Origin of the sequence: Barnesiella sp. An22, from assembly GCF_002159975.1 — a bacterium.
In the GTDB taxonomy this organism is placed as follows: Bacteria; Bacteroidota; Bacteroidia; order Bacteroidales; family Barnesiellaceae; genus Barnesiella; species Barnesiella merdigallinarum.
On sequence record NZ_NFJR01000003.1, the window covers coordinates 1 to 115,343 of the forward strand.

Genomic DNA, 115,343 nt, shown 5'->3' on the forward strand with positions numbered 1-115,343 from the left:
CCTCCGAGCGAAGAAGCCCGATAACAGCGGCGGCGCTTCTTGGTTCGTTCTTCTCGCTGTTGAGAAGAATGAACACACCGGGTCACCCCGCACTCGATGCGGGGTCCAGTGCGGGGCCTCTTGTGGGTATTGCCTTTGCCGGTATTCCCTGCCCGGGTATTTCTGGATTCCGCATCAAGTGCGGAATGACGGGAAGTACCGCGTCACAGCGCGGTATGACGTGGAGCACCGCATCAAATGCGGAATGACCGAGAAGAAAAGAAATATATAAACAAATAAATAAGAATATGAAGACAAGATTTTTTGCTTTCGCAGCGCTGGCATTGACACTTGCCGCCTGTAACAACGACAACGAAAACCTGAATGACGGCTCGGTAGCCGCCAAGTTTATCGCTGACATTACGCCCGCTACCCGCGTCAATTCGGAAGGAACCGACTGGACCGAGGGTGACCGCATCGGCGTCACCGGCGCAGGCTTTACCAACGTGCCCTACAAGAGAGAGTACGGTATGTTCGTGCCTGACGGTACGGTCATCTATTTTGACGACACCGAAACGAAGACCTTCAATGCCTACTATCCGTATCAGGCTGAGGGCGGAACGGTGACCGTCAGCACCGCAGCCGACAAGCAGGGCACGGGCATCGACTTCCTCTTTGCCTCGGGAGCCACGGGCAACACCCACAACCCGACGGTGAGCTTCACCGGCGACCATGCGTTCCACCACCGCATGAGTCTCATCAAGTTCACCTTCAAGCCAGGCGACGGCCTCATTTTCAACGGAATGGAACCTGCTGACTACACGTTGGAGGGGCTGAAGCACGAAGGCACTTTCGACACGGCTACCGGAACGACTGCCGTAACCGCAGCCGTCGAATCGCCGATTACCATGCAGCTGGGCGGTGCCACCACTTCGCAAGTCATCATTCTCCCACAGGAAGTGAACTCCTCTCTTGAACTTAAAGTGTCTTTCAACGGACAGAGCTATACAACCACACTGCCGAATCCATCCAAGCCCGAAGCGAATCAGTTCTCCGCAGGCTATGCCTACACCTACAACGTAACGCTCAACAATAAGGGCGTCGATGTGAGCGACCCCACAATTACCCCGTGGGAACCCGGAAATTCGAACGATGTAAGCATCACGCTGTAAGCCCCACATACCTCTCGGGTCACCCCGCACCACGATGCGCTCCGTGTCACCCCGCACCACGATGCGGGGTCCAGAGAGGGGCCGCAAAGGACAAGTGCCGCTGCCGGTATTCCTGGATACCGTGTCGTAGCGCGGTATGACGTGGAGCACCGCATCAAGTGCGGAATGACCGAGAGGGTATCCCTGGATTCCTGAAATAACATAGAAGAAAAAAGAAATATATAAATAAACTAATAATAAGATGAAAACCAACAGTTTTGTATTCGCAATACTGCTCCTTGCCACGGCTGCCTGCACGAAGGACGAACTGGCGGACGGCAACCGTCTGCCCGAAGGACAATACCCCCTTGAGATAGCCCGCATCACCCTCGGCGTGGAGGGCGGCGAGGCACAGCCCTGGGGCGCACCGGCGACGCGCGTCAGCGAGAACGGGGACGGCACGGGCAGCAAGTTTGATGCGGGCGACCCGTTCGCCGTACAGATAGACGGCGAGGGAGAGGTCGGCACCTACACCGTGCAGGACGACGGTTCCGCCGAAGCCGAAATACCCCTGTACTGGAGCGACAGTGACAACCACACCGTCACCGCCTGGTATCCCGCCACGGACGGCACCCTCGACCTCGGCGACCAAAGCCAAAGTCTTGCCTACCTGCTGGGCGCCACGGGCACGGGCGACTACCAGACCCCCGTCACCCTGAGTTTCACCCACGCTCTGGCGAAGGTGCGCGTGACGCCCACGGACGATGCACTCGGCGAAGTGCAAAGCCTCCAGCTCTATGCCTACACACAGTGTACTTATGAAAAGGGCACGGTAGTGCAAGGCTCGCAAGAGGGCTGGATAGAGATGAAGCGGTGCGAATACACCGAGAACGGCAACGCCATCACCTGCTGGGAAGCGAACGTGGTGCCCGGCTACGAAATCAAGAAACTGAGGGCAAACGGCACCGAGGAACGCAACCTCTCTGCTGCCATCACCCCTGAGGCGGGCAGCTACTACAACATCACGCTGAACAAGGACAAGGGATATACCGACGACGGACAGGGCAACTACACCGTGACCTCCGCCGAGGGCCTGAAGAACATCGCCAAGCTGGTGAACGAAGAATGGAAGTTAGACATCAATATCACCCTCGACAACGACATCGACCTGACGGGCATCGACTGGACGCCGATATGCCCAGATAATAGTAAGAAATACACCGGCACCTTCGACGGAGGCAACCATACCATCACGGGGCTGACCGTTACGGGAAGTAATAGATATGCAGGCTTGTTCGGCCAAATCGGTCCCGGCGGCACGGTGAAGGACGTGGTACTGACAGAAGTAAACGTAACAAGTGGCACGTTCGTCGGCGGCGTGGCGGGATGGAGCTTTGGCGGCAACATTGAGAACTGCTCGGTGTCGGGCAGCGTCAGCGGTAGTAGCGGTAGCGACGTAGGCGGTGTGGTGGGCTATCAACAGGTCGGTTCCATCACCGGATGCAGTTCCTCGGCCACAGTGAAGGGAACGGAGCGGGCCGGCGGCGTGGTAGGTGTAACGAATGGTGGTACTACTACCCTGACCGCCTGCTATGCCACGGGTGACGTGACCGTTGAAAATGACGGTACAAGCAACGCCTGGGCCGGCGGTATAGTGGGAATGAACGGAACTGGCACTCTCATTGCATGTTATGCCGCGGGCAACGTCAGCGGTAACATTGTCGGCGGCGCGGTGGGAGTAAACTATGCCACCGTGACCGCCTGCTACTGGAGCGGCCTCCCCGACAATGACAACGGCGGAGCCACGAAGGTAGACGGCACAACCGTTACCTGGCAGAACGCCGTTGATGCCATGAACACCGCCTTGCAGAGTGCAGGTTCAGAGTGGCGTTACGAACTCACTGGAGAATTGCCTACCTTGAAGAAACAGTGAACCGTCGGGCGTCGTGTCACCCCGCACTACGATGCGGGGTCCAGAGAGAGAAGGCGAGGCATTCATTTGCCGGTATTCCTGGATTCCGCATCAAGTGCGGAATGACGGGAAGTACCGCGTCGCAGCGCGGTATGACGAGGTGACAGGGTCCAGTGTGTGAGTGTGAAGAATAAAAAAACAGAGAACGATGCAAATTTACAAGGGTTTTGTCTATATCCTGGCCAGCAAACGAAACGGAACGCTCTATATCGGCGTAACCAACAACCTGGCCAGACGGGTGGCCGAGCACAAAGCCTCGATCGACGAGGGTTTTACCAGTAGGTATAACGTGAAAACCTTGGTCTATTACGAAGCCTTTCGGGATTTCTATTCGGCTATCTGCCGGGAAAAGCAACTCAAAGCGTGGAACTGCAATATATGATATTCGGGAAGCCGGATACAACCCGAAATGAAAAAAAGAGCTAAACATCTGCAAATATAATCATTGATTTTCTGTGCTTTATGTGGTATCAGATTCGGGAACGACTTTTTAATTTGTCTTAATCCGTTGCAAGTTTCTTCGGGATATATGGGAACATTTACGGGAATTTGTTATACCTTTGCCGCATAACCGAAAAAGCAACGCAGATGAAAGTCACCGTCTATCTGAAAAAGTGTTCCCCCGAGGCCTCGAACATCTGTTTCAGGGTCAGGGATAAAAATGTGGACATAAAGGTCGTTTCCACACTTGAAGTGCAGGACAGGTATTGGGACACCGATACCCTCAGCTACAGGCGCACGACAGCCGTGCCCGCCGCCGAGCAGAAACGGCTGCCGGAACAGATTGCCGCCATCATCGAGCGGGCGGAGAAGACCTTTTCGGACAAGGCGGACAGCCGGTGGATGAGACAAGTCATAGAGGATGTGCTGTACCCTGTTCGCGCCTTCGAGCGCAACCACCCGAACCTGCTCGCCCGTGTCCACGAGTATCTGGAGAAGTTTGACGGTGCGGAGAGAACAAAGGAGCATATCGTCCGCTTCGAGCGCAAGATGACCCGCTACCACGACTACCGCCGGGAGATATTGGGCGAGGCGGACTTCACCCTCTTCGTGGAGACCGTCACGCTGGAGCAAATGAACGCTTTCCGGGATTATGTGGTGAACGAATACCTGCTGCGGCAGGAACATCCCGACTTCTACGCTCCCCGCCTGCTCATCAACCACAGGCCGAGGCCGCTTTCCGGCACGACCGTCATCAACATCATGAACCTGTTCTGCACCTTCCTGCACTGGTGCAAGAAGATGAAGTATTCCGACAACGAGGTCTATGTCCTCTACGGCTGCAAGGAGCCCACCTACGGCGACCCGTTCTTCCTCACTTCCGAAGAAAGAAACATCCTTTATGACGCAGACCTGAACGACAACCCGAAGCTGGCCGTCATCCGTGACATCTTCGTGTTCCACTGCTATGTCGGCTGCCGAGTGGGTGACCTTTATAGGCTCACGCGGGACAACATCAAGGACGGCTTTCTGGAATACATGCCGCAGAAGACGAAGAAATGTCAGGCGAAGACCGTCAGGGTGCCGCTGCATGAGAAGGCACTGAAGATACTGGAACGCTACGATGCCTATTCCGGCAGGCTGTTCCCGTTCAAGCAGATACACACCTACAACCTCGGCATACGGGAGCTGCTGAAGCGCTGCGGCATAGACAGGGCGGTGACCATCCTCGACACGCACGGCTACAACACCGTGCAGAAGCCCCTGTACGAGGTGGCCACCAGCCATACGGCACGCAAGACCTTCGTGGGTAACCTATACCGGCAGGTGCCCGACCCAAACCTGATAGCCTCCATGTCGGGACACGTGGAGGGCAGCAGGGCGTTCAACCGCTACCGCACGATAGACGATGACATGAAGCGCAGGCTTGTGGACATGATAGATTAGACAGAAAGGAGGACATACATATGAAAGTGACCGCATTCATCCGGAAGACCGCCGCCAAGAACAACATCACCGACCAGGCTCGGGTCTATTTCCGTGTCCGGGACATCGGCGGCGTGGACATCAAGGCCGCGAGCGAGCTGTCCATCAACCCCAACCACTGGAGCCCGGAACGGCAGGGCTACAAGCCCCGCGTGGCCCTGGTGTCGGAGGAGAAGAAGATGGGCTTCGACAAGGACGTGCAGCAGATCACCCATCTCATCACAAAAGAGTACCACCGGGGAGTGGACGGCAGCTGGCTCAAGGGGCTGATAGAGGAATACCACCATCCCGGCATCAACGCCAGGGGCGGCAACAAGGCCGACGAGTACCTGCTCTCGTTCCAGATACGGAAATACGTCGAGGAAACACCGCTTGCGGATGAAAGCCGGAAGCACCACCTCGACAATCTCAACAAGGTGCTGCGCTACGAGCGTTTCCGCCACGAGGTGCTGCACCAGCGCGGCTTCCGCCTGTGCATCGACACCGTAACGGCGGATGACATCAGGGACTTCAAGCTGTGGATGCAGGAGGAACACAGGTATGTGGACATGTATCCCGTATTCTATCGGAACGAGAAACTCCGCGATGTCGGACAGAAGCGTTCCGAGAACAGCATGTCGGGCTCCCTCTACCGCATCCGCACCGTCATCAAGTGGTGCATCAAGCGCGGGCTAACAAGGAACAATCCCTTTGACCAGTACCAGATTGCCCGGCCGATGTACGGCGACCCGTTCTACCTGACGCTCGAGGAGCGTGACAAGGTGTACTACGCCGACCTGAGCGGCATGGGGGCAACCTATCCGGTCTACCGTGACATCTTCATGTTCCAGTGCCTGATAGGGTGCCGCGTGAGCGACCTGAACAGGCTGACCAAGGCGAACATCGTGGACGGCTTCGTGGAGTACATCCCGCAGAAGACGAAGATGGAACATGCCAATACAGTGCGCGTGCCGCTCAACCAGAAGGCACGGGACATACTGGAACGCTACAAGGATCTGGAGGACGCCCTGCTCCCCCGGTTCTCGCACTTCGGCTACAACAAGAAGATAAAGGAGATACTCAAGTATGTGGGCATCGACCGTACGGTCATAGTCCTCGACCCGAAGACAAGGGAGGACGTGGCAAAACCCTTATACGAGGTGGCGACCACACATACCGCACGCAAGACATTCATCGGCAACCTGTACCGACAGGTCAAGGGCCCGAACCTGATAGCCTCCATGTCGGGACATTCGGAGGGCAGCCGTGCCTTTGCCCGGTATCGCAAGATTGACGACGAGATGAAGAAGGAACTGGTAAACCTTCTGGACTGATAATTTCCCTGTTCCCCCCCTCCACAGACAATGCAATATGAATATGGACGAGCAGAAACAGACATACGAACAGTTCAAGGCGGACATCCTCCAGTGGAAGGACGCACACAGGGAGGAATACACCCGCTTCGCGAAAATGATGGCGGACGGGAACGAGGTGCAGTACCTTGCCGTATGCCGGGCCATATTCAGGCAGCTGCCCGGCATCAAAAAGGAATGGCAGATATCATGGTGTGACGACAGCACGGACGGATTCGAGAACATAGGCCTCCATTTTAAAGAGAACGCGGTGCCGGAGCAGATCGTGGAACTTTACAGGAAACAGAGGGAAGAGGATGCGACTTCTCCTCCGTCCTCCTTATGGGGCAGGATGAGATACATTTTCAGACAGAGCCTGAGAAAACGCCGCGTGACCCTGTCCGCCCCTCTTGTATTGAGCTGGCTGTATTACGGCAAGAGCTTCGAGGCCATGGTGGACATGGTCAGCAGGCAGGCTGGGCATCCCAAAGCAGGGAACGCCGAGCGGATGGGCTGCTCCATTGTCGTCAGGCAGATTATCGAGGTATCCATAAAGAACGGCTTCCGCACGCAGGAAGACTGGGACAGCCACTTCGCCATGAAAGGTGCCATCGAGAAAGGCAGCATCGGCGAATGGGCTTTGCAGTCCTTAAAGGACGGGATGGGCGGCGGTGATACCGAAGGCAGCCCGGCAGCAACGGAGTCCGTCAGCGGTACGGTGCCGCAGGCGCAGCGGACGGTCGGAAAGAAAAAGATACAGGAGTGGCCACTTGCGGATTATCTCAAGTGCGGAAACAGGGAGGAAGTCCTGCAATGCATCCGCCGTTTCGTCTCCATAAACACGAGCGCGGTCCACCAGGCACTGCCGTTCTATGTGCTGAAAGAACTGGGGCTGGTGGCCGGGATGCACGCCGCCAAGGAGTATAGCGTGGGGATGGCACTGCAATTCCCCGACCTGCCCTCGCTGAAAAGCGAGAGCGCCATACGGCAGGCGGTCGGCTTCCTGAAGACGGCAAAGCATATCATCAAAAACGGGAAAGACCAGATGGCTCCTCTTATCGAGAGTGACGAGAACAGGGAACTGTTCCGGTCACTGGTACAGGAAATCAAGGAAATCATCTCCGAAGATGTAACGGAAACTACTACCGGATAAGGCAAAATGAGCCGTTTTACATGGTCATGCAGACTTGAATTGTCATGACAATTTAAGACAAGGCATTATATATCAATCCGTTTCAATTCGCATATACTTTTGCACCGTCAATCCTCTTCCCGGGGATAGGCGGTGCTTCTCTTTTACAAGCCATCGGAAGGGAGGCGTCAGGGAACTTTTGAAGATGGTCATCACAAAATTCAAAAACTGATATTTATGATCACCATAGAAAGTCTGGTCGAACAGGGCGCGAACGTGAAACTGGAAGTCACGCCAGCCGACCTTAAGATGTTTGCCGAGGCCATCGTGCAGCGCACGATGGCGGCCCGGCAGGAAGAACTGAATGCGGAGATGCGGCGTGTGGCGGAAGAGACATGGCTCAACACAAGACAGGTGCGTGAGCTGCTGAACGTGTGCGAGGGGACGCTCAACCTGTGGGCGAAGCGCGGCTACCTCGTCCCCGTCAAGGTGGGCAACAAGAACATGTATGCCAGATCGGATGTCCGCCGTGTGCAGACGGGAGGCAAGTCCGAGAGTGTGACATCCTATTGCAAGAAGAAAAATGGCTGACATGACAAACACCCGACTTGAACTGTGCAACATGATCCGCATGGAGGCGGAGCATGTCAGTGATACAGGCTTCCCTCTGGATGTCTTTCCGCAGGCCGTGCAGTCCGTCATACTCGACATGGACCGGTACGAGAACTACAAGACCGAGTTCATCGCGACGGCCATGCTGTCGGCGGTATCGGCCGCATTGGGAGGCACCTATCGTATTCGCATCAAAGGCGAGTGGCAGAGCAACGCCGCCCTCTACATCATCCTCGTGGGCAGGCCGGGACTGGGCAAGACACCGCCGCTGGAGGCGGCATACCGCCCCATACGGAAGCACGACTACGCCCTGTTCAGGGCGTATGAGTCGGAACTGGAGGCATGGAAGGCCGCCGGGGAGAGCGGCAGGAAGCCCGTACTGCGACGCACCGTCGTTTCCGACTTCACTCCGGAATCGCTACTGCTGACACATAACAGCAATCCCCGCAGCGTGGTCATTCTGGTGGACGAGATAATGGGCATGTTCAACTCCGCCAACCGCTACACCAACGGGCAACTCATAGAGCAGCTGCTCACGGCATGGAGCGGCGGGGCACTGGATGTGACAAGGGTCAGCAACACTATACCTGTGCATATTGAACAGCCGTGCATCAACATCATCGGGACCACGCAGACCAAGCGTGTGCATGAACTGCTGACGAAAGGCTTCGAGGAAAACGGCCTGCTCGACCGCATCCTGTTCGTGCTTCCCAAGTCCCGTGAAGTGCCAAAATGGACCGATTGGGATGATGGCGGGGAGGACAGGGCTTCCATGGCGGCGGCACGATGGGAACAGATACTTGGCAAGGTACTCGCCTTGGACTATGACACGGGAGAGGAAGAAAGGATGCCCCATGTGCTGTCTATGGACAGGGAGGCAAGGGAATATTTCTTCTATTGGTGGAACAGGAAAGTGGAACGCATCAACCGGATAGAGGACGACGCCCAAGTGGAGAGTCGCGAGATGAAGCATCCGGCGCAAGTGGCACGGCTGGCCCTGCTCATGCAGGTGTTGCGGTATGCCATCGACGAGAGCCACCTGCAGTCTGTGGATACGGCATCGGTAAAGGCCGCCATCCGGCTGAACGGCTACTTCGAGGACTCGTACAGCCGCATCCGCTCATTCGTGGCGGAGGACATGTGCGAGGATCCGCCCAAGGTGCTGCTGTCGCTGTTGCCGGACACGTTCGACACGAAAACGGCCATCGCCATTGGGAAGGAATTGCAGAATGTCAGCGAGCGCACGGTGATGAACTACCTCAAGGAGCTGTGCCGGAGCAGGCTGCTGCGGAAGTCCAAGGCCGGGCATTACGAGAAAATCATATATGATAAATCTGGAAAATTTAATATGACAGACAATGAACCGTCACCCCCAGACTGCAACGGATGACCCCCTCGTTGCAGCCTGCAGTCTTTGCAGTTTTGCAGTTTCAGGGTTCTAAAAACAGGTATTTCCTGCAAGACTGCAGGAACTGCAAACTGCAAATGACGGTTTCCACTTGCAGGAATCCACAAAAGAGAGCATCATGAACGGATACAGATTCCATCTTCAGAAATACAGGCCGGGCAGCAAGACCGTCTGTCCGGAGTGCGGCAGGAAGTCCTGCTTTACCCGTTATATCGACGAGGCGGGAGAGATTTCCTTCCCTGACAACGTGGGCATCTGCGACCATATCAACAGTTGCGGCTACCACTATACCCCGAAGGAATACTTCCGGGACAATCCGGCTGTCAAAGAAAGATTGAATGGGCAGGAAAGGTTTGGCGGCACACCGATAGCTGCAAGACCGCCAGCAAGAGCATTGCCCGAACAGAAACCACGGATTTCTTTTCTTCCCTCTGATTGGGTGGAGCAGTCCATGCGCAGGTACGACATCAACCCCTTGTACCGATACTTTACCAAAGTGATGGGCAAGGAGAATGTGGACAAGCTATTCAGCCTATACAGGGTCGGTACCTCAAGGAGGTGGGGCGGTGCGACCGTATTCTGGCAGATAGACCGGAACAGCAACGTGCGTGCGGGCAAGATCATGGGCTACGATGCCGTAACCGGACACCGTATCAAGGAGCCTTTTAACCAAGTCAGCTGGGTGCATTCCGTGAGGAAGGTGCAGGATTTCAGGATGAAGCAGTGCCTGTTCGGAGAACATCTGCTGTCGGACAACTCCGCCGTAATGTCCGCCAAGCCTGTAGCCATTGTTGAGAGCGAGAAGACGGCACTGGTCGCCGCCCATTTCATTCCCGATTTCATCTGGCTTGCCACCGGAGGGATACACGGGTGCTTCAATGGCGAAGCGGTGCAGGCATTGGACGGACGGGAGGTGATTCTTTTCCCCGACCTTAAGGCAACGGAGGAATGGAGGCAGCGGCTGCCCATGCTGGAACCCGTATGCAGGCGTGCCACATGCTCCGACCTGTTGGAAAGAATAGCGACCGACGTACAGCGCAGTCAGGGACTGGACATCGCCGACTTCCTGCTGATGGAGGACACGCCGCAGATGATTCTCGCAAAGATGATAGAACGCAACCCCATGTTGCAGACCTTCATCGACACCTTCGGGCTCGAACTGGTGGATACCGGGAGGGTGGAATGACATTTGGCATCAGATACCTTTCCGCCATCCGCCCCTGCCAGTCCGATTCATCTCCGGGCTTGCCCGTGTGCCAGTAATAGACCCTATGGGGGAGCCTAATACCCCAACCGCCTTTCGGCGGCGGGATGCGTACCACTTGAAACAGCAAGCTGGGCACATAACTTATCCGAGAAAAACAGAAAAGCATCCGGCTAATATGGAACGCTACTATATACTGAACCGTTACTTTATCTCATAAAAAATCATAGATAAAGTAGTAACTCGGTATTATTGTGTTGGTGAGTTTGTACTTTTACTCAAATATTTTATGAGATAAAGTACAAACTCACTCTTTGAAATTTGGCAGATACATATGGATTGAGTACCTTTGCGGAAACGGAAATATTATGCAGGACAAACTGGTTTCACGAGACAGGGAATGTGACGAACTGCAGCGGTGTCTGGAATCAGACCGCTCCGAATTTGTCATCATCAGCGGACGGAGGCGTATCGGCAAGACATATCTCATAGACAAGTTCTTCAACTATAAATATGATTTCACCTTTGTAGGCGAACACAACACTCCGGCTTCGGTGCAGATACAGAATTTCATGAGGGCAATCAAGCGTCATTCGAAAAAAAGACAGCCGAAAGCCGAGACATGGTATGATGCCTTCAATGCGCTTGAAGATTATCTGGAGACATTGCCTTCAGACCGGAAAAAAGTCATATTCATTGATGAAATGCCTTGGATGGATACGCAGAGGTCGAATTTTGTCAATGCCCTGGAAACATTCTGGAACGGCTGGGGCAACAGGCGTACAGACATCATGCTCATCGCCACAGGATCGGCGACATCATGGATGGCGGACAAGATAGAAGCCAATCAGGGAGGATTGCACGCAAGAGTGACCTGCAACCTGCATCTTTCCCCGTTCAATCTGCATGAGACGGAAGAATATCTGAGGCAGCGCAACTGCAGATGGGACAGATACCAGATTCTGCAATGTTATATGATATTCGGCGGCGTTCCCTTTTACCTGAGCCTCCTGAATACCTCTGACAGTCTTGCACAGAACATTGACCGGCTCTTTTTTGCAGATGGTGCCCATCTCAAAGGGGAATTCGACGAACTGTACAATGCCCTGTTCAGCAATGCCGACACATATATATCAATAGTCAAGTTATTGTCGGAGAACAAGTCCGGACTGACAAGGGAGGACATAGCAAAAGCCACAGGTCTGGAAGGCTCTTTCTTGAGCAAGATACTGAAGAATCTTGAACGCTGCGATTTCGTAACCCGTCTGTCACATTTCGGGAGTAAGACCCGAGGAAGCATTTTCAGGCTTACGGACTTCTTTACATTGTTTTATTACAAGTTCATAGAATCCAACAATGCCAAGGATGAAAGGTGGTGGAGCAACAATATGGATTCCCGCAGCGTCTCTGCGTGGATGGGACTCAGTTTCGAACTTGTGTGTCTGGCACATCACCGGCAGATAAAGGCGGCACTCGGAATAGCCGGTGTCGGAACGGCCATATCCTCATGGAGAAGCAAGGCAGATCCTGACAAAAACATGCCTGGCTTCCAGATTGATATGATTATCGAGCGAGCAGACCGCATCATCCATTTGTGCGAAATGAAGTTCAGCACTGACCGTTATGCCATCACTGATAATTACGAGATGAAACTCCGTGAACGGATGGGATTGTTCCGTATGGCGACAAAGACCAGAAAGACATTGGTAATCACATTTGTCACTACATACGGAGTGGTGGACGGAAAACATAAAAGTATCGTCCACAGTGAGGTCACCATGGACGACCTTTTCAAATCATAGGATTATTACTGTTACGGAAGTCGGCCTATCATTGTCCTGATAGCATAAACGACAGATGTGGGACGGATTCTTGCCGCAGACAGGGCAGTTGACAGGCTTGAAGCTGTCACGATGCGTTTGCCGTCCTTGGAAACCAGGAATTTTCCTCTTTCAAGAACGGACTGCCAGTACGCCTGTATGTATGACCTTTCAAGTAGCGCGTCGAAAAGCACGGCCACATGGCGGATGTTATTCACACGGATTCGGAAGCCCTCCTTGCAGGCAAAAAGAGCTTCCATATCCTCCATACGAACCGTAGGAACACAGAACAGATGGCAAGTATTGGCACAAGACACAATACCTGCCATCTGTTCTTTTGAAAAATTACACTCGAATGAAAGTGAAGCTGCGGTCGCCATTGGATCCGCATCATACGCAAATGCCGGGCTATTTATTTCAGATGTGTCATACATCCTTTTCAGTTCCATGCAATCATCCAATGAGAATGATTCGGTAGCGAACTTTTCTCGCACACAATCCTGATAATCATGCAGAATACCTCGGACTATATGGATAATCATCTCATGGCAATTCCGGCAGACCACATTGTCACAGTCTATATACCGGTGACTGTTGATGAAGTCGTCCACGAAGCGGCGATAAAGTTTGCCGCTGTCAACGACATCCCGGAGATAGGCTTCTCTCGCTGAAGCGAGCAATGCAAAAAGTCCATTCCACACATCCTGCTCGGCAGTAATGTGCCGATGATGCAAATCTCTTCCAAAAAGAGAGAATACAGTTTTCTGATCTGTTCATTTTGAAATTGATTAAATGTTTATACTATTGTGATTGTTTCCTTTTCAGATTTTCTGACAATTATAATGCTGATTTCATACAGTAAGCCAATGCCACCGCACATTCAAATACAGAAGTGATGGTAACGAAGTTTGCAATTTAACACATCTTTATCTACAGTTTCCACCCCGAAATACTTTCCTGTATATTCCACAAATGGGCATAAAGCCCTTCCTTTCGGATAAGCTCATCGTGCGTGCCCTCTTCCTTTATCCGGCCGTCCTCCAGGACGATGATGCGGTCGGCATCTTTTATGGTCTTGAGCCTGTGAGCTATGGCAATGACGGTGCGTCCTTTAATCAAAGAGTCGATGGCTTTCTGCACCTCCACTTCATTTTCTGGGTCGAGCGAAGCGGTAGCTTCGTCCAGCAGGATGACTTGTGCGTCTTTCAGCATGGCACGGGCAATGGATATGCGCTGCTTCTCGCCTCCGGACAATGTACAGCCTCCTTCGCCAACCATCGTGTCGTAGCCTTGTGGCAAGCGCATGATGAAGTCGTGGCAACAGGCTTTCTTGGCGGCGGCAATGATTTCCTCGTCCGTTGCATCCGTCTTGCCGAAACGGATGTTATTGCGTATGGTATCTTGAAACAGATAGACATCTTGGAACACCATAGAGATGTGGCTCATCAGACTTTCGGGGGCTATTTCGTCCATCGGCACGCCGCCAAAGGAGATGCGTCCCTGCTGTGGGTCGTAGAAACGGGCACAAAGTTTCATCACCGTGCTTTTTCCACTACCCGAAGGACCCACAAGAGCCGTCAAGGAGTTTTTGGGGAGCGTGACGGTTATATCATGCAGCACTTCCTTGTCCTGATAGGCAAACGATACGTGCTCAAACCGGATGTCGCCTGCCTCTGGTGATTTCCGTTCTCCTTTCATTTCCGGCTCGTTCATTAAGGAAAGAATACGTCCTCCTGCAATGGAAAAGTATCGGAACTCTGTGAAATTGGTCAGGGCAGAAGTCAATGGGTCGAACACACGGGAACCGACCACGAGAAACAGCACAAATACGAGGATGGAAAGTTCCCCTCCCAATAGCAGATATGTTCCGCACAGTACCATCATCGTCAGCCCGGCACGGACTATCGTGATGCTCAATAGAACGAATGGCCCTAACAGGGCTTCCTGACGGATGCAGGCACGGCGAAGTTCGGCAAAGGCATTGCGCAGCCGGACGAAACGGTCGCCCAACAGATTGTAGGCTTTCATCACCCGGATACCCTGCAAGTATTCCTCCAATCGGTTTCCTGCATTTATCTTCGCTTGGATTTGCCTGCCGCTCAGCTTCCGTTGCGCCTTTGTACTTGCCCATAGGACGAGCAAGGCAAGCGGTAACGCGGCAAACATACTGACCGCCATTCTCCAGTCTATCCATATCAATGAAGCAAAAGCCAACACGGGCATAACCACTGCGCCCATCAGTTGAGGCAAATGGTGAGAGATTCCCGTTTCCGCCATCATGAAATCCGTAATCAGCATGGAGGACAAGTCGCCGGGATCACGCCTTGACAGAAAGCCCAATGAAAGTTTCCGCAGGTGTTCCGCCAGCGACAAGCGTCCCGAAGCACTCATTTCGTAGGCTCCACGGAAATTGGCACGGTAAGATGCCCGTTCCGCCAAAGCCATGACCAGCATATAAATGGCCATAACGCCGAATATCCACCAAAGACGGGTTGTGTCGAGCGGCTGTCCGCTTCCGTCAAACGCATTGAAAATGACGCGTATCGCCTCTATGGAAAGACAAAACGGCACGATATTCACCAAATTGGCAAGCATGGTGTAACCCACAGGCTTGTAAAGCCGTTCTGTATGACCTATTGTTATATTTTTGATTGCATTCATATACAATTCTCCTTTCATTTATGTGATATAATATGTATTTCGTCCTTTTTACGGATTATTCTGATGGATGAGAATCCTGCTTCAGACAACCGTTCTTCCAACTCTTCTGGAGTATAGACCACCATTCCGTCTATTCGTTCCGTCCACATTTTCCCAAGTTCGGGGTCGCTCGCTTCCAGACTGATAAGAAAGCAGCCTCCCTTTCGGAGCACACGTGCCACCTCAGACAACGCCTTGTTTACAGGCGACCAGAAATAGACCGTTTCAAATGCTGTGACAGCATCAAACGCTCCCTCTTTATAGGGCAAGGAACAGACATCCCCTTGTTGTATGAAACATCTTTTATCCAAGTCTTTTGCATTGTACTTTTGGGCGAATGAGACACTTTCTTCTGACAGGTCTATGCCGTAGATGTTTCCCTTCGGGCATAAATTCAATAGACGTTTCAAATTCGCACCATCGCCACAGCCTATATCAAGCACATTCCATTCCGGCTGCCATTCCACTTGCTTCATGCCACGATTAGCTAAAGATGCATGAAAACAATTCATTCCTCGCAAAATCATCCGTCCCCAAAATCCTTGCGGACAACTTGTGTTTTGCAAGACCTTGTTTAAGAAATTCTTCTTTCTCATATTGCTTTTAGTTTTTGTTCAATGTCCAATGGTATGCGCTCGTATAGGCATCCCACATATTTTTATATACACCCTCCGTCACAGACAATTGTTCATGCCTTCCGCATTGCACAATGCTTCCTTCTTTCATGACGACAATCTGATGTGCGGAGATGATGGAAGAAAGGCGATGGGCAATCACAATGACCGTTTTATCCTTTATCAGCGACTGCAAAGCCATCTGCATTTTATGCTCGTTTTCAGGGTCAGCGAAGGCAGTGGCTTCGTCCAACACCAGTATCGGAGCATTCTTCAATAAGGCACGAGCTACACATATCCGTTGGGCTTCACCGCCGGACAGGAATACACCTTTATCGCCTATCCTTGTTTCGTAGCCTTGCGGCAAACGCTCTATGAAATCGTGGCATTGGGCAGCTTTCGCAGCGGCTATTACCTTTTCTTTTGTAGCATCTGGAGAACCTACGGCAATGTTCTCATATAATGTGTCGTAAAAAAGGAAATTGTCTTGAAATACAAATGAAACCATGTCCATCAGTTTGGCCGTATCTATCTGACGAATGTCAATACCTCCTATACAAATTTCCCCTTGCTCCACATCCCAGAACCGGGGTATTAGGTTGGCAACCGTTGATTTTCCGCTTCCTGAAGGACCGACAAGGGCGGTTATCTTTCCTTGTGGAGCTTTGAAGCTGACATCACGCAAGGCTTCCGTTCGTGTTCCCTGTTCCGTGTTTTCGTAGAAGAATGATACATGACGGAACTCTACATCGTAAGCAGCAGGCACTTGCGGATGTCCCGGCTCCGGCACAGGTTTCTTTTCCAGTATGCGGTCAATGCGGTTTACTCCTTCGTTGATGTCGCGCGTATTCCCTCCTAAAAAAGTCAGTTTGTAAACGGGCGAAGCCATACCCGGTCCCATGATGATAAAAAACAGCCACACCACAGCCAATGAGAGTGATTGCGGACTGGCTTGCAACAGCAGAATACCCATAGGAAGAATAAACGTAACCATCGAATTAAGCAAGACGGTAAATGCTATCATACCGTTCTGATATGTGTCACAACATTTCAAGGCGAATGTCTTGTATGCCTGAATTTCGGTATTGAACTGGCGGAATGAGCGGACGCTCTGCCCGAAAATCTTGACTACGGGCATTCCCCGTACATACTGCACGGCGGACGCGCTCATCTTTTCCTGCGCATCGTAATAGATGGCCATGAACTCCCTTGCCCTTTTTCCCATGAAATTGGAAAATTGCAGGAATAAGCTAAGCACCACAACGGCCAGGCACACGATTGTCAGCCACACATCCAGCGAGAAAAAGATGACCAGCATTACCACTACCGTTGCCATTACATTGACCAAATCCGGAATGGTATGGGCGATGAAGCCCTCTATTTTCTCGATATTCTGGTCCATTGTTTTCTTGATGGCTCCCGTAGAGGTATTGTTCAAATATCCCAAAGGCAGTTTGCCGATATGTTCAGACAGACGGACACGCAACCCATACAAGATACGGAATGCAGCCACATGTGAGGACATCAGGGCGGCATAGAGCAATATCAATCCGCCAACAAGCCCTCCAAATGCAATCCATCCCCAACGCATCATGTCCGTTCCGTCCAAAGCGGAAAGATTGGAGCCATTCGACAGCAACTCTTTCAAAATTTCATAAACTGCCCAATAAGGCACAAGCATACACACCGCGCTGCCAGCCGACAGCAGACCTGCTAATATAAGCAGACCTTTCCTTTGTCCCGCTATCTCGAACAGACGGGACAAACCTTTTTTCTTTTTTGACTTTTCCATTGTTATTACGCTATTTTGATGTGATTTTATATCCGAGCAATGAACTGAATTTGTAGCAGAGCCAAGGGATGCGCCCCAATATCTGCCCGAAGAAGAATCCCCAGCGTGAACGGAAGAACTTCATATAGTTAGCCTGTTCAATGAGCTTTAAAGACGGTTCCCATTGTTCCACCACATACCCGTTGCTTATGCCGGAACGGATTTGAGCCTCGTGTTTGCGGAGCGAATCGGGCTTCACACCATGTCGGCTCATTATCGTGCCGCACACGTCAAACCACAATTCACCTCCCCCGAAACGGTTTGCCACGTGATGCAGGAAGGATTTTACTTGCTTCTCGTAGAAGTACATCAGTACCCCCTCCACGATGAAGATAAATTCCCCGTCGGGATGCTTCCGGCGCAGGTCGTCCATCCAGTCGGTTTCCAGCAAGGACGCCGCGATATAGACATTGCCCGGCTGTTCGGGTATCAATTCCCGGCGCAGGGTGATGACCTCCGGCAAGTCAAGGTCGTAAAAGACCGCTTTCCCGTCCCCGATACGCTGGAAACGGGTATCCAGTCCACATCCCACATTGACCACGACCGGATGCGAATGTGCTTTAATAAATCGGCGCACAGCGCAGTCAAAATACCATCCACGCACCACGCATCCCACTTCGCTCAACTTTGCCCCGTCGAACTGGGAATAATCGTATTCCAAACTGTCCGCCAGCCATTCCGCAGCCTTGTCATATAGAATGGGATTATTCCGGCGACTTTCTTTGGCTCTCATGTATAGCGGAATAAGCAATGTTTCCGCTACAATACTCTTAAACTCGTATTTCTGTCTCATATTTTTGGAGTGTTTAATAGTGAACGATATTCAGAATTGTTCATAAAAAAAGGAGGAAACCTCCGTGAAGATTTCCTCCTTACCAACCGTTCTGATGCGGTTGAATGTTCGTATGTACGTTGTCTGTATCTCATATCTTGATAATAGCCCTCCAACCTTGGATTTCAAACAGGATATAATCGTGCAAAATAGCCTCCATCTCTTGCCGGGGTACGGAATGCATCAATAGCTCCTCGAACATCGTGAACATCCATACCGTATGCAAATGAATGATAAAATCGGACACAGCCGTATTGATTTCGGGATGTTTCCGCTGCATGGACGCGAACCACGCCTTAACCACCTCTGTAGAGCGGTCGGTATAATTCTCGCGGAAGCGTTCCAACGAAGAACCTTGCGCACGGAATAACAGGATTCGCATCAGCGCACGGTGCTTGTCAATCAACAAGACATATTCGTCTATGCAGGATTTCAGGTATTTTTCCGACCGCATCATCATAATATCTTCGCCCCGTATGCCGTGGTGTTCTTGCAGCATGGCTTCCAAAGCGCACAAAACAGGACGGACCACTTCATGGAATAATTCATCTTTGCTTGTGAAGTAGTTATAGATATTCCCGACACCAACACTTGACAACTCCGCTATTTCGCGCATGGAAGTCTTGGAATAGCCTTCCCTCTCGAATTGTTGTCTGGCAACCGTCAATATCCGACCTCGTATGTCCTCTTTCAGCACTTGCATTTATAGTGAACAATGTCTGTTTTTAATTTTTTGCAAAGGTACAAGGCTTGAAATTGTCGGGCAATACCTAATTATTGGGATTTAATAATACTCGGATAACAAGATATCTATAAGCTATGTAATGGTGCAAATTATTAATATGATTTCGTTTTAGACGGGAACTTTGCGGTATCAAATTACAATGAATATTGAATGTATAATCTGATAATCAGAAAAATATAGAATGTTATTCGGTTCAAGAGTGGAACCGGGCTTGGAAAATAGCCCTTATCGAACAGGAAAACCCGCAGTGGAGGGACTTGTCGGAGGAGATTGGTGTAACTCCCGAATATATTCAAGGCGTAATCGATGATTATCAATCGGGACTGTTCCGTTGAGGGGGCCCACTGGCGGGTATTTCCCCCTGCCCGTATTTTCTGGATACCGCGTCGTAGCGCGGTATGACGTGGTGGGTATTCCTGGATTCCGCGTCACACCGGGTCACCCCGCACCACGATGCGGGGTCCATTGGCGGGTATTTCTGGATACCGCATCAAGTGCGGTATGATGAGACGGCGGGGTCCAGAAAAGTGCCTCTTGTGGGTATTGCCTTTGCCCGTATTTCCCGCCCGGGTATTCCTGGATTCCGCATCAAGTGCGGAATGACCGAGAGGGTATTTCCTGGATACCGCGTCACACCGGGTCACCCCGCACTACGATGCGGGGTCCATTTGCCGGTATTCCTGGATACCGCGTCGTAGCGCGGTATGACGTGGTGGGTATTCCTGGATTCCGCATCAAGTGCGGAATGACGTGAAGCACCGCGTCGTAGCGCGGAATGACGAGGAACAGCGGTATGCCGTGAGACAGAACAACCCAGGCGAAGGGCAAGCCCTTCGCCTGGGTTGTTTTTGAGCCGGCCTGTCGCCCGGGAGGCCGGAGGGAGCCGTTTCACTCGGCCACTACCACCACCCGGCTGTTGGGCAGGTCGGGGATATAGATGTGACCGTCGGCCACGGAGATGTCGGCAGGGCCGACCAGCGGTTGTTCCAACTCGACCGATACCGGGGTAACCGTTCCGGTATTCAGGTCGATGCGGCTCAACCCGGCCGGAGCCCAGTTGGTGATGTAGAGGGCGGTGCTGTCGGCCGAGAAGGCGATGCCGTCGTATTGTCCCGGGGCATCGATGACCGTCTCCAGGGCGGGAGCGGCGACATCGGCCACGCGATAGATGGTGTGCTCGGGGCGGGTATTGCCGTCGGCGGGATAAGAGGCAATGTAGAGCGACTCTCCGTCGGCGAGCAGTCCGTTGGGACCGGGCACGGTGAGCCACTCGACGGGGGCACCGATATTGGCCATGTCGCTGATGTCGATCTTGAAAATCTTGTCGGCATTGGTTACCGAGGCGTAGAGGGTATCGCCTACGGCGGCCAGGTCGTTGACAAAGAGGCATCCCTCGGGCAACGAGAGGATGCGGGGCTGGGCCTCGCGCCGGGCCAGGTCATAGACCACGACTTTGTTTACATCGCACACAAAGAGATGGCCCTTGCCTACATACATGCCCTTGGGGGCCGAGAGGTTGCCGTCGGCGGGGATGAAGGTCGAGGTCTCACCATCCTTGTAGTGGAGGATGTAGCCCTTGCCCTCGGTATTGAGGGGGTTGAGCTGCTCGGTACCGAAGTTGGCGATGAGCAGGCCGCCGTCGTAGGGATAGGTGCTTTCGCAGAAGCGGACGCCTTCTTGAACGACTACGGGTGCCTGCGACACCGCCTTCTTTTGCGTGCAGGCCGAAGTGAGGAGGAGTATGGCCAAGCAGGCCATGGAAACTGTTTTTTTCATATCTGTATGATTCTTATGGTTTGGTATATCCAGGGTGACGGCGGGCGGAAGTGGTGGCGACGACGGCCGCAGGGGCTGCCGCAGCTGACCGGATTGCCCGACCGGGAGGAGCAGTCGACAGGTCTCTACCGAGCGAGGTGCTCTACAAATTTGGAACAAATCTAAGGTATTGCCGGATATTTGTCTATATTTGCAAAACAGATTTTTTCAATAACATCTATCGATAAAACCGATTAAGGAGATGGAACTGCGTCAACTGAACTACTTTAAGGCTGCTTGCGAACTGCGCAACTTTTCGGAGGCGGCGCGGATGCTGCATATCTCGCAGAGCACGCTGTCGCAACAGATAGGACAACTGGAGGAGGAGCTGGGTATCCTGCTCTTCGACCGCGTGGGCAAGCGGGTGCTGCCCACCGAGGCGGGTCTGGCCCTGCTGCCCTATGCCAGCAAGGCGATACAGGATGCCGAGGACGGGAAACAGATGATACGCGACCTGAAGGGCATCCGCACGGGAGAGTTGCACGTGGGGGTGACGCACAGCATGATTTCGCTGATGCTGCCGGCGCTGGAACGGTTTACGCGTGACTATCCGCACATCGGGCTGCGGGTGACGCAGGGGACCTCGGAGGAGCTGCTGCAACAGCTGGAGCGCCACGCGCTCGACTTTGTGCTGTCGTTCAAGCCGCGCGAGGTGTACAACGATTTTGAAACGATGCCTCTCTTTCTGTCGGAGCTCTACTTTGTGGTGCACCACTCGCACCGGCTGGCCTCGCTATCGTCGATAACGCTGAAACGGCTCTCGGCCACGCCCCTCATCCTGCCCGAACGGGGCTTTGCCACCCGCACGAAAATCGAGGAGTTGTGTCGCAAATACCGGCTGTCGCTGACCGTGGGCATAGAGATGAACGACGTACACACCATTCTGCACCTGCTCAGGGGCGGCGAGTGGGGTACCATACTGACGCAGGCGGCGGTGGCCGACGAGCCCGACCTGGTGCGGGTGCCTATCTTGTGTGCCGAGCCGCTCACCTCGCCGGGCTACCTCTTCTGGCCGCAGGGGTGCTACCGCAAGCGGGCGGCAACGGCCTTTGCCGACTACCTGCTGGAGGTGATACGGGAGGGGAACTTCCGCCCGATTCCCGAGGGGTAAGGCACCTGCCCCCGCAAACAGGCAAACAGGCAAACAGGCAAGCGGCACCAGACCCCCTACCCCCGCAAACACGCAAACGACCCCGGGAGCACACACGCAAACGGCCCCGGGAACGCACGCAAACAGGCAAGCGGCACCAGACCCCCTACCCCCGCAAACACGCAAGCGGCCCCGGGAGCACGAGACTCCCGGGGCCGCTCTATCTCGAAGGGGCTGCCGCGCAAGGCGCGGCGCCCGACGGGTCGAAAGGGATTAGATGCCCAGCTCTTTCTTGATGGCCTCGATCTTGGCATCGGCGGCAGCGTTGGCGGCGTCGTAGTCGGCATAGCTGTCCATCTTGATGCCGCGCACCTCGATGTAGAACTTAATCTTGGGCTCGGTACCCGAGGGACGGATGGAGACTTTGGAGCCGTCGGCGGTGAAGTATTGCAGCACGTTGGAGGTGACGGGCATGTCGAGTTTCGACTTTTCGCCGGTGACGGGGTTGAGGGCTTCGAGCGAGTCGTAGTCCTTGACGCATACGACCGGCGAACCGGCGAGCTCTTTCAAGGGGTTGGCGCGGAAGCTCTTCATCATGGCCACAATCTCCTCGGCACCCGATTTGCCCTTGCGAACGACCGAGATGCCTTTCTCTTTGGAGAAGCCGTATTTGATGTAGATGTCCTGCAACATCTGGTACATGGTCATGCCCTTGTCCTTGGCCCAGGCGGCAATCTCGGCCATGAGCGAGATGGACGATACGGAGTCTTTGTCGCGCACGAAGTCCTCGGGGAGGAATCCGTAGCTCTCCTCACCGCCGCCGATGTAGCGGGCCTTGCCCTCGTTCTCGCGGATAACCGAGGCAATCCACTTGAAGCCGGTGTAGCAGTCGTACATCTTGAAGCCGTTGCGCTCGGCAATGGTCTTGATGGTTTCGGTGGTGACGATGGTCTTGACGATGTACTCGTTGCCCTTGAGCAGCCCCAGCTCCTTGTTGCGGGTCATGAGGTAGTTGAGGAATATCATCACAATCTGGTTGCCGTTGATGAGGACAAACTCGCCCTTGTCGTTGCGGACGGCCATGCCGATGCGGTCGGCATCGGGGTCGGAGGCTACGACGAGCTCGGCATCGGTCTCAATGGCTTTCTTGATGGCCATGTCGAGGGCGGCGGGCTCTTCGGGGTTGGGCGACACGACGGTGGGGAAATCGCCGCTGACCACATCCTGCTCGGGCACGTGGATGATGTTGGTGAAGCCGAAGTTCTTCAGCGAGGCGGGCACGAGGCGCACGCCGGTGCCGTGGATAGGCGTGTAGACGATTTTCATGTCGTGGTGACGGGCAATGGCCTCGGGGCTGAGCGAGAGGGTCTTGATGCGGTCGAGGTAACGGCGGTCGATCTCCTCGCCGATAATCTCGATGAGAGCGGGGTTGCCCTGGAATTTCACATCCTTGACCGAGGTAATCTTGTTCACCTCGTCGATGGTGTTCTTGTCGTGGGGGGCAATCATCTGGGCACCGTCGCTCCAGTAGGCCTTATAGCCGTTGTACTCCTTGGGGTTGTGCGAAGCGGTGAGGATGACACCACTCTGGCAGCCCAGCTCGCGGATGGCGAACGATACCTCGGGGGTGGGACGCAGGGCGTCGAAGAGGTATACCTTGATGCCGTTGGCCGAGAATACGTCGGCAGCCACCTCGGCAAAGCGGCGGCTGTTGTTGCGGCAGTCGTGACCGATGGCCACCTTGATCTGGGGCAGGTCGGCAAATGCCTTCTTCAGGTAGTTGGAGAGTCCCTGGGTAGCGGCCCCCACGGTGTAGATGTTCATGCGGTTGGTGCCTGCACCCATGATACCGCGCAGACCGCCCGTACCGAACTCGAGATCCTTGTAGAAGGCCTCGATGAGGTCGGTCTTATCTTCGTTGTCGAGCATGGCCCGTACAGCGGCTTTCGTCTCTTCGTCGTAGCCTTCGCCCAGCCATACCTGAGCTTTGGCCTCTACTTGTTTCAATAATTCTTCGTTTCCCATATATTCAGAATTCAATAGTTAATTGTTTCGTCGATTTACAGTTGTTTATTTCGCTGTGACAAATTTAGTTATTTCCTCGAGACTGATGCAAAAATTAAGAAAAAGTTTCGTATCGTTTTCACCGTTCGAGGCAAGAACCGGGTTTAGAACTGCGGAGCCTTCTCGAGGAAACGGTCGCCGGTCTGGCGCACGATCTCTTCGTAATACTCCTGGGAGTAGCCGGGGAAGAGGGGCGAATCGGGCAGGCCGTAGCCGTTGTCCTTGAAGTGTCCGTTCTCTTCGCGCTTCACGTTACCGTCGACAAATTTGACCATGAGGTATTCGCCCAGTTGCTTCCAGCGGGCGGTCGAAGCCTCGGCAGCCTCGCAGCTGTACTGGGTGAGGAAGGCCACGGCCTCGGCGGGCGAAGTGGCGTAGAGGTCGGCAGCAGCCTTGTCGATGGCAGCCTGGCGGGCGTTGAGCGAGCCCTCTATGGCGGTCTGCACCTTGCGGATGTCGCCGATCATGGGCTCGTAGCGGGCATAGGCCATGTTGGCTACCCAGTTGTGAACCCAGAAGGCCGAGGTCCAGGAGAAGTCGTACATCGAGCCGTTGCTGGGGCTGAAGCACTCGGGCACGCGGGTGATGCTGCAGTACATGGGCACATAGATGCAGGTGTTGGCATCGTCGACACCGAACCAGAGCACACCGCCCACGGCGTCGGGCAGCCAGTTGCGCATCTGGCCCACGAGGGTGAAGCCGGTCTGCTGCGTGGCGATGGCCCGCTCCATGCAGTAGGATTTACCCTCGACCTGGAACGACATGGGGCGGAAACGGTACGGCACCTTGAAGGGACCGGCGCCCACATCCTGCGTCATGTCGAAGGGGGTACCCTCGAAGTGGTCGCGCATGGCATCCTTCATATCCTGCACGGTGAGTTTGCGCGAGGGCTTGATGTAGAGGGGGAAGGGGTTGTAGACCTCGCCGTTGATGTAGGGGAGGTACTGGTCCATGGTCGAGTCGTACTTGCGGAAGAAGGCCCACACGCGGGCATCGCAGGCCCGCAGAGCGCCGAAGTCGGCGGGGTAATAGGTCTGGGCAAAGCTGAAATCCTTGTTCAGGCCGTCGAAGTAGCCCATCTCGCGGGCAAAGGAGATGACATCGGGCGAGTAGAGGCAGTTCTCCTTGTCGTCGAGGGGAATCTTGTGAATGCGGGGATAGTTGGCGTGGCCGGCAATGCAGTCGTCGGGGATGCGGATAGCCACCCACACGGCACCGCGACGGTCGGGGCCCTTGCCGATGAGGTCCATCACCCACACCTCGTTGGGGTCGGCAATGGTGAAGGACTCGCCGCTGCTGCAGTAGCCGTATTTCTTGACAAGGCCGGTCATCACCTTGATGGCCTCGCGGGCGGTCTTGGCCCGCTCGAGACCGAGTTGGATGAGCGAACCGTAGTCGATGATGCCGGTGGTATCGACCAGCTCGGGACGTCCGCCCCAGGTCGATTCGACAATGGTGAGCTGATGCTCGTTCATGTTGCCCACCACGGCATAGGTATGCTCTACCTGCTCGATTTCGCCCAGCGGTTTGTTGGTGTCCCACTCGACAATCTTGCGCATGGAGCCCTTGGGCCAGTCGGCAGCCGGCGACGAGGTGAGCGCCCCATACAGGGTATGGGAATCGGCCGAATAGGTTACCAACACACTCCCGTCGGCCGTAGCCTGCTTACCGGCTATCAAACTCGTACAGGCCCACGCCTGCGGCCAGGCGGCCACGGTCAAAAGAGATAAAATCGCTAATTTTTTCATATCTAATCGGTTATTGTTATTTACCAAACAAATGAGCCGGTGTATTCCCGCTCGTTGCCACACATGTCGGTAGCCCGTACCCGCAGGGTGTGCTTGCTACCCTTCTTCACCCGGTTGCTCTCGAGGCGATACGAGATGCGGCCGGTCTTGCCATCGAGTTCGAAGAGGACAAACTTGCCGTCGATTTCGCCTCGATAGCTCTTGAGGCCGCTGGCATTGTCGGCCACCTTGAGCACCACGGTGCCCCGCGAGCCCCAACGCTCGGGCGTCACGGGCTGGATGGTGGGTGCCACCGAGTCGACCGCTACGGCATAGGAGCCGAAGTTGCGGATTTTGGCCTTGTACCAGCCGTCGGCATACTCGCCCGCTACCGGGTAGACCCGGCTGCCCTTGATGCGCACCAGGTAGTATTGCCGCTTGTCGGCCAGCGGGTCGCGGGTGAGGCGTATCGAAATCTCGGCCGGACGGTGCAGCGAAATGTCGTCCGGGCCGATGATGTGAGTATCGGAGTAGTAGCGGTTCGACTCGAGTTTGCGCCGCGTAAAGTCGATGTTTTCGTACAATGCCCCGGCGGGGACGAAGATACCAAAATCGTCTTTCTTATACAAATTGTCGACGGCATACGAGAAATAGATGCCCGATTTCTGGGGCTCGACCGGCTCTTGCAGCCGCCCGACCAGCGAGAAGTTCAGCACCGATTGGTTGCCGTCGTAGTCGGTGAGCACATAGCGGCAGGGATAGACGCGCTCCTCATCGACGTGGAGAATGCCGTGATTGTCGACCTGCTTGTAGATGGAACGCAGGCGGTTGCCGGGTGCCACATAGGTGCGCATGATTTTCCCGTCCTCGGTGAAGCTGTTGATGTAGCGGGTCTCGTCGAACGAGTAGCGGTAGATATAGGTCGAGAAGAAGAGGCTGTCGTCGACATAGAGGTCGACCTGATGCACGCCGTATTTGTTGGCCGTGCCGGTCATGCGGTCGTAAGCCTCGATACCGAACGAGACATCGCCCCAGGCCGGAATGGGTTCGCCTATCGAGTAGGCCCCGGCACCGCTCTTGGTAGCCTTGCGCTCGAGCCGGCGGGACGAATTTTCCATCACCCCGGCATGCGTATAGACCACCACCCGACGCGCCTCGGGAGCCACGTCGTCGGTAATGTATTGCGAAAGCCACTCCTGCGGGTCCATGGGGTCCTGGGTAGCCGTGTCACGGATGTCGAGGTGCAGGTGAGGCCCGCCCGACGAACCGGCGTTACCGCTGTATCCGATCATATCGCCCTGCCCTACCGGGATTTCGCCCTCGGCAAATTCGCAGTCGATCGAGAAGCCCTCTTGCTCATATTGCAGACGACGCACAATCTCGTCGATAAAAGGGGCAAAACTCTTCAGGTGACCGTAGACGGTGGTCAACCCCGACGGGTGATTGATATAGACCGCACGGCCGAAGCCCCACGGCGAAACCACGACCCGCGACACATAGCCGCCATCCATCGCATAGACCGGCAGGCCGGTGCGACCCTGGGTTTTCAAGTCGATACCCGAATGGAAATGGTTGGGGCGCAACTCCCCGAAATTGGCACTCATCAACAAAGGTATTTTCAACGGCGCAATCATTTCGCCACGGCACACGGGGACAACGAGAGCCAGAACTACCCCCAGCCATATACCACGTAAACGCATATTATCCTTTCTTTTTCTACATCGTGTAAAACGGTAGCCTCTACCCGACCGTATCGAATCTGATGCGAGATCCCGAGGCTCGACCCCTTACATCCTTGCAAAGATAGTGAAAGGTGAGAGCAGAGACAAATGAAAACCAAGTTTTCAATTTGACTATGCCGAGCCGCATCCTATCTTCGTGTAACAAAGATAGTGAAAGGTGAGAGCAGAAAAAATAAGCTCGCTTGATTTTTTATGCCGAACCGAATCCTATTTTATGAAAAGATAGTGAAAGGTAAATACAAAAAGACTAACTTGTTTGAGATTTTTTTGCCATGCCGCAGTATTTCCATTCCCAAAGAAGGAACCTCCTTTGCCCGTTCTTTCTGCCAAATTCTGAGAAACACACCTTTCACAAACAAACATATCGGATAAAAACAATATATTTGCAAGAGAGCGTCATATGACTCAACCCATATTCAAACATCAACTGAAATACTCTTTTGAAAAAGACATGTCATGAGCAAAAAACTCCAGATACGTAACAGCACGGCCGAATTTCTCATATTTCAAATAGAAAACCAAGAAGACGGTATAGAAGTGATGTATAGAGACGAGACCCTTTGGCTGACCCAAGACGCCATTGCTCTACTGTTCGACAAAGGTCGCTCTACAATAACCGAGCATTTGCAGAATATCTTTCAAAGTGGTGAGTTACAAGAAGATTCAGTTTGTCGGAAATTCCGACGAACTGCCGCCGACGGAAAAGAGTACGCTACAAAGTATTATAATTTGGATGCCGTTATCTCGGTCGGTTACCGAGTCAATTCGATACGGGCAACGCAATTCCGTCAGTGGTGCACATATATTCTGCGTCAATTTGCCATACGAGGTTATGTCATTGACAAAAAACGTATGGAGAATGGCTCATTTCTCAATGAAGACTATTTTGAGCATCTGCTTGCCGAGATTCGTGAAATTCGATTGAGCGAGCGCCGCTTCTATCAAAAGCTGACCGATATTTACGCAACAAGTATCGACTATAACCGCAACGCTCCCACTACCCGTTTGTTTTTCCAAAAAGTACAAAACAAGATACACTATGCGGTTCACGGGCACACGGCTGCAGAGTTGATTGTAGAACGAGCCAATGCCGAAAAAGAACACATGGGCCTTACCTCTTGGGAAAACGCGCCTAATGGAAAAATCGTAAAAACCGATGTGGCGGTTGCTAAAAACTATTTGAAAGGAGACGAACTGGAGTCGATGGGAAGAATTGTTAACGCGTTTCTCGATTTGGCTGAAGACAGAGCCAAGCGTCGCATTCCCATGACAATGGAAGACTGGGCCATACGAATAGATAAATTTCTGGATAGTGACGACAGGCCCATATTGGCCGATGCCGGAACCGTATCGACCGAGCAAGCCAAATTATATGCCGAAACCGAATTTGAAAAATATCGCCTCATCCAGGATAAATTGTTTCAATCGGATTTTGACCGATGGAATGATAACCCGCTGATTGATTTCGACAACGACAAGGAGTGAATCGTCAAAGGTAACTCCCGCTTCAACCATCACCCCTAAACACAAAAAAGCAGCCCCACCTGAATATTCAGGCAGGGCTACACTATAACCAATCCTATCTCCTACCGGAGAAACACATTAGATTACAACATTACTTTTTCAGCTTTCTTGCTTACTCCGTCGGTGAGTACGAAGATGACGCAACGAGCACCCAGCTCCTGTTTGTCGACCGTGAGTTGACCGGCAGCCTCGGCAGTATAGAGCGTGCGGCCCAGCATGTCGACTACGGTGAGGGTGAAGCGACGGTCGGCGGTGTTGACAACCGTAACCTGGTCGCCATTGCGAGCGATTACGAAATCGGAAGCATCGGCAACAACCGACGAAATGGCCGATTCATCATCATCGAGACCTCCGTATTCATAGGCACCGATATCTCTTGTACCGGCAGCATACTTGCCACGAATATCGGTCGCGGGGATGAGTTCGGCATAGGTACCCGTAGCGTAACCGGCATTTACGGCGTCGCTGTTCTCGGCCGTCAAAGCCAGGTAAGGTACATAGTTGTCGGTCGAGAGTTCGGTGGCCAGAGAAACCATCGAGAGCGGATACGAGGCCAGCGTCTCCACGCGGTTGTTGTACAGGTCTTTCTTGTCGTTGAAGCACTCGTCGTCGATGAATTCGTTGACACCACGCTCGGCACCTACGATGATGTTGTTGTAGCCAATGATGGGCGAACGGAGGTCGGCAACCGAATAACCCTCGGCACCAAAGATACCCGAAGCGTTGGCAAATACGAGGTTGTTGATGAAGATAACTTCGCCGCCCTTTTCGCCGTAGATGTCGCCTACACGCAGAGCACCGTCGTTACCGTAGAAGGTGTTGTTTATAATTTTGACGGGGATTTCGCTGTTGTCCGATACATCGATGGCAGCCTGGTTGGCCAGGACGGAGGTGTTCTCGAGGAAGGTACAGTTGACAATCTTCACCTCTTTCATGTTGGAGTATCCGGCACCGGCATCTTTCGTCGAGATAGCCGTACCCACACCGTTCAGGTCGTTGCGGTAGAAGGTACAGTTCTCTACCAGCAGCGTACCGGCCTCGCCATTGTTCACACCGGCTTGTACGATGGCAGCACCCGTACCGTAACCGCTGTTCACGTAGTTGCCGTCGAAATAGGAGTTGCGAACCGTTACACTCACACCACGAGAAGCAATACCCGAGCCCCCCGAGCCCGACTCGTTGTCGATGAAGGTACAGCTATCGACTACCAGCGTGTTACCGGCAAAGAATACACCACCGCCGGGGTTATACTCGATCTGGCGACCGTTGAGGAAAGTGATGCCCTTCAACGACAGGTCGCAACCACCGACAGCACGCAAGATGCGGGCACCTTCGCCACCATCCTTACCGGCTTTCTCGGCGGCGCGCAGCGTGGTGTTGTCGCCGATAATCGAAACAATCTTGTTGTTACCCAAATCCAACACCGAAGCCGCTACCAACGTGATAACCGTCCGTACCCGCCGGACCGACCGGGAGATTATCGTCACAGGCATCGACGGCAACTGCCGGACCACCTGCTACACGCTGTGCGGTCAAGTGGTCTTTGCCGGACAGGTAGCCAACGACGAGCCCATTGCCCTACACAACACCGCTGCGGGGGTCTATCTGCTCGACCTGCAAAACGAGACACAACACTACACCTGCAAGATTATTCTATAACCTACTAATTCCACACATACACAATGAAAAAAGGATTGTTTGTCATCTGTGTTGCCGCCCTGCTTGCCACAGGATGTAAGTCGACCGGCAACACCGAAGAGGAGCGTTTCATCGAAGACCTGTTGGGAAAAATGACGCTCGAAGAGAAAATAGGTCAGATGAACCAGCTCTGTTTCGACCAGCCTCTGGATTCGATCAAAGCCAAGATTCGGGCCGGCGAGATAGGTTCGATGCTCAACATAGACCCGAAACTGATTGACGAGATACAGAAGACGGCCGTCGAGGAGTCGCGGCTGGGTATCCCCCTCATCATCGGGCGCGACATCATTCACGGCTACAAGACCGTATTGCCCATTCCGCTGGGACTGGCTGCCTCGTTCGACCCGCAAGTGGTCGAGGCCGGTACCCACATGGCAGCTACCGAAGCGCGTGAAGAGGGCATCACCTGGACCTTTGCCCCCATGCTCGACATCTCGCGCGATGCCCGTTGGGGCCGCATAGCCGAGAGCCTGGGCGAAGACCCCTATCTGTCGGGCGAACTGGGTGCCGCCATGGTGCGCGGTTTCCAGGGCGAGCATCTGTCGGACAGCGACGCCATTGCCGCCTGCGTGAAACACTTCGTGGGCTACGGTGCTGCCGAGGGCGGACGCGACTACAACTCGACCTATATTCCCGAAACGCTGTTGCGCAACGTCTACCTGGAACCGTTCCAAAAAGCGATCGAGGCCGGAGCCGCCACGCTGATGACCTCGTTCAACGACAACGACGGAATACCCGCCTCGGGCAACGACTTCCTGCTGCGCACCGTGCTGCGCGACGAGTGGAAGTTCGACGGCTTTGTGGTATCGGACTGGTGCTCGATGAGCGAGATGATGTCGCACGGGTTTGCCGCCGACCGCAAGGATGTGGCCCGTATCTCGGCCAATGCCGGCGTAGACATGGAGATGGTAAGCCAGACCTATATCGAACACCTGCCTCAACTGGTAGCCGAGAACAAGGTACCGATGGAGGTAATCGACAACGCCGTGCGCAACATTCTGCGCATCAAATACCGCCTGGGACTGTTTGAGAATCCTTATGCCAAACCGGGCAAGACGAGCACCATCTACTGCGACGAGCACCTGCAAACGGCCCGCCGCGCCGCTGTCGAGTCGGCCATTCTGCTGAAGAACGACGGCGTACTGCCGCTCAAGGAGGGTCAGACCCTGGCCATCGTAGGCCCCATGGCCGATGCTCCCCACGACCAACTGGGCACCTGGTCGTTCGACGGTGACAAGAATCGCACCGTCACCCCGCTCAGAGCCCTGCAAACCGATGAGTACAACCAGGTGAAATACATCTATGAGCCCGGGCTGGACTACTCGAGAGATACCGATACGAGCGACTTCGAACGGGTGAAGAGTGCCGTACGCCGGGCCGACGTGGCCGTGGTCTTCGTGGGCGAAGAGGCCATCCTCTCGGGCGAGGCCCACTCGTTGTCGAACATCTACCTGATAGGTGCCCAGTCGGAGTTGCTGAAAGCCGTGAAGAGCACCGGCAAACCGGTAGTGATGGTGGTTATTGCCGGCCGTCCGCTCACCATCGAGCGCGACCTGCCCTATGCCGATGCCGTGCTCTACAACTTCCACCCGGGCACCATGGGCGGTCTGGCCATCATGGACCTGCTCTACGGCCGCGAGAACCCCAGCGGTAAGCTGCCGGTAACCTTCGTGCGCGAAGTGGGACAGATACCGATGTACTACAACCACAACAACACCGGCCGACCCGCCCAAAACGAAATTACGCCCCTCGAGGATATTCCGTTGGAGGCTCCGCAGACGTCACTCGGCAACACGTCGTTCTACCTCGACTCGGGTAAAGACCCGCTGTTTGTCTTCGGCTACGGACTCTCGTACAGCACCTTCGAATATGCCGACCTCAACCTCTCGAGCAACGAGGTGAGCGCCACCGATACCCTCACCGTAACGGCTACCGTCAAGAACACCAGTGTCGTCGACGGTACCGAGGTTGCCCAACTCTACGTGCGCGACCTGGTGGGCTCGATCGACCGTCCGGTCAAAGAGTTGAAAGGATTCCAACGCCTCTTCATCAAGGCCGGCGACAGCCAGACGGTCACCTTCAAGCTGCCGGTTTCGGCTCTGGCCTTCTATGGCCGCGACCTGAAGAAGAAGGTCGAGTCCGGTCAGTTCGACATCTGGATCGGACCGAACAGTGCCGAGGGATTGAAAGGCTCGTTTACGGTAAAATAATTTATCCGCTTAAGAAATAGAACTCATCACGTTTCCCATGCAATCAGCACTCCGAACAGCCTGCCGGCAACCAGGCCGGCAGGTTTGTTCGGGGAGTTACAACTCCGGCCCCAGGGTATTGCGGTAGCCCTTTCGCCCCTTTTTGTGGAATGGGCCGGAGATTTTACGAAAGCTACTTCTTCTTACATACATTAAATTTAACCTGGAGCTGTGTCGAAGTGAACAACTTGTTGAGACACGGCTCCTCGCTTTATTTCGGCACGCACCGTATAAAAAAACAGGGGTGGCTGTAAGGGTATAGAGGGATTTTATTGTCTCATAATAGAAAGGCAAAATATACAGAAGTGAACATATCCTTTAACCCATACATAAAATATCAATGACCATGAAAAAACTTTACTTTGCACTTTGCCTGATTTTCGTATGGTGTACAACGGCTTTTGCCTATGACATCCTGTATGTGGTAGGCGATGCCTGTTCGTCGGGGTGGGACCCCAACGCAGCCCTTGCCATGACGAAAGAGAGCGCCGACTCGTACACCTGGAGCGGCCCGCTGAAAAAGAACAGCGGCAAACAGGAACGATTCAAATTTCTCGTAGCCCGGTCGTGGGCCACATCGCTCACCTGCCGGCTCGACCAGAGCGAACACCAGGTGATTGCCTCGGGCCAGGAGTATGACTTGTATGTAAAACTGGAGACCGACGGCAAACCCGACAACTCGTTTCAAGTGCCCGAGACGGGAGTATACCGCATCGACGTGAACACGGCATCGATGAAAATGACGTGTACCAAGATAGCCGACTATGAAGAGCCCGACTACACGCTCTTCTCGCGCGAGACGTTCCAGGCCTCGTCGGGGCTGTCGCTCAACTACCGTGCCCTGCAGCCGGCCACCATCGAGGTCGACACGCGCTACCCGCTGGTCATCTTCCTCCACGGGTCGGGCGAGAGAGGCAACGACAACGAGAGCCAGTTGCGATATGGTGCCGATCAGTTCCTCACCTCGCAGAACCGGGCCGACTATCCGGCTTTCGTACTCTTCCCGCAATGTCCGTCGGAGAACTTCTGGCCGTTTGAGAGCCAACCCGCCTCGTTCGACGCCACTACCTTCCCGACCGACTACCCCATCTCTACCTCCAACCAGGCGGTGAAAGAGCTCATCGACTACTACCTGCAAAACGAGCCGGTAGACCCCGACCGGGTTTATATCGTCGGTATCTCGATGGGCGGCATGGGGACCTTCGACCTGGCCTGCCGGTTTCCCGAAACGTTTGCCGCAGCCGTACCTATCTGTGGCGGCATTCAGGTAGACCGCATCGACAGCCGCACCAAGCGTGTCTACTGGCGGCTCTTCCACGGCGATGCCGACGGTGTGGTGCCGGTGAACAACTCGCGCTCGGCTTATGAGGCTCTGCTCGAGGCCGGGGCTACGGTCGAGTATGTCGAGATACCCGGCGGCGACCACTTCATCTGGAGCGGGGTCTTTGCCCGGGAGGATTTCCTGCCGTGGATTTTCGGCAAACGTCGTCAACCGTCGAGTGCCGTATCGTCGCTCCCGACCGACCAACCTATCCGGTGCTACGCACAGGAGGGTAAACTCGTAGTCAACTCGACCGACGATACCCCGCTGCAAATCGACCTCTACAACACCTCGGGCGCCCGCGTCTGCACGCTCGACGGAGAGGTATCGGCAGCAACTCCCCTGCCCTCGTTGAGCCGGGGCGTATACCTGGTAACGATTTCGCAGGGTACCAACCGCTACCACACCAAGGTGGTACTGTAACCGTTCGAAAACTTCTTCTTACATACATAAAAACAGAAATCCGGTCGCTTGCTTGGTGCAATCGGCCGGATTGTCTTTTTTAATGACTTCCTATCGTCAAGGGCCTACCGACCCGTAGCCTGCATATAGGCAACCTGTTTCTGCTGATAGGAGGTGCAAGCCTCGGCATACTGGTCGTGACTTTGCTGCATGAGCGACTGGGCATCGAGCAGATCGGAGAGCGCAACCGTACCGGCCTTGTAATAGTCGTTGTTGAGTCGCAGGTTCTCGGTAGCCGACTCGATGGATTTCTGAGCGAGCAGCACCTGCTGATAAGCCTCTTGCAAGTCGTTCCACTTGGCCTCGATCTCGACCAGCATCATTTCGCGCGAGTCTTGCCGGGTATTCTCGGTTTGCATCTTTTTGATCTTTTCCCGTTTAATGGCATGCGAGCCCCCCCACCACGAGGTGATAGGCACCGATACGCTGGCAAAGACGACTCCGAAATCGGTATCCTTCTCGAGCAAATCGTGATAGAGATAGCCGGCTCCCACACTTACCGAAGGGAGGTTTTCGCCCCGCTTCATGCGCAGTTGCAGTTTGGCAGCCTCGACCGACTTGTCGAGGAGCTTGCTCTCGGCCCGGTTGTCGAGCCCGGTCTCGGGATCGATGTAGTAATCGAGCGGCGAGACCACGGGCGGGAAATTGTCGAAGGCTATATCGAAATCGCTCTTATCGACCCCGATCAACTGACACAGCAACATGCGGGTTACCGAGAGGCCGTTCTCGACCTTCAGCCGGTTGGCGGCAATGTTCTGTTGCTGGAGCTCTACCCGCAGTAAATCATTGCGGGTGGTGACACCGGCATCGACCGAAGCCACCACATCGCGATGCAGGGTATCGAGCTGAGTCTCGAGTGTAGCCAGCGTGCGCAACTTCTCTTTGAGAGCAACAATCTGCCAAAAGTATTGCGAGACCGAAGCCTCTACCTGGTCTTCGGTAAGGGCCAGCTGGTACTGGCTCACCTGCTCTCCGATATGAGCCAGTTTGTTGCCATTGACTATGCGGCCACCCATGAATACCGGCTGAAGAAGAGTGACACCCGCCATCTTGCCCGACTTGAGCATCTCCATCGAGATAGGCGGCACTCCGGGTACGGGCAATGCCATATCCATCTGAGCCATACTTTCGCTGGCCTTGAAGATGGCACCCGTAGCCGAAATGTTTGGGAAATAATTGGTGAAGGCCTCTTTCGAGGTTTGCTCGGCCGCCTCGACATCGAAACGGCTGTTCTTTACCTTGGCGCTGTTTTCGACGGCCAGAGCCTGGCATTCGTCGAGCGTATAGAGTTTCTGGGCGTTGAGCGGGAGCGAACATCCCAACAGGCCCAACGCAACGGCGTATATGATTTGCTTGTTTGTCATCTTTTTTTCTCCTTTCAACGATTTTCTGTTTTACGATCGGCCCGGCTGAATATCAACCAATAGGCTACCGGCAATATGGTGAGGGTCAATATCATCGAGATGATGGTTCCGAAAAATACGACCGAACCCATGGGAGACCACAACGGACTGCCTCCCAAAATCATAGGAATCACACCCATCGAAGCGGCGGCCGAGGTGAGGAATATGGGGCGCATACGACGTTTGGCCGAGTGCAAGGCGGCCTCACGCACGCTCAATCCCTCTTTCATACGCAACTCGTCGGCATAGTCGAGCATGATAATGCCGTTACGTACAAGGATACCCATGAGGCTGACGATACCCAAGACTGCCGTCACACTCACATCGAGCCCCATCACCCAGATACCTACACCGGCTCCCAACAGACAGAGCGCGAGTGACCCGAGAATGAGCAGGGCCATATTGATGCGACGGAAGTGGAACAACAGGATGAAGAAGATGATGACGACCGCAATGACCAGTCCGCTCACAATCATATTCAAGGTATCGCTGTCGCTCTCACGGGCTCCGCCCACCTCCCATTCGATGCCTTCGGGCATATCGATTTGCTCGACGGCCTTCACGATCTTGCTGGTCATGGCCGAAGCGTTGACCCCATTCTTCACATCGGACTGGAGCGTAATGGTAGGAATACCGTTGCGACGGGCTATCTGGGCATCGTGCCAGTCGGGTTCGACCCGAGCAATCTGGCGCACCGGAACCGAGGCAGCTCCGCCCCAAGCCGAGACATAGGTATCGCCCACCTCATCGTAGGAGAGCTCGCTACGGCCGTCGTCCTTAAGTACGACATCTATGGGATAATCCTTATCCCAAACCGTAGTCACGGGCAGACCGTTGCCCAGGTGCATGGCCAGATTGGCCGAAAGCATGGCTTTGCTCATGCCCAGCCGCCCCATCTCATCGTCGTCGAGTTGCAAGGTGACCCCGGGAAGCTGTCCCTCCCAGTCGCTATGAACCAACGAAAGCTCGTCGAAGCCATCCATGACCTTCTTCACCCGGTCGGCAGCCACACGAAGGCTGTCGCGGTCGTTACCCTTGACCCGTATCTCGACGGGATAGACCGCATCGGAGTATTCGAGCTGTTTGAAGCGTACACGCGCTTCGGGGAAGTAGTTGAGGTATTTATCCTTATACTCGTCGATCATCTGCTCGGTAGCCTCGTTGCCCGTCGTATTGACGATAAACTGAGCATAGTGCGAACCGGCCATCTGCGGAGCATAGGTGGTGTGGAAGCGGGGCGACCCTTCTCCCTTGAACGAGGCCACCGATACCACCCGGGGATCCTTACGAAGAATCGATTCGAGACTATCGGCCACGGCAGAGGTCTTTTCGAGCGCCGTACCGAAAGGCATGTAAATCTCGACGGCAAACTGGTTGCGCTCGGCAATAGGCATCAGCCGCATGGGCAGCGCCAGGAACAGCACGACACCGGCTACCACCGCGAGGAGACCTACGCCCATTGTGCGTACGGGATGAGCGAAACACTTGGTAATGAGCTTGTCATAAGACGATTGCAATACGGTCAGGAACGAACGGCGTTGTTTCTTTTCAGGTTTGGGCGCACCTTTGAATCCGGTCCGAATAAAGTAGTACTGCATGTAGGGAACCAACAATACAGCTACCAGCAGCGACAAGGCCAGGATAATGGTGATAGCCCAAGGGAAGGACTTCACGAAGTCGTTAATCATACCCGTCGAGGTAATGAGGAAGGGAAAGAAGGTGATACTGATTGCCAACGTGGCCGAGAAAATGGAGCGGAAAAACTCCTTGGCGCTCTCGACGGCTGCCGTCCAGCGGGGCACGCCGTTGTCGAGCTTCTCCATATAGCAGTCGATGATGACAATCGAGTTGTCGACAATCATACCCAGCGTGACAATCAGAGCCGCCAATGTAACCGTGTTCAACTCCATGCCGCAAGCATAGAAGACCAGCAGCGACAGGAATATGGTGATGGGTATCGTCGAAGCGGCTACCGAAGCTACCCGCAGGGGCATAAGCAGCATGACGACTACAATCACGGCAATGATGGCAATGAGCAGCTCGCGCAGGAAGGTTACAACCGAATCGCCTACGACCTGCGACTGGTCGGTAATGCGGAATATCGACACATCGTCGGGCAGCTCTTTCTCATAGTCCGAGAGAACCTTGTTGACCTCTTGTCCCATCTCTACGATATTATTGCCTTCGCGCATCTCCATGGAGAGCACCAGACACTTGGTGCCGTTGTTGGTAATATAAGAGGTAGGATCGGGATATTCACGCACCACCCGGGCAACATCTTTGAGCCGGATGGCGTGCCCTTGCGGATCGCTAAAAACAATCTGGTTGGCTACATCGTTTATACAGTCGTAGGTATCGGCCAGGTGAATGGGAGCTACAAACCGGCTGTTATCGACCGCTCCGCTCACCGTCGTGAAACCCTGGGAGAGCAGTTGGGTAGCCAGCGTAGTGTTGTCGATTGCATAGCGCGAGATTTTGGCCGGGTCGAGGTAGACACTGATCTGCTCTTTCTGCAAGCCATAGGTGCGCAGGTTGCTCACGGCATCGATGCGGCGCAATCGATCCTTGAGATCGTCGAGGTACTCCTCGAGTTCGCGATAGGTCTTGTCTTTCGACTCGATGGTAACCAGCATAGCCGACGTGTCACCAAAGTCGTCGTTGGTCACGAGAGCCAGCACCCCCGAGGGCAACTGCGACTTAAAGGCAGCTATACGATGCTTGAACTTGGTCCAGAACTCGTCGCGGTTGTTTACGTCGTCGTTCAACTCGACAAAGACAATCGACATGCCGTCGCGGCTGAGCGAATGAGTCTTGGCCTTTTTCACCTCTTTGAATTCAAAGATAAAGTTTTCGAGCGGCTTGGTCACCTGCTCTTCGACCTCGGTCGATGTAGCCCCCGGATAGACGGCCACCACAACCCCCTGGCGTATGGTAAAGGCAGGGAACTCTTGCTTGGGCATCTTCACCAAAGAGTAAATTCCCAGTACAAACATCAACGCCACGATGAGAATAACGATCTGCCTGTATTTCATGGCAGCTTCTATAATACCACCTTTTGTTTTCATTGCTCTGTTACTTTCATGTTTTCACTTACTTTCGAAGTACCCTCGACAATTACCTTATCGCCCACCGACAGGCCCGACTCGACTACGACACCGTCGCCCGACAGGGCACCGACCGATACCGGCCGTTTGGTGGCTCTGCCGTCGCTGTCGACCCATACGAAGGGAGTGCCGTCGCTATCGATTTGCACGATTCGGTTGGGAACAACAATCGACGAGTCGCGCGTACCGCCCAACCGCGCTACGCAAACCATGCCCGGGAGCAATTCGCCCGAACGGTTATCGATCTGCACCAATGCCTTGTAGGTGTGTACCAGCGGGTCGGCGGCAATGCCTTTCTCGATAATCTTTCCGGTGTAGCTCTTGTTGCCGAGAGCCGCTACGGAGACCGATACCTCATCGCCCAGACCTATCGAGGCTATCTCATCCTCAGGGACAGCCATATTTACATTCACGCGCATAATCTTCATCAACTGGAAAACCGGTACCCCGGGCACCACCGACGATCCCGTATCGATGCTCTTCTGAGCTACTACCCCGGCATAGGGAGCACGCAACTCGACATCGTTGAGATTCTTGCGGGCAATCTGCTCCATGCTGCGGGCCTGCTGCAATGAGCTCTGTACCTCGACCCACTTGATTTCGGGCAGGCTCCCCTTCTCGTGCAACTGCTCCATACGGGCATAAGCATCCTCGGCCTGCCGCAACGAAGAACAAGCGGCATCATAGGTGCTTTGCAACGTGGTCTTGTCGAGCCGGGCCAACAGTTCTCCCTGAGCTACCCGCTGACCTTCGCGCACATAGATGCGCTCGACATACCCCGGTACCTGAAAACTCAGTGAGGAAGAAGACTCTCCCTCGACAGTTCCCATATATTCATGTACACCCAGATTCTCACAAAAAGCGACCGTCCAAGTCTTCACCGGAACTTCGCGCTCCGTCTTTTCCTCCTTTCCCGAGGAACTGCATCCTACACTCAGAACCGAAGCTACGGTCAAAAACAAATAAGCAAATGCTTTACCATTCTTTTTCATACTTTCCGTTGTTAAAATTCGATGCAAAGATGTAGGAAAGCAACACAGCTGTAAAGTTCCTTTTTCTACTGTTAGTGTTTCAAAAGTCGGATTTAAGAAAAATTTACAGCTAAAATTCACACATATCACATTATATTTGTCCAAAACATCGCATTTTATGGACAAAACATGTATCGAAAGTTTCACCCACAAACAACTGAAAAAGTTAGTCGAAATCAAACATTCCACCGGACTGGAAGACAGCCTCATCATTATCGAGAACGACCGCCCCGACATCGACTTCTTCAAATACCCGTGCCGTATAGACTCGCTGGTAGCACTGGTATGCCTGTCGGGTGAGATGACAATCAACATCAATTTGAACGAATATCACATCCAGCCGGGCACCATGATATTGAATCTACCCGAAAACATCGTACAGCTGAATAGCGAGCAGCAGTGTTCCTTTTACGGGATTTCAGTGACCCGTTCGTTTTTTGAGAAAGTTCAAATCAATTTCAGCGACATCATTCCCGTATACTCTCAATTACGAAACGAGCCTTGCCTACGACTCTCCAAAGACGAAATCGAAATCTTCTGCAAGTTCATATCGTTGATCAAGCTCATCAGCCAATCGACAGAAGGGAGTAAAAAGATGGAAACACTCCAAAACCTGGGAGCCGCGCTCATCTGGCAACTGTACGACCTGATTCTGAACTACCCCCCTGTCTCCAAAAACGAAAATAAAAAAAAACGTCAAGAGATTATCTTCGGGCGATTCATCGCTCTGCTCTCGCAATACCACATGCAGGAACGAAGCGTTACCTTCTATGCCGAACAGTTGTGCATCACGCCCAAATATTTCTCGACGCTGGTCAAGAAACTGTCGGGCAAATCGGCGGCACAGTGGATAGACAACTATGTGATACTCGAAGCGAAAAACCTGCTGAAATACTCCGATATGAGTATCCAGGAGATTGCCTACCAACTGAACTTCTCGACCCAATCGTTTTTCGGGAAATACTTCAAACACCAGACTGGCATGTCGCCTACCGAATACCGGAATAAAGTGTAAACAGGCCGAGAATGCGGCTTTACCGACGATTACCACTCCGCCCCCCCCCTTGTAGTCGATGCCGGCCCGCCGGGCCTGTATGGGCTAGAGGTCGCGGCAAGTGCGGTAGAGGCAGTCTTTACACCTTTTATTTGCAAAGACCAAGAAATTTGCCGAATATTGCATATCCATCTCGTATTCCTTTTTTATCTATCCACAAATAAAATACCTTGAAAGAAATGACACTCCAACAAGAATTACAGAAATTCGGTCTCTCACAAGAGAGCCGCAACGATATACTGCACGGCAGCACCGCTGCACCTAAAGAGTTTGAACAGATAGCACAAGTAGCCCTGTCGGGATACTTTCTCGTCCAGGGGACCGACCGAAAGATAATCGTTCGCCCCACCTGCGTAGAATTTTATTATCACGAAGAGTGGGACAATGGTATCAAAGACTTCATTGTTTATCATCGCAACAGCAAAACTTCATTGCCTTCCACATTCCCTTTAGGTGTACTTCACAATCATGTATCGGGTATAGATATTACTTTCGAGAGGGGAAACGATGCCCAAAATGCCGTTCGAGCATCTATGCTTATCCGGGAATATGAAATCGATGGTAAGAACGAAGAGCGCTCTACACTCCTCTACGAGGCGTTATATCAACAGGCTTCGATTTTCGACGGCATATCGGTAAAGTGGGTAGATGGTGAGAAAATGGTAGATGTAACCTCCTACCCTCGCAAAAACGTAGCCCTATACGACGAGAACGGTATCAAAATGGAGGCTTCGAAATACCCAGACAGGCCTCGCACCGCAGACAAGAAATATATACAAGACCCTCGCCGTTGGCAATTCAGACGAAAAATTGTTTCTGATGCAGACACCAATATAGTCTATATCTCATCGTGGTTGAAAGACGAGTGCCCGCATTTCTATCCTCATTTTTTAGAAGCTCTTAAAGAGAACGACATTCCCTTTAAGATTATGAAGCGTACCAACGACATATGGGCTCGCGACTATATGCCCATACAGATTTATGACAATCGTTTCGTGCAATACAGTTATAATCCCGACTACCTGCAAGAGAAGCAAGAAGACCGGGAATCGATTACCGATGTTGACGCAGTCTGTCAAGAAATAGGAATCGAATGCGTTAAAACCGACTTGATAATCGATGGCGGCAATGTGGTAAAGGCCGGGCAATACATTATTATGACCGAAAAAGTCTATAAGGAAAACCCGAACCTTACCCCCGCTGAAATACGAAACCAACTACGCAAGCTATTTCATTGCGACTTAATCATGTTGCCTTGGGACAAGAATGAAAAATATGGTCATGCCGATGGAATTGTCAAAGCCATAGACGACCACACGGTATTGCTCACCAACTATGCCGATTATAATCCCCAAATAACAGAACGATTTTCAAAGATACTTAGTCAATATCTTGATGTACAAACCCTGAACTATACCGTTAAAAGCAACGATTATAACTGGGCTTACATCAATTTCTTACGTGTAGGAGATGTTATTATCCTGCCGGGGCTCAACATACCAGAAGACCAACAAGCTCTGCAACAAATCAAGAAATATTATCCTTCGTGTAAAGTTATTCAGATCGACTCATTAGAAGTGGTAAAAAAAGATGGTGCCTTGAATTGTATAACCTGGAATATCAAAAAATAAGTTTTACAAAATACTATCCCGATTCACCCCCCTCGTAGTCGATACCGGCCCGCCGGGCCTGCGAGTGCTGGAACTCCCGGCGTATGCGGTAGAGACGGCCGTCTTTGCGAAGCCGGGCGCCTGTCTGGTGGAAATTGAAGGGGACTCCCTGCTCCATGCATTGGCGACGGATGTCGAGCACCCAGTCATAGTCGCACACGCGGGCCTCGTTGCCCGACTCGCCCCCTACCGAAACTTCTTCGATGCCGCCGTCAAGCAGGCCATGAAAATCGAGAGGGCCCAGCAACGGTGCACAGAAGAGGAGCCGATGCCGTATGGGCAGAGACTTGAAGAGGGGTAGCCGGCGGTCGAGCTGCTCTTGATTTTCGATGGTGCAGGCGATGGTCACCTGGGGGTAGCCGTCGCCCCAGTCGGCGGGCAGAGCCACTCCGAAACGGTCGATGCGCTTGGTGGGGATGATGAACGACAGGTCGCTGCGGTGGCGTATCATGGCCCAGGCTTCGGCACGCCACGGGTCGGCCTCGGCAAGAAAGAAGTCGGAGGTGAAACAGGTATAGACCTGCTCGCCCGAGGGTATGCGGTAGTCGCCGTTCCGCTTGCGCCTCAACGGCAGGTCGAAGGCCGCCGTGCGCGAGACCACACGGCTGTCTTTGTCGTACAGACTGTCCTGCCGATAGACGTAGCAGTATCTGCATCCTTCGCTTATCTTGTGGCAACCGTGCCACAAATTCCACATGACCGACATATCTGTTTCTGGTTTCGGGTAGCCAACAGGCTATTCCCCCCCGTAAAACAAAGGTAGTGCAACCGGGCGAAAATTCAAAGCGTGAATGGCCCGATTCGCCTCCCCCCCCAAATACCTTGGTTGAAACCACTGCCAACGGTGAGAAAAAACAAGGGCGGTGCGCCTCCAGCGAGGAAGCGCACCGCCCGAATGTATCATAACTCTGCAGAGAGATTACGAGAGGAAGCCGAGCAGCACACCGGCGGCAACAGCCGAACCGATGACACCGGCTACGTTGGGACCCATGGCATGCATCAACAAGTAGTTGGTCGAGTCATATTCGAGACCAAGGTTGTTGGAGATACGAGCCGACATCGGTACAGCCGAAACACCGGCGTTACCGATAAGCGGGTTGATTTTCTTGCTCTTGGGCAACACGAGATTGAAAATTTTCACAAACAATACACCCGAAGCCGAAGCAATGACGAAAGCCATGAAACCAAGAGCGAAGATACCGAGCGTGCTGGGGGTGAGGAACTCGGAAGCCTGAGTAGAGGCTCCTACCGTTACACCCAACAGAATGGTAATCGTGTCGCACAAGGGGCCGCTTGCGGTCTTGGCCAAACGCGAGGTAACACCGCTCTCACGCAACAGGTTGCCGAAGAAAAGCATACCCAACAGGGGCAAGCCCGACGGAACCAGGAAGCAGGTGAGCAGCAACCCGACGATGGGGAACATGATTTTCTCGTTTTGCGAAACGGCACGCGCCGGTTTCATACGAATTACACGCTCCTTTTTCGTGGTCATCAAACGCATGATAGGCGGCTGGATTACCGGGACAAGTGCCATATACGAGTAAGCCGAAACGGCTATGGCACCCATGAGGTTAGGAGCCAATTTCGACGAAAGGAAGATGGCCGTAGGACCGTCGGCACCACCGATGATGGCAATGGCACCGGCTTGGTCGGGGGTAAACCCGAGAGCCAAGGCGACCATATAGGCCCCGAAGATACCGAACTGGGCAGCAGCACCCACCAGCATCAGTTTGGGGTTGGCGATAAGCGACGAAAAGTCGGTCATGGCACCAATGCCCAAAAATACCAACGGGGGATACCAACCGGCACTCACTCCCTGATAGAGGATATTGAGCACCGAACCCTCTTCATAAATACCAACCTCGAGACCGGCATCGATTTTAAAAGGAATATTCCCGATAAGAATACCGAAACCGATGGGTACCAGCAACATGGGCTCGAAATTTTTCTTTATCGCCAAATAGATAAAGAACAAGCCCACCACAATCATAGCCAGGTGCGGGAGGGTACAGTTGGCAAAGCCGGTATACTCCCAGAACTGGACTAAGTTATCTCCTAAGAAATCTATAAATCCCATAGTCTTACTCAATTATGATAAGTTCGGTTCCTTCGAGTACCGAATCACCTTTATTTACTTTGATGGCCGTCACTTTACCGCTCTTGATGGCGTTGATGTTGTTTTCCATCTTCATGGCTTCCAGGATAAGCACGGCCTGGCCTGCGCTCACCGTATCGCCAACTTTCACCAAAATATCGTTCACAACACCGGGCAACGGCGATTTCACGGCGTCGGCACCCGAGTTGACAGTGGGTTTGGCGATAACGGGCTCACCCGTAGCAGTACGCGGAGCCGACGAGGGCTTGGGCGTAGAAACCTTTACAGGAGCAGCCTCTTCCATCTGTACTTTGTAAGTGGTACCGTTCACCTCGACATGGGCAATGTTTTTCTCAATTTCGCCAACAGAAACCTTATAGAGGTTACCGTTGATTTTATACTTATACTCTTTCATAAGTTTGTTTAATCGTTTTTTGGGGGATTACTTTTTAGAGGGAATTTCACGCAGCGAATAAATCTTGGAGTTCCAAGGCGAGTAGGCTTTCTTCACCTTGTTGATGGTGAGGATTGTGTCTTCTACGTCGTGGGCTTCGAGATGCTGGTACAGAGCCATGGCGATAGCGGCATATACCTCGCCTGCCTCGCGGCCGAAGCCTTTCTCCTTGGCCTCTTCTTTATCGGAAATACCATGTACTCGCATAGCATTGCGCTTCTTGATGAGAACCGAGATTTGCCCGATAAGACGGAACAACAGGTAGAGCAGCAACAAACCGGCAAATACGATAGCCATGGCCATGATTGCCATACCCACCCCGAAGGGGTCGTGCTCGGTAAACATATCGATTTTCACATTCTTGTCGAGCGTAATGTTGTTGGTACTCGGCGTTACATAGCCCGACTGCTCGTTTCCGCCCTTGATTACCCAATGGCCCACACCGTCTTCGTAGCGGGCATAGGAGTGGTCGGTGGGAATCCCTGCCGGAACCGTCACCGAGTCGATGAGGTCACGACCGTTGGAATCGTAGAGACCAATCCAGTTGTCTTTGTCGGGGTCGAGCGTAAAATTCACGTGGAATGTTCCCCTGTTAGGCTTGCCGTCGGCCCAGAAAAGCACATGTTGCCGAGGCGGCATCTCGGTGAGAACATCGCCCTTGGGAATAGGATATTTCTTGGGATTGTTCTTGTCGTTGGTCAAGTAGCAGCTGCGCACATCGACGGTACCAAAGGTGGTATTGAAAATCTCTATCCAGGCCGACTGACAGCCGTAGTCGTCCTGATAGTTGTTTTCGTTGGTCACCAGCACCTCGTTGATACGCAAGCCTTTCCTTCCCTGTGCCCATACCGACGATACCATGAAGGCAGCGAACAGGAATATCCCTAAAATTTTTTTATTCATTGTCGTTATACTTTAAAGGTATTACAAAGGAATATTACCGTGCTTTTTAGCCGGATTGGTTAATTTCTTGGTCTGCAACTGTTGCAAGGCACGAATGATGCGGAAACGCGTGTTGCGAGGCTCGATTACGTCGTCGATGTAACCATACTTGGCTGCATTGTAAGGATTGGCAAACAGTTTGGTATACTCGGCTTCTTTCTCGGCCATGAACTTGGCGGGGTCTTCGGCCTCTTTGGCTTCTTTGGCATAGAGCACCTCTACGGCACCGGCACCACCCATTACGGCGATTTCGGCAGTAGGCCAAGCGTAGTTCATGTCGCCACGCAGTTGTTTACAACTCATCACGATGTGCGAACCGCCATAGGACTTGCGCAGTGTGATGGTGACTTTGGGCACCGTAGCTTCGCCGTAGGCGTAAAGCAGTTTGGCACCGTGCAGAATCACACCGTTGTATTCTTGTCCCGTACCCGGCAAGAATCCCGGCACGTCGACGAGGCTGACGATAGGAATGTTGAAGGCGTCGCAGAAGCGAACGAAACGAGCGGCCTTGCGCGAAGCGTTGCTGTCGAGCACACCGGCCAGGTATTTGGGCTGGTTGGCTACGATACCTACCGACTGTCCGTTGAAGCGGGCGAAACCGATGATGATGTTCTTGGCGTAATCGCGTTGGATTTCGAGGAACTCGCCATTGTCGATGATGGCACCAATTACCTCATACATGTCATAAGGACGGTTGGGGCTATCGGGGATAATCTCGTTGAGCGAGTCTTCGAGACGGTCGATGGGGTCGTTGCAGGGAACGAGGGGAGCCTCTTCGAGGTTGTTTTGAGGGATATAGCTGATGAGCTTGCGAATAATAGCCAGTGCCTCTTCGCCGTTTTCGGCAGCAAAGTGAGCTACACCCGATTTAACAGAGTGAACTTCGGCACCACCGAGGGCCTCTTGTGTTACATCCTCGCCCGTTACGGTTTTCACTACCTTCGGGCCGGTGAGGAACATGTAGGAGATACCTTTGGCCATGATCGTGAAGTCGGTCAAGGCAGGCGAATATACGGCACCACCGGCGCAGGGACCGAGGATAGCCGAAATCTGGGGAATCACACCCGAAGCCATGATGTTACGCTGGAAAATCTCGGCATAACCGGCCAGGGCGTTGATACCCTCCTGGATACGGGCACCACCCGAGTCGTTCAGACCGATACAGGGCGCACCCATCTTCATGGCCATATCCATGACCTTGCAGATTTTCAAGGCCATCGTCTCGGACAAAGAACCGCCGAATACGGTAAAGTCCTGAGCGAATACATAAACAAGGCGGCCTTCGATCGTACCGTAACCGGTTACGACGCCGTCGCCCAAAAACGATTTCTTCTCTTGACCGAAGTTGGTACATCTGTGTCGCACAAACATATCCAACTCTTCGAAGCTGCCTTCGTCGAGGAGTTGCGCAATACGTTCACGAGCCGTATATTTACCCTTCTCGTGTTGTTTATCGATGGCTTTTTGTCCACCACCCAGGCGAGCCTGAGCGCGCAGCTCAATCAGCTCCTGTACTTTTTCAAGTTGATTGCTCATATTTCTTATTTATTAGGGTCTTCACAAAGTTCGGTTAATACGCTGCAGGTCGATTTGGGGTGCAGGAAAGCGATGTTCAGCCCCTCGGCACCTTTGCGGGGAGCCTTGTCGATAAGGCGCACGCCCTTGGCTTCGACTTCGGCCAACGCATTGGCCACCCCGTCTTCGATAGCGAAAGCCAGGTGATGGATACCTTCGCCGCGTTTCTCTATGAACTTGGCTATTGTGCTGTCTTCGCTTGTGGGCTCCAGCAGCTCTATTTTTGTCTGTCCTACCTTGAAGAAGGCCGTCTTCACTTTCTGGTCGGGTACCTCTTCGATGGAATAACATTTGAGACCTAAAATGTTTTCGTAATAAGGAATAGCTTCTTCGAGACTTTTCACAGCGATTCCTAAGTGTTCAATGTGAGAAATGTTCATAATAATTAGTATTTAGTTAACTTATATTTTTTAGGCTACTGTTTTCACACCTATTATAAGATGGGCAAATTTACGTCATTTCGGTTTAATAACGAAATAAATCGGCGAAAATAAGCTGCCGGGCCATCAACCTTTTAGCCCCGCAGATGTTTTCTACACAGAGCCCCGCAGCCGCCTCCGGCCGATATGACAAATCGACAGCATTACTGACACGGGCGGCCGAAGTGCTTTTGGAAAAGACTGACAAAAGCAACATTTTCGAGAGCCTCGTTTTTTGGCATGGCATTTGAATATTATGGAGTGTCGCTCGCAAGGGCGGCGGACAAATTAACTCTATTGAATAACAAATAAAAAAGAATATAACTATGGGAAAGATTATTGGTATTGACTTAGGAACAACCAACTCGTGTGTAGCCGTAATGGAAGGCACCGAGCCGGTAGTAATCGCCAACAGTGAAGGTCGTCGCACGACTCCTTCGATTGTGGCATTCGTAGACGGTGGCGAACGTAAAGTGGGCGAGCCCGCCAAACGTCAGGCCATCACCAACCCGACGAGAACGGTATTCTCGATCAAACGATTCATGGGCGAATCGTACGACCAGGTAACCAACGAAATTACTCGTGTACCTTACAAGGTAGTCCGCAGCGACAACAACATGCCGCGTGTCGACATCGACGGTCGTCTCTACTCTCCGCAAGAGATTTCGGCCATGATTCTGCAAAAGATGAAAAAAACGGCCGAAGACTATCTGGGTCAAGAGGTAACCGATGCCGTCATCACGGTACCTGCCTACTTCAACGACTCGCAACGTCAGGCTACGAAAGAGGCCGGTGAGATTGCCGGGTTGAACGTACGCCGTATCGTCAACGAACCTACGGCTGCCGCTTTGGCCTACGGTCTCGACAAGGCCAACAAAGATATGAAGATCGCCGTATTCGACCTGGGTGGTGGTACGTTCGATATCTCTATCCTGGAGTTGGGCGACGGTGTATTCGAAGTAAAATCGACCAACGGTGATACTCACCTGGGTGGTGATGACTTCGACCACGTAATCATCGACTGGCTGGCCGACGAGTTCAAGAACGACGAAGGCGTAGACCTGCGTGAAGATCCTATGGCTCTGCAACGGTTGAAAGAGGCTGCCGAAAAGGCTAAAATCGAGTTGTCGAGCTCGACTTCGACCGAGATCAACTTGCCTTACATCATGCCTGTAAACGGTGTGCCCAAACACTTGGTTAAGACGTTGACCCGTGCTAAATTCGAGCAGTTGTGCGACCGCTTGATCCAGGCTACCATCGAGCCCTGCCGCAAGGCTCTGCAAGATGCCGGCTTGAGTGCATCGGATATCGACGAGGTAATCCTCGTAGGTGGTTCGACCCGTATTCCTGCCATCCAGGCTATCGTAGAGAAATTCTTCGGCAAGACTCCTTCGAAGGGTGTTAACCCCGATGAGGTAGTGGCCATAGGTGCCGCCATACAGGGTGCCGTATTGACCGGCGATGTAAAAGATGTATTGCTGCTCGATGTAACGCCTCTGTCGCTGGGTATCGAAACGCTGGGCGGCGTGATGACCAAACTGATCGACGCCAACACGACGATTCCTACCCGCAAGTCGGAAATCTTCTCGACCGCTGTCGATAACCAGCCTTCGGTAGAAATCCACGTACTGCAAGGTGAACGTCCTATGGCCAAAGACAACAAGACCATCGGCAAGTTCCACCTCGACGGAATCCCCGCTGCCATGCGTGGTGTGCCTCAAATCGAGGTTACATTCGATATCGATGCCAACGGTATCTTGAATGTATCGGCCAAAGATAAAGGCACGGGCAAAGAGCAAAGCATTCGTATCGAGGCTTCGAGCGGCTTGACCGACGCCGAAATCAAACGGATGAAGGACGAGGCTGCCGCCAACGCCGAAAACGATGCCAAGGAAAAAGAGCGTATCGACAAACTGAACCACGCCGATGCCCTCATCTTCCAGACCGAGAAACAGCTCAAAGAGATGGGCGACAAGATTCCGGCCGACAAGAGAAGCGCCATCGAATCGGCTCTGAACAAACTGAAAGAGGCTCACAAGGCTCAGGACATCGCCGGTATCGACTCGGCTTCGAGCGAACTCGAGAGTGTACTGCAAGCCGCTGCTCAAGACCTGTACAACGCTCAGGCTCAACAACAGGCCGGTGCTCAACAGGCTCAACCGGGTGCCAACGCTCAACAGGGCGACAACAACGGCAAGGATGTGACCGACGTTGACTTCGAAGAGGTCAAATAAACGAGTAAATCTCTAATCCTCTATACCCAGCGAGGCGTATCGCAAAACGCGATGCGCCTCGCTTTTTTATATGTCTACCCGAATACGAGAACGGATGGAGTGAATAAAGAAATTACTCTCTCAGACTCCTTCTTACGATTCTTATATTATACATATTTGAAACGATTTTAGAGAAAACCTTTTTATTACTAAACAAATACAACAGTTTGACGAAGCTAACTTATATGAATGGTATAATTTTCCCATATCTATAAGTTTTTTAATTTTTCTTTCACTTCTATCACTTCACTATAACTGATATCATCCTTATTGAGAATTGCGTATAGTTTATTAGCTAAAGAAACCTTTTCTGCATTATATGGATTTAAGAATCTCTTGGGATTAACCTTTTCTTTTAACTCTTTTATTTCATCTTTATCAATGAAATTGATACCAAGTTCCGATGAAGCCAATGATAAAATGCTCATCAGCGCATCTTTATCATCAGGACTGGTATCTAATAATCTCTTGTATATCAAATTTGCTCTTTCTACTTTATTTTTATCATAATTATCGATAAACTCTTTTGGATTACACAGTCTAACAAGGCGTTGATAAATTGTTTCTGATTTCTTTTTGTGTGATTTTATTTGCCGTATTGTAAACGGAGCAATTAATAGTAAAAATAAAAGAGACACTCCAACACACCACCAAAGTAAAAGCTGATTGCGATTAGCAGAAATAGCCCATTCTTGCTCTTTTATGCCAAATACCCGTTCCTGTGTAGCTGCAATATAAACACGATAATAGCCATTGTGCATCCATCCGTTTTCATATGGCATAACACGCTGAGCCTCATCGTAGCTTTTGTTCTTAGGTATATATATAGGTTTTCCTGCTGTCCACCCATTCCTCATGCTTTCTTCAATGGAAAAGAATTCATTTTCATTACTAAATTGATAGATTTTATTCCACAGTTCGTTAACGTTTCCTTGTCTAAATTTATTTGTATAACTAGATTTAGGATTAGTTGTATAAAAGTCATAAGCTTCACTAACAGCCTGTTCAACAGTATAGAAATTACCCCATTCTGTATTTTTTAATCCAACTTTATACGGAAAAATCGTATTGGTACGAATAAATTCCTCATTGAGGCCACCACAATACACGCGTATAATATTCCATCCCTCATCATTTTGATTAGGATAATCATCTCCCCAATTTAATTCATATAATAAAGCAATATCACCATAATCTTGATTCCATTCATCGATTATCCGCTCCTCAATTTCGGGGTCAATAGCTATTGACGTCTTATTTTTCTTTGGCCGTAAAGGTTTGGTCACTTTTTTATAATGACGTACAGGATAATCACAATATTTTGCATAAAAAAGACCATCCTCATTGTCGACAAAAGCATCTCCACTTGATTGTCCTTGAAACAAGGATTGTATATTTGTCCTTAATTCATATCGTAATCTAATTTTCTTTTGGTCAATATATTTATATACACCAAAAAAAATTACTATTATAGAAATAATCCACAGACAACAGAGAAGAATAATAATGTTTTTTCTTTTCATGATATTAAAAATTAGTCAAGTTTTGAATACAAAGATAGTGATAATGTTTTTGTAAATAGTCATATATAGAATCTATTTGATAACCCTACATAGTATCTTCTCTCCCTTTCGAGGCGCATCGCTGTTGCGATACGCCTCGCTTTTTTTATGGCCATACCATTCCTATATGAGATACAGGGAAACGGGGAGAGGGAGATCGGCACAGAAACCGGAAGCTACTCCCCTGCCCTCCCCCGATTCATCGCGTGTCACCCGGCATCAATCAGCTGGGGATAAAACGGACGAAGGCCGGTGCCTGAATGGCATCGGCCTTCGTCTGTTATAACGGTGTGCTGTATTACAGCAGGTATTGCGAACTGATGGATTTGTTTTCGTACACGCGGCGAATGGTGTCTGCAAAGAGGTCGGCGATGCTGATGATGTGCACCTTGTCGCACTGCTTGGTGTAGGGGATACTGTCGGTGAAAATCAACTCGGTCATCGACGAGTTCTGTACACGCTCGGTGGCGGGGTCGCTCATCACAGCGTGCGAAGCGATGGCACGAACCGAAAGGGCACCCTTGCTTATCATCAGATCGGCAGCCTTGGTGATGGTGCCGGCGGTGTCGACCATATCGTCGACGAGGATTACATTCTTGCCCTCTACATCGCCAATCACGGTCATGCTCTCCACTACGTTGGCTTTGGCGCGTTGCTTGTGGCAAAGTACCAGAGGCACACCCAGGTATTTGGCATAGGTGCTGGCACGCTTGGAACCGCCTACGTCGGGGGTAGCTACCACCATATCCTTGAGGTTCAGCGACTGGATATAGGGAATGAATACCGACGAAGCATAGAGGTGGTCAACGGGAACATCGAAGAAACCTTGAATCTGATCGGCGTGCAGGTCCATCGTAATGAGGCGGTTGATACCGGCCACGCTCAAGATGTCGGCCAGGAGTTTGGCGGCGATGGAAACACGGGGTTTGTCCTTGCGGTCCTGACGAGCCCAACCGAAGTAGGGAACAACGGCTACGATAGATTTTGCCGAAGCCCGCTTAGCGGCATCAATCATTAACAACAATTCCATCAGGTTGTCGGAATTGGGGAAGGTCGACTGCACCAGATATACCTGGCAGCCCCGAATCGACTCCTCGAAAGAGACGGCAAACTCACCATCGGCAAAATGCTGAATGTTCATTTGGCCTAATTCGCAACCCAGACTATTACAGATTTTCTCAGCGAGATACCTTGAATTGGTTCCCGAAAATACCTTGAAGGGAGGTGTTTGACTCATGATTTTTTGAATGTAAAAACAGAGATTATTATTTTGAGACAAAGGTACAATTTCTATTTCGAAATTTTCTTGTCCTTTTTCATTTTTTCTATATTTCGTTGGGAAAAATTTTTTAATTCCATCTTCCACACCACGGCACCATAAGCGGGCAGCGCGCAGTCGAAGGGGGTGTCGGGACTGATGGTTTTGGTCCCCTTCTCGCCGCTTATCAGCTCGGTGGCTTCGTACTGGCCGGCTACGATTTTCATCGTATCGAAGGCGTGCCCGGGCAGGTTGATGGCCACCTGGGCCGGGCGGGAGTCGAAGTTGACCGCCACCAGCAGCAGCTCGCGGCCATACTTGCGCAAGAAGGTGTAGTGACGGTGCGGATTGAAGCGGGGGTTCTCGCCATTGACATACATCAGGTCGAAGAACGAGCCCTGACTCACGGCCTTTTCGTGGCGGCCAATATTGAGAATCGTCTTGTAGAGGTTGCGCAGCCGCTTCTGCTGCGGAGTGAGTTTGGCTATCGAGCAGCGACCGCCGTCGTACCATTGCCGTACGGTGGGTACACTCCAGTAGTCGAAGATGGTGGTGCGGCCGTCGTGTCCGCTGAATCCCTCGGCGTCGTCGCCACGTTCGCCCAGCTCTTGCCCGAAGTAAATCATCATGGGGCCGGTGCTCATCAGGGTAGCCACCGCCAGCGCGGGGATGGCCTTGTCGGCATCGCCGGCAAAGAAGGGCGAGGCGAAACGCTGCTCGTCGTGATTCTCGAGGAAGTTGAGCATGTGCCCCCCTATCCCGTCGACAGCCTGCCAGCAGTAGGTGAGCTGTGCGGCCGACACCTGGTGGCAGAGCACGCCCCGCAGCTTGTCGTAGAGGCCCACCTTGTCGTAGAGGTAGTCGAACTTGCCCTTCTCGAGGTAGAGCCGGTAGAGCCCCTGGTCGTAAATCTCGGCGATAAAGAGCACCTGGGGGTAGCTCTCCTTGACGCGCGAGATGGCCCAGCCCCAGAACTCGACGGGCACCATGTGGGCCATGTCGCAACGGAAGGCGTCGATGCCCTTGCCGCACCAGAAGAGGAGGATGTCGAGCATCTTGTGCCAGGTGTCGGGGATGGGGTCGAAGCAGAGGCGATGGCCGCCCATGTAGTCGACTCCGTAGTTGAGTTTCACGGTCTCGTACCAGTCGTTCTCGTTGGGGAAGGCTCCGAAACAGTCGTTGCCGGTAGCCTTGGCGGGGTATTCGAAATAGCGGTCGTCGCCCTCGCCGATGTAGAATTGCGGGGTAAAGGCCTGCCGGGGTATGTAGTAGAAGTTGTTCGAGGGCGAGAAGTGCATCTCCTTGTTGTCGTGCGCACCCAGATCCTCGACACCCTGCGGGGCGGCATCGGAGTGGTACTGACGGGCCACGTGGTTGGGCACGAAGTCGAGCACCACCTTCAGGCCGGCCTCATGGGTGCGGGCCACGAGGGCCTCGAACTCGTGCATGCGCTCGAGCGGATTCTCGGCCAGGTCGGGGTCTATGTCGTAATAGTCCTTGATGGCATAAGGCGAACCGGCTTCGCCCTTGACCACATATTTATTGTCGGGGCGGATGCCGTAGCGGGAGTAGTCGGTCTTGGTGGCATGTTCGATGACACCGGTATACCAAATGTAGTTGGCCCCCAGCTTCTTGATTTCGTTCAACACCTTGGGGGTAAAGTCGTTGAGCTTGCCCGAGCCGTTCTGTTCATAGGTACCGTTGGGCACACACGAGGCACAGCGGTTCGAAAAGAGGCGGGGAAGCACCTGGTAGATAATTATCTTCTCGTCGGTCATATTCGTATGATAATCTTTTTTATTTATTCAGTTCGTTGATACGCGAGGCCCGCTTGCCGGTAAAGAACTTGAGGGTCTGCTGATACCCCACGTTGGCAATATCGCGCAGGGCATGGATGTCGAACACGGCATAGCGCGCCGCCTCCTTCATGGCGATGAAGAGGTCGCACATCTTCATATCCTCGACCACATTGCTCTTGGACATGAAGCTGTAGGAGCGGGTGGCAATGTCGACAATCGACTGCTTGTAGCTCTTGTTGACCAGCGGGCTCACGTTGATGCCGATTACCGTGTCGCACTCGTTGCGTATGGGGAAGACGGGCAGGTTGCGCAGCACACCGCCGTCGACGTAGTGGGTGCCGTCGATGAGTACCGGCGGAAATATGATGGGGATACTGCACGAAGCGGTGACCCGCTCGGCAATCGAGCCCGAACGCCACACCACACAGGTGCCGTGGTCGAGGTCGGTGGCCGTGACCACTACCGGGATGGAAAGGTCTTCGATGCACTCGGTGCGCAGCGACTTCTGCAGAAAGTGTTTAAACCGGACTATCTTGAAGAAGCCGGCCCGGGGCAGTGTAATCTCGGCCAGGTCGTTGAACGAAAGGCCCGAGAAGAGGTCGAGAATTTCGTCGGGCGAATAGCCGTCGGCATAGAGCACGGCAATGACGGCTCCGGCACTGGTACCCGAAATGATGTCGGGACGGATACCCAACTCTTCCAACGCCTTCAACACGCCCACATGGGCAAACCCCTTGGCGCCACCGCCACTCAACGCGAGGCCCAAACGGTAGGGCCGGACCTCGACCGGAAGATTCGCTTTTGTTGCAGCCATTTTATTTCGCTCTGTTTTTCCCGCGAAGATACGACTTTTCGGGGAGCGAGCCAACAGGAGCGAGCCAACCATGGCATAATTATGCCTCCTGTTTCAAAAATATTTTGTTATCGATGCACGAATCGTTATCTTTGTTACACGAAAACCGACTTTGTCTGTATTTACAGGCTCTTTCAACGGAGTGTACCGGGCCGCAAAGAGTTGTTCGCGTGTTCGAAACCGGCACAACCAAACGTACAGTTTTTTGTCGTAACACTAAAAAAAGAGGATTAAGACATGGGAATCAGCGAAGATATCAAGCAGGCTTGCGAAGTGATGGAGCGCGGCGGCGTGATTTTGTACCCGACCGACACGATTTGGGGCATCGGTTGCGATGCGACCAATGCCGAAGCGGTGAAACGGGTGTATGAAATCAAGCAGCGGGCCGACAGCAAGGCCCTCATCGTGCTTACCGACAGCGAGCCGAAGGTGGAATATTATGTGAGCGAAGTGCCCGAGACGGCGTGGCAACTGCTCGACGTGGCGGTGAAACCGCTCACAATCATCTATCCGGGAGCCCGCAACCTGGCCCCCAACCTGCTGGCCGAGGATGGGAGCATTGCCATACGCATCACGCACGAGGCTTTCTCGAAGGAGTTGTGCCGCCGCTTCAGAAAGGCGATTGTGTCGACGTCGGCCAACATCAGCGGGCAGCCTTCGCCCCACAACTTCGCCGAGGTATCGGACGAGATTAAAGCGGCCGTCGACTACATCGTGGAGGCCCGCCGCGACGAGACGAAAGAGGCGGTGCCCTCGAGCATTATCAAACTCGAATCGGACGGTTCCATCAAGATTATACGCGAGTGATTAACGGCAGACGACAGACAAGACGCTATGTATTGGGCGACTACCTGGCCTCGAATGTGGCCTGGTTTCTGTTCAACATCGTGCGATTTCACTTCCCCGGCATCCAGGCCGGCGGGTCGCTGAAGGCGTATCTGCTCTCGTCGCGTGTGATCGAGGGGCAGATTATCTTCCCGCTGCTGATGATGGGGGTCTACTACCTGTCGGGCTACTACAACCAGCCGTTTTTCAAGTCGCGCATTCAGGAGCTGGTGCAGACCCTGGGGTCGGTGCTGGTGAATACGCTGCTTATCTTTTTCATCGCCCTCATCAACGACGTGCTGCGCCTCCGCATCGACAACTACGAACTGCTGTTGCTGCTGTACGGGCTGCAGTTTGTCTGCGTCTATGCCGTCAGAGCCACGATTACGGGTAACGCTACCGCCCTCATTCACCGGGGCAAGTGGCAGTTCAACACCTTTATTATCGGGTGCGGCAGCAAGGCGGTGAAGCAGATGCGCGAACTCGAAGAGCCGCGCCACTCGCTGGGCTACCGCATCGTGGGGTTCATCCGGGTGAACGACGAGACGGCCGACCCCGAAATTGCCGACCGTACCTACCCCATGGAAGAGTTGCCCCGCCTGTGCCGGGAGATGAAGATACAGGAGCTGATCGTGGCCCCCGAAGAGGACAATCTGGTGGAGCTGCACCGGCTCATCAACACGCTCTACCCCCTGAACCTGCCCATCAAGCTGGGCACCGACGAGTTCAACATCATCTCGTCGCGGGTAAGGCTGACCAATATCTACGGGGCACCCCTCATCGACATGAGCAACTGCGCCATCTCGGAGGGGGGGAAGAACATGAAGCGAATGTTCGACATCCTCGTTTCGGCCGTGGCTCTGGTGCTGCTCTCGCCACTGTTTGTGGTGCTGGCCATCCTCATCAAACGCGACTCGAGCGGGCCGGTATTCTACCAGCAAGAGCGCATCGGGTATCGGCACCGGCCTTTCAAGATTTATAAATTCCGCACGATGAAGTCGGATGCCGAGTCGGGCACTCCCCTGCTCTCGGAGGAGAACGACCGGCGCGTTACCCGCATCGGCCGGGTGTTGCGCAAATACCGGTTGGACGAGCTGCCCCAGTTCTGGAACGTGCTGAAGGGCGACATGTCGCTCGTGGGGCCGCGCCCCGAACGCGAATACTTCATCCGCCAGATTGTCGAGCGGGTACCCTACTACGTGCTGCTGCACCAGATACGCCCGGGCATCACTTCGTGGGGCATGGTGAAGTATGGCTACGCCCGCAACATCGACGAGATGATTGCCCGGCTGAAGTATGATATTCTTTATTTGGAAAATATGTCGCTGCTGGTCGACCTCAAAATCATTATCTACACCATACGGACAGTGGTCACCGGCAAAGGCATGTAACATGTAAAAGGAAACTTATATGATAGACGAAGAAGATATTGAAGTAGACGACACCCCGAAGGAGGGGAAACGGCACGACCTGATGTTGCGCCTGCTGTTGTGGCGCGAGAAGCACATCAACGAACACAACTTCGTGTTGTTCCTGAGTTTTGTAATCGGTATCTGCACGGCCGCCGCCGCGCTGATTCTGAAATTTCTCATCCACTTTATCCAGAACCTGCTCACCTCGCACTTCAACGCCGACAGCGCCAACTACCTCTACCTCATCTACCCGATTATCGGTATCCTGCTGGCGGGGCTCTATGTGCGCTATATCGTCAAGGACGACATCAGCCACGGTGTCACCCGCATCCTCTATGCCATCTCGCAGAAGAAAAGCCGGCTGAAACCGCACAACATGTACACCTCGGTGATTGCCAGTTCGATTACCATCGGGTTCGGCGGTTCGGTAGGAGCCGAGGCCCCTATCGTATACACCGGCGCGGCCATCGGGTCGAACATCGGGCGCCTCTTCCGCCTGGACCAGCGGCTGCTCATGCTGCTGGTAGGCTGCGGCTCGGCTGCTGCCATTGCCGGCATATTCAAGGCCCCTATTGCCGGTATCCTGTTTACCCTCGAGGTGCTGATGATCGACATGACCACCACCTCGGTGCTGCCGCTGCTCATCTCGTCGATTACGGCGGTGACGGTGTCGTACATCTTCACGGGCTACAGTGCCGAGTTCAGTTTCGTGCAGACCGAGACTTTCGAGGCGGCCCGTATCCCCTACGTGATTCTGCTGGGCGTCTTCTGCGGATTCGTCTCGCTCTACTTTACCCGCGTGATGACCCGCATGGAGGACATCTTCCGCAAGATAGGCACGCCGTGGAAAAAGTTTTTCTTCGGGTCGGCCATCCTCAGTCTCTCCATCTTCCTGCTGCCACCGCTCTACGGCGAGGGCTACGGAGCCATCACCAGCCTGCTGAACGACAACCTGAAGCAACTGGCCGAGGGTAGCTTCTTCTATACCGAAAACGACAACATGTGGGTGATGATGCTCTTCCTCGCCCTCATCATTCTGGTGAAGGTACTGGCCACCAGTGCCACCAACGGCGGAGGCGGTGTGGGTGGTACATTCGCCCCCAGCCTGTACGTGGGCTGCTTCGCGGGCTTCTTCTTTGCCTATGTGCTCAACCACACGGGCATTCTGCCCATGGAGCTGTCGGACAAGAACTTTGCCCTGATGGGTATGGCCGGGGTCATGTCGGCCGTCATGCACGCGCCTCTCATGGCCATCTTCCTTACTACCGAGCTGACCGGTGGCTACGACCTGTTCCTGCCGCTGATGATTACCTCGACCGTGGCCTATGCCACCATCCGCATATTCGAACCTCACAGCATCTACACCATGCGTCTGGCCAAGAAGGGCGAGCTGCTCACCCACCACAAGGACAAGGCGGTGCTCACCCTGCTGAAGATGGACAGCGTAATCGAAACCGACTTCATAGAGGTTCACCCCGAGATGACTCTCGGCGACATGGTCAAAGTGATTTCGCAATCGCACCGCAACATATTCCCGGTTACCGACCAGGATGGCACGCTGCTGGGTATCGTCATACTCGACGACATCCGCAACATCATGTTCCGCCCCGAACTCTACAAGCGCTTCTATGTGCGCAAGTTCATGACCATGCCACCGGCCAAAATCGAGGTGGGCAGCAGCATGGACAGCGTGATGAAGACCTTCGACCAGACCAACGCCTGGAACCTGCCGGTCGTCGAGAACGGGAAGTATGTAGGATTCGTGTCGAAATCGAAGATTTTCAACTCGTACCGCCGTGTGCTGGTACACTTCTCACAAGACTAAACGAATATGGAAAAGAAAGATTTACGCATCGTCTATATGGGCACTCCCGATTTTGCCGTGGAGAGCCTGCGCCGCCTCGTCGAAGGGGGTTACAACGTGGTAGCCGTCATCACCATGCCCGACAAACCGGCCGGGCGCGGACACAAGATTCAGTTTTCGCCGGTCAAGGAGTATGCCCTCTCCCAAGGGTTACCGGTGCTGCAGCCCGAACGGCTGAAGGACGAGGCCTTTGTCGAGCAACTGCGCAGCCTGCATGCCGACCTGCAGATTGTCGTGGCCTTCCGCATGCTGCCCGAGGTGGTGTGGAACATGCCGCCGATGGGCACCTTCAACCTGCACGCCTCGCTGCTGCCGCAATATCGGGGTGCCGCCCCGTTGAACTGGGCCATCATCAACGGCGACACCGAGACGGGCATCACCACCTTCTTCCTGAAACACGAAATCGATACGGGCGAAATCATACAACAGAGACGCATCCCTATCCTGCCCGAGGATAACGTGGGTACCATACACGACAAACTGATGGTGCTGGGTGCCGACATGGTGGTCGAAACGGTCGACGCCATCCTGGCCGGGACGGTGAAACCCATTGAGCAGGAGTCAATCCAGACCGACGAGCCACTGCGTCCCGCCCCCAAGATTTTCAAGGATACCTGCCATATCGACTGGTCGAAACCGTGTATCCAAATTCATAACCTGGTGCGGGGTCTGTCGCCCTACCCGGCCGCCTGGTGCGAATGGGTATCGTCCGACGGCAACCGGGTGAGCGTGAAGATATTCCGAACCACCCCCGTACCGGCCGCTCACCACTTCGAGCCGGGCAGCATACACACCGACGGCAAGAGCCGTATCGACGTGGCCTGCGCCGACGGTTATGTGCGCATCGAGGAGCTGCAGCTTGCCGGCAAGAAGCGTATGGCTGCCGCCGACCTGTTGCGGGGATTCCACCTCGACGACACGTTCAGATGCGAATAGAAATCTCTCCGGGATTCAACGCCTGTGCAGAGGGACGGACCGCAGGGCATGCCCGATGACGGTGGCCACCTTGTGCACCGGTATCGCCTTGGAGGCGATGATGAGCAACACCGCTACCAGAATCATAAAGATACCTATACCCAACCGCAGCGTAAAGGCTTCGCCGAAGACAGTTACCCCCACGACTACGGCCGTGAGGGGTTCGAGTGCGCCCATGATGGCCGTGGGTGTAGAGCCTATGGCGTGGACGGCCTGCGTCATGGTGACCAGCGAAATGACCGTGGGCACCAAAGCCAGCATGATGGAGAAGAACCACATGCGCGGCGTGGTGAGCGGCTGCAGCGGCGTGTGACTGCCGAGCGAGGCTTGCAAGGCGATGGCCACCATGCAGACGAGCAGGACATAGAAGGTGAGTTTGATCGACGACATGACGATGGATGAGCGGTTGACCACCACCATATAGAGGGCATAGGTGAGGGCCGAAACCAATACCAGCACCACCCCCGTGGTGTTGAGCCCCACACTGCTGCCGCCCCGATAGAGCAGCGCGATACCCGAGAGGGCCAACAGTATGGAGAAGACAGAGACTCCCGACAGATGCTCCTTGAAAAAGAGGGCCATGATTACAGCCACCATGATGGGATAGACGAAGAGAATGGTGGCGGCAATGCCGGCATCGAGGTAGTGGAAACTGGTGTAGAAGGTGAGCGACGATACGGCAAAGAGGATGCCCAGCGTAGCGAGGGTCTTCAGCTCCTTGCGCGACAGCCTGAACGACTGATGCTGCACCCACATGATGCCGGCGAGAATAATCACCGCAAACAGAAACCGATAGAAAAGTACCGAACTGGAATTCAAACCCTCGCGGTAGAGGTAGAGGGCTCCCAGCGGATTGGTGCCGTAGCTTACTGCCGAAACGATACCGAGTATCGTGCCTTTGACTTTTGTACTCATTTGCTATCCCTTTTTCGGGGTGCAAAGATACACACGACATTGGTCTCGAAGGATAGGTTTCCGGCTGTTTTTTTCGGAGGAGTTGTCAGAAGGCGTTCTTCTCGCCCTTGAAGGCATTGACTACGGTGAGGAAAATAATCTTGATGTCGAGCCAGAAATTCCAATGCTCGATATACCACACGTCGTACTCGACCCGACGCTCCATCTGCCACAGTTCGCGGGTCTCGCCCCGGTAGCCGTTCACCTGCGCCCAGCCGGTGATGCCCGGCTTGATGAGGTGTCGCAGCATGTACTTGTCGATAATCTTGGAGTAGTCGTGGGTGTGCTTGACCATGTGGGGACGTGGCCCGACAACCGACATATCGCCCAGGAATACGTTGATAAACTGGGGCAGCTCGTCGAGGCTCGTCTTTCGCAGGAACTCGCCCACCCGCGTCTTGCGGGGGTCGTGACGCGTAGCCTGCAACTCGTCGCTGGCGGCATTGACCCGCATGGTGCGGAACTTGTAGCAGTTGAACTCTTTTCCCCGGAAACCGGTGCGCTTCTGCTTGAAGAATACGGGGCCCGGCGACGAGAGCTTGACGGCTATGGCGATGGGGATGAAAATCACGGGCGAACATACCAGCACGACTGAGGAGAAGACCAGGTCGAAGGCCCGCTTCAGCATGCGGGAGTAGATGTTTTGCAACGGCTCGGGATGGAGCGAGAGTACCGGCACGTTGCCGACCAGCTGGAACTCGAGCTGCCGGTGGATGTAGCGCCCTACGTCGGGCACCATGAAGAACGAGATGTTGTGCGACTCGGCAAACTTGAGCAGACGGGTAATCTTCTCCTCCTGCCGCATGGGCAGGGCGCAGTAGATTTCGTCGACGTTGTTGGCCGTAGCAAAGGCCTCGACGGCCGAGCAGTCGCCCTGGAAGTTGGGCAACGACTTTTTCAAGGCAAGGTTGTCGTCGAAGAATCCCATAAACTTGTAGCCGTAACCGGCATCGGAACGCAACTCGTCGAGCAGCTTCGTACCCATGGCACCGGCCCCTACAATAACTACCCGCTTGAAGTTGTAGCCTTTGCGGCGGAAGTATTTGAGCAGCTTGCGCGAACCTACCCACCAGACGGCCAGCAATACCGAGAGGAGCAGGTAGAACTTCAGCAGCACCAGCGAGCTGATGTCGTCGATTTGCAGGAAGAATATCAACAACAAAAATGCCGCCAGATGGCTCAACACCGACTGCGACACTTTAATCAACACTCTGTCTACATGGAGGATACGCAACTCGTGCACCTTGCCGAAGAAGAGGAAAACAGGGAAATACGAAAGATTGAGCAGGAGCCAGATAATCTTCTCGGCAATGCCCCCTTCGAAGCCCCCACCCCACAGGCACACGGCAGCATAGGCGATGTTCAAACAAAAGAAATCTCCGATGATAATCAGCGACTTTATCATATGTCCATACCGACCTCGTGCCATTGTTTCTCTCTTGTTCCGATCTATTTTTATTCGACAAACCTGCGCTCCCCACCCGGTTTGGGTACCGCGGGGGAAATAACAGGGCAACCCGGTTTGGAAGGGTCGCCCTGCGTTGGCATCTTATTTACTACAAATTCTTATCTATAAGTTGCACCTTCTGCTCGATAAGCTGCATCTCTTCGCGGATTTTCTGCATCTTCCGCTCCATCTCCTTCAAGAGGCCGCTCGACTTCTTCGACGAGATGTTCAAGAAGCCGATGTTGTTTTCGTAGGTTTGCAGCTCGGCTTTCTTCTGGTCGTACATGCGCAACAGTTTTTCGCGCTCGCGATAGAGCTTGTCGTGGTTGCCGTCGGCCATTTGCTGAACCGAGGCCGAGAAGTTGCTCAGGCGGTTGCGAGTCTCGGTCATGTTGAGGCGGGCAAAGAGGATGTCGAGTTGAGCCTGATACTCTTTATAGATCTTGTCTTTCTCCTTGAAGGGTACATAGCCGATGGTGCTCCACTGGGCCATCAGTTCGCGCACGGTCTTTTCGGCTTCGGCCGGGTCGACCGACTCGTCGATGGCCTTGAGGCGGGCAATGATGTCGCGCTTCTTCTCGAGATTCTCCTGCTCGGTTTGACGAGTAGAAGCCAGCTGGCTGTTCTTCTGAGCAAAGAAGTAGTCGCAAGCGGTTACGAAGCGTTTCCAAATGGCGTCGGAGTGTTTCTTGGCTACGGGGCCAATGGTCTTCCACTCTTTCTGCAGAGCTACGAATACGTCGGTCGTCGCCTTCCAGTCGGTGCTGTCCTTGAGAGCCTCGGCCTTTTCGCACAAGGCTTTCTTCTTCTCGAGGTTGGCGGCCATCTTCTCTTTTACCGTCTTGAAATACTCGGCCTTGCGGGCAAAGAATTCGTCGCAGGTCTTGCGGAAGCGCTCGAACAGCAGGTTGTTCATCTTGCGCGAAGCGAATCCCAGGGTTTTCCAGCGGCTTTGCAGGTCGAGCACATGCTTGGTGGCCTCGTCCCACTGGGCAAACGAGTTGAGGGCATTCATGTCGATGGCCTCAATTTCTTCGCACAGCGCCGTCTTGGCCTCTTCGTTCTTGCGCTCAACCTCTTTGCGCGCCTCGAAGAAATTTTGATACCGCTTGTTTACCTCGGTCGAAGCATCCTTGAAGCGATTCCACAACTCCTCGCGCAGCTCCTTGGCCACGGGACCGATGCCCCGCCACTCGTCGTGAAGCAGCTGCAACTGCTTGAAGGCAGCCACCACGTCGTCGTTGGTGAGCAAGGCCTCGGCAGCCTCGCAAAGGGCTGTTTTCTGCTCGAGGTTCTTCTTGAAGTCGTAGTCGCGCAACTCCTTGTTGATTTTCAACAGGTCATAGAAGTTTTCGACACAAGTCTGGAAACTCTTCCACAAGCCCGATACCGCAGCCGAGGGGAGGTCGCAAGGTTCTTTGAAAGCCTGCTGCAACTCCTGGAAGCGGGTGTATTGCTTGTTTATGTTGTCCGAATCGGCGGTAATAGATTTCATCTCTTCCAAAATCTGCTGCTTGCGGGCCAGATTCTCCTCGCGTTGTTTCTCGAGCGAGGCGGTATATGCGGCCTTTTTCTCGCGGAATACAGCCAACAGCGATTTGAGCGTCTCTTCCTGCTCGTCGGGTGTGGGGACGAACTCCGACTCGGGGTTACCGGCAGCGACGAAAGCATTGCGAGCCTCTTCTATTTCGATTTTTTTCTGTTTATAATAGGCTTGTTTCAATTCATCGACCTCTTCCTTCACCTCTTCAACCGGGCCCTCAATCAACTTTCGCAACTCGTCGATAATCTCTTCTCTCGAAAGTTTCGGAGCCGGCTGTGCCGAATTTTGTTCCTCCTCGGCGGGAGTCATAGTTTGACCTGCATGGAGTTCTTCTGCATTCATATCAGGTTTTTCAAGCTCTGTTGTCATAGTATATTCAGTTTTATGAAAGATAAAATCTTTATTCTCTATACAAATTAAAAAAATTTTTTTGTCATTTCATACAAAAAAGTCATATAATTTTCACGAATCAATCCTCTTTTTCGGGAAGTGGCGCCTCTTTCCCGACAGGAAGGGCCTCACGACGGAGTATTTCGATGCAGCCGAAACCCAGGTTCACCTTCTCGCCGATGCCGGTCTCGTACATGATTTGATGCAACAGAGGGTCCATCGACACCCTGAATTTGTACATGTAGCCGATAACCTTCGACTCGTCGGGGGTAAATCGCATCATAAAGATGCCTTTACGCTTGGGCTCGGATAGAAGAGTCCACGAAAAATCGGTATTCCCCTCGAAGGGGTGACCGAATATTCTTTCGTACTTGGACAGAATCGAATGGTAGAAACAGTCGGCATACGAGGGATGGTCGGGCCCGATGTACTCCATGCTGCGGTTGGAACGAGCCACCATGAAGACAATGGGAGAGAGGGCCAGATACTCCGACACGGGGCCGAACTCGGGCGCAGGACAGTCGATAATCTCCTCGACCGCGAGCTCTACCCGGCTGCGGCGATCGCCCAGCACAAAGGTGGTATCTGCAAAAAGCATCTCGACAAACTCGCGTGTCCCCCGTACGGGCAGAAACGAAATCCACATCTGTACCTTCTTGACCAGAATGTGCAGCCTATCGTTCTCGACCCGGATGCGCGGAATGTAGAGGTTGGAAAACGAAAAGAGCCGGTTGCGACAATCGTCGACCGGGGCAAACCCGTTGCTGGAAAGCCAGTGCAAGTAGGCATCGAAATTTTCACGAATGCGCCGATACACGGCTGCCGACAACTCGTACTGATAGCTTACCGGCAAAATGTTGCCAAAACTTTCGGACTTAACCGCCAAGACTAATTTGAATCGCATAATAACTACTCTATATCATTTATCAAAGGTGCACCGGAGGGTATCGACTTATACCACAAAGTCGAACTGTTTTCCGGCACAAACAAATCTCTTGCAACTCGCTGTAAATCGTGTGGAGTAAGACGCTTGTAACGGTCGACTTCACAATCGATATTTTCGGCTCCGCCCAACAATTCGTAATAGGCCAGGTTGGTAGCCTTGTTCAAATAGTGCAAATTGGAAAACAGGTCGTTCGACTCGAAACGATTGACCACCTTGTCGAGCTCACGCTGGTCGACAGGCGTGTCGCAAATGCGGCGCAACTCGGCGTCGATGGCTGCCTCGCCCTGCTCGAGCGAGACGCCCGGCGAGAGTTTGCCCTTCACCAGGAAGAGCCCCGGCTCGATATCGCCGGTTACCGAGGCGTCGAGCTCGGTGAAGAGTTTTTCGTCCATGACCAACCGACGGTAGAGCCGCGACGAACGGCCCGAGGAGAGCACATCGGAAAGGGCATCGCAAGCCTGATAATCGGGGTGCCGACGGGCCACCATGTGATAGGCCTTGAAGATGGCATCGAGCGGCACATCGCGCTCGACCGTCTGACGACGGGGCTGGGTCTGCACCGGCTCCTGCGGCAGATGGCGCGGAGCAATCTGTCGGCTGGGTATGGGGGCAAACCACTTTTCGCACAACTCGACAGCACGCTCGAAAGGCAGACTGCCCGAGATGCACAGGATGGCATTGTTGGGGGCATAGTGGGCAAAGAAGAACTGCTTCACCTCGTCGAGCGTAGCCTCGGCTATGTGCGAGACCTCACGGCCGATGACAGGCCACCGATAGGGGTGCACCCGATAGGCCATGGGTCTGAGCAGCAGGTACGAGTCGCCATAGGGTTGATTCAGATTCCGCTGCTTGAACTCCTCGATGACCACCTGTTTCTGCACGGCCAGCGACTCGGGCGAAAAGGCGAGGCTGAGCATGCGGTCGGACTCCAGCCAGAAGGCGGTCTCGATATTGTGTGTGGGAGCAACCGTGTAGTAATTGGTCACATCGTTGCTGGTCCAGGCATTGTTCTCACCCCCGGCCTTTTGCAGCGGAGTATCGAAATCGGGGATATGCACCGACCCACCGAACATGAGGTGCTCGAACAGATGGGCAAATCCGGTGCGCGAGGGCGACTCGTCTTTCGACCCTACATCGTACAGCAGATTCAACGCCGTCATGCGCGTAGAGGCGTCGTAGTGGTGTATGATGCGCAAACCATTGGACAATATGTGACGACGAAACGGTATCACGCTCTTACTCCTCGATTTTCATTTTTATGATTTTGACATCGGCCACAGGGCGATCGGCGGCACCGGTCTCGACCTGCTGTATCTTGTTGACCACGTCCATTCCCTCGATTACCTCGCCGAATACGGTATACTCACCATCGAGATGGGGCGTACCGCCCACCGTGGTATAGGCCTCGCGCTGTGCCTGAGTAAAGGTGCGCTTACCCTCACGCTTGATCTGCTCCTGCATCTGGGCTACAAGCGTATCTTGCAAAGCCTGCAACCCCTGCATGTCGCGAGCCTTGCGCATTTTGATAATCTCCTCGCGATGGTTGGCGGCCAAAGCCTGGAATACCGACTGTTGCTGTTGCATCTGCATCTGACGCTCCATCTGGTCGAGTTGCTGCGGGTTGTACACTTTGCCGGTAACGATATAAAACTGCGAGCCCGACGATGCCTTTTCGGGATTCACCTGGTCGCCCTGTCGGGCCGCAGCCAATGCCCCGCGTTTGTGGAAATACTTGGGGTAGACAAACTCGGCCGGGAGGGTATAACCCGGGTCGCCCATGCCCAGCATCTTGCCGGCGGGGGCATTTCGGGAGGTACCGTCGCCTCCCTGTATCATAAACTCGTTGATTACACGATGAAACAGTGTTCCGTCGTAATATCCCTCCTTGACCAGCTTCACGAAGTTGTCGCGATGCGCGGGGGTATCGTCGTACAGTTTCACCTTAATGTCTCCCATTGTAGTCTCCATAAGGACAACTGTCTCCTTATGGCCGTTTGAGGCACAACTCATGTTGAATATTATTAGCGATAAAAAAATAAAACAAATACTCTTATTCATATAACTCCTGTTTAGCCGCGTCGGTGCGAATCATGAAAGTATGCAAATAAAAAAAACATCGGCCGTATGGACCGGGCCGAGCGACTTCTATTACCCGTACTTCATTTACAAAGGTACAAAATTAAATGATTTCTTAACATAGGAAAATAGAAATTTATATTTATCAAAAAAGACGCCCCGGATTCAGTTGTACCGAGGCGCCTTTCATTTGCTTATTTTCAGAGAGTTATCTTATCAGCACTTTTATCGTAGCGGGACCTTTATCGGTGGTAAAATATACCAGATAGAGTCCGGCATCGACCGGGATACAGATGTTTTGCTCGATTTCGGGAATCGAGGCGACCATCTGGCCGGCCGCATTATAGACCGTTGCCGACACCTTCTCGCCCGACATCGGCTCGACCCAGATGGCCCGGTCGCGGCCGTAAACCTTCGCGGCAGGGAGAGCAGCAGACTCTACCCCACTGTACTGGGTGGTGAAGAGATACTCGACCGTTTGCGACTCGCCCGACTCGTAGACCGCCTTGACACCGGCCGTGTAGGTGCCGTCGGGGAGCGACTCGAAGGTGTAGAAGTTGTCGGTTATTGCCGTGGCCTTCGTCTCGCCGTTGAGATAGACGTTGTAGGTAGCCTCGCCCACTTCGGGGGCAGGAGCGTCGACCGCAGGACCTACGTAGAAGTTGTCGACCTTGAGCATCCAACCGTCGTAAGAGACGTAATTGACGGCCAGGTAGACTTCACGATTGACAAAGTCGGGCAGGTCGACCGTCACCTCGTACCAGCCACCCTCCTCGAATGTACACTTATACAGCTCGACAAACGACGAGGGGTCGGTCGACGACTCGGAGGCCAGTACCCGAATCGACTCGGGTATGCCGGTAATCTCGCCCGGATTGCCGTAGACGTGTGCATAGAAGCGCAGCACATACCCTTCGTTGATCTTCTGCTTGGGAGCGATAAGCCAGTCGTCGGAGGCGGCCTGCTGGGCTCCGAAGAACATCACATACTTCTTGCCCCACATCGTGTTGAGGTAGCCGTCGACATCGCACGGAGGTGTCGTGGCTTCGGGATTGAAGATAAAGACAGGCGACTCGCCGGCATCGAATCCCGGGAAGGTGACATTCTGCCCGTTGACCGAGAGCAGATAGTGCTGCAGGCGGTCCTGGTCGTAGGTAACCCAGTCGCCGAAACGGGTGGCAAAGTCGTCGTACTCTTCGAAGCTATCGCTCCAGCCCAAATCCTGATTCCAACGGAAGAGGGCGTCGGTCGTATGGCTGTCTTCACGGTAGGTAAAATCGACCGAAAGGTTGTAGGGTTCGGTAATCTTCTCGACCAGCGAGAGGTCGATGGTCATGTCCCGATCGATATTGACAAAGGTATCGAGCGGCATGTAGCGGTCGTCGTTGATGCCGATTACATACTCGCCCTTCTGCAGCGAGGCAAAGTGCGATAGGCCCGACCGTATGGTGTCGGTCACCTGGTAGCTGCCCGAGAGATAGCTCACGGCAATTCCATCGGCCGACCCTCCGTTGACGGTCACCTGTACCTTGACATCGGCATAGGCCGAGGCTGCCGGAACTTCGATTTGGGTAGTAGCCACCGACGACTCGGAAACCCGGTAGACCGACTTCACACCCAAGGTGTGAACGCCGGCCTCCAGATTATCGAAGAAGAAGGAATTGGTCTGCACCGAACCTACCTCGCGATTGTCGAGATAGACGGTGTAACTTTGCGGGTCGTCGCCAGCCGCTATATTGCGATGACGAATTGCCCGCGGCAACCGCGCCTTTACCTGCGAGGGGTTCAGCTTGGCCGACCCTACGAAAAAGTCGTCGACCATCAACATCCACCCCGCCTGGGTAATATACTGAATGGCTATATAGACATCTCGACCTTCGTATTTCGAGAGGTCATACTCGATTGTACTCCATGCGCTCCACTCTACCGACTCGTAGTTGCCTTGCGTCAACGGGATGAAATCGCTCTCGGCGGTTCCGGTCGTCGAAATCCACACCTTGAAACGCTCGACAGGTGCATCGGCAGCCTTGGCCTTGAAACGCACGACGTTGTTCACTCCCACATGTATCTGGGGCGTGATGGCCCAGTCGTTATTGGTGGTACCGCTGGCCGTGCGGATAAAACCCATGTACTTCTTGCCGCTGTACGACCGCAGTTGCGGTGCGTAGAACCACCACGAGACGGGATAGACATCGCTGCCGTCGGAGGTTACCGAGACATAGGCTTCGTCGGGAGCCACAATCGTGGCATACTGCTTCAGCCCACTGTTGGGATAACCGCCCTGCATGAGTACGGCGGCCGACTCCTGGTCCTTGTCGATACCGGTCCACGGCGTAAGGTCGAGAGTAAACGAGGGGTAGTCTTCAAAATCGTCGAAGAAGTAGTCGGTCTCTTCGTTCCACACCAGCGAGGCATCGTTGGTGCCCGTCTTGGGGTCGTGCGCCAGTACCGCCTGCAGGTTGTAGGGGGTTCGCACCGGCTCTTCCATCACAATCTTGAGCACCGTATCGCTCTGTATGTCGAGCTCGGCATTGTCGTAGGTCTTCAATCCCTCTTTCTCGATAACCAGCCGGTGAATGCCCGGATATATACTTTTCTCGGTATAGACTCCGTTAGCTCCCAATACCCGGTTATAGACCAAACCCGACTCGGTTCGCTCCAGATAAAAGGGGGTTCCGCTCATGTCTTCGCCCGTAACGGAGGTGACCTGCAAGGTGAGCGAAACAGTCTGCTGAGCCATCGCCGCCAGGCCCCAGCCGGCGAGGGTCATTACCAGAGCTAAAATTTTTTTCTTCATTGCTTTTCTATAAAAATTTGGTATTTACGTATCGTTGTCGTGTGCTGTTCGCAAAAGGAACAAAGAGGGCTCCATCGACCAGGAGCCCTCCGGGTATATTCTCCCCCACCCTGCGGGGGTAGACTTTAGCGCTTCATCACCCGTGTCGTAACGACGGTGTCGCCCTGAGTGAGAGTTACGAGATATATGCCAGCAGCCAGGTCGTGCATCGAGAGCGACTCGACATCGGCCGCCTCGCGCACACAGTTGCCAGTCAGGTCGTAGACCCGCACGTGAGCCACACCACCGCTCCAATAGAGGTAATCGGTCGTGGGGTTGGGATAGATGGCCAGACGGGGTTGCGACAGTTCGTCGACGGCCAGGGTGGGCATACCGGCCAGGTCGCCCACATAGATTTCGTCGAGTGAACCGCCCGCAGACGAACCGGCATTCTCGGTGGCGACAAAACGCCAGCGCAGATTCACACTCTTGCCGGCATAGGGAGCCAGCGATACATATTTGTGACGCCACCGGGTGCGGTCCTGGGTATAGGCCAACGTAGTCCAGTTGTCGGCATCGACGGCCCGAATCTCGAAATAGAGGGTACCCTCGGTATCGTCGACCTCGTCGAGCGGCAATTCGGTAACGGCTTCATTTTCATATCCTGTCTCCAACCGGTTGCACAAAGCTCCACCCCAGGCAAAAGAGGCCACCATGTCGCCCGTTGCAGGGAGGACAATGACCGGCGTGGTGAGCGTAGACTCCTCGCCGGCATAGTTGTGCCATACCGAGGCCGAATATTCTCCGGCATATGGGCCGATATTGTTCGATTTCCACTGCTGTATGCCATCGCCCTGATGATTGGCGGCCCAACCCATGGGCGGCACGGCACCCGTCTCGAATCCTTGGGTGTAGGGGAAGTCGCGAATCGACTGGTCGGCCATGGTGGTAAACGACCAGGTGGCAACCTCGTTGCACTTACCTACGGCATTGTAAGGTACAACTTTCCAATAATAGGTCGTGGCAGGTGTGAGCATGGGAATCGTATAGGATACCGAAGCGTTTCCATCGAGCAGAATGCCATCGAGCAGCGAAGTGGGATTGTTTTCATCGGTTCCTACCGAGAGTTCATACCCCTCGGCAAAAAGGGAGGGCTCCCACGAAAGGGTGAGCCGTGCGTAGTCGACATCGGTAGCTCCGTTGGCAGGAGTGGGCGTAGTGATAGCCAGGGGAAGGTCGCCCACGCCATAGAGTTTGGGCAATACCACATTGTCGAAATAGATGTCGGTCACCACCATGTTGTCGAGGCCGCCGTCGCCGATTTCGAACTCGTAGGTCCAGCGCAGATAGACATCGTCGCTCACTACGAAGTTGCCGTCCCGGTCTTTGATTTCAATCTCTTTTTGTACCCACTCGTTGTAGCGGCTGTCGTCGAGCGAACACCACAACTCGGTCCAATCGGTGTCGGAACCCTTCTTGTAATAGCAAATGAAGTAGGTGGTGGGAAGGAACGAGTCGTCGATATACTCCTCGCCGGTGGTTTCGATGTAATCGAATTTCACCTTACCGTTCCCGGCCGAGAGGTCGAGACGGGGCGAAACGATGTCGCAGGTAGTCATGCCGCCCACGGTTACCGACTTCACACCCGAGGTAGCTATGCCCTCGATCGTGCGCCAGCCTTCGTTGCGCGACCAACCGGCCGGCGGGAAGATGTCGCCCTCGAAACTCTCGAGCGTATACCCCTCTTCGAGCATCACTTTGGTTCCCGAGAGGTTGACCGAAAGGGTTCCGCCATTGGTGTGAATCTTCATTACCGTGCTGCGGGCCCCTTCGACCGTGGGGTTGTAGTTGATGCGATACTCAACCTCTTCGCCCCGCTTCAGCGACACCGTGGCGGGATCGAGCGTGGTAGAGAAGTCGGTACCCTCGAGGCCTTCGATACCGGTGATGGTCAAGACACCGTACCCGATGTTGCGAAGCGTCATGGGCTCGGACTGAGCCAGATAACCGATGTAGGAGTTGGAGAAGGCATACGACGTAGAGCCTTCGACCTCGGGAAGCTGCTCAATCTTCTGATTCCCCACCTTCACATCGTCGACAGCCAGCGTGGCAGCGGTGTAGTTCTTGTACAACACCGACTGAAAATAGAAGGCAATCGACACGTTTTTACCCTCATAAGCCTTCAGACTTATGTTGGGAGTCAGTTTCTGCCAGTTAGCCACACTGCCGGTAGCCGTTCTATCCCACGGCCAGGGCAGACCCGAGTTTTCTATATCTTCCTGTGAAGCCACATCCCAAAGGTCGTTCCAGGAGGCTCCGTTGTCGGTCGATACCTTGATAACGAAACGACCGTATGTTTTTTCAGACGGGAGAAAAGCCGAGGCATTGCACCAGAAGACAAACGACAGTGTAGCATCTTGAGCTATATTTACAACCGGAGTAATGAGCCACTCCTCCTTCGAGATACCGGCTGCACCTTCGGAATAATTGCTTACTACCTCGGCACAACCCGACCCGGCGATGGGCGACCCCGTGATTTCGTTCCAATTCAAATCCCAATGTGCAAAGGCCATCGCCTCGAGGTTATCCGGCAGTTCGGTACCTGTGACAGTCCACCCTTGCGGCGGGAAATTCTGACTCTCGAAATTCTCGTTCAACACAAGATTTTCAGCGGCAAAAGCCCCTGCGCTGCCAATCAGCAGCGCGAGGGAAAGAAAAAGTTTTTTCATAGTAAACATAGTTTCGATTACTTTTTAACGATTTGGGTGGTTCGATGCTCACCGGCAGTTTGTACCGTCACCAGATATACTCCAGGAGCCAGCGCCGACATGTCGAGACTCTCGACCTGCTGAGCGGACAATACCTGTTTGCCCGTAATATCGGTAACGACTACACGGTCGCACGTTTCCTTGAAATAGAGCGTAGATGCCACCGGGTTGGGATAAACCTCGAGGCAATCGCCGTTCACCTCGTCGATACCCGAACCGTCGGTAATATTGAGTACAATCTCCTGTACCGTAGTTTTGGAGCCGTCGGTCACCGAAAGTTTCATAATAATCTCTTCGGCCTGTCCGGGGATACCCGACAATGTACCGCCGTTGGTACCCGGGGTATGGGTAATCCAGAAGGGTTTGCCTTGCAGCGTCACGGTCAAGGCATCGCCATCGGGATCGGCTACGGCATAGTTGTAGGTCCAGCGTTTGCCCACGGTAGCGGTAGTCTCGGGCACCGTAGTAAAGTAGGGCGCATTGTTGTCGCTGGCTACGTATTCGAAATTCTCGAAATAGAAGTCGTCGAAGAAGGTGACAAAGCCCTGACCCGGCGTATTGTTGCGGATGGCCACGTAGATGGGTTGTCCGGCATATTGACTCAGGTCGACATCAAACTCGGTCCACGACGTCTGGCTGTCGCTGTTGTTCTTGTGGGGTACCTGTACCGATTCGAATCCCGAAACGGGCGAGAAGCTCGACACGGCATTGTCGGTGGTACTTACCAGTACGGTGAGGGCGGCAAAGGGGTGATAGGTATTGTCGCCGTCGTACGACTTGGCATAGAAGCGGAAGTGTGCATCGTCGCGAGCGGTCATCTGGTCGCTGATAATCCAGTCGACAGCCTCGGAAGCATCACTGGCAGCCATGGTAGCCAACAGTTGGTCGCCCGAGCGGGGATAGATGTTGCGCCAGTCGGCACCGTCGGGTTCGGGCAATTGGTTGATGACGATGTAGGCATAGGCGGTACCGATGTTGGGATAGTTGATCATCACCGGCGAAACCGTAGCGGCGTGGTCGGCATCGACCGTGGTAAAGCCTTTGGGAGCAATGGAGCCGAACTCGTCGTCTTCGAAACTGAAGTAGCGGGTGTACCTGCTCAGAGCATTACCCGATACGGGGAGCGAAATGGAAGGAGCGTTGTCGAAGGTGATGGTCATCTCGTCTTCGACCAGGGCCGAGGTGGTTCCGGCTGCAAAGGTGATGTTGAAGTCGACACTCTCGCGGCTGTCCAGTACCAGGTCTTTGTGCAACGAGGTAGAGAAGTTGGAACTGCGGAACGATACCCCGGTTATTGTCATCGCCTCTTCACCGTCGTTCAAGAGGTTCAGCATTTTGGAGGTAACGGCCTTGTTGTAGTTGACATCGCCGGCCTCCCACGAGGATACGTTGATGACGGCCTTACCGGCAGAGGGAGCCTCTTCGAGCAGAATCTTGTCGAGCGAAGCACCCGAACCCATATAGTCGACCGTGCTGTAACGCCAGCGGAAGTTCACCGTCTTGCCCCGGTAATCGGAGAGGACGATGCGTTGGCGTTCCCAGCTTTGCCCCTCATCCTGAGCTGCCGAGATGAATGCCAACTGGTGCCAAGCGTTATCAACTTTGATTTCGAAATAGAGCGTATCCTTATTGATGGTGGTCGTGCCTTGTACCGATTTGCTCAATCCGGCCGGTACGGCATTGCCCCAATAGAAACTGATCTGCATGTCCTTATCGGCAGGCAATGCAAAGGCAGGCGTCTGCAGAATGCCCTGCTGATGGGAACCGCCGGCCGAAATGTAGGCCGAGCCCTTGCCGTCGTACGTGGTGTAGTTGGTCAAATCCCATTCGGTATACCCCTCGCCGATGTTGCGCCAGCCCAGCGGCGGGAATGTCTCGCCTTCAAAGCCTTCGCTCCAGGGGAAGGTGCTCACGGTCTGGTCGGCCAGCGTGGTGAAACTCCATACCTCGGGCGAAGGCGTTTCACCTGCTTCGTTGCAGGCAACGACTTTCCAGTAATAGGTAGTAGCATAGTCGAGTACGGGGAGGGCATAGGAACACTCGGTCACCTCGGCACCATTGACTACCGAGAAGTCGGTAGCCGATTTTCCTACATACACCTTATAGGTCTGTGCAAACTGTACACCACCCCAGGTAAGTACGAGCTCTTCGTTGAAGACATCGACAGCCCCATTCTCGGGCGAAGGAGTCGTAGCAGCCCCAGGTATCGAAGAGCTACCGTAATAGGGCGGCAAGATTACATCGTCGAGGAAAGTCGTAGAGTACTCGGGCAGGTCGTCCCAACCGCCGGTCGACAAATCGACGTCGAGCACATATTTGAACATCACATAGCAGTTGTCCGAAGCCGGAGTACCCAGGTCGACAGTCAGGTGCTCCCAACGGTTGATGGAGTCGCAAGAGGCAATCTGGGTCCAGGTAGCCTTACCGTCTTTGGAGAAATAGACCTCGAAACCGCTCTCGGACGTAACGGCATCGTCGGCCGTAGGTTCCCACACGTTGGCATAGTTGAACTGCAACTCATACGACCCTTCGGAACAGTCGAGACGAGGGGTTACCAGCGTGGGGTTGTTCTCGGCAAAACTACACGAGGCGGAGTAGTCGCCCGAGGTAGCATAGGCTCGTCCCTGAGACCAGCCCTCGTCAGCCGTCCAGCCCAACGGCGGGAAGGTGCCGCCCTCGAAACTTTCGAGATTGTAGTTGTCGGGAAGAATGATTTTAGTTCCCTCCAAAGCGATGGAGACATCGCCGCCATTGGTGTGAATCGTCATCGTGGCCGACTTGGCGCTCAAGGCCGAAGAGGGAGTATAGCGTACATAAAATTCATATTCGGCACCCGGTTTTATCGAAACATCGGCCGGGACCAAATCGGTAGAGAAATCGGTACCGTCGAGTCCCGAAATGCCGGTTACGGTAAGTGAACCTACACCCTTGTTGCTGAGGGCAAACTTGTCGGACCACTTGCCTACCCCGATGTAGGTACCCGGGAATACATACGAGGTGGGAGTTACTTCGGCTATGGGAGCCTCGATAGCAGCACCCGATTCGACTACCACATCGTCGACCCAGGCACAATTACCTTTACCCGAACCGCTCACCAGCAGGCAATGGACAAAGGCTATCTTTATTGTCTTGCCGGCATAAGCCTTCAGGCTGAGCAACGACGAGTTTACCGTCCAGGCAGTCCAGGGATAGACTACACCACTGTTCTCGACCTGTTCCTGATTGAGAAACGAGAAGATGGTCGTCCACGACTCCCCGTCGTTGTCGCTCACGCGCACCTGCAAGTCGTATTCGTTTTTGAAAGCGGCAGCCGACGCCCCTTCCCACAGGAACGACAAATTGTAATTGGTATTGCTCAACGTAATTGCCGGAGAGATAATCCACTCCTCCTTTACCGGTTCAACAGGATCCCACGATCCGCCGTCACAAAACAGACTTATCGAGCCAGAAAGCGCCGACCGCCCCGTCTCGAGAGTCCAATGGTAAATGGCACCCTCCTGGGTATCGTTTACTACCGTCCAGCCATTCGCTGGGAAATTGGTTGCCGACCAAGATTCAAAATTCTCGTTCAGCAAAACCTCTGCTCGCAATCCCACTATAAACAGGAAGAAAGCACAAATAAGCGTAATTCTCTTTGCCATCGTAAATATATTATTAGGTTTATTATGAAATTACATTACATGCAAAAACCAACAAAATATTACAACTATTTATTCATCTCTTGCAAATATAAAAAATTATTCGGAATAAACCTATATTTTCTATAAAAATATCACCATATAAAGCCGTATTTTTTAAACTTAGAATATTTATACAAGATAAAACAAATGTTATTTTTATAAAATTATAACTATTCCAATTGAGCTTTACAGTCAAATCCTGCGTAAGTATAGAAATTATTTCAAGTCTATTTAGCTATATAAACAATTAAGAATCACCCATATAAAAATTTATTCCACCAAAAGCGGCTACTAACAAAAAAATACTTCAAGAGTAAAAATCGCTACAAAAAGATTGATTTTATCGAGCAAAAACAACAAACATAAAAATCTCCAAGAAAAGCCAGAAGGGGGACAGGATAAATGGCCGGGAAGAAAACGGAGATGCCTTACAAGGGAAGAACAGGAGAGAGGAGCATCAGAAACAAGAACGCCGCCTCCTGCCCTGCTGCGAGCAGAAAAGCGGCGTATCGTCCATACGGATAACCGGGTAGATGCCGAGTTGTACCTTATTATATAATACAATTACATCACATCGTTGGCATAGACCCGCTTGTAAATACGGCGGAAATTGTCGCTCTGCCGATTCAACTCATCGACATGCGTCTTATAATCCTCGCCCCAAATACCCGACAGCAAATCGACAATGTATTTGTGTTCACGATCCTTTTGGAGCGAAGCGGCAATGAGCTTATCGATAATCTCCCTGTATTTGTCGGGGCCGGTGGCATGCAGATAGAGCGCAGCACTCACGGTAATCTGGCCGGTGAGGTCGACCCGGATGATATTGTCGGCCAAAGCAGGCATATCGTCGTCGCAGGTACCCATGTGGTTGGCAATATACTCATAGGTGAGCAGGCCATCGGTATCGCTGCTTAATATCTTTTTCAAATCGTTATTCATAGTTTGCCTTCTTTTGAATGACACAAATTAAATAAAAACTTTTGTCGCCACAAAATATTTCATAAAACAGTTTGTGCGAGGAGGCCAAAAAGCCTCACTTTTCGAAGCAGATTCCCAACCCAAGGAGCCTTCTTTACGAAATAGGTCGCACAGAAGCATTTCATACAGCCCGATAGCCATTTCGTACAGTCGGACCAAAAACAGTGCTGTCCATGCAACCATTTCACCATCTTTGCAACAGACTCCTCAAAAACAAAAACAAACTATGAAACTGCTACACCCCATCGGCCTGGTACTAATCGCGACAAGTGTGCTTATCGCGGGATGCACACGCCAGAACAAGACAACCGCGGAGTTTGCGAAACACAACTCGGTCTATTACTGGAAAACGACCTTTGCCCCCGACTCGGCCGAACGAGCCTTCCTGGCAGAGCACGACATCGACCGCATCTACCTGCACATGTTCGATGTGGCCGTAGAGCCCGACTACGAGACCGGCGGCTCCGAAGTCGTGCCCATCGCCACGACTCGGTTCGAAGCACGGGTACCCGACGAGATAGAGATTGTACCGGTCGCCTATATCACCCTCGACGCCCTGCGGGCCATGGCGGGGAAAGAGCGGAAGTTCGCCCCCCTCATCGTCGACCGGCTGCTGGCCATGAGTTCGTATAACGAGTGCGGAAAGATAAACGAGATACAACTCGATTGCGACTGGACGGCATCGACCCGCGAGAGCTACGCCGTGTTGTGCCAGACGGTCAGAGACCCGTTGCAGAAAAAGGAGATAGAGCTGAGCATAACCGTGCGGCTGCATCAGTTGCGCGAACCGGCACCCCCGGCCGACCGGGGTGTACTGATGCTGTACAACACGGGGGCATTGAAGGGGCACGACACCCGTAACTCGATACTGGACATCGCCGATGTAAAACCCTATATGACCCGGAAACGGTACCCGATTCCCCTGGACTATGCCTACCCCGTATTCGGCTGGGGTGTCAAATTCGAGGGAGAAAAATTCGTATCGATTGTGACCGAGGCCGACACGGTGTCGCAGCCCGGCGAGTCGGTGCGGCGAGAGCGGCCTGCCGCAGCCGAAATAGTAGCCGTCAAGAAGCTGGTCGAAAGCTATTTGGGCCAACCGGCAAGCGGCAACCTGCTGTATCACCTGGATTATGCACAACTCAAACACTACACCCATGAAGAGATCGATCAGATTCTTGGCCGTTAGTCTGGCCGCTCTGTTTACCAGCCACGAAGTTGCTGCCTGCTGGGAGCCCTGGTATGCCCCGGAAGAGTATTATATGTATAGAGTGTATGAGTCCGATTCTGCCGACCCATCGCCCCTCCGGGAGGACGAGGAGAATTGCCGGGAGTGGCAGCGGCTAACCTCGCCCGATATTCCTACGGCCGATATTTACCAAGCCGTATACAAGATGCCGCTCGAGGAGCTCGAACGGGTAGAGACTCACCGAATGGGAAAACACGACAACCCTTTCGTCGCGTGGATTGCCCAACGCGATACGGCCCTGCTCGACTTCCTGCTGCTGGCCAAGACCAACGAGTACATCCGCCTGAAGCGCAACTCGCGCTGGTACTACCCTTCGATGAAAATCGGGGCACGTATGACGCTCGAAGAGGTGGCCGAACATGCCCTGTCGAACCGGGAACCCAGACTGCGCGACCGCTATCTGTTGCAAGCAGTACGGGCACTCTTCACGCTGGGGCGATACGAGAGCTGCATCGACCTGTGGGAGTCGGAGGTGTCGCGACTGCCGGCCGACAACCTGATGCGCCGCCTGATCGAGCCCTACATAGCGGGGGCCGAGGTACGCACGGGACAAGCCGAGAAGGCTCTCCCCTACTTTGCCCGGACCGGTGACGTGGGCTCCATTCTCTTCTACACGGGGCAAGGCAGCAAGAATGTGTCGACCGTCGACGCCCTCTCGCTCGTGTGCCAATATGCACCGAACAGCCCTTACATAACTCAGACGTTGCAGAGCTACATACGCAGTCTCGAGGTGCCCGACACCTTCTATCCCTGCGATACGGCAGCGATCCGGGCCGAAAAGGCGAAGCTGCATGACCTGTGTATGAAGATGGCCCGCAACAAAGAGACGGAGGTACCGGCCATGTGGTACTACACGGCCGCCTTCCTGTCGGGCCTCGACGGAGAGACCAGCCAGGCCTATCGACTGCTGCGGCTGGCCGAGCGGGCCCGGTCGAACCCGTTTATCGACGCGTCTATCAAAGTATTCCGCATCTACCTCGATGCCCGCACACAACCCTGTAACCGGGCTTACGAGAGGCGACTGTTCCAGCAACTCGAGTGGCTCGACAAGCAAATCGTAAACCACCTGACCGACCCGGTACGCGACGAGACCACCCACGGGTACAAGCTGATACGATGCGCCAGCTTTTACTACTGGAACGACATGATGCGCCGCATCGTGCTGTCGGAGGTATGCCCCCGCATGCTCCAGGCCGACCAAACGACCCGGGCGCTGCAACTGGCCAACATGGCCGACAACCGGCTGCTGGGAGTCGTAGGCAAACAAGAAGTGACACTTGTCACAACCGACGAAAACGGAGACTCTCGGTTTGTGCAACAGGTATTGCCGCTGGACAAGTACCGATACTCGGGCGAGTTCAACGCATACGATTACAGCAACCACTTTTTCGAGATGATCGACAGCCTCGGGACCGACGCCGCCATCGCCTACGTGCGGCGGGTGCAACGGCCGCAAACGGCATTCGACCGATTCCTCAACGCCCGGGGCTACACGGGCAACGACTACCTCAACGACATAGCGGGCACGCAATGCCTGCGCGCCATGCGATACGGCGAGGCCATCGGCTATCTGGGTGCCGTGAGCGAGGCCTACAAGCGCCACCTCAACGTAGAGGCGAAATACGACCCCTTCGCCGTACGGGCTACCTCGACCGAAAATCCCGCCGATTTCAAATTTGCCTTTGCCCGGGAGATGCATTCGCTGGAGCAGAACATGCAGACGACCCGGGAGCCCAACCGCAAAGCCCGGCTGATGGTGCGCTATGCCATCGGGCTGCGCAACTCGTTCGACCGTTGCTGGAGCCTGACCCAATACTACCGGGGCAGCTGCTACTGGGGGCAGGTGTGCGAGAAGCGCGACTGGGAAAACAACCGATATACCCGCGCGGCCCTGGCCCGAGCCGAAGCCCTCGTACGGCAGGCTACCGACCTGATTACCGACGACGAAACGGGAGCCGACATACACTACACCCTGTGCAACTTCCGCACCGTGGCCCGGCGATACCCCCACACCCAAAAAGGGAAACTGGTTCGGGGTCATTGCGACCATCTGGCTGACTATCACGCCGAAAAGGTCGGACGTCGTTGAACCGGACCTTTTGCCGATGAAGCCCTGAACGACACATCGAAAAGCAGCCAAGCACGCAAAAAAAATATATCGGGATATAGGATTTCCTATTTTTTTAATGTAAGTTTGTTGGATAATCGAATCTATACACGACATTATGAACAACAACCTCATCATCACCATAGGCCGGCAATTCGGCAGCGGCGGCCGTGAAATCGGCAAGCGGCTCTCCGAACTGTTCGGTATCGCCTACTACGACAAGGAATTGATAAACGAAGCCTCGAAGTCGAGCGGACTCAGCACCGAATATTTCGAGAAGGCCGACGAACGCGCCCCGAGCGCCCTGCTCAATTCGTTCTCGATCAACTGGCTCACGGGGGCCGGAGGCTTGTGGGGCGACGGAGGTTTGTCGAATGAATACATCTTCAAATTCCAGTCCGACGTAATCCGCAAACTGGCCGAGACCCAATCGTGCGTAATCGTAGGACGATGTGCCGACTATATCCTGCGCCAATATCCACGATGCTACAACGTGTTCATACACGCGCCGCTCGAGGATCGCATTGCCCGCATACTGAGCCGCTCGCAAGGAATGACACGCAAGGAGGCCATCGAACTGGCCGAAAAGAAAAACAAACTGCGCGCCGCCTACTACAACTTCTATACCGACAAGGGTTGGGGGGTATCGTCGTCGTACGACCTGTCGATAGACTCGTCGATACTGGGCAGCGAAGAGACGGCTCTCTTCATACGCGACTTTATCCTGAAGAAAGACCAACGTCCCAAGTGGGAGAAGAAGAAAAAATAGAAGCCCTTACTTTTTGTGCATCTCCAGATAATCGGAGCAGAGCGAATAGATGATACCGTCGACGATACCGATGGTAGGCACCCATATCTCCTGCGCGCCGATGTGTGTGGCTATCTGCAGATAGATGTCGGCTGCAGGCACAATGACGTCGGCACGGTCGGGCTTGAGGCCGAAACGCTCGATGCGCTCGACAATGGGATAGCTGTTGAGCTCGTTTCTCAACTCGAGCAGGCGCTCTACGGTGAGGGGCTCGCGAGCCGGTATTTTGGCCAGATGGTGCAGCTTGTTGATGTTCCCGCCCGAACCGATGATGGAGATTCGGGGATATGACTCTTTCACCCGCCTCAAGTCGCGGTACATGCGGAAGAGTTCGCTGCGGCTCAACTTCTTGTTGAGGATACGCACCGTACCGATGTTGTACGACTGGGACTGCAACAACGAGCGGTTGCTGATGATGCTCACCTCGGTACTGCCACCACCTACATCGACATAGACAAAATTGCCCTCCTGCTCAAACTGGTCGACAATGTGGCTGTCGTAGACGATACGAGCCTCTTCGAGACCGTCGATAACCTCGATGTGAATGCCGCTCTTTTCGGAGATATAGCGCACGATTTCGGCCCCGTTCGACGAGTCGCGCATGGCCGAGGTGGCACAGGCCCGGTAGGAGACTACGTTATAGACCTGCATCAACTGCGAGAAGGCGTGCATGAGTCGCAGCAGCTTCTCGGTCTTCTCGGTAGAGATACGCCCTTTGGTAAAGGTATCTTGCCCCAACCGCAACGGCACACGCACGATGAAGACCTTGGATAAATCGGTTACGTTCTCATCCGGATTGATACCCTTGATAAGCAGTCGCACGGCATTGGAGCCAATATCTATTGCAGCAAAATTGAGTTTGTCCATAAAGCCTATCTCCTTTCTGAGCGAAGATACGCATTTATCCCGTATGTTGAACGTCGCAAAGGCAAGAATATCGCCCCCGCCCCCCTATTTTTTGCATGTACGGCTCACCCCCGACTCAACCATTTGCCCCGCTCGCATGTTATACTCAGGTACAAACTCAGGCGCAAAACAGTGATTGGTTATGCTTGGGCAATGCGCCTTCTACCCCGCACCAAGGGGGCAAGGAGGCCCCTCCTGTTTTATTATCAGGTATTTATCAATAGTCGGGAAGGGCCTCCTTCTTTCAAAGAGTATCATCATGCCACAAGTCGAGAGAGAGCCGGCATTACTTTTACCGGAAATTTTTCTGTCCTATGAAATCGAGAATTATCTTCAACGGCATGAATCGCCATGCTTCGCCTGCGACTGCCCAGCCGGGCGACTGCTCGTCGGTGGTCAATCTGCGCAAACAATCGGGCCACCTGATTCCCGTGGGCACCCCCAAGTATCTGTACAATACCCAGGAGAAAGACCGCCGACTGCTCTATGTGCATACCTGCTACGACGGAGAGCATCACATCACGGCCAACGACTATGCCCTCTACTACGAGGTGAATATCGACCGGGATAGCGAAAAGATAACGCCTGTCGAAAAAGAGCTGTTTACCCTCAACGGGAGTACCGCACTGTCGGTTCAGTCGATTGGCAACACCCTCATCGTCATCTGTGCCGAGCATACCTACTACCTGCTCTACAAAGAGGGCGAATATATATTTTTGGGCGAGCAACCCGACTTTCCCGAGATTTCGTTCTCGGCCTATACCCGCTATACCGACGCTTATATCGTGCCCGAGCACACCTTCTCCGAGACCTACAACAACCCGACCTACCTTAAGACCGAGGAGACCAACTTCTACAACGGGGCCTACTACGATGCCTTTTTCCAACTGCAGGAGCAGGCCTGGAAACGGCGTTATTTCATTCAGCCCATACTCATTCGATATGCACTCACCCTCTACGACGGCAGTCGCATATTCTCGTCGACTCCCGTCATGCTCTCGCAGGCCAACCCCATACAGCCTTCGCAACTGAGAATCCGCATCAAAAACTCGAACAACATCTGTACGGGAACCTACGAGGGACAGATTATTGCCGAAAACTTCATCGTCAAATATTTCATTCACAGTCTGAACCTCGAAAACTGGAAGGACATCGTGAAGAGCATCGACTTCTTCGTAACCCCCGAAGCCACGATTTTCGAGACGGGCGAAACGCTGCAAGGCATGGACTTCAAAATCGAGCGTACCCAAGAGAACGGCAACACCGTCTTTTACGTCACGGGCGACATCTCGTTTCTGGACCGGAACGAAATCAAGAAACAATACATGCAGAGTTCGCTCTTCTACAAAATAACTTCGATCGAAGACTGGAGCAACCTGAAGATGGGCGAATGGTACGACTTTTACAGCGACATACGCCCCGACATGCTGGTACACGAAGAGGTGCTATCGCCCGACAATACGACCCTGCTCTCAACCGGAGCGCAAGTGAGCTACGTGCTCAACAAGCGGCTGCACCAGGCCAACCTGAGCCGCAAGATGTTCCCGGGGTTCCCGCTGATCATGCAGACTACGGGGCGAACCAATGCCGAACCGGCCGAGGCCTATATCTGCACCTACCTCAAAACCGAGCGAGGCGAAAGCATGGTGGTGTGGAGCGGGACGACCGACTACTTCTACAACCAGCTCTCGCCCTTCATCTCCTACCCCGACAGCAATGCCTACCTGATGGAGATTGTCGTGAAAAGCGCGTCGGGACTGTACCGCAAGCGCATCGAGCTCACCCCCTCGGAGTATGAAAACCGGGCCGACTACCTCGACGATTCGTTTGTGGCAGCACCTCTGGAGGTCGATTCGGCAGCGGGCTCGAGTGCCCTGACCATCCCCTCGCCCAGCAACGACGTCTATACGCAGGACAATATTCTGCGGGTATCGAAGTATGAAAACCCGTTTGTCTTTCCGGCCGAACAAACCTACTCGGTATCGAACGGAGCCATCACCGGCATCGCGAGCATTACCACCGCCCTGTCGGAGGGACAGTTCGGCGAGTTCCCGCTCTACCTTTTTACCGAAGAGGGCATCTGGGCCCTGCAAAGCGGCTCGGGCGAGGTGTGCTACAGCAACCAGCACCAGTTGAGCCGTGAACCTATTTCGAGGGAATATCCCATCATTCCCCTCGAAGAGGCTATCCTGTTTGCCACTCCAAAAGGGCTATCGATTTTACAGGGTGCGACCACGCAGCAGCTCCTGGCATTCGACGAACTGCCCTACGAAGACAATTCGAAGCTTCAAGACTATCAGCTCTCGAGCAATATATTACAGGCAACCTGCGACACGACACCGCTCTCCGACTTCATTCAAGGATGTATCATCGCCTATAACCCCATCGAAAAAGAGTTGCTATTCTGCCAACCTCGACTCGGATATACGGTGGTTCTGCATCTGCCCTCGATGTATATGTACCGCACGACACAAGTCTACACCTCGTATCTTTACGATGCCACACATCTGTTGGGTCAGGATGAACAGGGGAATATCTTTGATCTGCAAAAAGAGATACGGAACAATACGGCACAGATTGTACTGCTCACCCGTCCCATCACGCTCCAGAGCGAGAGCTATCAACGGTGGAGGGAACTTTCGCTGCGGGTCTCGTCGTCCGGGAAGAAAACGATTCTCTCGTTATGGGGAGGCAACGATGCCGAAAACAAGTTTGTCACCGTGGGGCAGCTGTCGAACAGCGGCAAAATACCGGGAAAACTGACCCTGCGCATTACGGGCCCGGCCTACAAATATTATCGGATTTTCTTTTCGGGCGACGTGATGCCCGACTTCCATCTGTGGGCGGCCGACACGCTCGCTATTCCTCTCGACCTCAACTCCCGACTGTACTGACGGAAGACCGACGTGAAGATACTCGCCTCCGTCCGGCTCCTGATGCAGACTATTTCACCAGCGAGAGGCGCACCGAGATACCGTAGTTGCTGTTGGTTATCGGGTAGGACGACGAGGATACCAGCGGGGTGTTGATCTGGTGGTCGAAGTAGGCTCCCACCGTGATGCGCTTGCTCAGCACGTAATTGGCCGTGAGCTCGATCATGGTGGTGCGGGTGCCGCTGGTGGCCTGGGTAAAGTTCTGCTCGATGCGGCGGATGAGCGACTGATTCTTGCGGAACGAGAAATCGGCGTTGATGGTGAGGTCGTTGCTGACACCCGTTTGCGAGCCCCGCAGCTTCAGGATGGTGTTGAAGTTGGCAATCTTGTACCCGGCCCCGATAGTGAAATCGGTAGTCGTGGCCTCTACAATCTGGCCGGCGGCCGAGTTGAGGGTGAGGGTACGGGAGTCGTTGAACTTGATATTGCCGGTAATGTTGTTCTTCAGCGTGACCGAGAGACCGATAAGGGGGGCGAAACGCTCGGTAATCATCACCGACGAGATGTCGAAGGGCGACGAGGGTATGGGGTTGCCCGAGAGTTCGTCGCGGATGAAACCGAAATCGCCGTCCGACTCCACCCAGTTGAGGTACGACGAGTAGGAGCCCACCGAATAGGTACACTGGTAGGTGTGCGACAGGGTGAAGGCCTTGAAATACTTCTTAATCAGAGGCACCTGCATGAGGCCGTCGTAGGTGATGCGCCAGTTGGGCAGAATGGCCGTAATGTCGGGGAAGGGCGAGAGCCCTACCTTGTTGGCATCCATACCCGAATAGGCGGCCAGGAAGGCGGGTATCATCACGTCGGCCGAACTGCGGTTCACCCCGCCGTTGGCCACGTCGTAAGGCTGCCCGGCCAGGCCGGTCGAGGCGATAAATCCCCGGTTGGGATAGTTACCCTGGGCATAGCGGGCCTCGAGACGCGAAGCGATAATCTCGCGGTTGCGCAGGAAGTCGTTGAAGGCTTGCGACGCATAGCCGTCTTTCGACGAACTGCTGCGGAAGGCGGTCTTCAGGGCGATGTGGGTCTTGGTATAGCTTCCGCCCCGGGTGGTAGGCATGTCGGCATACATGAACTGCATCTGCGAGCTGCGCGTGTCGGTGCGGTTGCCCGTGAGGTTGATTTTCAACCCCCGTATCGGCTCGAGGGCAATCTCGATGTTGAACTCTTCGGTACGACCGATTACGGCGGGGCTTATCTGAGTAGAGTCGCACAGCAGCCAGCCGCGCTCCTTGGCCCGGTAGACATAGTTCTCGTCGGTAAAGCCGAAGGCAAAGTCAAGACCGGGCGACATGGGACCGTAGGAGTTCGACTGCCCGAATATGTCGCCGATGTTGGGCGAGAAGAGGGGCAGCGAGGTGGTGTTGGTCTTGCGGTAGCGCACGCTGGCGTTACGCACCATCATCAGCCCCCGCAACGAATACTCGGCCGCCTCCTTCCAGAAGTTGGGCTTCTCCTTGCCGGGGGTAATCACCACATTCAGCCGCTGGGTACCCTTATCGAGAATCATCACGCTGTTGGCGTCAATGACCTTGGTGCGCAGGGCCACCCGCTTGCCGGCATCGTCGCGGGCCACCACCTTCACCTTCTTGTTGTTGAGGTTGTGCCGCAAGGTCACCGTGGTGTCTTCGCGCAGCAGAATGGTGCGCTCGAACTTGCGCTCCTTCCTCTTAACCGACTGTCCCCGATTGCTCGACGAGAAGCGGCGGTTAATCTTCTGCAGATATTTCGACTTGTTGTAGAGCTGCTCGAAGTTGAAGCGGCCATCGAGGCTGAGCTGTCCCTGGTTGCTGATGGTGTTGCCCAGATCGATGTCGCTCGATACCTGAGCTCCGCGGTCCCAGGTATAGGTGGCGTTGTACTTGGCCGTGAACGACATGTAGTCGATGACCGGTATCTTGCTGAACGGCGCGGTATACGAGGCGTTGAAAGTCTGGTTGTAGTTCCAGGGCGTACCCAGGTTCTTGATGCTGGTCATCACGGTATCTTTCCAGGCCCTGTACTCGTCGGGGAAAAGCTCCTTGTTGACAGCCCCCACCGGCTCCTCGATATGAGCGTTGGTCATGGTCTGCAACGAGAAATTGAGCGACTTGGTGAGATTCCACGACAGCGAGAACTGGCGGTCCCACAGGAAGTTCTTGCTCACGCTGATGGGCAGGGCCATACCGCCCGAACCGCTCACGTCGCGAATCTGCTGCTCGTAGTAGTAGCGCGACATGTTGGTATTGAACGCGATGTTGCTGGGCAGGTAGTAGAGTTCCCACTCTTTCAGGAACTTGAGGTGCTTCGACTTGCTCTTCAACCCCTTGAAGGGAACCCACGGTTTCACAAACGGCGTGTAGGAGTAGGTGAAGCTGCCTCGGTAGTCGTAGGTATTCTCGAACTCGGTCGTGGGGTCCTGGTTGGACTGCCGGTTATAGGAGTAGCTGATCGAGAAGTTACCCGGGTCGTAGGGCATGGGGTTCTTGCTGCGGATGTCGAACATCACGCCCGAGAGGCTGAGGCTCTCGACCGTCGACCGCTCGATAGAGGCGTCGTTTATGGAGTCGCGCTCGTGCTGGCTGCCGGCATTCCGCAAGGCATCCTTGAGGAGAATATCCTGGTCGAGCGGGTTGTACTTGGGCGAAGTGCGCTGCTCGGTGAGCGAGTAGAACAGGGGGGCTCTGAGCTTGACCTTGTCGGGCAGAAAACGGCCCAACTCGACCATCGTGGCGATGTTGTACTGGTAGTAGTCGTCGAGGCGCCGCTCGGTGAGGCTCTGGTCTATGCCGCCGAAACCGGCCGTCTCGACATGGCCGGCAATATTGAGCGTGGCAATATCGGACAGTCCCAGGTTCATGTTGGCCTTGGCCGCCCAGCCGCCCGACTGGTCGAAATCGGTCAGGCGCATTTCGTTCACCCAGATGGTAATCGACTTGGTGGCGTTGGAGTTGTTGCGCACACCGATCATCATGGTGCGCACGTCGCTCAACGAGGGGTTGCCCACGATGGTCACCTTGTTTTGCGCCTTGTCGGGGTCGTAGATCGAATAGCGGGTTTGGAAGGTTACGCCCGAACTCTCTTGCCGTTTCTTGGCATTCCGCTCCAGCTTCAGGTCGGTGAAGACCGAAAGCGGAAAGTCGAACATGTTGGACGAGGGCCAGACAGCCTCCTGGTCCTGCGTATTGTAGGTGCTGTATGTACCGGGCTCGGTGAGCGAGAGCGGTATCTCGTATTCGTAATAGTTCGATTTGTTGTCGGAACCCAACCGCAGGAATACCGACACGTCGCCATCGCGCAGGTTGGTGTTGTCGTCGATGAGCTTCTCGGCGTGGACAAACATCTGCAACCGCTTGTAGGTACGCATGTCCATGCCGCTGTTTTTGTAGACGGCACGACCCTCGCCGGTAGGCAGGTCGGTCACCTTCAACGACATGGCCTGCTCGTTGAGCTGGGTTATCTGCGACTGTCCCGGGTCGATGATACGGGTTACCCCCGGCGGCAACACATAGTTGACGGGCTCTTGCCCGGCATTCTCCTCGATATTGACTACCGAGACGTCCAGGTTGCCCTGGGCCGGCGAGTTGGTGGCCTTATCTACGGCGTAGTCGTAGGTACGCCATTCGCCCCGCACCAGCTCGAGGGTGGCAAAGCGCAAGTGGGTCTCGACCTCGAAACCGGTCATAAACATACGGATGAAGCGGATGGTCTTGAAATCCTGAATAGAGCCCACCTTCTTCTGCGGTTGAGAGAGGGGCACCTTGAACTGGTACCACACGGCCTTGCCCTCCTGTCCGTTGCGGAGGGGTACGGTGGTCTCGCGCTTGTCGGTGATGTAGTTCTTGCCCACCACGAGGCTGTCGGGACAGAGCGAGATGCGGTATTGGTAGTAGCGTTCGTACTCGTTGAGGGTATTGTCCTGGTTGATGTCCTCGACATCGGGCACACTCTTGGACGACTGGTAATAGGAGTCGGCCACATCCTCGGTCGAGAGCGAGTTGCCCTCGGTACCGTTGTAGTGCTTGTAACGGTCCAGAATCGAGGTCTGGGCATCGTCGTAGTCGTGGCCGCGGTAGAAGTGATAGTTATCGCCGGCGGGGTCGTTGAAGGGCGAGAACTGGTCTTGCCGCATCTCCTCAACCACGGCAGGCGACAATTTGGCCTCGAGCTTGGCCAGATAATCCTTATACGACGAAAAGCCGTACTCCTCGTCGTTGGTCAGACCGTCGAGACCCACATCCTGCAGGGTGCGGGTTCCGCTCGTGTTGTCGAAGGCGTAGGTAAGCGACTGCCGCTTGGAGACCTTACCCCAGGCCGTAGTGGCTATTTGGGTGGTGTCGCCATCGATGGGCAGACCGTTTTCGAACGACTTCATACCGTCTTTCAGAATATCTTCCGACACCTCACCCAGGTTGAAGTAGAGTTCTCCGCCCTTGTGGTTGGTCTGGTTCTCGTCGAGGAAGGGGTCCATGAGCCAGAACTGGATATACTCGATGTTGGACGATTCGAAGTCGGTATAGTCCATCTTGCGCATGATACCGCCCCACCGTTTTTCGGGATTGAGCAACCGGCCCTGCTCGTCGATGTTGTCGGCATCGAGGTTGTAGGGGCCCCGCTCCTGCGGATAGTACGAGAGGTTGAGTGTCTGCTGCGTCGTGGATTCGCCGTAGTTGATCTCCTTGTTGGGGAAAATCTCGCGCACGCTCACCTCGCGCACGTAGGGGTTGGAGAGCTGGTCCAGGTCGTTCTTCAGGTGAGCGGGTATGAGGCTCGAGGTCTTCTGCGTGAACATGCGGTCGATGTAGTACCACGACAGCAAGGCGCGGTTCTGCCCGTAGCGCACGTCGTTGGAGTAGCGGGCTTCGGGGAAAAGCGCGTCGGAGGCGGCATCGTAGGGAGTCGAAGCCAGCGTCCACGAGTAGGGCGACTTGAGGTCGAGGCCCGTCTGGGTCGACTCGAAGTCGTCGATATAGGAGGAGCCTTGCGAGCTGCCGGTCTTGGACTGGTGGGGAATGAGCTGGGCAAACTCGGCGGTGAGGGCCAGAGTCGACGGCGCCGTAGCGTTGACGGTGGGAATCTTGTTCATCCAGTTGGTGAGCCACTGGAAACTGGTGTTGTACGACAGGTTCACACCCCACAGCGTGTTGTTGAGCACCTCGTCGCCCATACTCACCTTCTCGGTCAGGGGCTTTTCGCTCAGGTGCATGATGGTGGCCCCGATGTTGAAGTCTTTGGAAAAGGCGTAGTTGAGGTCGAGGCCCAACATGGTCTTGCGCTGCATGTTGAACATCGACTGGTTCTCGAGCGAAACGCTGATGGGGGTACCCGACTCGATGATGCTCTGGTTCAAGATGGTAACGACACCCATGGCATAGTCGACAATGTAGTCGGAGTTCTCGACCAGCGTCATACCGCCGGCGGTCACCACCACCGACCCCCGCGGCACGTTCATGGCGTTGAGGCTTATCTCGGCACCCGACGAGGCCTTGTATTCACCGGTCATGATGAACTTGTTCTTCTCGGAGACCTGCTGGGCCACGGTGAGAGTCGAGTCGTACAACTCCTGATAGACATACTTCTCGGCAATGGCCGCGTTGCCTATCTGTTCGGCCAGGTGGCTGCCGAAGGGCTCGATGACCGGGAAGATGATGCGGCCGTTCGACGACTGTACGGTATAGCCCTCGATGTAGTCGAAGATACCGTCGGAATACTCGGTTTCGTTGGCATCCAGGCGGTCGAGGTTCATCACCTGCAAGAGGGTCTTGTTGGCAATGTTTCCCTCGGGTATGTTGTTGACGGCCACGCCGGTGGAGTCGCTCATATACTTGATATAGAGGCGGAACTTGTCTTTCTGCACCTGATAGGCGCCCAACGAATAGACGTTTTTCATCATCAGGTCCCAGATAGGCAGCGAGGTCGATACGGTCGAACTCTTCAGCATCTTCAGGTAGAGGCACTGGTCGGTATCGGTCACATCGCCCGAAAACTCGCCCACCTGGTAGACCTGCCCGTTGTAGGTATACTCGTAGGCCACGGCCAGCATCTCGTCGGCATTGAGCTTGCTCTTGAGCGAGATGTAGCCCAACTGCGCATTCAACGTATACTCCGACGAGGAGAGCTTGCGGGCACTCTCGATCTTCACGTAATCCTGACCGCCCTCGATTCCGTAGGCCGAGAGGGGCTCCAGCGCCTGGGTCACCAGGTTGATGTTGCGGGCATCGGGGTAACCGTTCTTGATTTCGGAGTAGAGCGAGTTGGAGTTGTTCATCGGGTTCTGCTGGGCCGTCGTCGAAATCCAGTGCGAGTTGCCTATGCGGCTGTTCTCGGCCAAATCCATGAAGCCCACGATGTTGCGCGACTCTTCGTAGCTGCCCTGCTTGTTGGTAATCCACACCTCGATGCGGTTGATGCTCACCCCCGACGATACGTAGGGCAGCTTCGAGGCAAACTTGTCGTAGTTGTCGCGGAAGAAGTGGGCCAGGAAGAAGTGGCGGTTCTCGTCGTAGGCATCGGCCTGAATCTCGAAGGGGGTCGTCTGGGCACCGCCGCTGGCGTTGACCGTCTTCGACTCGGACTGCTGCTGCGAGATCAGGGCCGTGGCGGTGAGCTTGCCAAACTGCATGGTAGTCTTGATACCGAAGAGGGCCGTGCTGCCTCGTATGAGCGACGACCCGGTAGTCATGCTCACGTTACCGGCCTCGATGTTCTTGATGATTTCGTCCTCCTTGCCCTCGTATTGCAACTTGAGGTTCTTGGAGTCGAAGTCGAAGGTCGCATCGGTGTTGTAGTTCATGTTGAACGACATCTTGTCGCCCACCTTGGCGGTGACCGATGCCTGTATCTTTTCGTCGAAATCAAAGTAGGTCTTTTTACGCGAACTCATCGGCAGGGCCGGGTTGTCGAGCTTGTTGTACTTCAAGCCCATATTCAACTCGATAGAGCCCTGGGTGGTCAACTGCACGCCGCCGGGGCCGAAGACCTTCTCGAGGGGCCCGAGCGAAAAGTTCATGTCGAGGAAGTTGAACTCCGACTTGCTGTTCTCGGCAAAGTTCTGGGCATTGCGCTCGCGGTAATACTGCTGCATCGACTTGCGCAGCGTGTACTCGTTGTACTCGTCGGCCGAGAGCATGAAGGGGGTAGTGACATCGACACCGGCCACCCGCGTGTGAATCACATAGCAGTTAGTCTCGGGGTCATACTCCACCTCGGTCTTCAGGTTCGACGGGTTCTCCAGGTCTACGGGAGCCTTCTGGTCAATCTCGTCGTACGACTCGGGCACCGTTTTGGCCACGGGGAAACGCATCTCTATCGAGTCGGAAGCCGGACGATCGGCACTCCCCGCCTGCGCCGCCTGGGCGTTGCGCGCGGTATTCTGCGGCTCGGCCACCTGCAAAGCGGCAAAAGCGGAATAGACACCTAATCCGCTCAACGCCAAAGCCACTATCGTTCCAATCTTTATCCGTCTTCTCATTCGATACTCCTGCACATAATCCCTGTACGCCTCTCAAGGAGAAAGAGCACTGCGTCGGTATCAGAGCATTTTCAGAGCCTGTTTGATGACCGCCTCGACCTCCATCGACGGGGTCTCGCGCAACAGTTTCTGCACCGCCTTTTGCGATTGGGGCTGCGAAAAGCCGAGCATCACCAACGCCGCCACGGCTTCCTCGTAAACCTCGGAGGCTGCGGGCGTACTTATTACTAACGGATTGTCGGTAGGTTTTATTTTATCCTTCAAGTCAACAATTACACGTTGTGCCGTTTTCGCCCCGATTCCCTTCACCGATTTCAGCAAATTCAGATTCTCCGAGACGATGGCCTGCTCCAGTTCGGCCGGATTGAGCGACGACAGAATCATGCGCGCCGTGTTGGGCCCCACCCCCGAAACCGAGATGAGCGACACAAACAGCTCCCGCTCGTGACGGTCGCCGAAACCGTAGAGCTGGTAGGCATCTTCGCGGATAGCCTCATACACATAAAGCCGCGCCGTTTTCCCCTTGGCCAGACTCGAATAGGTGTTCAACGAAATATTGAGCAGATAGCCTATGCCCATGCACTCGATTACGGCCGTGGCGGGAGTCACCTCTACCACCTCGCCGGTAATATATTCAATCATAATCCTCTCTTTTTCAAATTATTCATATTCCATAATCCGGGCCTCGACCGGGATGCTCCCGGCACCGGCCTCCTGCCGCTTGCCGGCCACGGCGGCCCTCGCCCGTATCGGATTGCAAACTTAGCAATTTATCGGGAATCGGGGAAATATCGCCCCGCCAAATCGCGCGGGATGCACCCCCGCCGACCGGCCTGTGGCCGAAATAATTTGGCCGGATTGTACGTTTATCGATATAGAAATAGTTGTCTTTGTGGTATTTTTTCTACTTTTGTATAGATAAACGGAGCGGCCGCCGGGCACCCGGGCAGGAGTTCTGCCGGAGGAGCTGCGGGCGTTCCATGGAGTTACGAATCTATCATCACTCTCGAAATGAAAAGAATAGCATTTACCCTCATGTGCGCCATCGCACTGATTTCGTTCCGGGCCCAGGCCTTTACACTGGAAGATATTACGTCCGAAAAATTCCGTCCGCACGATGTGGCCGAGACCTACCCCTCGACCGACGGGGTGCACTACTACGCCGCCACCAACGGCAACACCCGCATTGTCAAGTGCGAGTACCGCACCGGCCACGAGGTCGACACCCTCTTCGACGTGAAGACGGCCCGCGAGTGCAACCTGAAGAGCTTCGACGGCTTTTCGCTCAGCCCCGACGAGAAGCACCTGCTCATCTATGCCGACTCCGAACCCATCTACCGCCGCTCGTTCAAGGCTACCTACTACACCTTCGAGATACGCCGCAACCTGCTCAAGCCGCTCTCCGAGGGGGGCAAGCAACAGGTGGCCGTCTACTCGCCCAACGGCCGCATGGTGGCCTTCGTGCGCGACAACAACATCTATATCAAGAAACTCGACTACGGCACCGAGGTGGCCGTGACCCGCGACGGCAAGCGCAACCAGATTATCAACGGTGTGCCCGACTGGGTCTATGAGGAGGAGTTTGCCATGACTTCGACCCTGCAATGGTCGCCCAACGACGAGACGCTGGCCTTTGTCAAGTTCGACGAGAGCCAGGTGCCCATGTATGCCTTCCAACTCTACGAGGGCTACTGCCCCGCCTACCCCGAATACCGCTTCTACCCGGGCAGCTTCACCTACAAATACCCGGTAGCGGGCGAGACCAACTCGCGGGTATCGGTCTACTCCTACACCGTCGATACGCGTGCCCTGAAGGAGATGAAGCTGCCGATTTCGGCCGACAGCTACATTCCCCGCATCCAGTTTACCCCCGACCCCGACCGGCTGGCGGTGGTCACCCTCAACCGCACCCAGAACGAGATGGACATCTACGCCGTCAATCCCAAATCGGGCGTGTCGAAACTGCTGTTGCGCGAGACCGACAAGGCCTGGATCGACGAGCCCATCCTCGACAACCTCGCCTTCTACCCCGACTTCTTCATCCTGGCCAGTTGCCGCAGCGGCTACCAGCACCTCTACCGCTACAACTACAACGGCACGCTGGCCCGCCAGATTACCCGCGGCGAGTGGAACGTGTCGAGCTTCCTCGGCTACGACGCCAACAGCGGCTCCTATTTCTACGAGTCGAATCAGGAGGGCCCGCTCTACAAGGCCATCTACAAGATAAATGCCAAGGGGGTGGAGACCAAGCTCTCGACCCTGAAGGGCACCAACACCGCCGTGTTCAACCCCTCGTGCACCTATTTCATCAACCGGTACAGCAGCAGTAGCGAGCCGCTGGTGGTGACGGTGTGTGATGCCCGCGGCAAGACGCTGCGCACCCTCGAGGACAATGCGGCTCTCAAGACCTTTGCGGCCCAGAGCCAACTACCGGTGAAGGAGTTTTTCACCTGCCCCAATGCGGCGGGCGAACCGATGAACGGCTACATGCTCAAGCCTGTCAACTTCGATCCCTCGAAGCGTTACCCGGTGGTGATGTCGCAATACAGCGGCCCCGGTTCGCAATCGGTACTCGACGACTGGAAAGTCGATTGGGAGTATTACCTGGCCAGCCAGGGATTCATCGTGGCTTGTGTCGACGGTCGGGGTACCGGCGGCCGCAGCCGGGCCTACGAGACGGCCGTCTACATGCACCTGGGCAAATACGAGACCGAAGACCAGGTGGCCGGGGCGCGCTACATGAGCTCCCTGCCCTATGTCGACGGTAACCGCATCGGCATCTACGGCTGGAGCTACGGCGGATACGAAACCCTCATGGCCATGTCGACCGGCGGGGGCATCTACCGCGCCGGGGTGGCCATCGCTCCCGTGACCGACTGGCGTTACTACGACACCATCTATGCCGAGCGTTTCATGCGCACCCCGCAGGAGAACGGCGACGGCTACCGCCAATCGGCCCCCATCACCCACGCCGCCAACCTCAAGGGCAATCTGCTCATCGTCTCGGGCACAGCCGACGACAACGTACACTATCTCAACACGTTGCAATATTCGACCGCTCTGGTCGAGGCCGGTATCCAGTTCGATTCGCAGATCTACACCAACAAAGACCATCATATCCGCGGCTGCAACACCCGACTGCACCTGTTCACGCGGGTGTGCAATTTCTTCAACGACAAGTTGAACCGATAAACACCTGCCTACCCCGTGATGAAGAATCGTGAAATAAGCTGGACCAACATCTACTCGCTGCAGCTCCTGCCGGCTGTCGTGCTGTGGGTGCTCACGCCTCTGCTCGAAGCGCGGACGACGATAGTCGCCTCGATGGCCGTGGGGGTGGTCTGGATTGTGGTCTCGATTTTTCTCAGCAAACTCTACAAGGGGTGCGGCACGATTGGCTGGGTAGTCGGCTGGGCGCTGGCCGTGAGCGGCGTGCTGTGGCTCGGCCTGGCGCTGCTTCACCTCCCGTTTGTCCCGATGGTCCTCTTCCAGGCTCCCTTCATGGCGTTGCTCACCTACCTGTTCGAGCAGCGCAACATACAGCCCCCTTTCTGCCAGCAGTGCGTCATCAAGCGGGGCGGTATTTGGGAGCGCAACCTGCTGGGCGACTATACCCGGCTCGAAGCCTACTACATCATCCGCATCCTCCTCTTCGGATCCCTTATCGTGTCGGTGGTCGCGTGGGTACTCTTCCTCTGGGGTATCGATACCCAGAGCCGGCTGGGCCGCTATTTCTACCTCTTCTTCCCGGCTGCCCTGTGCGTGGCCCTTATCCTTTTCGAGACCATTCGCCGCTGGCTCTTGGAAATGGCGATTCATCCGTCAGGGAAAGGGGGGAAGTTGGCGATGAATGGAGAAGAAGGCATGGAGCATGTATTTAGCACCATTCGCATTATGGTTATTGCTCAAGAAAAAATTTTTTTAGTTGAACGGACTGATAAAGCTGATAAAGAAGAGATATGGGGTAATGGTGCTGGGCTGGATATTCCTATACATCATTCATATATTGACTATTGTTTAAATCAAGAAGATGAACTTCAAAAGGTACATCAAATTGTTAATGAGGATTTACACATTGAAGATACCAATATTCGTAAACTTAGCTTAACAAATTCTGAAGACTTGTTTCATTATGCCGGTCACTATATTTTATTTCTCTCCGACAAAGATATACCTAAAATGGAGCGCTACCCCGGCCGCTGGTATACGGTCGAAGAGATTGCCCGGCTCAACCGGGAGCACCGGCTCCACCCCCTCTTCCGGGAGTGCTACGCCCGCCTCTGCACGGTGGTCAATGCCGCCCGCACCTACCACATGAACGGCGAGCGGCGATACCCCATCCGGGGATACAAACCGGCCTTTACGCTGCGTCACCTGCAAGAACTGAATATCGAGTTCGATGACCCCATCTGGCTCTATGTGAGCCGGCACAACGAAGACCGGCTGCTGGGCCGCATCGACCTCTGGTTCCAAAAACTGTTACGAAAACGACACTCTTCAACCTGCTGCGATGCTTGACTTGATAACCATACTGGGCCCCACCGCTTCGGGCAAAACCTCGCTGGCCGTTGCTCTGGCGGCCCGCCTCGATACCGAAATCATCAGTGCCGACTCGCGCCAGATATACCGCTCGATGGATATCGGCACGGGCAAAGACCTGGCGGAGTATACCGTAGGGGGCAAGACCATCCCCTACCACCTGATAGACATCTGCCCCCCGGGCTACAAGTACAATCTCTTTGAGTACATCCGCGACTATCACCAGGCCTACGACGAGATAGTGGCACGAGGCAAAACGCCCATCCTCTGCGGGGGAACCGGCCTCTACATAGAGGCGGTGCTCAAGGGCTACTCCCTCCCTCCGGTTCCCGAGAACCCCGAGCTACGCCGGTCGCTCGCCGACAAGTCGCTGCCCGAGCTCGAGGCGATACTCAAGAGGTACAAGACGCTGCACAACCAGACCGACACCGACACCTGCAAGCGGGCGATACGGGCCATCGAAATAGCCGAGTACTACTCGCGCCAGGAGCCCTCGCAACTGGTACCCCACCCGGTGGAGCATGCCCTCATCGTGGGGGTAAACATCGACCGGGAGAGCCGGCGGGCCCGCATCACCCGGCGGCTGCACGACCGACTCGAGGCCGGCATGGTGGCCGAGGTGCAGGGGCTGCTCAACCGGGGCATCGACCCCGAGGGCCTCATCTACTACGGGCTGGAGTATAAATATATCACCGAATACCTTATCGGCCGCACTACCTACGACCAGATGGTCTCGCTCCTCGAGATAGCCATACACCAGTTCGCCAAACGGCAGATGACCTGGTTTCGAGGCATGGAGCGGCGGGGATTCCACATCTTCTGGCTCGACGCTTTCCTCCCGATGGAGGAGAAGCTGGCCCGTATCGAAGCCGAGATAGCCCGCCGATAAGGCGCTGTCTGTTGGATATTTGGCAACTTGACCGATATACAAACCAAGGGCTGTGCCGATACCGGCACAGCCCTCGCTGTTCAGTTCCCCGCCGATGGCTCGAGTGGATTTGTATCAGGCCGCTTTTGCGGCTCGCCATAGACCTCGTCGTAGAAGCGTTTGTAGCGCTGCCACTGGGGGTCCTCCTCCCACAGCAGGCGGTAAGGCTCCCGCTCCATCTCGGTCAAGGGGGTACCTAATTGATTGTTATACTCCGCCTCACCCAGTTGTCGCCGTACCTTCCGATTCCAAGCCGAAATAGATTCATCATCTCGTAAAACTCTACGAGACAACATGATAATACGCCGTAATTCACCGTCTGAAAATTTCATACCCGGCCAGAGAATACGAAGCATATCGCGTAAATCGGCACAAATCTGCTTCCACGTAGAGCCTGCTCCAGATCCTGCCATACTGGCTAAATACTCTTCGGCATCCGTTTTGCGAGCCTCCCACGAACTGCCCCGCATTTTCCAAATATGGGGCATGGAACGATAAACTCTCATCAAAAACTCATCCTTGAAATAGGAGTTACCGAAGAGGGCATCGAGTCCCCGATGGCCTACCGCTTCATGCAGCATAACCCGTTGAAGCATTTCATAGGAAGAGATCTTATCAAGTACAATCCCAATAACTCCATTATGGCGATAAAATCCCGCAATAAAACCGCCTCCTTTTTTTTGTTTTAATATAGACTCGGGGATATCCGACTGATGTTCATAGATATAGACATTGTCGAGCCCCATGCGGTCGGCCAAATCTTTGGTGAGGTGATATTTCCCGCGGGTAGACATCTCGCGCCAAGCCTGATCTTTGGCGGGGTCGCGCAACACCGTCTCCAGCGGGTCGGGTTCGTGCAGCGCCCGCGCCTCCTGGGCACGCTGTTTCAGTTCGCCCGTAGAGATGGGGCGCATCATGTCGATGTCGACATCGGGGACCTTCACCGGCTTTTCGTACTGCGGGTGCATCACGGTAGCGGTGCGGGTCTCGGGGTCGTAGTCGACGACATCGGTGGTAAAACCGTCGTACTCGAGGGTGCCGATAATCTCCTGCCGGTCGCGCAGGGCGGCATTGCGTCGGCGGTTGACCACCCGGCCCAAGCCTCCGGCCACGCTCCCGACCGTAGCCCCCGCGGCCATACCGACGGCGGCATTCTGCAAAATGGAGCTGAGGGTGGGATAATCTTCGGGATTGACATAGACCATGCGCCCCACGTCGTGGATGGCCGAGTTGGCCCCCTCGGAAACGGCACCGACCCCCGCATCCTTGACTACCCCGAGCGTAGTGCGGGCAAAATCGGTATAGTGCAGACTGTTCATCAGCTTGGTCGCCTCGCGCCGCGCCTCCTTGTTCTTGAGCAGCTCATCCTTGAAATATTGCGACGCCCGCCGCTTGACGCCCCTCGAGAGGTTGCCGAGGTAGCGGCTCTGGAGCAGGGCATCGAAGAGGAAATCGGCCCCCATGCTGATGGCGGTATAGGCCGCCCGCTGTCCGGCCGAGAGCGGTTCGCCCGTCTCCTCCTCGTAGTTGTCGAGCTCCATTTGCGCCTGGGCATGGCTCTCGGCTACCGACGCCCCCACGCTGGCCACCCCGGCGGCCACACCCACCGGCGCCGAGATAGCCCCCAACGCCACGGGGATACCCATGCGGGCCACATCGGAGAGGATTTCGCCGGCCACGGCCGCCCCCTCGGTCTCGGGGAAGGCGTTTTCGGTAGCGCGAGCCTCCTCCATGATGCGCCGCCCTTCGTTGCCCCACCGGGCCGTCTCGGAGAGTTGGCGGGCAATCTCGCCCTGCGGCAGTCCCTCGCCCTGCAAACGGCGGTACTCCTCGAGCCCCTCCAGCTCGATGCGAGGGCGGTCGACGGGTTTCTGCTCGGGCTCACGGCCCAGCGAATCGGCCTTCTGCTGCAACTGCTCCGGCGTGCTGCCCGCATACTCGGGCAGGTGCTCCAGCGCGCTTTTGGCGGCATCGCTCTTGTCGTCGGAGAAAAGGTCCTGAATATACCCCTTGGAATATTTCAGGTCGTTCCAGATGCGTTTCCCCGCCAGGTTCAACCCCTCGGTGAGCGACTGCAACTTGCGCGGCTCCTCGACCTTGGGGTCGGGATTGACGGGAAAATCGGGCTGAAGCGGGACGGTCACCTGATGCGACGGTGCGGCACCCGCGCCCGCCGGGCGATTCTCGCCCGGCAACGGAACCGTATAGGCGGGCAGGTCGCCGTCGGCCCCCTCCTCCTGATTCCGATACAACTCTTGCAGATAGGGATTGATAAGGTCCCAGCCATATATCCCGTTGCCCTCGACAGAGGGCATGCTTTGTAACTTGTTCATACTCTTCGACAGATAAAATTAGTTTGTAACTCGATGGCCCAGATACTTGGCCAGCAGGCAGGCCAGTTTGCGGGGGAAGCCGGCCGATACCAGCAGGTTGAAAAGGTGGTGTTTGCACTCGAAATCGTTGTGCCCCGCCTGCAACGCCTTCAGCAGCGCCTTCTCGCTCAGGGCGGGACAGCGCGACTCGGGCCGGTATTGCCCCGACGCGAAGTCCGACCACAGCCGGAAGTTGCGGTATCGACGCTCTTTCTCGTCGAACGAGCGGGGAAGCCAGATGGCGGCGATACCCGAGTCGATGTCGCGGTCGGGTTGCCGCAGCAGCTCCAGCACTTCGCGCAGGGCCGCAAGCTCGCGGCGGGCCTCCCCGCGACGGTCGTCGGGGTCGTCCTCGCGGTGCAGGTCGTCGAGGTAAGCCCGGCACGACTCCAGGAAACACTTCCCCCCGCCCATATAGTCGGCGAGCTGGGGCGATTGGGGAGCCGACTCCCCGTTGGCAGTTATGCGATTGCTCATTGTAAAATGGATTTTTAGTTAAACAAATTCTTCAGCGTGTTGAAAGTCGACGAGAAGGAACTGCCGAGGATATTGCCCATGTAGTTCGACTTCACCGGTCGGTAATACTCCTCCAGAGCCGTACGGGCCGAGAGGTAATTCTTGAGTGCATTCTCCTTCCAGCCGGTCGCATAGCTGGCCACCTGGCTCACCGCCTTGCCGTAGGCCTGGTTTTGAGCCTTCTGGGCAGCCGTAATCGACTCGGGAGTAGCCCCGGTGACACTGGCCTTGTTTTTCAGAGCCTGGGTCGAGGTAGCCATCTGCTCGCGCATATCGCTGAGCAGCCCCCTCACGTCCGACCGGTCGAGCATGTTGCTGTAATAGGTGCGGTTGAAGAGGTTGTCCAGTTGCGACAACTCCTGCTCATACTGCTGTTGCTGTGCCTGCAGGGCCTGGTTAGCCTGCTGTTTCCCCTTTTGCGTGGCAAAGAGACTGCCCAACAGAGGAATGGCGGTAGAAAGTACATTGTAAATCATCTCCTGCTTGTTTGTTTATGGGTTGGTAATATCTGCCGCAAATATCCGTTGCCCTGCGGCGATAATCGTGGCACGATTGAAAAATACGCGGCATACCGGCTGCATCCCGGTCTGTCATTACGATAGCAAAAAAGTCATAACGGTTCCATTTTTTACCATAGGTTTAATTTAGGAATAAACTCTTTTCTTATTTTTGTGACAAGACTTCTGGATGGCGCCACCTCGTATCTCGTAGACCTCTATTACAAGGATGAGAACAACCAAAAAGTCTACAAACTGAAAGATGAAGAGACTACGACCACGAGCCTTCAGGTTTCGGGTCTGGAGGTTGAGACCACCTACTTCTTCACCGTTCGCGGCAAGAACGCCGCCCAGCTTTCGCCCTACTCCGAAGAGTATGCCATCTTGTCCGAGCTCGTTTCGCCCGACCTCATGTCGTGTGTCGAGTATACCGGCGACTCGTTCAAGGCCCGCTCCGCTGGCGTCCGGTCGAGGGTGCTACCTCCTACCTGGTAAGCGTCTATAATCTGGTGGTCGACAACTACACGATGGAGCCGAATTATCTGCTGCGCCAGGAAGAGACGACCGACACCTGCATGACGGTAACCGGCTGCGACCCCTCGCTCACCTACTACTACATTGTACAATCGAAGGGTGCCGGCGTATCGGCAGAGTCGGGATATGCCATGCCGGCCGTTCCGCAACTCACCGCTCCCCTGCCGCTCGAGCCTACCAACATCACCTCGAACAGCTTCACCGCCAACTGGGAAGAGGTTCCCTATTCGCAAGGCTACACCCCCTTCCTGTATAAGGAGCATACGGCTCTGGCCGACGAAAAGCTGTCGATTATCGACACCGACTTTGCCGATGCCGTTTGCCCGCCCAGCTATCAACCTTGGGGCGACATGACCATCACCGATCCCTTCGAATCGTTCAGCCCCTACTACTTTGACGAATTTGCCGGCATGGCCGACTGGTACATCAGTGTAACCGCCTTTGCCGACGGTGCCCTGGGTATCGACAACATGTATCCCGACTTCTTCGACATGGGCTACATGATTTCGCCGAAACTCGACTTCTCGCTGGGCGACGGTACCGTAACGATCGACGTCGACTGGTTGAGCATCCACGCCTCGTCGACTACCGATGTATTTGCCATCGTTGCCTTTGCCACGGTAGGCGAAGACAATAGCATCAACATCGAGGGTACGCCGCAAACCTTCCTGGTTCCCAAAGGCACCTTGAAGCACGAGACCATTACGCTCACGGGCGGACAACCCGACAGCTACCTCATCATCTTCACCGAAGACAACGGTATCATCATGCTAGACAACCTGAAGGTAGAGATGAGCATGAACAAGGACCAGAAGGTGATGCTCCCCTTGCAATCGCTCTTTACCGAAGAGACTCACATGGACTTCTCCAACCTCGACAACTTCCCCGGCGAGCGTTATGCCTATAACGTATCTTCGGCCTACCTGGGCGACGGTGCCTTTGTATACCAGAGCGGATACTCCGACCTGCAATTCATCGACCTCCTCCCCTCGTCGGTAACCAGCGAGAAGTTCGACGGTGTCAAGGCCTACGTGAGCGAAGGCAAGCTGCACGTTGTCAACCCCAACAACGAGCCGGTCAACCTCTACGACGTCAAGGGCGCTCTGCTTCTGTCGGTTCCCGCAGGTGAATCGGAGGGCGTCTACGACCTGCCCGGTGCGGGACTCTACATTGTAAAAGTGGGTAACCATGCCATCAAGATGGTTCGGTAACAATCCACATATAGTTCAACCTATATAAAAGCGGGGGCGGCTCAATTCGTTGAGTCGCCCCTCTTTTTTCAACCGTTTATCGCCGTACGGACGACTCGCCCGCCCCAGCCTAAGCCGGGCAACAGCAGAGTCAAAAAAAGAGCCAGTCTCACCTCACAGGAGGCGAGACTGGCTCTTTTATCCGTATAAATAGTGATATGGTTCGTTGCGTGTTTTCAGATGCACTCTTCGTTTCTCTGCCAGGTACCCGTCTTGTCGATGACACCCCACAGCGTATCGAGTTTCACCTCGGCGAGCCCTTTGGAGAAGGAGTCGGCCTCGTCGTAGAGGAAGGGCAGAAACTCCTGCCCGGCCTTGTCGATATAGCCCCATTTCCCGTTTTGTTTCACGGCGGCGACATCCTCCTTGAAGTTCCAGGCAAAATCGTATTGCAGCGGTATGAGCAGGTGGCCCGTCTTGTCGATGAAGCCCCACTTCTCGTCCATCCGCACGGCAGCCAGCGATTCGTTGAAACACCACGAGTCGTCGAAGCGCGGCGGAATCACCACCTTGCCCGAGGGGTCGATAAAGCCCCATTTGTCGTGCAGCTTCACCGGGGCGAGGCCTTCGTGAAAATCGGCAATATGCTCATATACGATAGGGACTATCTCCTTACCCTCCTGGTTGATGTACCCGTATCGTCCGTTTCGCTCGACCAGGGCCAGACCGTTATGAAAAGAGTGGGCCCAGTCGTAGTCAAACTTGACTACCGCCAGCCCGTGCCGGTCGATGAACCCATACTTGTGGTCGATCATCGCCACGGCAACCCCCTCGTGAAACGAGTGGGCGGCGTCGAATTGCGGAGCTATAAATACCTTACCGGAGTGCTTCTCCCGGTAGCCATATTTCCCCGATTCGTCCTTGAACGACTCCAAATCGGGGAACCCTCCCAACGAGTTAAACTTCGAACTACTTTTCATAAGTCGGTAAGAATAAAAAGGAAACATCAACAAATATATTTTTTTTAATTGACAATTCCAAGAAATATCCCGAAAAATATTTGTCTCAGAAGCGCATGTACCTATTGTTTTGAACCGGGATTCCGAGCCTCTAAAAAAACAAAAATTAGAGAAAAAGATTTGGCCGTTTATACAAACAGCCGTACCTTTAACCTCTATAAAATGTTAACTTAATTTCAATATTTTGCTATGACAAATGCGTTATTCTGGCTTGTACCCATCTCTTCGGTACTGGCTCTACTCTTTGCTTGGTATTTTTATAAGCAGCTGATGAAAACCGACGAGGGAACCCCTCAGATGCAGAAGATTGCGCTCCACGTGCGTAAGGGAGCCATGTCTTACTTGCGTCAGCAATACAAGGTCGTCGGGCTTGTTTTCCTGGTTCTGGTCGTTTTGTTCTCGATCATGGCCTTCGGGTTCGGGGTTCAGAACAAATGGGTTCCGGTAGCCTTCCTCACCGGCGGTTTCTTCTCGGGCCTGTCGGGCTATCTGGGCATGAAGACAGCCACCTACGCGTCGGCCCGTACGGCCAATGCCGCCCGCACCTCGCTCAACAGCGGCTTGCGCATCGCCTTCCGCAGCGGCGCCGTCATGGGCCTCGTGGTAGTGGGTCTGGGACTGCTCGACATCTCGTTCTGGTATCTGCTGCTCAATGCCGTGATTCCCGACGAAGCCTTGAACCCGGCGCATAAACTCTGTGTCATCACCACCACCATGCTTACCTTCGGTATGGGAGCCTCTACCCAGGCCCTCTTTGCCCGTGTAGGCGGCGGTATCTACACCAAAGCCGCCGACGTGGGTGCCGACCTCGTGGGCAAGGTCGAAGCCGGTATCCCCGAAGACGACCCCCGCAACCCGGCTACCATTGCCGACAACGTGGGCGACAACGTGGGCGACGTGGCCGGTATGGGCGCCGACCTCTACGAGTCGTATTGCGGCTCTATCCTGGCCACCTCGGCGCTGGGTGCCTCAGCCTTTATCGGTGCGGGTGAAACCGAAATGCAGATGAAGGCGGTCATCGCCCCCATGCTCATCGCCGCCGTAGGCATTCTGCTCTCCATCATCGGTATCTTCTCGGTACGTACCCACGAAGATGCCAAGATGAAAGACCTGCTGAAGTCGCTTTCGTTCGGTACCAACCTCAGCTCCATACTCATCGTATTTGCCACCTTCGGTATTCTGTGGGCTCTGCAACTGCAAAACTGGGCCCTGATAGGCGGCTCGGTAGTGGTGGGTCTGCTGGTGGGCATCATCATCGGACGCAGCACCGAATATTACACCTCGCAATCGTACCGCCCCACCCAACGCCTCTCCGAGAGCGGTAAGACCGGCCCCGCCACCGTCATCATCTCGGGTATCGGTCTGGGCATGATTTCAACGGCTGTCCCCGTCATTGCCGTGGTAGCCGGTATCATCCTCTCCTACCTCTTTGCCTCGGGCTTCGACCTGAGCAACGTGACCCTGGGCCTCTACGGTATCGGTATCGCAGCCGTGGGCATGCTCTCGACGCTGGGTATCACTCTGGCTACCGACGCCTACGGTCCCATTGCCGACAACGCCGGCGGTAACGCCGAGATGAGCGGCTTGGGCGAAGAGGTACGCAAAAGAACCGACGCCCTCGACTCGCTGGGCAACACCACCGCCGCTACCGGCAAAGGCTTTGCCATTGGCTCGGCCGCCCTCACGGGTCTGGCTCTGCTGGCCTCGTACATGGAGGAGATTCGCATCGGTCTGACCCGCATCGGCGAGACCGTCCTCGAGTTTGCCGACGGCACTACGGTGATGATCAGCGAAGCCTCGTTTACCGACTTCATGCGCTACTACGACATTACCCTGATGAACCCCAAAGTGCTCTCGGGCATGTTCATCGGTTCGATGATGGCCTTCCTCTTCTGCGGATTGACCATGAACGCCGTAGGTCGTGCCGCCGCACACATGGTCGAGGAGGTGCGCCGCCAGTTCCGCGAAATCAAGGGCATCCTCACCGGCGAGGCCGAACCCGACTACGAACGCTGCGTGGCCATCTCGACCCAGGGAGCTCAACGCGAAATGGTCGTACCCTCGCTGCTGGCCATCGTGGCTCCCATCGTGACGGGATTGATATTCGGTGTATCGGGCGTGGTAGGCCTGCTCATCGGCGGCCTCAGTGCCGGCTTCGTGCTGGCCATCTTCATGGCCAACGCCGGCGGTGCCTGGGACAATGCTAAGAAATATGTCGAGGAAGGTAACTTCGGCGGCAAGCACAGCGACGTGCACAAGGCTACCGTCGTGGGCGATACCGTGGGCGACCCCTTCAAGGATACGTCGGGCCCGAGCCTGAACATCCTCATCAAGCTGATGAGCATGGTAGCCATCGTCATGGCCGGTTTGACCGTGGCCTGGAGTCTGCTGTAAAAGCAATCGTTCATAACCATAACCCCGAGAGGCCGTACCGGAATTTCCGGTACGGCCTCTTCTGTTTACCGATGAATACGAAATATTCTCATCCTCCACTGATAGATTCGCGGCACAAGAGCCCTCTCTTATTCCAAACGGCCCCAGCTGTCGCCTACCCTCTTCGAGGTACAGGATGCCGACAGCCGGGATTGGTATCTGCTCGATACTCACGGCTACATAGTCGAATAGATTTTGACACACCAACGGGAACGACGATAAACGGTTTCCCGCCTTCTTCTCTTTCTTGAGCAGGGCTGTACAGGGGGCTATCGGCCTCGGCACAGCCCTCGCTCTGTTTCCATTTCAACCTCGAGCCGCCACATTCGGGCTATCTTTTAGCTGCAAAATATAGGGCGTTGAAATAAAAATCGCTATTTTTGCAAATGTCGAAACACACCTCGACATACAAGGACAAAACAAGAAAGGGATCATATTTCATACCGTGGGACTATAGACCGGGCTATGAAACACAGACAGTTCAAAGCGAACAGAAATGACAGATAACCAACTGATACAATCACTGATTGACCGGGACGAACGCATCACGCAGCAATTCTTTTTTCAGAACTGCCGACCGCTTTTCAAGAAGGTCATAAGCCTGGTATTCTCCTATCCGGTCGATTACGATGAATTTGTCAACGAGTTTTACCTCTACCTCATGGAAAACGAGGCCTGCCGCCTCAAACAGTTCCAGGGCCGGAGCTCCATCTACCAGTGGTTGAAAACCGTGGCCATACGCTACTTTATCCACAAACGCGACTGCCTGATAGATATGGAACCTCAAGAGACTCTGTTAGATAAGACCCCGGTCGACGAAACCGTCGACGAGGAAAAGAGGCTGACGTCGCGACTGGACCTGGAATATCTGCTGGCCCGGATGACCAACAAACGTCAGGTCTACGTCATCAGAGAGCTGGTACTGCACGATGCCGAACCCCGCGAGGTGGCCCTCGCCCTGCAAGTGACGGTAGATAATCTATATAACATCAAGAAACGGGCTATTGAGGCGCTGACTAAAATAGCCATTAACGAAGCAGAAAAGTATGAAAAAAGAAGCGACCGATAACAACTACATATCGTCCGAACTGCTGGCGGCCTATCTGGACGGGAGAGCTACGGCAGCCGAGAATGAACGTGTGCTCAAGGCTCTGGCCGAGGATTCCCGGTTGCGCGAGGTCGTGAAAATAGCACAAGCCGTTGACGAGCCCGAGAGCTTCGAAGCCGACGAAATCGACCTCCTGCCCATGACGGCTCTGGCCGCTTCGTGTGGCGACGAGAACTATTGCTGCCTCGAGTGCGAAACCTATATCCTCAACCGCCACCCAATTGCCTTCGACGAAAAAGAGTTGTTGGCCGACGCCGTGCGCAACAAGTGGCAGAAACCCGACGGCACCCCGCTGCACCACATCGGGCGGCATCTCGAGCGATACGGCCTGTCGGTGACTCGCCGCTACCAGTGCAGCCTGTCGGACATCGTCGCCGCCCTCGACGCCGGGTGCGACGTGATTGCCGCCGTCGACGGAGGCGAACTGCTGGGCCACCCGAGCGACGAACTGGCCGAAGACCTCTTCGTCGGGCAGATACCCGACCACACGGTGGTAATACTGGCCTGCGATACGGCGCAGCACACCATCACACTCCACGACCCCAACAGCTCCCGGCCAAGCGACAGCTACCCGACCGAACAGTTTATGAACGCCTGGGCCGACTCCAAATACTATTTGGTAACCGCAACCAACGACAACAGCATGAACCAATATACACCCCACCCCATCGACCTTACCGATGTAGTGCTGGACGACGATTTGAACGACCTGCGCGAAGCCATCGCCGAGAACGCCCACGAAATCTGGGCCGAGAACCGAAAGTCCGAAGGCTGGACCTACGGTCCGCAGCGCAACGACTCGCTGAAGCAGACCCCCGACATGGTGTCCTACGGGCAACTGCCCGAATCGGAAAAACGGTACGACCGCGAGATGGCCATGCAGACCATCAAGCTGCTGAAAAAGCTGGGCTACGACCTCATCAAACGGGAAGATACCGAGCTCTATCAGGTACTCAAGCGCCGCATACAGGAGTCGAAGCTGGAGTACCGCTGCCCGCAATGCGGCAACACGGTCTACCGCCACCAGCACTTCTGCGACCAGTGCGGCACCCGACTCGACAACATCACGTGGGATAAGGACCAAGAAGACCAAGAGTAATGAATCTCGACGAAAAAACTAAAACAGAATGCCATGATTAAAGCATCAGAATTCATACATCCCGAAGATGCGGCGGCCCTCCGCCAACTGGAGAGCATCCCCGGGTTCCCGGCCCTGGCCAAGAAAATACTGGAACTGGGATACGAAAAACTGCAATACGGGATCAATATGGCGTCGACCATTAGACTGTCCGACAAGCAGTTGCCCGAGCTCTACCGTCACCTGCCCCCGATATGCGAGCGGCTGGGTATCGCCGAACCCGAGTTCTACCTGCAAATGAATCCCAACCCCAACGCCTATACCTCGGGCGACACGCGCATATTTATCGTCGTGACATCGGGGCTCGTAGAGATGATGGACGACGAAGAGCTGGATGCCGTGCTGGCTCACGAATGCGGCCACATACTTTGCCGCCATGTGGTCTACAACATGGTGGCCCAATATGTATCCATGGGGCTCGATGCCCTGGGCATACTGGGCTCCATTGCCAAACCCATTGAATATGCGCTGCTCTACTGGAGCCGCAAGGCCGAACTCTCGTGCGACCGATGCGGCAGCATCATCACCTCGCCCGAAGTGGTAGCCCGCGTCATGGCACGACTCGCCGGGGGCCCGCGCGCCATCACCAACCATCTGGACCTGGAAGAGTGGGCCAAACAGGCCGACCGATACGACGAGATTCGCAACGACGGCCTGTGGAACAAGGCTCTGCAACTATCGGTAATCATGGGGCAAGACCACCCCTTCAGTGCGGTGCGTGTGCGCGAAATACTCCGGTGGGAAAAGAGTGCCCAATACCGTCACCTCATGCAAAACCTGAAGGCCGAAGCGTCGGGGAAACGATGCCCGAAATGCAACAAGCCGGTTTGCCTCGAGTGGGCCTACTGTAAATACTGCGGAACGAAATTAGGATAAACCATCAAATAAAAAGGCTATGTTTTTCAACGAAAAGGGAATACTCAATATCGACGAAATGGTCGCCAACAACGACTCTTTCAAAAGAATCATGGAAGATAACACCGTCGACGAAAACGAAATCAAGGAACAATCGGACAAAGTAGTAGCCATGCTTCACCAAATGGAAAAAGAGTTCAGCGAAGAGCAGCTGCTCAAGGTCAAAGAGCTGTTGGTCGAGACCAGCGTACTCTATGCCATATACAACTATTACTCCATCCAACACCTAAATCAGTAACTACCATGGGAACTTTTTGTACCAAAAAGATATTATACGGTTCTACCGCATTGATTCCAGCCATCGCCAACAGCATCCGGGAAAAGTTTCAGAACGACGGTTACGAGGTGGCCATGGACGCACTCAGCAGCGGAGGCTACGACATCTCCATCACCAAAGGCAACATCTTCAAAGCCGTGCTGGGCATGAAAACCGCACTGAAGGTAACCCTGCTCCCTCAGGACAACAACATCCACTTCGAAGCCGGTGTGGGTATCTGGGGACAACAGGCTATTCCTACCGTCATCTCGATGCTCTTTTTCTGGCCAGTCCTCCTCACCCAAATCTGGGGGATGGTCGAACAGGCCCAACTCGACAACCGGGCCCTGGACATTGCCAACGAAGTGATTGCAGCGCACAGCCACGAGTCCGGTATCGGGAGCGATCAGAAATTCTGCACCTCCTGTGGAGCCCCCAACCCCGGGTCGGCCAATTTCTGTTGCAGCTGCGGCAAACCTTTATAACAAACAGTTGACCCTCCTCGGAAAAAGCGGGCGCTTTGTCAGCCAAGCAGGCTTCGCTTTTCTGCAGGAGGGCAGCTTCCTTTTACCCCCAACGTCTCACGGGGGTGAACCAACCGGCGACACGGGTTGTTATAGGTACAGTTTCTAATCTAAAAAAACAGAAGTCCTATGGCAAAAGAAAGTGTTGCTATCTTGAGTGGAAAAATCGACGTGGTAGAGGTCCTCGCCGAGTTGAATGCCGCCTTGTCGGAAGAGTGGTTGGCCTTTTATCAATATTGGGTAGGAGCCCTGGTCGTGAAGGGCACGATGCGGGGCGACGTGCAACGCGAATTTCAGGCGCATGCCCTGGAAGAGTTTGAACATGCCCGCCTCCTGGCCGACCGTATTGTCGAACTCGAAGGAATGCCGGTTCTCGACCCCAAACAGTGGTTCGAGTTGGCCAAGTGCCCCTACACGGCTCCGACCGATACTGATGTCGTGAAACTGCTGAAACAGAACGTAGCCGGCGAGCGGTGCGCCATCCTGCGCTACCAGTCCATTGCCTCGCTCACCGACGGAAAAGATTTCACCACCTGCGATATGGCCAAGCACATCCTGGCCGAAGAGGAAGACCACGAACAGGAGTTGCAGGACTTCCTCGACGATATTGCCCACATGAAATCGTACGTGTCGAAACAATAATACTCATATTTAGGATAACAAGCAATGCAAAGGCAGCCCCCGGGAAACATCGCGGAAGGCTGCCTTTATCATTCTGTACAGGGAGGCGACGGCTCAACCCTGCGGCGGGTTGGCTGCCGGGATTCCCTGCCCCCCGGCCTGTGCGGCCAGAGCAGCCGCCTGTGCCTGACTGGCCGCCTGTGCCTGCTCGAGCTGACTTTGCCGAATCGACTGCAACAGCTTGTCGGCAAAGGGGAAGGAGCCGTTCTCGAGCAACATCTCGAGCGAAATTTTCCCACCCCGGAACAGCTCCATGAGAAACTCGTTCGAGGCCAAACGCAAGGCCGGAGTCGAGAGGGTCTCGGCAATCGAGAGGTCAAACTCGGTGTTACGCACCTCGGCAGGTGTATAGGTCGAGGCATCTTTCCCGGCACTGCTCCCCGCGATGGTCTGGTAACGGGCATCGGTGTAGAACTGCTGGATGGTCTTCATGATCTTGATGTCGCGATCTTCGCGGAAGGTCTTGAACGACTCGAAGAGGTCGAGCAGGTTGGTCGACGAGTATTGTACCTGCTGCGAGTAGAGCGAAGCCGGTGTGCCCGAGTTCGGAGCCTTTCCCTGCATGGCCCCGTGCACCCCCGAAATATCCTCGAACAGCCGCATCTGCAACGACAGCATCTCATAGGCTCCCACCTGCGTGGCGTTGACCGCAATCTGCTGCGGCATGGGCGACCCGGGCCTGGGGCGGAACAGAATGATGCCGTTGTACTTGGTCCACTCGTCGGCAATATCCTCGATGGTCATGCCGTCGGGTATCTGGTCTTCGGGGAAAAGCAACACCCCCTTGGCACTCGAGCCCATGATGAAGTCGATCATCGTAATGAGGCGGTTGATGTACCGCTGCTGGTCGATGACATCCTCGACAAAGGCATGCACCTCGCCGTCGACCAGCGGGTAGAGCTTGAACACATAGGGGTGCTCGCCATGCCAGTAGGGCGTCTCGCCCTCGTCGAGCAGGTCGCCCAACGGCGAGAAAAACCGGTAACGCCACGTCTGCTCCACCCCCCACTCGGTCTCGATCAGAGGTACCGACTCTTCGGCGATACCGGCCTCGCGCGCCGCCCGCTTGCGGGCCTCGTTCTCCTGCTCGACCACCTTTGCCTCGGTAGCCGGCAAGCTGTAATATTCGCCCGAAGCAAAATCGTGACAGTTCAGCGCCTCGCGGCTCTCGAGCTTCCACACCTCGATTACCCGGCACATCTCGGGCACCGAAGGCATGTAGAAGTCGAGCCGGTCGACACTCCGCGTCGTCAGGTTCTCGAAGTTGTGACGTGCCGTCTCGGTATCGGCCTCGGAGTAGATGTTGCGCAGCTGTACCGCCCGCTCGCGCGACCCGAAAGCAAAGCGCGATATGACCTCGGCAATGGTCATGTCGTGCAGCTCGCCTATGAGCGTGCAATCCCAGTGCCGGCTATCCTCCATCGCGTTGAAGAAGATGCGGTTGGGGTTAATCTCGTCAATCCACACATCGGTCTTTCCCCGACGGTATCCGTAACCGATTTTCTGGAAACAGATACCCGAGATAAGGAACTCCTCGAGGGTGCGGCTGTCGAGCTCCTGCAAACGGTTGTGCTGGTAGGCATACTGCACGGCAGTACTCATCAGCTCGCCCAGACTCTGTTCCTTCCGGTCGCGCGCCACACACACCGGTTGAGTCTGGTTGTTGCGGAACTGCCCCAGCACCGACTTGACCATCTGGCGAATGAGGTTATTCTTCAACGGCACCTTACCCTGCTGGCGGATATACTCCTCCTCGGTCATCACCCGCCCGTCGGGCAGTTTTATCCGGTCGTTCCACTGCCGGCCATAGGTATAGTCCCGGTTTCGTTTTCGTTTGAGCCTGAAGTGATCGATCTCCTCCCAGGCCTTCTGCGCCTGCAACAGCACCGGGTAGTCGGCCCGTTCTATCTCGCCGCTCGGTTTGCGCCGGCCGTTTTTCCCCGCAGGCGGGGCTTTGTACGCATGATTTGCCATATTCGGTCTTGTTTTTAGTTCGCTGCAAAGAAAAGCACGACACGCCCCCCGTTTATGGCATCGTGATACAAAAGGCACTGTTCCACCTGTTTATAAGACATACTTCCGAGATTTCGCACGGTATATCCAAAAAGGGCTGAAAAAATATGACAAAATGTTGCAGGAATCGTTTTTTTAATCTCTATATT

At 54.3% G+C, this 115,343-nt stretch carries 81 protein-coding genes; 39 read left to right on the forward strand and 42 right to left on the reverse strand.

What is annotated here, in order from left to right; genetic code table 11:
• From B5F38_RS14445 to B5F38_RS04170, 11 genes are all read left to right on the forward strand, one after another.
• Window positions 1-248: hypothetical protein (locus B5F38_RS14445; RefSeq protein WP_206422471.1), on the forward strand; the 248-nt coding region annotated here is incomplete at its 5' end.
• A 39-nt stretch (window positions 249-287) separates the two neighbouring features.
• Window positions 288-1,151 carry a fimbrillin family protein gene (locus B5F38_RS04125; protein WP_087408051.1) on the forward strand — a complete coding sequence of 288 codons (864 nt, stop codon included), beginning with the start codon at window positions 288-290 and terminating at the stop codon, window positions 1,149-1,151.
• 241 nt (window positions 1,152-1,392) lie between these two features.
• Complete coding sequence (locus B5F38_RS04130) at window positions 1,393-3,063, forward strand: GLUG motif-containing protein (protein WP_087408052.1); 1,671 nt, start codon at window positions 1,393-1,395, stop codon at window positions 3,061-3,063.
• Window positions 3,064-3,250: 187 nt separating this feature from the next.
• A complete protein-coding gene (locus B5F38_RS04135; protein WP_087408053.1) occupies window positions 3,251-3,484 on the forward strand; it encodes a GIY-YIG nuclease family protein in 234 nt (77 codons plus the stop codon).
• A 206-nt stretch (window positions 3,485-3,690) separates the two neighbouring features.
• Window positions 3,691-4,989, forward strand: coding sequence for a site-specific integrase (locus tag B5F38_RS04140; RefSeq protein ID WP_087408054.1), 1,299 nt, complete (start codon window positions 3,691-3,693; stop codon window positions 4,987-4,989).
• A gap of 20 nt (window positions 4,990-5,009) precedes the next feature.
• A complete protein-coding gene (locus tag B5F38_RS04145; protein WP_087408055.1) occupies window positions 5,010-6,341 on the forward strand; it encodes a site-specific integrase in 1,332 nt (443 codons plus the stop codon).
• A gap of 43 nt (window positions 6,342-6,384) precedes the next feature.
• The gene (locus tag B5F38_RS04150) at window positions 6,385-7,512 is read left to right on the forward strand and encodes a DUF6043 family protein (RefSeq protein ID WP_241147799.1); all 1,128 of its coding nucleotides are present in this window, start codon (window positions 6,385-6,387) and stop codon (window positions 7,510-7,512) included.
• A 216-nt stretch (window positions 7,513-7,728) separates the two neighbouring features.
• Window positions 7,729-8,082: a helix-turn-helix domain-containing protein gene (locus tag B5F38_RS04155; protein WP_025277659.1), complete on the forward strand. Its 354-nt coding sequence runs from the start codon at window positions 7,729-7,731 to the stop codon at window positions 8,080-8,082.
• Window positions 8,075-9,493 carry a DUF3987 domain-containing protein gene (locus B5F38_RS04160; RefSeq protein ID WP_087408058.1) on the forward strand — a complete coding sequence of 473 codons (1,419 nt, stop codon included), beginning with the start codon at window positions 8,075-8,077 and terminating at the stop codon, window positions 9,491-9,493. The genes B5F38_RS04155 and B5F38_RS04160 overlap by 8 nt, the downstream gene beginning before the upstream one ends.
• Before the next feature lie 136 nt (window positions 9,494-9,629).
• On the forward strand, window positions 9,630-10,697 hold the full coding sequence (locus B5F38_RS04165; RefSeq protein WP_087408278.1) for a DUF6371 domain-containing protein: 1,068 nt from the start codon (window positions 9,630-9,632) through the stop codon (window positions 10,695-10,697).
• Window positions 10,698-11,083: 386 nt separating this feature from the next.
• Window positions 11,084-12,517: an ATP-binding protein gene (locus B5F38_RS04170; RefSeq protein ID WP_087408279.1), complete on the forward strand. Its 1,434-nt coding sequence runs from the start codon at window positions 11,084-11,086 to the stop codon at window positions 12,515-12,517.
• A gap of 11 nt (window positions 12,518-12,528) precedes the next feature.
• On the opposite strand, the gene B5F38_RS04175 is transcribed toward B5F38_RS04170, so the two are convergent.
• The 7 genes from B5F38_RS04175 to B5F38_RS04205 all read right to left on the reverse strand — a co-directional run bounded on the left by B5F38_RS04175 (window position 12,529) and on the right by B5F38_RS04205 (window position 21,033).
• Entirely contained in the window at window positions 12,529-13,236 is a 708-nt protein-coding gene (locus B5F38_RS04175) for a hypothetical protein (protein WP_206422472.1), read from the reverse strand.
• Window positions 13,237-13,465: 229 nt separating this feature from the next.
• Window positions 13,466-15,196 carry an ABC transporter ATP-binding protein gene (locus tag B5F38_RS04180; protein WP_087408281.1) on the reverse strand — a complete coding sequence of 577 codons (1,731 nt, stop codon included), beginning with the start codon at window positions 15,194-15,196 and terminating at the stop codon, window positions 13,466-13,468.
• 14 nt (window positions 15,197-15,210) lie between these two features.
• On the reverse strand, window positions 15,211-15,831 hold the full coding sequence (locus tag B5F38_RS04185) for a class I SAM-dependent methyltransferase (RefSeq protein ID WP_087408059.1): 621 nt from the start codon (window positions 15,829-15,831) through the stop codon (window positions 15,211-15,213).
• A 7-nt stretch (window positions 15,832-15,838) separates the two neighbouring features.
• Window positions 15,839-17,641 carry an ABC transporter ATP-binding protein gene (locus B5F38_RS04190; protein WP_087408060.1) on the reverse strand — a complete coding sequence of 601 codons (1,803 nt, stop codon included), beginning with the start codon at window positions 17,639-17,641 and terminating at the stop codon, window positions 15,839-15,841.
• 10 nt (window positions 17,642-17,651) lie between these two features.
• Entirely contained in the window at window positions 17,652-18,473 is an 822-nt protein-coding gene (locus B5F38_RS04195; protein WP_087408061.1) for a class I SAM-dependent methyltransferase, read from the reverse strand.
• A 130-nt stretch (window positions 18,474-18,603) separates the two neighbouring features.
• On the reverse strand, window positions 18,604-19,215 hold the full coding sequence (locus B5F38_RS04200) for a TetR/AcrR family transcriptional regulator (protein WP_087408062.1): 612 nt from the start codon (window positions 19,213-19,215) through the stop codon (window positions 18,604-18,606).
• A 930-nt stretch (window positions 19,216-20,145) separates the two neighbouring features.
• Window positions 20,146-21,033, reverse strand: coding sequence for a hypothetical protein (locus B5F38_RS04205; protein WP_206422473.1), 888 nt, complete (start codon window positions 21,031-21,033; stop codon window positions 20,146-20,148).
• A gap of 241 nt (window positions 21,034-21,274) precedes the next feature.
• On the opposite strand from B5F38_RS04205, the gene B5F38_RS04210 reads away from it, so the two are divergent.
• Complete coding sequence (locus B5F38_RS04210; RefSeq protein WP_087408063.1) at window positions 21,275-22,183, forward strand: LysR substrate-binding domain-containing protein; 909 nt, start codon at window positions 21,275-21,277, stop codon at window positions 22,181-22,183.
• Window positions 22,184-22,435: 252 nt separating this feature from the next.
• Here B5F38_RS04210 and B5F38_RS04215 read toward each other — a convergent pair whose 3' ends face one another.
• The 3 genes from B5F38_RS04215 to B5F38_RS04225 form a co-directional block, all read right to left on the reverse strand.
• Window positions 22,436-24,187: a phospho-sugar mutase gene (locus B5F38_RS04215; protein WP_087408064.1), complete on the reverse strand. Its 1,752-nt coding sequence runs from the start codon at window positions 24,185-24,187 to the stop codon at window positions 22,436-22,438.
• A 143-nt stretch (window positions 24,188-24,330) separates the two neighbouring features.
• A complete protein-coding gene (locus B5F38_RS04220; RefSeq protein ID WP_087408065.1) occupies window positions 24,331-25,974 on the reverse strand; it encodes a C69 family dipeptidase in 1,644 nt (547 codons plus the stop codon).
• Between the two features lie 20 nt (window positions 25,975-25,994).
• Window positions 25,995-27,653, reverse strand: a complete 1,659-nt coding sequence (locus B5F38_RS04225) for a M23 family metallopeptidase (RefSeq protein WP_087408066.1) — start codon at window positions 27,651-27,653, stop codon at window positions 25,995-25,997.
• 498 nt (window positions 27,654-28,151) lie between these two features.
• Here B5F38_RS04225 and B5F38_RS04235 point away from each other — a divergent pair, with 498 nt between their 5' ends.
• Window positions 28,152-29,180: a virulence RhuM family protein gene (locus B5F38_RS04235; RefSeq protein ID WP_087408068.1), complete on the forward strand. Its 1,029-nt coding sequence runs from the start codon at window positions 28,152-28,154 to the stop codon at window positions 29,178-29,180.
• Window positions 29,181-29,302: 122 nt separating this feature from the next.
• Here the strand turns inward: B5F38_RS04235 and B5F38_RS04240 are convergent, their stop codons facing one another.
• Window positions 29,303-30,634: a right-handed parallel beta-helix repeat-containing protein gene (locus B5F38_RS04240; RefSeq protein WP_087408069.1), complete on the reverse strand. Its 1,332-nt coding sequence runs from the start codon at window positions 30,632-30,634 to the stop codon at window positions 29,303-29,305.
• Here B5F38_RS04240 and B5F38_RS04245 point away from each other — a divergent pair.
• From B5F38_RS04245 to B5F38_RS04255, 3 genes are all read left to right on the forward strand, one after another.
• Entirely contained in the window at window positions 30,621-30,878 is a 258-nt protein-coding gene (locus B5F38_RS04245; protein ID WP_143240901.1) for a T9SS type A sorting domain-containing protein, read from the forward strand. The genes B5F38_RS04240 and B5F38_RS04245 overlap by 14 nt on opposite strands.
• A gap of 23 nt (window positions 30,879-30,901) precedes the next feature.
• Window positions 30,902-33,127, forward strand: a complete 2,226-nt coding sequence (gene bglX, locus B5F38_RS04250; protein WP_087408071.1) for a beta-glucosidase BglX — start codon at window positions 30,902-30,904, stop codon at window positions 33,125-33,127.
• Window positions 33,128-33,512: 385 nt separating this feature from the next.
• Window positions 33,513-34,910 carry a SusF/SusE family outer membrane protein gene (locus tag B5F38_RS04255; protein ID WP_158096839.1) on the forward strand — a complete coding sequence of 466 codons (1,398 nt, stop codon included), beginning with the start codon at window positions 33,513-33,515 and terminating at the stop codon, window positions 34,908-34,910.
• A gap of 104 nt (window positions 34,911-35,014) precedes the next feature.
• Here the strand turns inward: B5F38_RS04255 and B5F38_RS04260 are convergent, their stop codons facing one another.
• From B5F38_RS04260 to B5F38_RS04270, 3 genes are read right to left on the reverse strand one after another with little or no spacing between them, the layout of a single operon-like run.
• Window positions 35,015-36,313: a TolC family protein gene (locus B5F38_RS04260; protein WP_087408282.1), complete on the reverse strand. Its 1,299-nt coding sequence runs from the start codon at window positions 36,311-36,313 to the stop codon at window positions 35,015-35,017.
• 14 nt (window positions 36,314-36,327) lie between these two features.
• Window positions 36,328-39,417 carry an efflux RND transporter permease subunit gene (locus tag B5F38_RS04265; RefSeq protein WP_087408073.1) on the reverse strand — a complete coding sequence of 1,030 codons (3,090 nt, stop codon included), beginning with the start codon at window positions 39,415-39,417 and terminating at the stop codon, window positions 36,328-36,330.
• Window positions 39,414-40,448 (reverse strand): efflux RND transporter periplasmic adaptor subunit, encoded by a 1,035-nt coding sequence (locus B5F38_RS04270; protein ID WP_087408074.1) that lies wholly within the window; start codon window positions 40,446-40,448, stop codon window positions 39,414-39,416. The genes B5F38_RS04265 and B5F38_RS04270 overlap by 4 nt, the downstream gene beginning before the upstream one ends.
• 157 nt (window positions 40,449-40,605) lie before the next feature.
• Here B5F38_RS04270 and B5F38_RS04275 point away from each other — a divergent pair, with 157 nt between their 5' ends.
• Complete coding sequence (locus tag B5F38_RS04275; protein ID WP_087408075.1) at window positions 40,606-41,502, forward strand: helix-turn-helix domain-containing protein; 897 nt, start codon at window positions 40,606-40,608, stop codon at window positions 41,500-41,502.
• 218 nt (window positions 41,503-41,720) lie between these two features.
• On the forward strand, window positions 41,721-43,172 hold the full coding sequence (locus tag B5F38_RS04280) for an agmatine deiminase family protein (RefSeq protein WP_087408076.1): 1,452 nt from the start codon (window positions 41,721-41,723) through the stop codon (window positions 43,170-43,172).
• A 13-nt stretch (window positions 43,173-43,185) separates the two neighbouring features.
• On the opposite strand, the gene B5F38_RS04285 is transcribed toward B5F38_RS04280, so the two are convergent.
• From B5F38_RS04285 to mce, 6 genes are all read right to left on the reverse strand, one after another.
• The gene (locus B5F38_RS04285) at window positions 43,186-43,917 is read right to left on the reverse strand and encodes a DUF5131 family protein (RefSeq protein WP_087408077.1); all 732 of its coding nucleotides are present in this window, start codon (window positions 43,915-43,917) and stop codon (window positions 43,186-43,188) included.
• Window positions 43,918-44,130: 213 nt separating this feature from the next.
• Window positions 44,131-45,288 carry a sodium ion-translocating decarboxylase subunit beta gene (locus B5F38_RS04290; RefSeq protein ID WP_025278053.1) on the reverse strand — a complete coding sequence of 386 codons (1,158 nt, stop codon included), beginning with the start codon at window positions 45,286-45,288 and terminating at the stop codon, window positions 44,131-44,133.
• Between the two features lie 4 nt (window positions 45,289-45,292).
• Entirely contained in the window at window positions 45,293-45,721 is a 429-nt protein-coding gene (locus B5F38_RS04295) for a biotin/lipoyl-containing protein (protein ID WP_025278054.1), read from the reverse strand.
• Between the two features lie 27 nt (window positions 45,722-45,748).
• Window positions 45,749-46,663: an OadG family transporter subunit gene (locus B5F38_RS04300; protein WP_087408078.1), complete on the reverse strand. Its 915-nt coding sequence runs from the start codon at window positions 46,661-46,663 to the stop codon at window positions 45,749-45,751.
• Window positions 46,664-46,684: 21 nt separating this feature from the next.
• Window positions 46,685-48,238 carry an acyl-CoA carboxylase subunit beta gene (locus tag B5F38_RS04305; protein ID WP_087408079.1) on the reverse strand — a complete coding sequence of 518 codons (1,554 nt, stop codon included), beginning with the start codon at window positions 48,236-48,238 and terminating at the stop codon, window positions 46,685-46,687.
• A 5-nt stretch (window positions 48,239-48,243) separates the two neighbouring features.
• Window positions 48,244-48,657, reverse strand: coding sequence for a methylmalonyl-CoA epimerase (mce, locus tag B5F38_RS04310; protein ID WP_087408080.1), 414 nt, complete (start codon window positions 48,655-48,657; stop codon window positions 48,244-48,246).
• A gap of 365 nt (window positions 48,658-49,022) precedes the next feature.
• On the opposite strand from mce, the gene dnaK reads away from it, so the two are divergent.
• A complete protein-coding gene (gene dnaK, locus B5F38_RS04315; protein ID WP_087408081.1) occupies window positions 49,023-50,930 on the forward strand; it encodes a molecular chaperone DnaK in 1,908 nt (635 codons plus the stop codon).
• Between the two features lie 248 nt (window positions 50,931-51,178).
• Here dnaK and B5F38_RS04320 read toward each other — a convergent pair whose 3' ends face one another.
• From B5F38_RS04320 to B5F38_RS04335, 4 genes are all read right to left on the reverse strand, one after another.
• On the reverse strand, window positions 51,179-52,492 hold the full coding sequence (locus tag B5F38_RS04320; RefSeq protein ID WP_087408082.1) for a hypothetical protein: 1,314 nt from the start codon (window positions 52,490-52,492) through the stop codon (window positions 51,179-51,181).
• Window positions 52,493-52,829: 337 nt separating this feature from the next.
• On the reverse strand, window positions 52,830-53,768 hold the full coding sequence (locus tag B5F38_RS04325; protein WP_087408083.1) for a ribose-phosphate pyrophosphokinase: 939 nt from the start codon (window positions 53,766-53,768) through the stop codon (window positions 52,830-52,832).
• A gap of 53 nt (window positions 53,769-53,821) precedes the next feature.
• Window positions 53,822-55,567: an alpha-amylase family glycosyl hydrolase gene (locus tag B5F38_RS04330; RefSeq protein WP_087408084.1), complete on the reverse strand. Its 1,746-nt coding sequence runs from the start codon at window positions 55,565-55,567 to the stop codon at window positions 53,822-53,824.
• A 19-nt stretch (window positions 55,568-55,586) separates the two neighbouring features.
• Window positions 55,587-56,402 carry a patatin-like phospholipase family protein gene (locus tag B5F38_RS04335; protein ID WP_087408085.1) on the reverse strand — a complete coding sequence of 272 codons (816 nt, stop codon included), beginning with the start codon at window positions 56,400-56,402 and terminating at the stop codon, window positions 55,587-55,589.
• A gap of 282 nt (window positions 56,403-56,684) precedes the next feature.
• Between B5F38_RS04335 and B5F38_RS04340 the strand changes: the two genes are divergently transcribed.
• The 4 genes from B5F38_RS04340 to fmt all read left to right on the forward strand — a co-directional run bounded on the left by B5F38_RS04340 (window position 56,685) and on the right by fmt (window position 61,478).
• Window positions 56,685-57,248, forward strand: a complete 564-nt coding sequence (locus B5F38_RS04340) for an L-threonylcarbamoyladenylate synthase (RefSeq protein WP_162611672.1) — start codon at window positions 56,685-56,687, stop codon at window positions 57,246-57,248.
• A complete protein-coding gene (locus B5F38_RS04345) occupies window positions 57,245-58,657 on the forward strand; it encodes a sugar transferase (protein WP_087408087.1) in 1,413 nt (470 codons plus the stop codon). The genes B5F38_RS04340 and B5F38_RS04345 overlap by 4 nt, the downstream gene beginning before the upstream one ends.
• A gap of 82 nt (window positions 58,658-58,739) precedes the next feature.
• Window positions 58,740-60,503, forward strand: coding sequence for a chloride channel protein (locus tag B5F38_RS04350; RefSeq protein WP_087408283.1), 1,764 nt, complete (start codon window positions 58,740-58,742; stop codon window positions 60,501-60,503).
• A 6-nt stretch (window positions 60,504-60,509) separates the two neighbouring features.
• Complete coding sequence (gene fmt, locus B5F38_RS04355; RefSeq protein ID WP_087408088.1) at window positions 60,510-61,478, forward strand: methionyl-tRNA formyltransferase; 969 nt, start codon at window positions 60,510-60,512, stop codon at window positions 61,476-61,478.
• Between the two features lie 15 nt (window positions 61,479-61,493).
• On the opposite strand, the gene B5F38_RS04360 is transcribed toward fmt, so the two are convergent.
• The 10 genes from B5F38_RS04360 to B5F38_RS04405 all read right to left on the reverse strand — a co-directional run bounded on the left by B5F38_RS04360 (window position 61,494) and on the right by B5F38_RS04405 (window position 79,039).
• Window positions 61,494-62,432: a DMT family transporter gene (locus tag B5F38_RS04360; protein WP_087408089.1), complete on the reverse strand. Its 939-nt coding sequence runs from the start codon at window positions 62,430-62,432 to the stop codon at window positions 61,494-61,496.
• An 85-nt stretch (window positions 62,433-62,517) separates the two neighbouring features.
• Complete coding sequence (locus B5F38_RS04365) at window positions 62,518-63,876, reverse strand: undecaprenyl-phosphate glucose phosphotransferase (protein WP_241147800.1); 1,359 nt, start codon at window positions 63,874-63,876, stop codon at window positions 62,518-62,520.
• 151 nt (window positions 63,877-64,027) lie between these two features.
• Window positions 64,028-65,803 carry a DUF349 domain-containing protein gene (locus B5F38_RS04370; protein ID WP_241147801.1) on the reverse strand — a complete coding sequence of 592 codons (1,776 nt, stop codon included), beginning with the start codon at window positions 65,801-65,803 and terminating at the stop codon, window positions 64,028-64,030.
• Between the two features lie 127 nt (window positions 65,804-65,930).
• The gene (gene cas6, locus B5F38_RS04375) at window positions 65,931-66,755 is read right to left on the reverse strand and encodes a CRISPR-associated endoribonuclease Cas6 (protein WP_087408092.1); all 825 of its coding nucleotides are present in this window, start codon (window positions 66,753-66,755) and stop codon (window positions 65,931-65,933) included.
• A gap of 5 nt (window positions 66,756-66,760) precedes the next feature.
• On the reverse strand, window positions 66,761-68,029 hold the full coding sequence (locus tag B5F38_RS04380) for a pitrilysin family protein (protein WP_087408093.1): 1,269 nt from the start codon (window positions 68,027-68,029) through the stop codon (window positions 66,761-66,763).
• Window positions 68,030-68,033: 4 nt separating this feature from the next.
• A complete protein-coding gene (locus tag B5F38_RS04385; RefSeq protein ID WP_087408094.1) occupies window positions 68,034-68,807 on the reverse strand; it encodes a peptidylprolyl isomerase in 774 nt (257 codons plus the stop codon).
• 274 nt (window positions 68,808-69,081) lie between these two features.
• A complete protein-coding gene (locus tag B5F38_RS04390; RefSeq protein WP_087408095.1) occupies window positions 69,082-71,670 on the reverse strand; it encodes a choice-of-anchor J domain-containing protein in 2,589 nt (862 codons plus the stop codon).
• 125 nt (window positions 71,671-71,795) lie between these two features.
• Window positions 71,796-74,378 carry a choice-of-anchor J domain-containing protein gene (locus tag B5F38_RS04395; protein ID WP_158096840.1) on the reverse strand — a complete coding sequence of 861 codons (2,583 nt, stop codon included), beginning with the start codon at window positions 74,376-74,378 and terminating at the stop codon, window positions 71,796-71,798.
• A gap of 17 nt (window positions 74,379-74,395) precedes the next feature.
• A complete protein-coding gene (locus tag B5F38_RS04400; protein WP_087408097.1) occupies window positions 74,396-78,058 on the reverse strand; it encodes a choice-of-anchor J domain-containing protein in 3,663 nt (1,220 codons plus the stop codon).
• 603 nt (window positions 78,059-78,661) lie between these two features.
• On the reverse strand, window positions 78,662-79,039 hold the full coding sequence (locus B5F38_RS04405; protein ID WP_087408098.1) for a hypothetical protein: 378 nt from the start codon (window positions 79,037-79,039) through the stop codon (window positions 78,662-78,664).
• Between the two features lie 265 nt (window positions 79,040-79,304).
• Here B5F38_RS04405 and B5F38_RS04415 point away from each other — a divergent pair, with 265 nt between their 5' ends.
• The 3 genes from B5F38_RS04415 to B5F38_RS04425 all read left to right on the forward strand — a co-directional run bounded on the left by B5F38_RS04415 (window position 79,305) and on the right by B5F38_RS04425 (window position 83,203).
• On the forward strand, window positions 79,305-80,267 hold the full coding sequence (locus B5F38_RS04415) for a hypothetical protein (RefSeq protein WP_087408100.1): 963 nt from the start codon (window positions 79,305-79,307) through the stop codon (window positions 80,265-80,267).
• Window positions 80,236-82,416: a hypothetical protein gene (locus B5F38_RS04420; RefSeq protein WP_241147802.1), complete on the forward strand. Its 2,181-nt coding sequence runs from the start codon at window positions 80,236-80,238 to the stop codon at window positions 82,414-82,416. Before B5F38_RS04415 ends, B5F38_RS04420 begins: the two co-directional genes overlap by 32 nt.
• A 136-nt stretch (window positions 82,417-82,552) precedes the next feature.
• Window positions 82,553-83,203 (forward strand): cytidylate kinase-like family protein, encoded by a 651-nt coding sequence (locus B5F38_RS04425; RefSeq protein ID WP_087408101.1) that lies wholly within the window; start codon window positions 82,553-82,555, stop codon window positions 83,201-83,203.
• 6 nt (window positions 83,204-83,209) lie between these two features.
• Here the strand turns inward: B5F38_RS04425 and B5F38_RS04430 are convergent, their stop codons facing one another.
• Complete coding sequence (locus B5F38_RS04430; protein ID WP_087408102.1) at window positions 83,210-84,109, reverse strand: exopolyphosphatase; 900 nt, start codon at window positions 84,107-84,109, stop codon at window positions 83,210-83,212.
• A 353-nt stretch (window positions 84,110-84,462) separates the two neighbouring features.
• On the opposite strand from B5F38_RS04430, the gene B5F38_RS04435 reads away from it, so the two are divergent.
• Window positions 84,463-87,042, forward strand: a complete 2,580-nt coding sequence (locus B5F38_RS04435) for a hypothetical protein (protein ID WP_087408103.1) — start codon at window positions 84,463-84,465, stop codon at window positions 87,040-87,042.
• 49 nt (window positions 87,043-87,091) lie between these two features.
• On the opposite strand, the gene sprA is transcribed toward B5F38_RS04435, so the two are convergent.
• Window positions 87,092-94,531 (reverse strand): cell surface protein SprA, encoded by a 7,440-nt coding sequence (gene sprA, locus B5F38_RS04440; RefSeq protein ID WP_087408104.1) that lies wholly within the window; start codon window positions 94,529-94,531, stop codon window positions 87,092-87,094.
• A 60-nt stretch (window positions 94,532-94,591) separates the two neighbouring features.
• Complete coding sequence (ruvA, locus tag B5F38_RS04445) at window positions 94,592-95,173, reverse strand: Holliday junction branch migration protein RuvA (protein WP_087408105.1); 582 nt, start codon at window positions 95,171-95,173, stop codon at window positions 94,592-94,594.
• A 369-nt stretch (window positions 95,174-95,542) separates the two neighbouring features.
• Here ruvA and B5F38_RS04450 point away from each other — a divergent pair, with 369 nt between their 5' ends.
• From B5F38_RS04450 to miaA, 3 genes are read left to right on the forward strand one after another with little or no spacing between them, the layout of a single operon-like run.
• Window positions 95,543-97,723: a S9 family peptidase gene (locus B5F38_RS04450; protein ID WP_087408106.1), complete on the forward strand. Its 2,181-nt coding sequence runs from the start codon at window positions 95,543-95,545 to the stop codon at window positions 97,721-97,723.
• 18 nt (window positions 97,724-97,741) lie between these two features.
• Window positions 97,742-99,049: a hypothetical protein gene (locus B5F38_RS04455; RefSeq protein ID WP_087408107.1), complete on the forward strand. Its 1,308-nt coding sequence runs from the start codon at window positions 97,742-97,744 to the stop codon at window positions 99,047-99,049.
• Window positions 99,042-99,959, forward strand: coding sequence for a tRNA (adenosine(37)-N6)-dimethylallyltransferase MiaA (gene miaA / locus B5F38_RS04460; RefSeq protein ID WP_087408108.1), 918 nt, complete (start codon window positions 99,042-99,044; stop codon window positions 99,957-99,959). The genes B5F38_RS04455 and miaA overlap by 8 nt, the downstream gene beginning before the upstream one ends.
• An 80-nt stretch (window positions 99,960-100,039) precedes the next feature.
• Here the strand turns inward: miaA and B5F38_RS04465 are convergent, their stop codons facing one another.
• The 3 genes from B5F38_RS04465 to B5F38_RS04475 are packed head-to-tail and all read right to left on the reverse strand — an operon-like array spanning window position 100,040 to window position 103,362.
• Window positions 100,040-102,331, reverse strand: coding sequence for a hypothetical protein (locus B5F38_RS04465; RefSeq protein ID WP_143240902.1), 2,292 nt, complete (start codon window positions 102,329-102,331; stop codon window positions 100,040-100,042).
• Window positions 102,332-102,349: 18 nt separating this feature from the next.
• A complete protein-coding gene (locus B5F38_RS04470; protein WP_087408110.1) occupies window positions 102,350-102,847 on the reverse strand; it encodes a hypothetical protein in 498 nt (165 codons plus the stop codon).
• Between the two features lie 14 nt (window positions 102,848-102,861).
• Window positions 102,862-103,362 (reverse strand): hypothetical protein, encoded by a 501-nt coding sequence (locus tag B5F38_RS04475; protein WP_087408111.1) that lies wholly within the window; start codon window positions 103,360-103,362, stop codon window positions 102,862-102,864.
• 195 nt (window positions 103,363-103,557) lie between these two features.
• On the opposite strand from B5F38_RS04475, the gene B5F38_RS04480 reads away from it, so the two are divergent.
• Together B5F38_RS04480 and B5F38_RS04485 are read left to right on the forward strand one after the other, a co-directional pair.
• Window positions 103,558-103,878: a fibronectin type III domain-containing protein gene (locus B5F38_RS04480; RefSeq protein WP_087408112.1), complete on the forward strand. Its 321-nt coding sequence runs from the start codon at window positions 103,558-103,560 to the stop codon at window positions 103,876-103,878.
• Window positions 103,800-105,128 carry a hypothetical protein gene (locus B5F38_RS04485; protein WP_143240903.1) on the forward strand — a complete coding sequence of 443 codons (1,329 nt, stop codon included), beginning with the start codon at window positions 103,800-103,802 and terminating at the stop codon, window positions 105,126-105,128. Before B5F38_RS04480 ends, B5F38_RS04485 begins: the two co-directional genes overlap by 79 nt.
• Window positions 105,129-105,343: 215 nt before the next feature.
• On the opposite strand, the gene B5F38_RS04490 is transcribed toward B5F38_RS04485, so the two are convergent.
• Window positions 105,344-106,087 (reverse strand): WG repeat-containing protein, encoded by a 744-nt coding sequence (locus B5F38_RS04490; RefSeq protein WP_158096841.1) that lies wholly within the window; start codon window positions 106,085-106,087, stop codon window positions 105,344-105,346.
• 228 nt (window positions 106,088-106,315) lie between these two features.
• Here B5F38_RS04490 and B5F38_RS04495 point away from each other — a divergent pair, with 228 nt between their 5' ends.
• The 7 genes from B5F38_RS04495 to B5F38_RS04525 all read left to right on the forward strand — a co-directional run bounded on the left by B5F38_RS04495 (window position 106,316) and on the right by B5F38_RS04525 (window position 113,142).
• Window positions 106,316-108,520, forward strand: a complete 2,205-nt coding sequence (locus B5F38_RS04495; RefSeq protein WP_087408115.1) for a sodium-translocating pyrophosphatase — start codon at window positions 106,316-106,318, stop codon at window positions 108,518-108,520.
• A gap of 535 nt (window positions 108,521-109,055) precedes the next feature.
• Window positions 109,056-109,628, forward strand: coding sequence for a sigma-70 family RNA polymerase sigma factor (locus B5F38_RS04500; RefSeq protein WP_087408116.1), 573 nt, complete (start codon window positions 109,056-109,058; stop codon window positions 109,626-109,628).
• Window positions 109,606-110,766, forward strand: coding sequence for a RyR domain-containing protein (locus tag B5F38_RS14480; protein ID WP_241147803.1), 1,161 nt, complete (start codon window positions 109,606-109,608; stop codon window positions 110,764-110,766). Before B5F38_RS04500 ends, B5F38_RS14480 begins: the two co-directional genes overlap by 23 nt.
• A 33-nt stretch (window positions 110,767-110,799) precedes the next feature.
• On the forward strand, window positions 110,800-111,681 hold the full coding sequence (locus B5F38_RS04510) for a M48 family metallopeptidase (RefSeq protein ID WP_087408117.1): 882 nt from the start codon (window positions 110,800-110,802) through the stop codon (window positions 111,679-111,681).
• 19 nt (window positions 111,682-111,700) lie between these two features.
• Entirely contained in the window at window positions 111,701-111,958 is a 258-nt protein-coding gene (locus tag B5F38_RS04515) for a hypothetical protein (protein ID WP_087408118.1), read from the forward strand.
• Window positions 111,959-111,963: 5 nt separating this feature from the next.
• Window positions 111,964-112,461: a zinc ribbon domain-containing protein gene (locus B5F38_RS04520; protein ID WP_206422474.1), complete on the forward strand. Its 498-nt coding sequence runs from the start codon at window positions 111,964-111,966 to the stop codon at window positions 112,459-112,461.
• A gap of 168 nt (window positions 112,462-112,629) precedes the next feature.
• Window positions 112,630-113,142, forward strand: coding sequence for a ferritin-like domain-containing protein (locus tag B5F38_RS04525; RefSeq protein ID WP_087408119.1), 513 nt, complete (start codon window positions 112,630-112,632; stop codon window positions 113,140-113,142).
• Between the two features lie 93 nt (window positions 113,143-113,235).
• Here B5F38_RS04525 and B5F38_RS04530 read toward each other — a convergent pair whose 3' ends face one another.
• Window positions 113,236-115,155, reverse strand: a complete 1,920-nt coding sequence (locus B5F38_RS04530; RefSeq protein WP_206422475.1) for a hypothetical protein — start codon at window positions 115,153-115,155, stop codon at window positions 113,236-113,238.
• Between the last annotated feature and the right edge of the window lie 188 nt (window positions 115,156-115,343).

Excerpts from the sequence above, each read along its gene's own strand:
- B5F38_RS04125 (WP_087408051.1), top strand. The coding sequence starts at position 288 with ATGAAGACAAGATTTTTTGCTTTCGCAGCGCTGGCATTGACACTTGCC.
- B5F38_RS04130 (WP_087408052.1), top strand. The coding sequence starts at position 1,393 with ATGAAAACCAACAGTTTTGTATTCGCAATACTGCTCCTTGCCACGGCT.
- B5F38_RS04135 (WP_087408053.1), top strand. The coding sequence starts at position 3,251 with ATGCAAATTTACAAGGGTTTTGTCTATATCCTGGCCAGCAAACGAAAC.
- B5F38_RS04140 (WP_087408054.1), top strand. The coding sequence starts at position 3,691 with ATGAAAGTCACCGTCTATCTGAAAAAGTGTTCCCCCGAGGCCTCGAAC.
- B5F38_RS04145 (WP_087408055.1), top strand. The coding sequence starts at position 5,010 with ATGAAAGTGACCGCATTCATCCGGAAGACCGCCGCCAAGAACAACATC.
- B5F38_RS04150 (WP_241147799.1), top strand. The coding sequence starts at position 6,385 with ATGGACGAGCAGAAACAGACATACGAACAGTTCAAGGCGGACATCCTC.
- B5F38_RS04155 (WP_025277659.1), top strand. The coding sequence starts at position 7,729 with ATGATCACCATAGAAAGTCTGGTCGAACAGGGCGCGAACGTGAAACTG.
- B5F38_RS04160 (WP_087408058.1), top strand. The coding sequence starts at position 8,075 with ATGGCTGACATGACAAACACCCGACTTGAACTGTGCAACATGATCCGC.
- B5F38_RS04165 (WP_087408278.1), top strand. The coding sequence starts at position 9,630 with ATGAACGGATACAGATTCCATCTTCAGAAATACAGGCCGGGCAGCAAG.
- B5F38_RS04170 (WP_087408279.1), top strand. The coding sequence starts at position 11,084 with ATGCAGGACAAACTGGTTTCACGAGACAGGGAATGTGACGAACTGCAG.
- B5F38_RS04180 (WP_087408281.1), bottom strand. The coding sequence starts at position 15,196 with ATGAATGCAATCAAAAATATAACAATAGGTCATACAGAACGGCTTTAC.
- B5F38_RS04185 (WP_087408059.1), bottom strand. The coding sequence starts at position 15,831 with ATGAGAAAGAAGAATTTCTTAAACAAGGTCTTGCAAAACACAAGTTGT.
- B5F38_RS04190 (WP_087408060.1), bottom strand. The coding sequence starts at position 17,641 with ATGGAAAAGTCAAAAAAGAAAAAAGGTTTGTCCCGTCTGTTCGAGATA.
- B5F38_RS04195 (WP_087408061.1), bottom strand. The coding sequence starts at position 18,473 with ATGAGACAGAAATACGAGTTTAAGAGTATTGTAGCGGAAACATTGCTT.
- B5F38_RS04200 (WP_087408062.1), bottom strand. The coding sequence starts at position 19,215 with ATGCAAGTGCTGAAAGAGGACATACGAGGTCGGATATTGACGGTTGCC.
- B5F38_RS04205 (WP_206422473.1), bottom strand. The coding sequence starts at position 21,033 with ATGAAAAAAACAGTTTCCATGGCCTGCTTGGCCATACTCCTCCTCACT.
- B5F38_RS04210 (WP_087408063.1), top strand. The coding sequence starts at position 21,275 with ATGGAACTGCGTCAACTGAACTACTTTAAGGCTGCTTGCGAACTGCGC.
- B5F38_RS04215 (WP_087408064.1), bottom strand. The coding sequence starts at position 24,187 with ATGGGAAACGAAGAATTATTGAAACAAGTAGAGGCCAAAGCTCAGGTA.
- B5F38_RS04220 (WP_087408065.1), bottom strand. The coding sequence starts at position 25,974 with ATGAAAAAATTAGCGATTTTATCTCTTTTGACCGTGGCCGCCTGGCCG.
- B5F38_RS04225 (WP_087408066.1), bottom strand. The coding sequence starts at position 27,653 with ATGCGTTTACGTGGTATATGGCTGGGGGTAGTTCTGGCTCTCGTTGTC.
- B5F38_RS04235 (WP_087408068.1), top strand. The coding sequence starts at position 28,152 with ATGAGCAAAAAACTCCAGATACGTAACAGCACGGCCGAATTTCTCATA.
- bglX (WP_087408071.1), top strand. The coding sequence starts at position 30,902 with ATGAAAAAAGGATTGTTTGTCATCTGTGTTGCCGCCCTGCTTGCCACA.
- B5F38_RS04255 (WP_158096839.1), top strand. The coding sequence starts at position 33,513 with ATGAAAAAACTTTACTTTGCACTTTGCCTGATTTTCGTATGGTGTACA.
- B5F38_RS04260 (WP_087408282.1), bottom strand. The coding sequence starts at position 36,313 with ATGACAAACAAGCAAATCATATACGCCGTTGCGTTGGGCCTGTTGGGA.
- B5F38_RS04265 (WP_087408073.1), bottom strand. The coding sequence starts at position 39,417 with ATGAAAACAAAAGGTGGTATTATAGAAGCTGCCATGAAATACAGGCAG.
- B5F38_RS04270 (WP_087408074.1), bottom strand. The coding sequence starts at position 40,448 with ATGAAAAAGAATGGTAAAGCATTTGCTTATTTGTTTTTGACCGTAGCT.
- B5F38_RS04275 (WP_087408075.1), top strand. The coding sequence starts at position 40,606 with ATGGACAAAACATGTATCGAAAGTTTCACCCACAAACAACTGAAAAAG.
- B5F38_RS04280 (WP_087408076.1), top strand. The coding sequence starts at position 41,721 with ATGACACTCCAACAAGAATTACAGAAATTCGGTCTCTCACAAGAGAGC.
- B5F38_RS04285 (WP_087408077.1), bottom strand. The coding sequence starts at position 43,917 with ATGTCGGTCATGTGGAATTTGTGGCACGGTTGCCACAAGATAAGCGAA.
- B5F38_RS04290 (WP_025278053.1), bottom strand. The coding sequence starts at position 45,288 with ATGGGATTTATAGATTTCTTAGGAGATAACTTAGTCCAGTTCTGGGAG.
- B5F38_RS04295 (WP_025278054.1), bottom strand. The coding sequence starts at position 45,721 with ATGAAAGAGTATAAGTATAAAATCAACGGTAACCTCTATAAGGTTTCT.
- B5F38_RS04300 (WP_087408078.1), bottom strand. The coding sequence starts at position 46,663 with ATGAATAAAAAAATTTTAGGGATATTCCTGTTCGCTGCCTTCATGGTA.
- B5F38_RS04305 (WP_087408079.1), bottom strand. The coding sequence starts at position 48,238 with ATGAGCAATCAACTTGAAAAAGTACAGGAGCTGATTGAGCTGCGCGCT.
- mce (WP_087408080.1), bottom strand. The coding sequence starts at position 48,657 with ATGAACATTTCTCACATTGAACACTTAGGAATCGCTGTGAAAAGTCTC.
- dnaK (WP_087408081.1), top strand. The coding sequence starts at position 49,023 with ATGGGAAAGATTATTGGTATTGACTTAGGAACAACCAACTCGTGTGTA.
- B5F38_RS04320 (WP_087408082.1), bottom strand. The coding sequence starts at position 52,492 with ATGAAAAGAAAAAACATTATTATTCTTCTCTGTTGTCTGTGGATTATT.
- B5F38_RS04325 (WP_087408083.1), bottom strand. The coding sequence starts at position 53,768 with ATGAGTCAAACACCTCCCTTCAAGGTATTTTCGGGAACCAATTCAAGG.
- B5F38_RS04330 (WP_087408084.1), bottom strand. The coding sequence starts at position 55,567 with ATGACCGACGAGAAGATAATTATCTACCAGGTGCTTCCCCGCCTCTTT.
- B5F38_RS04335 (WP_087408085.1), bottom strand. The coding sequence starts at position 56,402 with ATGGCTGCAACAAAAGCGAATCTTCCGGTCGAGGTCCGGCCCTACCGT.
- B5F38_RS04350 (WP_087408283.1), top strand. The coding sequence starts at position 58,740 with ATGTTGCGCCTGCTGTTGTGGCGCGAGAAGCACATCAACGAACACAAC.
- fmt (WP_087408088.1), top strand. The coding sequence starts at position 60,510 with ATGGAAAAGAAAGATTTACGCATCGTCTATATGGGCACTCCCGATTTT.
- B5F38_RS04360 (WP_087408089.1), bottom strand. The coding sequence starts at position 62,432 with ATGAGTACAAAAGTCAAAGGCACGATACTCGGTATCGTTTCGGCAGTA.
- B5F38_RS04365 (WP_241147800.1), bottom strand. The coding sequence starts at position 63,876 with ATGATAAAGTCGCTGATTATCATCGGAGATTTCTTTTGTTTGAACATC.
- B5F38_RS04370 (WP_241147801.1), bottom strand. The coding sequence starts at position 65,803 with ATGAATGCAGAAGAACTCCATGCAGGTCAAACTATGACTCCCGCCGAG.
- cas6 (WP_087408092.1), bottom strand. The coding sequence starts at position 66,755 with ATGCGATTCAAATTAGTCTTGGCGGTTAAGTCCGAAAGTTTTGGCAAC.
- B5F38_RS04385 (WP_087408094.1), bottom strand. The coding sequence starts at position 68,807 with ATGAGTTGTGCCTCAAACGGCCATAAGGAGACAGTTGTCCTTATGGAG.
- B5F38_RS04390 (WP_087408095.1), bottom strand. The coding sequence starts at position 71,670 with ATGAAGAAAAAAATTTTAGCTCTGGTAATGACCCTCGCCGGCTGGGGC.
- B5F38_RS04395 (WP_158096840.1), bottom strand. The coding sequence starts at position 74,378 with ATGAAAAAACTTTTTCTTTCCCTCGCGCTGCTGATTGGCAGCGCAGGG.
- B5F38_RS04400 (WP_087408097.1), bottom strand. The coding sequence starts at position 78,058 with ATGGCAAAGAGAATTACGCTTATTTGTGCTTTCTTCCTGTTTATAGTG.
- B5F38_RS04405 (WP_087408098.1), bottom strand. The coding sequence starts at position 79,039 with ATGAATAACGATTTGAAAAAGATATTAAGCAGCGATACCGATGGCCTG.
- B5F38_RS04415 (WP_087408100.1), top strand. The coding sequence starts at position 79,305 with ATGAAACTGCTACACCCCATCGGCCTGGTACTAATCGCGACAAGTGTG.
- B5F38_RS04420 (WP_241147802.1), top strand. The coding sequence starts at position 80,236 with ATGAAGAGATCGATCAGATTCTTGGCCGTTAGTCTGGCCGCTCTGTTT.
- B5F38_RS04425 (WP_087408101.1), top strand. The coding sequence starts at position 82,553 with ATGAACAACAACCTCATCATCACCATAGGCCGGCAATTCGGCAGCGGC.
- B5F38_RS04430 (WP_087408102.1), bottom strand. The coding sequence starts at position 84,109 with ATGGACAAACTCAATTTTGCTGCAATAGATATTGGCTCCAATGCCGTG.
- B5F38_RS04435 (WP_087408103.1), top strand. The coding sequence starts at position 84,463 with ATGAAATCGAGAATTATCTTCAACGGCATGAATCGCCATGCTTCGCCT.
- sprA (WP_087408104.1), bottom strand. The coding sequence starts at position 94,531 with ATGAGAAGACGGATAAAGATTGGAACGATAGTGGCTTTGGCGTTGAGC.
- ruvA (WP_087408105.1), bottom strand. The coding sequence starts at position 95,173 with ATGATTGAATATATTACCGGCGAGGTGGTAGAGGTGACTCCCGCCACG.
- B5F38_RS04450 (WP_087408106.1), top strand. The coding sequence starts at position 95,543 with ATGAAAAGAATAGCATTTACCCTCATGTGCGCCATCGCACTGATTTCG.
- B5F38_RS04455 (WP_087408107.1), top strand. The coding sequence starts at position 97,742 with ATGAAGAATCGTGAAATAAGCTGGACCAACATCTACTCGCTGCAGCTC.
- miaA (WP_087408108.1), top strand. The coding sequence starts at position 99,042 with ATGCTTGACTTGATAACCATACTGGGCCCCACCGCTTCGGGCAAAACC.
- B5F38_RS04465 (WP_143240902.1), bottom strand. The coding sequence starts at position 102,331 with ATGAACAAGTTACAAAGCATGCCCTCTGTCGAGGGCAACGGGATATAT.
- B5F38_RS04470 (WP_087408110.1), bottom strand. The coding sequence starts at position 102,847 with ATGAGCAATCGCATAACTGCCAACGGGGAGTCGGCTCCCCAATCGCCC.
- B5F38_RS04475 (WP_087408111.1), bottom strand. The coding sequence starts at position 103,362 with ATGATTTACAATGTACTTTCTACCGCCATTCCTCTGTTGGGCAGTCTC.
- B5F38_RS04490 (WP_158096841.1), bottom strand. The coding sequence starts at position 106,087 with ATGAAAAGTAGTTCGAAGTTTAACTCGTTGGGAGGGTTCCCCGATTTG.
- B5F38_RS04495 (WP_087408115.1), top strand. The coding sequence starts at position 106,316 with ATGACAAATGCGTTATTCTGGCTTGTACCCATCTCTTCGGTACTGGCT.
- B5F38_RS04500 (WP_087408116.1), top strand. The coding sequence starts at position 109,056 with ATGACAGATAACCAACTGATACAATCACTGATTGACCGGGACGAACGC.
- B5F38_RS14480 (WP_241147803.1), top strand. The coding sequence starts at position 109,606 with ATGAAAAAAGAAGCGACCGATAACAACTACATATCGTCCGAACTGCTG.
- B5F38_RS04510 (WP_087408117.1), top strand. The coding sequence starts at position 110,800 with ATGATTAAAGCATCAGAATTCATACATCCCGAAGATGCGGCGGCCCTC.
- B5F38_RS04515 (WP_087408118.1), top strand. The coding sequence starts at position 111,701 with ATGTTTTTCAACGAAAAGGGAATACTCAATATCGACGAAATGGTCGCC.
- B5F38_RS04520 (WP_206422474.1), top strand. The coding sequence starts at position 111,964 with ATGGGAACTTTTTGTACCAAAAAGATATTATACGGTTCTACCGCATTG.
- B5F38_RS04525 (WP_087408119.1), top strand. The coding sequence starts at position 112,630 with ATGGCAAAAGAAAGTGTTGCTATCTTGAGTGGAAAAATCGACGTGGTA.
- B5F38_RS04530 (WP_206422475.1), bottom strand. The coding sequence starts at position 115,155 with ATGGCAAATCATGCGTACAAAGCCCCGCCTGCGGGGAAAAACGGCCGG.